The sequence below is a fragment of the Paenibacillus sp. URB8-2 genome (assembly GCF_013393385.1).
Lineage (GTDB): Bacteria > Bacillota > Bacilli > Paenibacillales > Paenibacillaceae > Paenibacillus_AQ.
In genome coordinates, this window is the sequence record NZ_AP023239.1 from 1 (window position 1) to 115,343 (window position 115,343).

Consider the following 115,343-nt stretch of genomic DNA (forward strand, 5'->3'; position numbering starts at 1 on the left):
GTGGAAAGCCATACTTCCGAACTATGGCAGCAGATTTTATCGATTATTCAGACCAAACTAAGCAAGCCAAGCTATGATACCTGGTTTAAAGCAACCAAAGCGATCTCATTCAGTTCCAAGTCGCTCGTCATTTCGGCGCCGACAACATTCGCCGTGGAATGGCTTGAAAGCAGGTATACGAAGCTGGTCGGAGCTACGGTTTTCGAAGTGACGGGAAAGCAGGTAGACGTCAAGTTTGTTATAGAAGAGAACAAGCCTGCGGAGCCTGTCGTACAGATTTCCCCCGGACCGCCCGCTGTATCCCGTGAAGAAGCCCAGACGCATATGCTGAATCCCAAGTATACGTTCGATACATTTGTCATCGGCTCCGGGAACCGGTTTGCCCATGCGGCGTCGCTTGCCGTGGCGGAAGCTCCGGCCAAAGCATACAATCCCTTGTTCTTATACGGAGGGGTGGGGCTCGGCAAAACTCATCTGATGCATGCGATCGGCCATTATATTCTTGAACATAATCCGAGCAACAAGGTGATTTATATTTCATCCGAGAAATTCACCAACGAGTTCATCAACTCCATCCGCGACAACCGCGGCGAAAGCTTTCGCAACAAGTACCGCAATGTTGACATTCTGCTGATTGACGATATCCAATTCCTCGCCGGCAAAGAATCGACGCAGGAGGAATTCTTCCATACGTTCAATGCGCTGCATGAGGAACGCAAGCAGATTATCATCTCCAGCGACCGGCCGCCGAAGGAAATTCCGACACTTGAGGAACGGCTGCGTTCCCGGTTCGAGTGGGGACTGATAACGGACATCCAGCCGCCGGATCTGGAGACACGGATCGCGATTTTGCGCAAAAAGGCCAAAGCCGAGAACCTTGACATTCCAAACGAAGCGATGATGTATATAGCTAATCAGATCGATACGAACATCCGTGAGCTGGAAGGCGCTCTCATTCGGGTGGTCGCCTACTCATCGCTGACCAATCAGGATGTAACGACCCACTTGGCAGCCGAAGCGCTGAAGGATATTATTCCGTCCAGCCGGCCGAAGATGATCACCATTCAGGATATTCAACAAAAGGTCGGCGAATATTACAATTTGAGACTGGAGGATTTCAAGGCGCGTAAACGGACGAAAGCCGTCGCTTTTCCAAGGCAGATCGCTATGTATCTTTCCCGGGAACTGACCGATTATTCACTGCCCAAGATCGGCGAAGCCTTTGGAGGAAGGGACCATACGACCGTAATTCACGCCCACGAAAAAATAAGCCAGTCGCTTAAGGTTGATCAAGAACTGTACAAAGTGGTAAACAATATTTCCGAGAAAATAAAAAATCCTTCGTAGCAGAAGGAATAAACAAGCCTATACACAATCTATTCACATGTGCGTAGGCTTAATTTTATGCAGTTTGGGCAGCTTATCCACATATCCGGCGCCCCTACTACTAATACTATTTAAAATCTATATATTATCTTCATCCAAGATGAAGCGGCTGCGCCTCTTTTGAAGGACCAGCACAAAGCTTCCTAACTCTTCTTAACAGTCCGCCCAATATTCAGCTAGGAGTGAAATTATGAAAATCAGCATTCTTAAAAATGAACTCAACGAATCCATTCAGCACGTATCCAAGGCGATATCCAGCAGAACAACGATTCCTATTCTTACCGGCATCAAGCTGGAAGTCAGTTATCAGGGCGTTACGCTTACCGCTAGCGATACCGATATTTCCATTCAATCGTTTATCCCTGCGGAAAATGACAGCGAGCAAATTGTGAAGGTGGAGCAGCCGGGAAGCGTAGTGCTGCCGGCAAAATTTTTCGTTGAAATCATCAAGAAGCTGCCATCCAAAGAAATTCATATGGAGGTCAAGGATGGCTTTCAGACTTACATTTCTTCCGGAGCAACGGAAATTCAAATGGTCGGTCTTGATCCGGAGGAATTTCCTGTCCTGCCGAATATTGAAGGCAATGAAACGATTTCTTTACCCGGAGATTTACTGAAAAATATGATCAAACAAACGGCTTTTTCCATCTCCACCCAGGAGACAACGCCGATTTTAACAGGTATACTATGGAATCTGTCCGACGGGGAGTTCAAGTTTACCGCAACCGACCGCCATCGTCTGGCCACAAGAGCAGCCAAGCTGGAAGGAACGGAGGATGTCCGGTTTGCCAATGTCGTTATTGCCGGCAAAACGCTCAATGAGCTGAGCAAAATCATTCCCGACCAGAACATGCTCGTTGATATCGTCGTGGCCGATAATCAGGTGCTTTTCAAATTGGACCGGGTTCTGTTCTACACCCGCATCCTCGACGGCGTATACCCGGATACTTCTAGAATTATTCCGAGTGTTTACAAAACAGAACTAACCTTGGAAACAAAAAAATTAAGCGAATCGATCGACCGGGCTTATTTGCTGTCCCGCGAAGAGAAGACGAACATCGTCCGCCTGCAGACGCTGGAACAGGGGGGGATCGAAATATCCTCCAGTTCTTCGGAGCTTGGCAAAGTACGGGAAGAGCTTGAAGTGATCGATTTTAAAGGCGAACCGCTGAAAATATCGTTTAACTCCAAATATATGCTGGATGTGCTGAAAATAGTCGACAGCGAACAGCTGACGATCGCTTTTACCGGGATGATGAGCCCGATTATTTTAAAGCCGCTGGATGCAAGCAAGGCTCTGTATGTTATTTTGCCTTATCGTACGACCAATTAACGCCGGAATTCCCCTTTGTGGATAAGTGGCGGAGAGGAAAGAAATCATGAAAAAAATAGTTATCCACAGTGGATATATTAAGCTGGATCAATTTTTAAAGCTCTCGGACTGCGTATCCACAGGCGGGATGGCGAAGGCTCTTTTGCAGGAGGGCCATGTGCTCGTGAACGGAGAAAAAGAGGATCGCCGGGGAAGAAAATTGTATCCGGGTGACAAAGTCGAAGTGAAGGACGAAGGCATCTTCGAGGTAACCGGCGGAGAAGTATAAACATAGTTTGTGCGTAAAATTAACGCTCCACTTTGTGGAGCTATCTTGAAATATAAGCATAAATGAGCTAGTTGCTTGTTTATGGGCTTATGTTTCGGCGAGAAGCGGGCGCCTTCCCCACGGAGGAAAGCGCAGCCGTTTCTTCTTGGGAGGAACGCTTTCGTGTTTGTACACAATATCACCCTGCGGCATTACCGAAACTACGGATCGCTGCAGCTTGAAGGCCTGGGAGATGTGAATCTGATCCTTGGACAAAATGCCCAGGGCAAGACGAATCTCGTCGAGGCCCTTTATTGCCTGGCGATGACCAAGAGCCACCGAACGTCAAAGGACCGCGAGCTGATCTCTTTCGACGCTCCGGACGGCGCGGCTTATATCGAGGCGGAGGTACGGCGGAGATACGGGAATTTGAAACTTGAGCTGACGCTGTCCCCGCAGGGGAAGAAAGCGAAAATCAACGGTCTTGAGCAGCGGCGTCTGAGCGAATTTGTCGGTTCGCTGAATGTCGTCATGTTCGCTCCCGAGGATCTGGAGATCGTCAAAGGGACACCGGGAGTTCGGCGCCGTTTTCTGGATATGGAAATCGGCCAGGTTCAGCCAAGCTATCTGTTTCACCTCCAGCAGTACCAGAAGGTGCTCCTCCAGAGAGGCAATCTGTTAAAGCAGCTGTGGGGCAAAAAGGAAGCCGGCGGCGATATGCTGGAAATATGGGATGCACAGCTTGCAGAGCATGGTGTTAAAATCGTCAAAAAAAGGAAAGAATTCATAAAGAAGCTGCAAGTTTGGGCTGAAGAGATTCATAAAGGAATTACAAACGGCGGTGAAGAGCTGAAATTGCACTATATTCCTTCTTTCGGAGAGCGGGAAGAGGAAGATGAAGCTGTCTTATTGGACAAATTTATGTTAAAGTTATCACAAACACGTGAACAGGAAATCCGGCGAGGAATGACGCTGACAGGTCCCCATCGGGACGATCTGTCTTTTTTTATCAATGGCAGAGAGGCTTCCGTTTATGGCTCCCAAGGGCAGCAGCGCACGACCGCTCTATCGCTTAAGCTGGCCGAAATTGAACTTATCCATGGGGAAATCGGGGAATATCCCGTCCTGCTGCTTGACGATGTTCTGTCGGAACTTGATCCATACCGTCAAACGCAGCTGATTGAAACTTTTCAGAGCAAAGTGCAAACATTCATAACGGCTACCGGAATCGAAAGCCTGAACGCCGATAAATTAAAAGGCGCAATCCAGTATCGAGTCCACAGCGGAATCATAGAGTCTTAAATGAGCGGAGGAAGACCATGTATATTCATTTGGGCGGGGAAAAGATTATCCGGTCTTCGGAACTGATTGCCATATTCGATATTTCCATCGAGAAATCCTCCAAATTGTCCAAACAGTTCGTTACCGCGGCTTTGAATGACAAGAAATTGGAGCGAATCGGCGAAGAAGAAGCCAAATCCATAGTCGTTACGCAGAACATTGTGTATTATTCCCCCATTTCTTCTTCCACACTCAAAAAAAGATCCAGAATGCTGCTTGACAGTTGAAGCCCGTCCAGGGCCAAAGTAATAATCTGAAAGAAGTAGGTGAAGGCATGTCAATGAATCAACCGACATATGATGAGAGCCAGATTCAGGTGCTTGAAGGGCTGGAAGCGGTCCGCAAGCGTCCGGGCATGTACATCGGTTCGACCAGCGTAAAGGGCTTGCACCATCTCGTATGGGAAGTTGTCGATAACAGTATTGACGAAGCGTTGGCCGGTTATTGCGACAAAATCCAAGTTATTGTGCATGAGGACAACAGTATAACCGTAATCGACAACGGACGGGGAATTCCTGTCGGAGAGAACACGAAGCTGAAGAAATCGACGCTTGAAGTCGTCATGACCGTCCTGCATGCAGGGGGCAAATTCGGCGGCGGCGGATATAAAGTATCGGGCGGCCTGCATGGGGTGGGTATTTCGGTAGTGAATGCCCTCTCGGAAAAAGTGGTTGTCACGGTTAAGCGTGAGGGACATGTGTACCAGCAGGAATATCGCCGGGGGGCCCCTCAGTACGACATTCGGATGATTGGCGATACCGAAGAGACGGGGACTAAGACGACTTTCCACCCGGACCCGGAGATTTTTACCGAAACGACCGTGTATGAATATAATACTCTCCTTACCCGGATTCGCGAGCTGGCATTCTTGAATAAGGGAATTGAAATCTCTCTCACGGATGAGCGAACCGGTACGGTGAACACGTTCAAGTACGATGGCGGCATAATCGAATACGTGAAGTTCCTCAACGAGAAAAAAGAAGTGCTGCATGAGGAACCCATCTATGTGGGCGGTTCGCGTGATATGATTCAAGTCGAAGTGGCGCTTCAATACAACGATTCGTACACCGAAAATATTTACTCTTTCGCCAATAACATTCATACCCATGAGGGCGGAACGCATGAATCCGGATTCAAGAGTGCCTTGACGCGGATTATCAACGATTATGCCCGGAAAAGCGGGATCATCAAGGATAACAGCTCCAATCTGACCGGAGACGATGTCCGTGAAGGACTGACGGCGATCATTTCCGTGAAGATTCCCGAGCCGCAGTTTGAGGGTCAAACGAAGACAAAGCTCGGCAACAGCGAGGTTCGCGGGATTGTGGAATCGCTGTTTGGCGAGAAGCTGCAGGAGTTCCTTGAGGAGAACCCGGCCATTTCCCGGCGCGTCCTGGATAAATCGCTGCAGGCTTCCCGGGCGCGTGAAGCGGCGCGCAAAGCCCGCGAACTGACGCGGCGCAAGAGCGCTCTTGAAGTCAGTGCGCTGCCGGGCAAGCTGGCCGACTGCTCGTCCAAGGATGCTTCCATCAGCGAGTTGTTCATCGTCGAAGGCGACTCTGCCGGCGGATCGGCTAAGCAGGGACGTGACCGGCATTTTCAGGCGATTTTGCCGCTGCGCGGTAAAATTCTGAACGTGGAGAAGGCGCGTCTGGACCGCATCTTGTCCAATGCAGAGATTCGGGCCATTATTACCGCCTTGGGAACGGGAATCGGCGATGACTTCGACCTGTCGAAGGCGCGTTACCACAAGGTTGTCATCATGACGGATGCGGATGTCGACGGCGCCCATATCCGTACTCTGCTGCTGACCTTCTTTTACCGGTATATGCGCAAAATCGTTGACGCGGGCTTTATCTACATCGCCCAGCCGCCGCTGTTCAAAGTGGAACGCAACAAGGTGGTGCGCTACGCCGGCTCGGAGAAGGAGCGCGACGAGATTATCGCCACCTTCGGAGACAACGCCAAATTTAATGTTCAGCGCTATAAAGGCCTTGGAGAGATGAATGCCACGCAGCTCTGGGAAACGACAATGGATCCCGAAAGCCGCAGTATGCTGCAGGTAACGATCGAAGACGCCATTCTGGCGGATAGCATTTTCGATACGCTGATGGGCGATAATGTGGAGCCACGGCGCGATTTTATCCAGGAGCATGCCAAAACGGTCAAGAATCTCGATGTTTAATGAGCTATCAGCTCCAGCCTAATGAATTCGATTCGGCATGATCCATCTTCAGCAGCCTCTGGTTGCCGCCAAGTAAAGCGGTCCGGGGGCTGCTTTTGCGTAGATCAAGATGAAAGGAATCCGGCCGCTAACGGCCGCGCGTAAGCTGCTTGCGGCGCGAGGATAAACTCGCGTTGCCGAAGCCGGCACGTCCGTAGGCGGCTGCATACCGATGGATTTTACGGTAAATGGATTTGTCGTCAAACAGCTTGAATGCTACGAGCGAAGGCAATGTATTGACTTCAAGAATCCATAAATCATGATGATCGTCCATGGCGACATCCAGGCCGATTTCCTTCATATCCGGGAAAGCCTTCTCCAGTTGGCGCCCGATTCGGACACCAAGATGTTTCAGACGAAGTATCATGGATGTGCGATCGGCAGGAACCATATGCTCGGCAAGCAGCGCCTCAACCGATTGAATGCGTCCTCCGTTATGATAATTGGTCACAATTTTTTGCGGCGCCGCCACTCTGCCCAAAAGTCCCGTTGTTTCCCATCGGCCCTCCAGGTTTTTTTGGACAAGCACACGCAAATCGAATGACAGATTCTTATAACGCAGAAGGTTGATTCCTTTTTGAATCAAATAGGGACGCTCCTTTATTCTTCCGGTGATGGCCTGATGCAGCTCTTCCATCGATTGAAAGGCATTCGCTTTGGTACCGTAACGGAGGATATACATTACACTTGGCTCGGCGTTTTCCACTTCGTGTGCTTCCGGATTTTTCGCGCCGCTGGGTGTCAGGATCAGATTCCGCCGCTCCGCTCGCATGACCCCGCATCCGTAGGTTCCGCGATCCGGCTTGATATAGACGGTTTCATACAGGACGAGCATCTCATTAAGCATCGAATAATCATATTTACGGGTATCGGGAATATAAGGCGCCAAGGAGCGGTTCTGCAGGATGACTTCGGTCTTGGCCCATTTGCTGGAAACCCGTTGAATTCTCATGTTACTCCTCCCTTTACACTCTGAAATATAAGGACAAGTGTTCTAAACAATGGTATAATCGAAGGATATGGGATGATATCTTTATGCGATGTCATGGGGCGGTTTGGCACGGTCTGCTCCATACAGTCTATGAGCCGTGAGTATATACGGACAGGGCAAACACCCGGGATCCGGGCAAGAAAATCTTTTATATGACGGTTATAGGCTAGTACGTTTAATTGTGCTGTTTTTGTGAAAGGAATATAATTAAGGGTAGCGGTTTTTAACTTAAGGAGGTCCAGCAACTCATGGCTGAACAAAATAACCCGCAAATCAGGGATCGGGACATCGGTGTGGAAATGCGCGATTCCTTTATGGATTACGCAATGAGCATCATTGTGAGCCGGGCTTTGCCGGACGTACGGGATGGACTCAAGCCGGTGCACCGGCGCATTTTGTTTGCGATGTCGGAGCTTGGAATGTCACCGGATAAGCCTTACAAGAAATCGGCGAGAATCGTCGGTGAGGTGATCGGTAAGTACCATCCTCACGGCGACTCTGCCGTTTATGAGACGATGGTCCGGATGGCCCAAGATTTCTCCATGCGCTATATGCTAGTCGACGGGCATGGCAATTTCGGCTCGATTGACGGCGATATGGCTGCGGCAATGCGGTATACCGAAGCCAGACTTTCCAAGATCGCTATGGAAATGCTGCGCGATTTGAACAAAGAGACGGTTGATTTTATACCTAACTATGACGGCGAGGAACATGAACCGGCTGTTCTTCCTTCCCGTTTTCCCAACCTGTTGGTTAACGGGGTATCCGGTATCGCCGTAGGGATGGCTACCAATATTCCGCCGCATAATTTGGGTGAGGTCATTGACGGCGTACAGGCCATGATCCGTAATCCCGAAATTACGCCGATGGAACTTATGGAATATATCACAGGGCCGGATTTTCCTACGGCCGGCTATATTTTGGGCCGCGAAGGCATACGCCAGGCGTATCGTACGGGCCGCGGCTCGGTCACGATGCGCGCGAAGGCATTGATTGAAGAGGAGAGTAACGGCAAGGCACGGATCGTTGTTAACGAGCTGCCTTACCAGGTTAACAAAGCCCGGTTGGTGGAGAAAATTGCCGAGTTGGTTCGTGAGAAACGGATTGAAGGCATCACCGATCTGCGGGATGAGTCGGACCGCAACGGAATGCGCGTCGTTATCGAAGTCAGACGGGATGTTAACGCGAATGTTGTGCTCAATAACTTGTATAAGCACACTTCAATGCAGTCTACCTTTGGCATTAACATGCTGGCCATTGTCGGCAATGAGCCGAAGGTGCTGAATCTGCGCGACGTGCTGTACCATTATTTGCAGCATCAGATCGAGGTTATTCGCCGCCGGACGGAATTTGAACTGAAGAAGGCGGAAGCCCGGGCGCATATTCTGGAAGGATTGCGCATCGCGCTGGACAACCTGGATGAAGTCATCGCTCTGATCCGCGCTTCGCGCACGGTTGATATTGCGCGTGAAGGCTTGATTGAGACCTTTAGTCTCAGTATCGAGCAGGCACAGGCGATTCTAGACATGCGGATGCAGCGTCTGACCGGTCTGGAACGCGATAAGATCGAGAACGAGTATAATGAGCTGCTGGCCAAAATAGCCGAGTACAAGGCCATTCTGGCTGATGAATCGCTGGTGCTTGAAATTATCAGCAATGAGCTGCAGGAACTGCGCGACCGGTATGCCGACGAGCGTCGGACGGAGATCACCATCGGAGAAGAGAGTATTCTCGATGAAGATCTTATCCCGCGCGAAGAGGTCGTCATAACGGTTTCGCATACCGGTTACATTAAGCGGCTTCCGGTAACCACTTACCGCAGTCAAAAACGCGGCGGTCGCGGCGTTGTGGGCATGGACACGAAGGATGAGGATTTTGTGGAGCATCTTTTCGTCAGCAATTCCCATAACTACCTGATGTTCTTTACCGATAAAGGAAAAGTATACCGGATCAAGGCCTACGAAATTCCGGAGCTTGGACGGACGGCGCGCGGGACACCGATTATTAATCTGCTCCAGATCGAGCAGGGAGAAAAGATCAGCGCAGTCATCCAGATTGAGGAAACTGATAGCGATAAATACCTGTTCTTTGCTACCCGCGAAGGAATTGTGAAAAAGACGCCGCTCGAGGATTACAACAATATCCGTAAGGGCGGACTCATCGCAATCAATCTGCGTGAAGAAGATGAGCTGATCGATGTGAAGCTTACCGATGGCAAGCAGAAGCTTATTTTGGGCACGGCGGACGGAATGTCCATTACCTTCTCCGAGGAGGATGTCCGTTCAATGGGCCGGAGCGCTACAGGAGTCAAAGGCATCACCCTGGACGAAGAGGATCATGTTATCGGAATGGATTGCATCGACCAGAGCTTGGATGTGCTCATCGTTACTACCAAGGGCTACGGCAAACGTACGCCTGCCGGGGATTATCGTCTGCAGACACGCGGAGGCAAGGGGATCAAGACCATCAATCTTACGGAAAAGAACGGTCCTGTCGTCAGCCTCAAGGTTGTTAAGCAGGAGGAGGATCTGATGATCATCACGACGGGCGGAACCTTGATCCGCATGAGTATGGACGGAATTTCGACCATGGGACGTTATGCTCAGGGCGTGAAACTGATCAATATCCGCGAAGAGGATGCCGTATCGACCGTCTGCCGCACTGATAAGAGTGAGGAAGAGGAAGATGAGACCGCGCAGTCCGATGAGACAGCGGGCGGCAATCTGGAGCTGAACGAAGCTCCGGAAGTCAATGGATCTGATGCTGCCGATTCCGATCCGGAAGATAGCGGAGAAACTCTGGAATAGCTTTAATGAATTAATTGAGAGAGAGTACCTGTAGCCAGTGATGGCGGGTGCTCTCTTTTTTAACTTTTAAAAAAATTATAATACTAAAACTTTCATACTAGTCGCTTCCCTATTTCCATAATATAATTAGGTAAATAGTACCTATTTTTAGCACGGTCAGAATAAAGGGGTTGAGCGTATGCCGAGCATATCGGTGGCGGAAGTAAAAGCGGGTTCAAAAGTGAGTAAAGACGTCATTACACCATTGGGGGGAACTCTGTTTACCAAGGGGAAAATACTGCTGCCGCGCGATATGGAGATATTGGAAGCATTCTTGATTCGGCAGGTGGATATTGAAGGCGCAGAGGAGGACGCCCAAGCTTTGGAAGCGTCCGTAACTCCTTCGAAGGGGGATGCTAAAACGGGAACGGCCAGTGCAGTCTCTTCGCTGAACCGGAGCAATTCAAATCTGCACGAAGAATACGATAAAATGCTGACGCTGATCAGGAACTGTTATAACTCCGCCAGCGCTGCGATTCTGCCTATTTATGATCTGCGTAGCGCGCTGGAAGGGTTGATTGCGCATATCAAGGACTACCATGTTCTGAATTTTGCTCCACGGGTGCTTAATGAACAGGACTATATTTATCATAACGCTGTGCTCTCCGCGCTGACCTCCTATAAGATTGCCCAATGGTGCGGGTATCCGCAAAAAGAGTGGCTTCAGGTGGCCTTTGCCGGTTTGCTGCATGATATAGGAAATGCCAAAATCGATTTTTCCATTCTTCAGAAGCCTGAACCGCTTACGATTACCGAAAGAAATGAAGTGCGCAGACATACGACTTATGGATATCAGATATTGCGAAATGTAACGGCCATTAACGAAGGAGTTCGGCTTGCGGCTTTGCAGCATCATGAGAAAATTGATGGATCCGGTTATCCGCTTCGGCTCCAAGGCAGCCAAATTCATCTATACGCGAAAATTGTCGCCGTGGCGGATATTTTTCATGCGATGACACTGGAGCGGATATACAAGAAGGCGCAATCTCCTTATCTGGTTCTGGAAGAAATTCAGAAAGAGGGCTTTGGCAAGCTGGACCCTTCTATTGTACAAACCTTTGTTTATAAGACGACAGAATTGCATAACGGAACCAAGATACGCCTAATCGACGGCCGGCAGGGGGAAATCATCTTCTCGGATCGGAGCAATCCTACACGTCCTTTGGTAAGCGTAGAAGGTAGGATCATTAATCTGGCACATTCGCGCAACCTGTATATTAAGGAGATTATATCTTAAGGCAGAGATCCGCTTGTTATTTTTTTAAACAAAAGGGTTGCATAAAAAAATCAAACATGGTATATTCTAATTCCGGCCAAGAAATACGAGTTCTGCTTCAAAAAGAAATTAAAAAAAAGAGCTTGCATTAAACGGCCCGATATGATATATTATAAAAGTTGCTGCTGAGACATTAAGTTGAACGGCGACAAACAAGTTTGATCTTTGAAAACTGAACAACGAGTGAGTGGGAATTCGCTTTAGCGAGTTCCAAAATGAAGAGAATGCAAATTCTCGTCAGATGTTTCAAAATGAGCGAATCGCTCTATCGATAAACTTTTCGGATGGTTATTTTCTCGGAGTGATTCGGGTGATAATCGCACGAAAAAACCTTATTGGAGAGTTTGATCCTGGCTCAGGACGAACGCTGGCGGCGTGCCTAATACATGCAAGTCGAGCGGAGTCCTTTTGAGAGCTTGCTCTCAAAAGGACTTAGCGGCGGACGGGTGAGTAACACGTAGGCAACCTGCCCCTTGGACTGGGATAACTACCGGAAACGGTAGCTAATACCGGATAAGACCTTCTGGTGCATACCGGAAGGCGGAAAGGCGGAGCAATCTGCTACCAGGGGATGGGCCTGCGGCGCATTAGCTAGTTGGTGGGGTAACGGCTCACCAAGGCGACGATGCGTAGCCGACCTGAGAGGGTGAACGGCCACACTGGGACTGAGACACGGCCCAGACTCCTACGGGAGGCAGCAGTAGGGAATCTTCCGCAATGGGCGAAAGCCTGACGGAGCAACGCCGCGTGAGTGATGAAGGTTTTCGGATCGTAAAGCTCTGTTGCCAGGGAAGAACGTCTTGTAGAGTAACTGCTACAAGAGTGACGGTACCTGAGAAGAAAGCCCCGGCTAACTACGTGCCAGCAGCCGCGGTAATACGTAGGGGGCAAGCGTTGTCCGGAATTATTGGGCGTAAAGCGCGCGCAGGCGGCTGTTTAAGTCTGGTGTTTAAACCATGGGCTCAACCTGTGGTCGCACTGGAAACTGGGCAGCTTGAGTGCAGAAGAGGAAAGTGGAATTCCACGTGTAGCGGTGAAATGCGTAGAGATGTGGAGGAACACCAGTGGCGAAGGCGACTTTCTGGGCTGTAACTGACGCTGAGGCGCGAAAGCGTGGGGAGCAAACAGGATTAGATACCCTGGTAGTCCACGCCGTAAACGATGAGTGCTAGGTGTTAGGGGTTTCGATACCCTTGGTGCCGAAGTTAACACAGTAAGCACTCCGCCTGGGGAGTACGGTCGCAAGACTGAAACTCAAAGGAATTGACGGGGACCCGCACAAGCAGTGGAGTATGTGGTTTAATTCGAAGCAACGCGAAGAACCTTACCAGGTCTTGACATCCCTCTGAATCGTCTAGAGATAGGCGCGGCCTTCGGGACAGAGGAGACAGGTGGTGCATGGTTGTCGTCAGCTCGTGTCGTGAGATGTTGGGTTAAGTCCCGCAACGAGCGCAACCCTTGACTTTAGTTGCCAGCAGGTGAAGCTGGGCACTCTAGAGTGACTGCCGGTGACAAACCGGAGGAAGGTGGGGATGACGTCAAATCATCATGCCCCTTATGACCTGGGCTACACACGTACTACAATGGCCGGTACAACGGGAAGCGAAACCGCGAGGTGGAGCCAATCTTATAAAGCCGGTCTCAGTTCGGATTGCAGGCTGCAACTCGCCTGCATGAAGTCGGAATTGCTAGTAATCGCGGATCAGCATGCCGCGGTGAATACGTTCCCGGGTCTTGTACACACCGCCCGTCACACCACGAGAGTTTACAACACCCGAAGTCGGTGGGGTAACCCGCAAGGGAGCCAGCCGCCGAAGGTGGGGTAGATGATTGGGGTGAAGTCGTAACAAGGTAGCCGTATCGGAAGGTGCGGCTGGATCACCTCCTTTCTATGGAGAATCGTTTCCCGAGCGGAAACATTCAAATCGGAAGCTAAGCTTCCAAAACTCAGGTTTAGGCCTGTTGCTCACTCGTTGCTCAGTTTTGAGAGCTCAAACTCTCAATCTTGATCCTTGAAAACTGGATACCGAAACGAAAATTGCGTTTTAGAACATCTTTTAGCTGAACTTGTGTCAAGCGATTGATCAAGTGAAGTGAATAGTGGTTCATGATTTTCCCTAACGGGAAAACATGTGGTTAAGCTACTAAGAGCACACGGAGGATGCCTAGGCGCCAGGAGCCGATGAAGGACGTGGCGAACAACGAAAATGCCTCGGGGAGCTGTAAGCAAGCGTTGATCCGGGGGTGTCCGAATGGGGAAACCCGGCTGTGGTAATGCACAGTCACTCCTACCTGAATTCATAGGGTAGGTGGAGGCAGACCAGGGGAACTGAAACATCTAAGTACCCTGAGGAAGAGAAAACAAGAGTGATTCCGTCAGTAGCGGCGAGCGAACGCGGAACAGCCTAAACCAGGGAGCTTGCTCCCTGGGGTTGTGGGACGTCTCACATGGAGTTACAAAGGAACAAGATAGGTGAAGAGGTCTGGAAAGGCCCGCGATAGAGGTAAAAGCCCTGTAGCCCAAATTTGGTTCCCTCCGAGACGGATCCCGAGTAGTGCGGGGCACGTGAAACCCCGTATGAATCCGGCAGGACCATCTGCCAAGGCTAAATACTCCCTGGCGACCGATAGTGAAACAGTACCGTGAGGGAAAGGTGAAAAGCACCCCGGAAGGGGAGTGAAATAGTACCTGAAACCGTGTGCTTACAAGAAGTCAGAGCCCGTTATAGGGGTGATGGCGTGCCTTTTGTAGAATGAACCGGCGAGTTACGTTTAACGTGCAAGGTTAAGGCGAGAAGCCGGAGCCGCAGCGAAAGCGAGTCTGAATAGGGCGACTTAAGTACGTGGGCGTAGACCCGAAACCGTGTGATCTACCCCTGTCCAGGGTGAAGGTGCGGTAACACGCACTGGAGGCCCGAACCCACGCACGTTGAAAAGTGCGGGGATGAGGTGGGGGTAGCGGAGAAATTCCAATCGAACTCGGAGATAGCTGGTTCTCCCCGAAATAGCTTTAGGGCTAGCCTCGGTGATTAACAGTACTGGAGGTAGAGCACTGATTGGGTGCGGGGCCCGCAAGGGTTACCAAGCTCAGTCAAACTCCGAATGCCAGCTACTGATGCACCGGGAGTCAGACAGTGAGTGCTAAGATCCATTGTCAAAAGGGAAACAGCCCAGACCATCAGCTAAGGTCCCCAAGTGTGTGTTAAGTGGGAAAGGATGTGGAGTTGCACAGACAACCAGGATGTTGGCTTAGAAGCAGCCACCATTGAAAGAGTGCGTAATAGCTCACTGGTCGAGTGACTCTGCGCCGAAAATGTAACGGGGCTAAACACACCACCGAAGCTATGGCTTGATGCGTATGCATCAGGGGTAGGGGAGCGTTGTATGTGGGTTGAAGGTTGACTGTAAGGACAGCTGGACAGCATACAAGTGAGAATGCCGGTATGAGTAACGAAAAGATCAGTGAGAATCTGATCCGCCGAAAGCCCAAGGTTTCCTGAGGAAGGCTCGTCCGCTCAGGGTAAGTCGGGACCTAAGGCGAGGCCGACAGGCGTAGTCGAAGGACAACAGGTTGATATTCCTGTACCACCGTAATCCGCTATGAGCGATGGGGGGACGCAGGAGGGTAGTGACGCGGACTGATGGATGTCCGTCCAAGCAGCGAGGCTGGTGTATAGGCAAATCCGTACACCATTAAGGCTGGGCTGTGATGGGGAGCGAAAATTACAGTAGCGAAGGTCATGATCTCACACTGCCAAGAAAAGCCTCTAGCCAGGAGAAGGTGCCCGTACCGCAAACCGACACAGGTAGGCGAGAAGAGAATTCTAAGGCGCGCGGAAGAACTCTCGTTAAGGAACTCGGCAAAATGACCCCGTAACTTCGGGAGAAGGGGTGCCTCGGTAGGGTGAATAGCCCGAGGGGGCCGCAGTGAAAAGGCCCAAGCGACTGTTTAGCAAAAACACAGGTCTGTGCGAAGCCGCAAGGCGAAGTATACGGGCTGACGCCTGCCCGGTGCTGGAAGGTTAAGGGGAGCGGTTAGGGGTTAAACCCGAAGCTGTGAACCGAAGCCCCAGTAAACGGCGGCCGTAACTATAACGGTCCTAAGGTAGCGAAATTCCTTGTCAGGTAAATTCTGACCCGCACGAATGGCGTAACGACTTGGGCGCTGTCTCAACGAGAGATCCGGTGAAATTTTAATACCTGTGAAGATGCAGGTTACCCGCGACAAGACGGAAAGACCCCATGGAGCTTTACTGCAGCTTGATATTGAACTTGGGTACGATCTGTACAGGATAGGTGGGAGCCTTAGAAGCCGGAGCGCCAGCTTCGGTGGAGGCGCCGTTGGGATACCACCCTGATCGTATCTAGGTTCTAACCTGGCACCCTAAACGGGTGCGGGGACCGTGTCAGGCGGGCAGTTTGACTGGGGCGGTCGCCTCCTAAAGCGTAACGGAGGCGTCCCAAGGTTCCCTCAGAATGGTTGGAAATCATTCGAAGAGTGCAAAGGCAGAAGGGAGCTTGACTGCGAGACCAACAAGTCGAGCAGGGACGAAAGTCGGGCTTAGTGATCCGGTGGTACCGCATGGAAGGGCCATCGCTCAACGGATAAAAGCTACCCTGGGGATAACAGGCTTATCTCCCCCAAGAGTCCACATCGACGGGGAGGTTTGGCACCTCGATGTCGGCTCATCGCATCCTGGGGCTGAAGTAGGTCCCAAGGGTTGGGCTGTTCGCCCATTAAAGCGGTACGCGAGCTGGGTTCAGAACGTCGTGAGACAGTTCGGTCCCTATCTGTCGTGGGCGTAGGAAATTTGAGAGGAGCTGTCCTTAGTACGAGAGGACCGGGATGGACGTACCGCTGGTGCACCAGTTGTTCCGCCAGGAGCATGGCTGGGTAGCTACGTACGGACGGGATAAGCGCTGAAAGCATCTAAGCGTGAAGCCCCCCTCAAGATGAGATTTCCCAATTAGTAAGACCCCTTGAAGACGACGAGGTAGATAGGTTGGAGGTGGAAGTGCAGCAATGCATGGAGCTGACCAATACTAATCGGTCGAGGGCTTATCCAAAAATAAACGCAAGATTCGTTTCGGTTCCAGTTTTCAGGGAGCAAGGATTCTGTTGAATGCAGCTCTAGTAGTTGCGGTAAACAGAAGTTGCTATCAGCATTTGGCGATGCTGAAAACCTGATGTATGCATTTGTTCAAGCAAATGCCCGTTTGGTGGCGATGGCGGAGGGGTTCCACGCGTACCCATCCCGAACACGACCGTTAAGCCCTCCAGCGCCGATGGTACTTGGACCGAAGGGTCCTGGGAGAGTAGGACGCCGCCAAGCACATGAACCACTGCTGAATTTCAGCAGTGGTTTTTTGTATGTTTTATTCGATTCTACAAAAGTGAACACGAAGAGAGGAAGCGGATTATGAACAAGCGAATAGCCATTAGCATAGACCGTCTGGATCATCTTGTGTTAACAGTGCGCGATATCCAAAAGACGATAACATTCTATGAGAATGTACTCGGAATGAAGGTGGTTTCATTTGGCAGTGGACGTCATGCCCTGCATTTTGGACGCCAAAAAATCAATCTGCATGAACTTGGAAAGGAATTTGAGCCGAAGGCACAGAACCCAACCCCCGGTTCGGCTGATTTACGCTTTATTACTCTTACACCGCTCGCGGTGGTAATCTCCCATTTTGAGACTTGTCGGGTGCCCTTGGAGGAAGGGCCTGTTAAGCGGACAGGAGCGCAGGGACCGATCGAATCGGTGTATATACGCGATCCCGATCGTAATCTGATTGAGATCTCCAATGAAATAGAAGTAGTGAAAGAGACCGATCTTGCATAGAAGTGTTGGTAAAGGGGAGAGGAAACAGGTATAGACCGGATGACATTTTTGTTACCGACAGGGCGTTTGTTACAAGTATAATGGAAAAGTGCAAATTAGAGCATAACCTTAATACGAATGAACTACTCATAGAATTCATTTGTTGAATTTGTTCCTGTGTCTTTAGTTGCAGGGTAAGAGGGTAAGGAGGATTTAAGGTATGAAGCGAGCACGAATGCTGTGGGCGCTCCTTATTTTATGTATTGCAGCTGTGATGCTGGCGGGATGCGGATCGACGAAACCGTCCTGGGAATCGTTTGAGGGAGCTCTTAACGAAAAAAGCTTTCCTGTACCGAAGGAAGCGAATTCTCCGGATCGGACGACAACAAACGCGGCTATGGACTACGTCCGCTATTCGCTGCCAGGGTTAAAGGAGAAAGACAGTATCCCGGAACCTTATTTTAAAGCTATACAGAATTGGGGCTGGCATGAACTGACGGAAGACAAGGCGTCGAGTTCGCATGTGTTCAAGAAAGATCAACTCGTTGTTCACTTGACTATCCATGACGGTTATTTTATTGTGATGATTCCAAAAGATAAGAAAACGGCTGTCCAGAGCATAGGCAGCCAATAGACAACAGAATCGCCATCCATAGGATGGCGATTTCTGTTTACTCGCGGACACGAACGTATGTAATATGGAGTATGATTCGTTAAGGGAGGAAGAAAATTGCTACTGCGAATAGCATGAAACATCGGCAGGACTAAATTTCAGCATGTCATCCTGTCTCTTCCAACCCGTCCACAGCAGAGCGTAGAACCTCGGAAACAATAGCCATAGATGCATAAAAGCCAAAGAGAGGGTAAAAGCAGGCGGCGACCAAATGAGAAATAGTGCTGTAAAGGAAAGACCAATCCAGAAATTATGAAGCTGGACCCTGCGGAAGAGGCGGCAGCTGATATATTGATCCGGCATAAAACCGGGCCAGGGCAGTCTAAAAGAATTACGCCATCTTTTTGCAATCGGGTAACCCGCAATTAATAGTATGGACCGGGAAACGACATATTGAATCCAAAGAATAACCGGAACAGCGATTAGAAAGTAGAATAAACCGGCCGGGGAAACGAAAACGGATTCCAGGATGATAAAAAGGATGGGAAACGCGGCGTAGATCCGCAGAGCATAAAGGGGAATGCTCATTTTTTTGAGAAGTTTATATTGGTAAAAGGTAGCTCCTTTAATCGTCGGTTCCATACCCATCCTCCAAGTCAGCATATCTCTTATCCCTACTATCGGCAATTTCAATGGATTTATTAAATCTATAGGTTTAAACCGGCCAAGACCGGTCAGGCTTGAAAAATAAGGGATTCAAGGATATGAAAAAACTATGAAAGGGTTTAAAATGATAGGAAGTGAAGCATACTGTTCTTAAAAGGACCAAGGTGGGATTTCTATGGAACAAGAACATGCTAAAATTGAAACCTGCATCATATGCGGGCAGGAGAAGGAAGAAGGGATTCGCATCGTGTCGCAATTTATTTGCGAGGATTGCGAGGCCGAGATGGTAAGGACTGAGGCGGAGGATGCCAAATACCGCTTTTTTATCGGACGGATGAAAAAAATCGGACTGCAAAAGAATGCCTAAAAGCCGCCCCATTCGTCGTACAGCTCTTTTGTCGTGATGATGCTGCAAGGTACGAGGCGGTTGTCGTTTATACACAGCTTTGGTATACGGCTTTCCCCGGTGAGGATTATAGGGTGAGGCCGTTTTTGTTGTGCGCACAAGCGGCAGATACAGGGCATAGGCGGGGGAACGGATATAGGTTAAAATAAAGATAGGCCGGTGTGGAAGGAATTTTGATCGATGAAAGAAGAAGAGCGCAAAAGCGCGCCATTATATGAAATGCTCGAATGCTACAAAGCGGAAGGAAAGATATCTTTTCATGTGCCGGGTCATAAGAATGGGCAGGCATATCGGATGGACCAAAGCGCCGGCTTTCTGGATGAGGTCATGACGGCGGATATTACCGAAATTTCGGGGAGCGACGATCTGCATGATCCTGGCGGCGTCATTCTGGAAGCGCAGAGACTCGCTGCGGATTGTTTTGGGGCAGAGGAAAGTTTTTTTCTCGTAGGAGGGAGTACGGCGGGAAACCTCGCCCTGATCTTGACGGTATGCGCCGAGCCAGGCGCCGTGCTGCTGGTACAGCGCAATGTGCATAAGTCGGTGATTCACGGGCTTATGCTGGCGGGAGCGCGTGCGGTATTTCTCGACCCGCTGCTGGATGAAAGCAGCGGCCTTGCGGTCGCACCGGCGGAAGAGACGGTGCGCAAAGCGCTGGCGGCCTGGCCGGAGGCCGCCGGCCTGCTGGTGACCATGCCGAACTACTACGGCATGGGAACCGACTTGGCGCCCCTCGCGCGGGCCTGTCACGACAGCGGCGTGCCGCTGCTGGTCGACGAGGCGCATGGGGCGCACTACGGGCAGCACCCGGAGCTGCCTGCGGGTGCTTTAAGCTGCGGCGCGGACGGCGTCGTGCAGTCCACGCACAAGATGCTTGCGGCGATGACCATGGGCGCCATGCTGCATGTGCAGGGGCCGCGGCTCGACCGCGCCCCTGCGGCGGCGGGCTCGCCATGGTGCAGAGCTCCAGCCCATCATACCCCGTGATGGCTTCGCTCGATCTGGCGCGCCGGCTGCTCCACACGCGGCGCGCCGATGCCTTCACGGCGGGGCTGGCCGCCGTGAAGACCCTGCGGCGCGGCCTGGCGGAGCTGCCGCGCTTTGCAGCGCTGCGGCCGAAGGCGCCGCAGCGGCATACCGGCGGGGGCGGAGCGGAGACTTCCGCCCCCCGGGTCTCGGGGCGGCGAAGCACCGACGCCGCCTACAGCACGCAGGACCCCTTCAAGGTCGTCATTTATGACGCTGCCGGGGTCCTGAGCGGATTCGAGCTGCAGGCACAGCTCGAAAGGAAGGGCTGCGTGCCGGAAATGAGCGACGAGCGGCACGTGGTGCTTCTCTTCAGCCTCGGTTCGCGGGCTGAAGATGCCGTCTCGCTCCTAGCTGCGCTGCGGGAAATTGACAGGGAATACCCCCCGGGTCCTTTCCCCTCCGCTTCCGCCCATGTTTCCACGTGGAACAATTTTGAACGTAGTCCCTTATCGGCGCCGGTTCAGTTTTCCCTAAGACCCGTACGGGAGGAAGAGACAGAACGCATCAAGCTTGAAGAGAGCGAGGGCAGAGTCGCGGCGGAGATGGTCATCCCTTACCCGCCGGGAATACCGCTGCTGTATCCAGGCGAGGTTATTACCGGGGAAATAAGTTACAGGCTGCGCAGCCTGGTGGAAGCCGGTGCAAAGTTTCAGTCCGTGTCCGACCCGATTTTGCAGACGATAAAGGTATATATAACTCAGGTAGAGGTATAAAACAACCGCACAAAGTGATTGGGCTGCGGAGTCTATTCAAATACTTTGCGCGGCCACTAAAGAAATGCGGACATCAAAGAATTATTGAATTTCGGATTAAAGAAAGGCGGAGTGACGTAATTGGGCCGGGAAGGATTTTTTATTACACTTGAGGGCGGGGAAGGATCGGGAAAAACAACGATTATAGGCAGGCTAGCAGCTTATTTGCAGAACCGCTCTCTTCCTTATTTAATTACCCGGGAACCGGGTGGCATTGAGATTGCCGAGAAGATCCGTTCCATTATTCTGGACCCTGCCCATACAGCAATGGATGCGCGAACCGAAGCGCTGCTGTATGCCGCATCAAGGAGTCAGCATTTGGCCGAGAGAGTGGAGCCGGCGCTGAAGGAAGGACTAATCGTGCTGTGCGACCGTTTTGTGGACAGCAGCCTTGTATATCAAGGCTATGCCAGAGGTTTGGGTATGGAGGAAGTACGGGCGATCAACCAGTTTGCCACCGGGGGCAGGATGCCCGATCTGACCTTTTATCTGGATATCGAACCGGAAGAAGGGCTGGCGAGAATTTCGGCTAACGGAGAGCGGGAAATTAACCGGCTTGATCTGGAGAGTCTTGCCTTTCATCAAAAGGTGAGAGAAGGCTATCGCATGATCGCAGAGGCAAATCCGCAGCGGATCGTGACTCTGGATGCCAGTCGGCCGCTGCATGTGGTGGAGCGAGAGCTTATAAATACTCTTGAGGACAGGCTGTTAAAGGATTTTTAAACTTCATTGTCTAATATATTATATAAAGCGTTCATTTCTTCTTAAAAAGATATATCAGTTCTCAGGTTCCCCGCATAGTATCTGGTATGCTTAGAAGTCCATTCTTTACTTTGTGGGACTATCACAAAATAACGCAAAAGAGGAGATGCAAAGATGAAACTGATTGTTGCGATTATCCAAGACAAGGACAGCAACCGTCTGTCCAGTGAGCTGGTCAAAGCCAATTTCCGGGCAACCAAGCTGGCAAGTACGGGCGGGTTTTTGCGGGCGGGAAATACCACCTTCATGATTGGGGTTGAAGACAGTCAGGTTGAATCCGTACTCGGCGTTATCCGCAATAACTGCAAGGTTCGTGAACAGTTGGTTACTCCGGTAACGCCTATGAGTGGAACGACGGATTCTTATTTGCCGCTTCCAGTCGAGGTTCAAGTGGGCGGAGCGACTGTGTTTGTACTTCCTGTCGACCGGTTCGAGCATTATTAAGTATGGGCGGGAAGAAACGGCTGATCGTATCAGTAAGCGGCAGCCGCTTCCCGCTTGATTTCAATCATGATATCAATTGGCAAAGAAGGGCGATGGGCGACCCATGAAGATTAATCCGGGCTTCAGGCCTTTGAAAAATGAACTGCCCCTAAATGAAAATGCGAACAAGCTGGTTCAGCAAAAAACGTTCTCCGATGTGTTTCAGCAGCATGGCGAACAGGCGACTCGGGATGAGTTGACCCGTCAAATCCAGGAGATTCAGGTTCAAGGTGAACGTCTATCCAAATCGATGACAATACGCGAACTGGCGATTTATCGGGTAATGGTCAAAAAATTTCTGGAAGAAACGGCACGCCGCGGTGTAAGGCTAAAAGAAACCAAGGGCTGGGACCGAAGAGGACGCGGGAAAAGGTATAAGCTTCTGGAGGAAATCGACGCCGCTTTGCTGACGCTTGCGGATGAGCTGCTTGAGAGCGAGCAGGGACGAATTGATCTGCTGGGCAAGGTGGGCGAAATTCGCGGAATGCTGATTAACCTTGCTTTTTAACGCTATAGGAGGATATTATGCCTTTTGACGATATATTGGGACAGACAACCGCCAAACGGATTTTGCAAAATTCGCTGCGTACGGATACGCTGGGCCACGCTTATTTGTTCAGTGGTCCGGCGGGCAGCGGTCAAATGAAGACGGCGCTTATGTTGGCCCAAGCGATTTTTTGTACGGCCCTCAAGGATGACGCCTGCGGCGAATGCTTGGAGTGTCGAAAGGTCCAACATGGCAACCATCCGGATTTAAAGATTCTTTCGCCGGAAGGAAACAGCATCAAAATCGACCAGATCCGCGAATTGCAGCGGGTCTTTTCATATCGAGCCGAGGGCGGCAATCCGAAAGTATATATTATAGACCAAGCGGAAAGAATGACCGTTCAGGCAGGCAACAGTCTGCTTAAATTTTTGGAAGAGCCTCCCGTGCCTGCAGTTGCCGTACTGATTGCGGACAACAGCCAATCGCTGCTGCCGACCATTCAGTCGAGAACCCAGCGCGTGCCGTTTGCACCGCTGCCGCCGGAGATGATGCTGCAGGTTTTGTCGAATGAAGGAGTCTCCGCTCCCCTTGCGCGCTGCGCGGTATCTTTGACATCGGGACTGGAAGGATGCAAAGAGCTTTTGGAGCAGAATTGGTTTGCAGAAATGAGAAACCTAGTGTTACAATTAGCGAAGGAGTCTTTGGGCAAGAATGGCTCGGCGGTGGCGACCGCGGGTCAGAAGCTGTTCAAGACCGGGCTTGGTGAGCATTTGGATACCTTGTTCAGTATGTTCCACCTGTGGTTTAAAGACATGCTGTACTTCCTGTACCGAAAACACGAAAGCATCGTTTTCATAGATCAGTTGGACTTTATTTCAAATTACGCCAGAACGCGTACTTCTTCCCAGTGGGTAGCTTATATGGAGTTTGCCGCCGAGAGCAAGAAGAAGCTGCGTTTCAATGTCAATGCCCAGCTATGTCTGGAGCAGTTTTTGATACGTCTGGAAAGCTAAAGGACACAGTTTGTTTACGCTTCCTGTTAGGGCAGCCTTCAAGAAGCAACTTTTGGCCTGATATTTCTGTTAGCGCCTGAAAGCGATACGCCGTATCGCTGCTTATAAAGCCTATGCTTTTATAAAATGGGTACAGCCGTTTCTTCTTGTGTTACGGTTAAGGAAAGAACAAGCATGAAACATCATGGAGCGGACTTGCTGGGGTTCCTTCACCGGCAGACAAGGAGGGTAATTTTGTTGTACAGCGTAGTCGGTGTCCGCTTCAAAAAGGCGGGTAAAATATATTATTTCGATCCTTTGGATTTGCCGATTGAACAGGATCAATGCGTGATTGTTGAGACGGCGCGGGGGATTGAATATGGCAAGGTCGTAGTAGGCAAAAAAGAGGTTCCTGAAGCCGATGTCGTACTTCCGCTTAAGAAAGTCATGCGTATCGCCGGTGAAAGTGACGCGTGCGTGGTGGAGGAGAACAAGCAGGCGGCCAAGGACGCTTTTGCAACCTGTTTAAATAAAATCCGCGATCATGGCCTCAAAATGAAGCTGGTGGATGTGGAGTTTACGTTTGACCGCAACAAGATCATTTTTTATTTCACGGCAGAAGGCCGGGTTGATTTCCGGGAATTGGTCAAGGACTTGGCCAGCATTTTCCGCACCCGCATTGAGCTTCGACAAATTGGCGTTCGAGATGAAGCCAAAATGCTCGGTGGTCTCGGTCCATGCGGCCGGGTGCTGTGCTGTTCTTCGTGGCTGGGTGATTTCGAGCCGGTATCGATCAAGATGGCCAAAGACCAAAGTCTTTCGCTCAATCCGACCAAAATATCCGGGCTTTGCGGAAGATTAATGTGTTGCCTGAAATTTGAGCATGATAACTACGAAAGTGTAAAGGAAGAGATGCCTGCAGTGGGCAAACTGGTCGTCACTTCGCTTGGTGAAGGCAAGGTGGTTGGCATCCATGCCGGAAACCGCACGGTTCATGTGCAGTTGTTTGAAGTGGGTAAAGTAAAGGAACTTCCAATGGATGATGTTGTCGTCAAGTAGACCATTAAGGTTACTTTCGGGGTGGAAACTTGGAAAAGAAAAATATATTTGCACACATCCAGGAGATAGAAGCGCAAATGGAAACGATGCGTCTAAATCTTGGAGATTGGAAGCAAACCGTAAAAGAATTAATGGAAGTGAATCAGCGCCTGACGCTGGAAAATGAGCAGCTGCGCAAAATTTTGAAGAGAGAGGCCCCGCCGGGTCCATCTTCGAAGACAGAGGCTGTCGGAAAGCCTTCCGCACAGAGCGAGAGCACTTCAGATGAAGTTGTTGGCGAGGGCTACGATAATCTGGCACGGTTGTATCATGAGGGCTTTCATATCTGCAATGTGAATTTTGGACATCTGCGTACGGAAGGCGACTGTCTGTTCTGCCTGTCATTCCTTAATAAATAAGAATATACAGCCGTAGGAGGACGCCGCCTACGGTTTTTTTTGAATATAATAAATGATTAACAGTTCGCTTGTACTTGGAATGTTGGAATAGGAGAATGGTGATGAGCAACCGTTTGAATGAAGTCCCACTGCTTGCTGCGGAGCGTGTGGATGATCTGCTTACGCATAATTTGCATATTATTCAGAGTGATGAGGTATTCAGCTTCTCCATGGATGCCGTTCTGCTGGCCAGATTTGCTTCTGTACCTCCGCGGGGCCGGGTGCTGGATTTATGTACAGGCAACGGAGTAATCCCGCTGCTTCTGACCACCCGCACGGCAGCGGCTATCGAAGGAATTGAAATTCAGCCCCGTTTGGCCGATATGGCCCGCCGCAGTGTGGCGATGAATGCTCTTCAGGAGAAGATAACCATTCATGAAGGGGATTTGCGGACGCTGCATCTTACGACGGGATATGGAGTATATGATGCCATTACGGTAAATCCGCCCTATATGCCGCTTAACGGCAGCGATCTGAAGCTGAACACTCATCAGGCGATGGCCCGGCATGAAATCGGATGCACACTGGAGGAGGTCATTCAGGCCTGTGTCCGGCTTGTCCGCACCGGCGGAAAGGTCAGTATGGTGCACAAGCCGCAGCGGCTGGTCGATATCGTAAGCTTGATGCGGAAGTATAGACTGGAGCCGAAGACGATCCGTTTTGTGCATCCACGTGCGAATCTGGAGGCCAATATGGTATTGATCGAGGCTGCGCGGGATGGAAAGCCGGAGGTACGGGTACAGCCGCCGCTGATTGTATATACTGAAGACAATGAATATTGTCCGGAAATTCTGGATATCTACTACGGTTCAAAAGAGGTAAAATCATGACTATTCAATGCCAAAGCAGCTTTCAGCAAAAAGAGGCGGATGTTCAGCAGAAGACAGGCACCTTATTTCTCGTAGCGACACCGATTGGCAACTTGGAGGATATGACGTTCCGGGCTGTCCGGACGCTGAAGGAATGCGATATTATCGCCGCCGAGGATACCCGGCAGACGCGCAAGCTGCTCAGCCATTTCGACATTTCTCCCGGCCAGCTGTTCAGCTATCATGAGCATAACAAGGCCGCCAGCGGTCCTGAACTAATACGCTATATAATAGAAGGTAAAAATCTGGCATTGGTCAGCGACGCTGGTCTGCCGGCTATTTCCGACCCGGGCGCCGACCTGGTCGCGCTCGCTGTCAGTGAAGGAATTCCGGTCGTTCCTGTACCCGGAGCAAATGCAGCGCTGTCCGCGTTGATCGCTTCCGGTCTCCCGACGAACACTTTTACTTTCGTCGGGTTTCTGCCCCGGGAGCGTAAAAGCATCCAAGCGGTGCTTGCCCCGCTGCGCGCCGCCCAGGGCACTCTCCTTTTCTACGAGTCGCCGCACCGGGTAGCGAAGACGCTGGTTCACTTGCGGGAGACTCTCGGCAACCGGCGAATCGTTCTGGCACGCGAGCTGACGAAACGATACGAAGAATTCCTGCGAGGGACCATTGAAGAATGCGCCGAGTGGCTTGAAGAACACCCGCCGCTTGGGGAATATGTCATCGTCGTTGAGGGAGAAAGCTTAGAGGAAGCTTATGAGGCTGATTCCGCCTGGTGGCGCGCGCTCAGTATCGAGGAGCATGTCGCCTATTACGAGGCCGCCGGTTCCACCCGCAAGGACGCCATGAAAAAAGCCGCGTCCGACCGCGGCGTCGCCAAGCGCGATATTTATAACGCGCTGCTGGAGGAGTAGCTGCACCAAGCGCTGAAGGAAGCGATTCCCGAAGGGAGAGTGCGAGAGAACGGCGGAGTAGCAGCATGAACCAGTCGAAGGAAGCACAAAAGTAAAGCGATTCCCGAAGGGAGAGCGGGAAAGCGAGTCGAAAGCAGCAGTCCACGGAGTCGCACCGAGCGCAGAAGTGAGCGAATCCCGAAGGGAGAGCGGGTGTTCTCCGCCTTCGTAACTCGGAGCACCGTCAGCACGCATGAAAGGCCCTGAGGCCGATTCCGTCAGGAATCGCCCGAGAAGGACCGCTCCTACCATCCAAAGCAGCTTCCTCCCGCCAACTCTCCGCACCTATCCAACAATTGCGGGTGTCCAGAGGGCGTAGCCCTTGGGGCCCTCCTGAAAGTTTTCCAAAGGAAAACTCACTTCGGAAGCATAGGCTTGGGGAGGGTTTGGGAGGGGTCCCCCACAAAAAAAATACCCCCCGCATTCGCGGGAGGCTAAGGAGATATAAAAAAGGTTAGAATTAACAATTTGATTATTTCCATTATAACCGATTTAATTTAATTTGTCACAGGGGCAGGGATAGCAGAAATGCATTCATGGCAAACAATTTTTCCTTTAAAGTAAGTCACGTTCTCGGCATTACCGCAAAAAATACAGGCAGGCTCGTATTTTTTCAGCATGATCCGCTCACCGTCCACATAGATCTCAAGAGCATCTTTTTCTCCAATACCCAACGTACGGCGCAGCTCGATCGGAATGACAACCCGTCCCAGTTCGTCTACTTTTCTTACAATGCCTGTTGATTTCATCATAACAATCGTTGCTCCTCTCAAATAATCAAAAAGTGTCACTATTCGACAATCTTCTCTGTTTTATGGTACATATAATACCAACCATTCCCAAAACAGTCAACCTCTTTTTAGAGGATGAATTATTTTCTGATATGACAAGGTTTCTGGAATGGCTGCACTTCAATATATATAATAACTATCTAAGAGGTACAAGTAAAATGTCGAAATGGAAACTAAATGTTCAACTTTTTTCGACAAAATGTGACGAAATCTTCTTTTTTATTAGAATAAATCGGAATAAGTCGATGTTAAAGATAAAGGAGCTGACTTCATGCAGCAGCCGCTTACGGAAGAAAAAGTATTTAAAGATCCGGTTCACAATTACATCCATGTACAGGATACGGTGATTTGGCGACTCATTAATACAAAAGAATTTCAGCGTCTGCGCCGTATCCGCCAGCTCGGAACCACCTACTTGACCTTTCACGGCGCCGAACACAGCCGGTTCTCCCATTCGCTTGGGGTATATGAAATTACGCGGCGCATTATTTCCCAATTTGAGCGCAGCGGTTATAAAGACTGGATTCCCGAGGAAAGGCTGCTTACGCTGTGCGCGGCGCTTTTGCATGATTTGGGTCACGGACCGTTCTCCCATTCTATAGAAGAAGCTTTTCAAATGAATCATGAAGACTGGACATGCCGGATCATATTGGAGAACACTGGTATTACTGAAATTTTGCAGGAAGTGGAGGAAGATTTTCCGCAGAAGGTAGCTTCGGTTATCTGTAAAAAATATGAGCATGACATTGTGGTCAATTTGGTGTCGAGTCCGCTGGATGCCGACCGGATGGATTATCTGCTGCGCGACGCATATTACACCGGGGTTAACTACGGCACGATCGATATCGATCGTATTTTGCGGGTGCTTCGTCCATATCACGGGCGGGTAGTGGTCAAGGAATCGGGGATGCATGCAATTGAGGACTATTTAATGTCCCGTTACCAAATGTATTGGCAGGTCTATTTTCATCCGGTTACGCGCAGCTCGGAAATTATTTTGCGCCAGGTATTCCGCCGGGCCAAGCAGTTGTTTCAAGAAGGCTATTCCTTCCGTTTTATGGTGGAGCCGCTGACCGATTTATTTCGCGGTAAGGTAAATGTGCAGCAGTATTTGCAGCTGGATGAGGCGCTTGTGCAGGCGACATTTATGCAGTGGACCACGGAACAGGACGAACTGCTGAGCGACTTGTGCAGCCGCTTTATTCATCGTAAACTGTATAAATATGTAGAGATGGAAAGCCTGGACATGGAAACAATTGACGAAATTCGCCGCAGCTTTGCCTCGGCCGGATTGCACCCGGAATACGACTTGGAAATTGATTTTCCGACAGATTTACCCTATGATGTATTCCGTCCGGGAGAGGGCTTTCACGGTAAGCAGATTCTTCTGCTGGATCGTCAGGAACGGCTTCGCGAAATCTCCGAGGTGTCGGATATCGTCCGCTCTATCAGCGGGATTCACCGGGGGCGATATCATTTATATTATCCGCAGGACAAGCTCGAAAAAGCGCTTCCGATGCTGCCGAATTCGATTAAGGATTTGTTTGATATACGGTGAAAAATAGCAAAGAAAGGGGAAGTGGTTATGCAGCTTTTCGACACCCACACCCATCTGGATGCTCCGCAATTCGACGGCGACCGCGAGGAAACGATTGCACGGGCGGTAGAGGCGGGAGTAAGCAAAATGATCAATGTCGGCTTCAACCGGGAAACGATTCCAACCACGATGAAGCTGGCCGAATCGTACGAGTTTATTTATGCGGCAGTGGGTTGGCACCCGCAGGATGCCATTGATATGAAGGACGGGGACCTTGATTGGATCGCCTCGCTGTGCAGTCATGAAAAAGTCGTGGCTATTGGGGAAATTGGGCTCGATTACTACTGGGATACTTCACCAAAAGAAGTTCAGCATACCGTATTCCGGCGGCAGATCGGGCTGGCACGGGAGCTGAATATGCCGATCGTCATTCATAACCGGGATGCCCACGAAGATGTGGTCCGTATTCTCCGCGAAGAGAAGGCTTCGGAAATCGGGGGGATCATGCATTCCTTCTCGGGTAGTTGGGAGACAGCCAAAATGTGCCTCGATCTCGGCTTTTACCTCTCCTTCGGAGGACCGATTACGTTCAAGAACGCCCGGGTGCCCAAGGAGGTGCTGGCGCAGGTTCCGCTGGACCGTCTGCTGATCGAAACGGACTCCCCGTATCTGACGCCCCACCCCTACCGGGGCAAGCGTAACGAGAGCGCTCATGTTAAATTGGTAGCAGAGGCGGCAGCGGAAATAAAAGGAATTGAATTGAATAAAATGGCTGAAATTACGTACAAAAATGCACTGGGATTATTTGGTATTTAGTGAAAACGGGAGAAAACCGGCTAAAAAAATGAGAATGAACGAAAGATTAAAGATTTTTAACAAAAAAACGGGTGTTTATTACATTAATTTAACCATTTTCTTGAGCTTATCTGGTTGAAGTGTGCTTTACAACATGCATCGAAACAGGATATTATCTTGTCAGTGCAGTGAGCTGTTGTTACTGAGACAGCTGCTGATTCATAAATCGTCTCGCTGAGTCTCCATATGGAGAACGGGGGAACCAATATCGCTTTGCCGTATGCCTAAAGCCTTACATAAGAGTCATCAGGTTGGCGTTGCAGGCTGTATTTGATTTCTTCACGTGGTCTTTGGGGTGAATTTAAAGGCAATCGCCATGAGCGGTTGACCTGAGATAGGGCGTCTCTCTTTCGTCCGAACCCGACAGCTAACCCCGTAAGCGCAAGTAAGAGAGGAAACCTCGTGCGTTTGGCCGTTTATTCGGACATCCCAAGAAGCCACGAAAGAGTCCTCTAATCAAGACTCTTTATTTAGGCTTCTTTTTGTTTGAATTAAACGTATTCGCCTGTGAACTGTTATATAACAGGCGGAAGATGCCATGCCGGGCAGGCGATTTATGAGCAGGATGCGAGAAGCCGCGAATAGTATCGTGTCCTGTGACAATCTCTTGTAGTTTCGCTGGAACCAGCAGTACGGTTTACGGTTCGGGCGGGCTATGTAAGGAGGATGTAGAAGATGGGCGTATTCCAACCCGAAGTATCCCATGATTCGCAATCATCCAGCAGGTCTTATGCATTACGGTTACGTCTTGAGCAGGTGAATTTACGCACCTGGGCACTTGCGGGCGTAATCGGGGTAGCTATCGCGCTGCTTATTCTGCTGTACGTACACTCTCAAAGCAGCAAACAAATTGTTTTAGTGATAGACGGGCAGGTTCGTGCTCTGGAAACGCGCGAAGCGCTTCTGGGCGAGGCTCTGGCCAAAGAAACAATCTCGTTGAAACCGTACGACAAATTATCTGCGGGTCTTGGCGACGAGATCGAAGACGGCGACCGGATCGTCATTGACCGGGCGCAGGAGATCACTCTGACTGAAAATGGACAGACAAAAACGTTCTATACGACTGAGGATACGATCGGTCGGGCCATGAACAGTCTGGGCATTACGCTGAATGCCCACGACAAGGTTTTTCCTTCGCTAGACACCGCAATCTCCGCCAAAACGGAAGTCAAGGTCATCCGCATCAACAAGCAGGTTGTACAGCGGACCCAAAGCTTGCCTTTCCGGGTTATCAAGACGGCGGACCCCTCCCTAACCGTAGGGACAGTACGAGTAGCACAGGCCGGCAAGCCCGGCGCCATTATCCAGCATATCGAGAAGACTTATCAGGACGGAAAGCTTGTCTCGATGCGCATGGTTGGTAAAGAAGTGCAGAAGGTGACCAAGGATAAAGTGATCGCCATTGGTACGAAAGCCTTGCCTAAAGCCGCAGTCGTGAAAGTTTCTTCCGTTAGCAGCACCACTTCCAAAAAGACCAACGTCAGAAGCAGCAATGTCGCCAGCAAAGCCGGCGTGGACTTCGAGTACAAAAGATTGATTAAGAATGTTTCGATGACGGCATATTCTTCGGAAGAACCGGGAATCGGCACACGTACCGCTTCCGGAACGCGCGTAACGGAAGGGCGGACCATTGCAGTGGATCCTAATGTGATTCCGATCGGCTGGTGGGTGTATGTCGAGGGACTCGGATTCCGACGCGCTGAGGATACCGGCGGAGCCATTAAAGGCAATAAAATCGACGTTTATTACGATTCGCTGAGCCATGCCCGCAGTTTCGGCCGCAAATCGCGTGCCGTTTACGTGATCGGTCCGGTTAAACCGGAGCTGGATTAATGATTTTGCAAATTTAGCAGCAATACGCTATAGTGATGTAAGCTCGTCACTTATATAATTCTTAGTCAAAAAGAAGAGGAGCGAATCCTCTTCTTTTTGCTTTTATTTTTTGTGGTAAAGGCGGGGGATAGGGCCGCTGCGGGAGGAAAAGATAAACAATGATTAAAGAATTAATTGTCGTCGAAGGCAAAAGCGATACCGTCGCCGTCAAAAGAGCGGTCGATGCCGACACGATCGAAACGGGCGGTTCGGCGGTGGACAGCCGGGTAATCGCCAAGATCAAGCTTGCGATGGAGCGCCGCGGCGTTATTATTTTGACCGACCCGGATCATGCGGGAGAACGGATACGCAAGATTGTTTCGTCGAAGGTGCCTGGCTGCAAGCATGCTTTTATTCCGGAGCAGGATGCGACCTTGAAAGGCGATATCGGCGTCGAGAACGCATCGCCCGAGGCGATTCGCCATGCGCTGGAGCATGTGCATACCTCCTTCGAGGGAGCGCCGGTGCTGATCGGAATGGACGATCTTCTGGCTGCGGGGATGATTGTACACCCTAATGCCGCGCAGCGGAGAATGGAGCTGGGCAACCTGCTGGGCATCGGTTACTGCAACGGCAAGCAATTGTACAAGCGGCTGTCGATGTTCGGCATTACGCCCGAAGAGTTCGCAAACGCGGTGATGCAAATCGAGCAGGGAGGTCTATCCTTATGAGCGGCAGGGAAGAAATTTCATCCCCAAAAAGGACAAAAGAAATTATCGCGGCTCACGGATTTTCGTTCAAGAAGAGCCTGGGTCAGAACTTTCTGATTGACCAAAATATTTTAAATAAAATTGTAGAGGCGGCCGCTCTGGACGAAAGCACGGGCGCTCTTGAGATCGGCCCCGGCATCGGCGCGCTGACCGAGCGTCTGGCGCAGATGGCGGGTGCTGTTACGGCTGTAGAGATCGACCAGCGTCTGATTCCGATACTGCAGGAGGTGCTGTCTCCGTATCCCCATGTCAAGATACGGCATGCCGATGTGCTTAAAGTGGATCTGCACGAACTGTTCAGTGAAGATTTCGCGGAAGTGAGCAAGGTCAGTGTGGTCGCCAATCTGCCTTACTATGTGACGACCCCGATTCTGATGAAGCTGCTGGAAGAGAAGCTGCCGCTTGCCAACATTGTCGTGATGATTCAAAAAGAGGTCGCCGTGCGGATGGCGGCATCGCCGGGAGGCAAGGACTACGGCAGCCTGAGCATCGCCGTGCAGTATTACAGCGAGCCGGAGCTGATCTGTACGGTGCCGCATACGGTGTTTATTCCCCAGCCGAATGTGGAGTCAGCGGTCATCCGGCTGAAGGTCAGGGAGCGTCCGCCGGTCGAGGTAAAGGACGAGAAGCATTTTTTTGAAGTGGTGCGAGCATCCTTTACGCAGCGTCGCAAAACCATATCGAACAATTTAAAGGCCCGCTTCTTTCCAAAAGAGGGGAGAGAGCAGCTGGAAGCGCTGCTGGCCGAAGCAGGGATTGAACCTTCACGCCGCGGCGAGACGCTGAGTCTGGCGGAGTATGCGCGTCTGAGCGACGTTCTGCTTGAGGCCGGCCACGTATAGGGCTTGCTGATAGAAGTTAATGCAGGCAAAGCGGCTAAATGATGAACCATCCGTTATCTTTGCCCATACGATGGGGGTAGAGGTGATGTTCTGATGAATTTGGGAGACTTGGTCGTTCGGAGATCGTATGGCGGTGATGTGACTTTTCGAGTAGAATATATAACTCGAAATCAGGCCATCATCAAAGGAACCGAATTTCGGCTGCTGGCGGACTCTCCGCTGAACGATCTGGTTCAGGTGCCCGCCACGGCCATGACGGAGCTGGGGGAGCGAGCGCGGATCAAGGCCGCCGAGTCGCTGACGGAGCTTAGAAAGGACCGGCAGGAGCACAGCAGATTTGGGGTCGGGAATACAATGGGGATTTGGGAGCAGACGCCGAAGGAGGTCTCTTACTTTGAGCTTCCCGGAAAGGTCCTGCATCTTGACGGCGATCCGGGTTACTTGAATAAAAGCCTTAGCCTGTATGAGCAGCTGCGTATTCCTGCCGAAGGACACCATGTACGGGAATCGGAGATGGCGTCCGCCCTATACCGCCTGCTGCCCAGAGTCCGTCCCAATATCGTGGTGGTTACCGGTCATGACGGCGTTCTGAAGTCGCTGCAATCTTATGATCTGAACAATTTAAACAGCTATAAAAATTCGCAAAATTTCGTTGCCGCGATTCGTGTGGCCAGGGACTACGAACGCCACTACGACGCGCTGACGATTGTCGCCGGGGCATGCCAGTCGCATTTTGAAGCGCTGCTTGGGGCCGGGGCGAACTTTGCAAGCTCGCCGGGGCGCATCCTGATCCATGCCCTGGACCCCGTGTATATCGCCGCTAAGGCCGCTCTAACCTCTATCAGGGAAACGATCAACTTAGGCGACGTGCTGCATAATACGATCAGCGGCAGCCAAGGTCTAGGCGGCATTGAAACGCGCGGAAGCTTTCGGATCGGCATGCCGCGACTCCAGGATTTATCCACGCTGAAAGTGACGCCTTCCGCCATCTAAAGGGCCAGACCTTAAGATCTCTTTGCTTGTCCATCCGTTCTAAAAAATATCGTTGACAAACATAATTGGCATCTACTATAATTATTTGTTTGATTTGACATATTGTAATACACGAGTTATAATGGACAAGGAAAGAGGTGGTCGTCAGGCAATGGCTAATAACGCGCTATTGGAAATTAAACGCAGTCTCGAAGCTCATGTCGGTTCTAAGATTACGTTGCGAGCAAACGGTGGCCGCCGCAAAACGGTTGAGCGTACCGGTGTCCTGGAAGAAACGTACCCTTCTGTATTTATTGTCAAACTGGATCAGGAGCAGCAATCGTTTAAGCGCGTCTCCTACAGCTATGCCGATATTCTTACCGAGTCCGTGGAGATTACGGTATGTGAAGACGATGTGCAATTGCCGCTCATGCATGCCAAAGTGTAACTCTTTATTTAAGCAGCCTTTCCTCATAGAGGAAGGGCTGTTTTGCGCTTTGGAGGACGGTTTTGCTTGCAGTTGCCTGTAAAAGAGCGGGGCGTATGTTAAGGGGTGCTGGAATCCATACTAAGAGGGCAATAACTCATCATTGTTAACCCAGAAGGAGGATGCCGCATGAGCCGCAGAAGACGCAGCATGATGTCCGATGAGCTGAAGACGGAGCTGGCCAAAGAGCTCGGCTTCTATGAAACCGTGGAACGCGAAGGCTGGGGAGGAATCCGGGCGAAGGATGCCGGGAATATGGTGAAGCGAGCGATTCAGCTTGCCGAGCAGGCTGCGCGCAAATCTTAGGCAGCAAGACAACCGGAAAGCGGCAAAAAAGACGGGAGCGTCCTTAACAGCGGGCGTTCTCGTTTTGATTTTACGTATAGCGCTTTCTTCATGGGCAGGAACTGGGAATGGACTTCATTCCAAGATTCTCATATAATATGTTAAGTTGTTTTTAGGGGAAAAATGAGGGTAGGGTGAACGCCTTGAAAGTGTATGAGAAAGCACCGGCCAAAATCAATCTGATGCTGGATGTGCTGCACAAGCGGCCGGATGGATTTCACGAGGTGGAAATGATTATGACCATGGTCGATCTTGCGGACCGGCTGGAGTTGTCCGAGCTGCGGCGGGACACCATTATTATATCAAGCCAGGCGGGTTATATTCCGCTGGATGAGAAGAATCTGGCCTTTCAGGCGGCGAAACTGCTGAAAGAGCGCTGCGGCGTGGAGCGGGGCGTACATATTCATCTGGACAAAAAAATACCGGTCGCCGCCGGATTGGCCGGCGGAAGCAGCGACGCGGCGGCTGCGCTGCGCGGCCTGAACCGGCTCTGGCGGCTTGGCCTGTCAAGCGAAGAGCTGCAGGAGCTTGGCGCCGAGCTCGGTTCGGACGTGCCCTTCTGCGTCACCGGCGGGACCGCACTGGCAACGGGCAGAGGCGAGAAGCTTACGCCGATCGCCAGCATGCCACAGTGCTGGGTGGTTCTCGCGAAGCCGCCGATTAATGTGTCGACGGCCGAGGTGTACGGCAAACTGCGGGCAAGCGGGATAACCGCTCATCCTTCCTCGCGGCTTATGCGCGAGGCGGTTGAAGCCGGCGATTTCCATGCGGTATGCGCCCGGCTGGGCAACGTGCTGGAAGAGGTAACATTGAAGCTGCATCCCGAGGTTCAGCAGTTGAAAGAAGCGATGATTCGGCTCGGCGCCGACGGCGTGCTGATGTCCGGCAGCGGCCCGACTGTATTCGGCCTCGTTTCCAAGCAGTCCAAGATGCCCCGAATTTATAACGGACTGCGCGGATTCTGCAAGGAAGTCTATGCCGTGCGTTCGCTGACTTGACAGCGATAGAATAGACACAACCAACGCTTCTCTTGTATAAACCCGTACAAAAGTGATATATTTTCTCTATAATATTCGGTTTTGACGAGGAGCCTTCCGTGAAGAAACTTAAAAGAAGTCAGCGTTTAGTAGATATGACCCAATTTTTGCTTGAAAAGCCGCATGATCTTCTGCCGCTGTCCACCTTTGCCGAGCGGTACGGAGCGGCCAAGTCCTCGATCAGCGAGGACCTGGCAATTATCAAAGAAGTATTCGAGGGCGAAGGCATGGGCGAGCTTCAGACTCATGCGGGAGCGGCGGGAGGAGTAAAGTTCATTCCCCGGATGCCGAGGGAGATGGCGCTTTCTTTTATTCGCGGATTGTGCAGCCAACTGGAGCATAGCGACCGGATTTTGCCCGGAGGATATTTATATATGTCGGACCTGCTTGGCCAGCCGTCTCTTATGGAGCAGGCGGGGAAGATTATCGCTACCGCATTTTACGGCGTCCCGATCGATACCGTGATGACCGTGGAAACGAAAGGAATCCCGCTCGCTTACGCAACGGCCGCGCAGCTCGGACTGCCGGTGGTGCTGGTGCGCCGGGACCACAAAGTGACGGAGGGCTCGGCGGTGAGCATTAACTATGTGTCGGGTTCCCATAAGAGCATTCATACGATGTCGCTGTCCAGACGCGCGCTTAAGGAGAAGTCGCGGGTGCTGATTGTCGACGATTTTATGAAGGCCGGCGGAACGGTTGGGGGAATGGTTGATCTGCTCGGCGAATTCAACGCGGAAGTGGCGGGCGTTGGAGTCCTGGTGGAATCGGATGCGGTGGAATCGGAAGAGCGTTTGCTGCATGATTATGTCTCTTTGGTCAGACTGGGCGAGGTGGATTCGAAAGAGCGGCGTATATCGGCGTATCCAGGCAACTTCTTCTCCGTTTAGGGAACCCAAGAATATGTCGATTTCGTGAGGAAATCAGGGGAAAACGGTGGAAAAGTGTCGAAAACACCGTTTTGTCAAAATTATTCTAGTATGTAAGGGATTTTATGGGGCGGAAAAGAAGGAATTTGCTTTACTGTGTGGAATTATACACCCAAGTCTCTGATGGAAAAAGGTGGTGAACACACACATGCAAATTACGGATGTCAGACTCCGCCGCGTCAATTCTGAGGGGAGAATGAAAGCAATCGCATCCATTACCATCGATAACGAGTTTGTTGTTCATGACATTCGCGTCATTGATGGCAACAATGGAATGTTCGTTGCAATGCCCAGCAAACGTACGCCGGATGGGGAATTCCGTGACATCGCGCATCCGATTTCTTCCGGAACGCGTGAGAAGATCCAAACCGCGGTTCTGGCTGAATATGATCGCGCGGCAACGGAAGAAGAAGTGATCGAAGAAGGAGCATAAAGAACGCGCTCTTTGGTTTGACGGCTCTCGCTTTTTGGCAGAGGTTTCGGGTAAGCAATTCGAATTGGGGTTCGAAGAAAAGGGAACCATCCTTTGTATGGTTCTCTTTTCTTTTTGCCCGGAATGAGATATATTCAGTAATGAGTTTAGGAGTAGGAGGTTGGCATTCTTGAAGAGAATGGCTGTTGTTCTAGCTGCAGGCCAGGGCAAGCGCATGAAATCCAAGTTATACAAGGTGCTGCATCCCGTTTGCGGAAAGCCGATGGTTGGGCACGTGCTTAATACAGTAAAAGCGACCGGCTGCCAGCGCAGCATTGTCGTTGTCGGACATGGCGCGGAAGCGGTTAAAACTTATTTGGGCGATTCGTCGGAATATGTGCTTCAGGAAACCCAGCTTGGTACGGGCCACGCCGTAAAGCAGGTCAAGGATTTGCTTGGCGGGGAAGAAGGCACTTTGATTGTCGCATACGGCGACACGCCATTGATTACACCGGAAACACTGATCAAACTAATGACGCTGCACGAAGAGCGCAAAGCGGCGGCTACCGTTCTGACGGCTGTTATGGACAACCCTGCGGGACTTGGTCGGATTATCCGTACCGAAGAAGGGGAACTGCTGAAGATTGTGGAGCAGAAGGACTGTTCGCCCGCCGAGGATGCCATTCGCGAAATCAATACCGGAATTTATTGCTTTGATAATGCCAAGATGTTCGCCGCCTTGGACAAGGTGACGAACCATAATGCCCAGCAAGAATATTATTTGACCGATGTTATCGAGATTCTGCGTCAGCAGGGAGAGCTAGTGCTCGCCTTCCAGACGGAAGATGCCGCGGAATCGATCGGCGTGAACGACCGCCTTGCGCTGTCCGAAGCCGAGAACGTTATGCGTCAGCGCATCGCCCGGCGTCATATGCTGGACGGTGTAACGATTATAGATCCCGCATCAACCTATATAGGAGCCGAAGTCACCATCGGAGCGGATACGGTAATTTATCCCGGAACGCTCTTGAAGGGCAATACCGTAATCGGGGAAAATTGCGTAATCGGCCCCTCTAGTGAAATTGAAGACAGCCGAATTATGGACGGAGCGAAGGTGAAGCATTCCGTGCTTAACGGCGCTGAGGTTGGCGCACGGACTTCCGTTGGGCCTTTTGCCTATTTGCGCCCCGGCAGTGTGCTTGGCGAAGACGTCAAGGTCGGCGATTTTGTGGAAATCAAAAAGGCCACCATCGGCGACGGCTCGAAAGTATCGCATTTAAGCTATATCGGAGACGCTTCTGTTGGCAAAAATGTAAATGTGGGCTGCGGAGCGATTACGGTCAACTATGACGGATTTAACAAATCCATAACAGAAATCGGCGATGACGCCTTTATCGGCAGCAACGTCAACCTGATCGCTCCCGTTCAGGTCGGCAAAGGCGCTTATGTTGTGGCCGGCTCTACCATTACCCGGTCCGTCTCCGAGGGGGATCTGGCCATAGCCAGACAACGCCAGGAGAACAAGCCGGGCTATGCGGAAAAAATCCGGTCCCGCGCAAAGGCGAAAAAAAGCCAGTCCCATCCATCGTAAGTGCGTAAATTCACGCCCGGCCGGATGCTATTTCGCCCGGGCGTTCGGGCAGCTAAATTCAATTGAACCATCACGGAGGGTTTAACTTTTATGGCTTATCTTGATTCCAAGTTAAAAATTTTCACCTGTAACTCCAATCCCAAGCTTGCTCACCAAATTGCCGATTACATCGGTATTCCGATGGGCGAATCGCATACGACAAGCTTCAGCGATGGAGAAATTCAGGTTAAGCTGTCAGAGAGCGTGCGCGGCTGCCACGTCTATATCGTTCAGTCCACCTGCGGACCGGTTAACGATAATCTGATGGAAATGCTGGTTATGATCGACGCGCTGAAGCGCGCCTCGGCCAAGAGTATTAATGTGGTTATTCCGTATTACGGGTATGCCCGCCAGGACCGCAAGGCCCGCTCACGCGATCCGATCACGGCAAAGCTGGTGGCCGACCTGATCGAACGCGCAGGTGCCCAACGCGTTATTACCATGGACCTGCACGCGATGCAGATTCAGGGCTTCTTCAACATTCCGGTCGATCATATGCTCGGCGTACCGATTCTGGCCCACTATTTCCGTTCCAAGCAGATCCAGAACCCGGTCGTCGTATCTCCAGACCACGGCGGTGTGGTTCGCGCGAGAAAGCTTGCCGATTTCCTGAACGCCCCGCTGGCCATTATCGACAAGCGCCGTCCGGAGCCAAACGTCAGCGAGGTTATGAATATTATCGGGAACATCGAAGGGAAGACGGCGATCGTGATCGACGATATCATCGATACGGCCGGCACGATCGTCCTGGGCGCCAACGCTCTGATGGAAGGCGGCGCCAAAGAGGTATACGCCTGCTGTACGCATCCGGTACTCTCGGGTCCGGCGCATGATCGGTTGGAGAATTCTCCGATTAAAGAGGTTGTCGTCACCGATTCGATTCCTATCCGCAGCGAGAGTCCTACTTCCAAGCTGAAGGTGCTCTCCGTGGCTCCACTGCTTGGCGAAGCGATCATCCGGGTGCATGAGGAACTGTCCATCAGTAAATTATTCGAGATCGAATAGTCCCTAAACGAAAGGGTTACACCTCCCGCTATTGGGAGATGTAACCCTTGTCGGCTTGGACAGCCGGAGGCTCTAGGCTTTCAAAAGCCCGGCCTTGAGATGAAGGTGAACAGACTGCGGTTGTAGAGCGTACCTTGCAGTTCCGCAAAGTTTGCGTCCACGGCGGTAAGCAAGCCGATATCAACATGCACATCGCCGCGGTAAACCTCGACAGGTATGGCATATTGCAGATGATACTGGAAATGGCGGTGGAGCGTTAGAGGCTCGCCCTGCTGCAGCATAATAACATCACCTGTCTTTGAAATGGGATAGACGTTTCGGGAACGCTTATGCTTCTATTGTACCAAGAAAGGGAAGGTTTACAAATGAAATGGATTGTCGGTTTGGGCAACCCCGGGCCGCAGTACGCCAAGACAAGGCATAATGTCGGTTTTATGGCTTTGGACGAACTGGCGCGCAGACATGGAATCGTCTTTAATCAGAACAAGTGCAAATCCGTGATCGGTGAAGGCGTCATCGGCGGAATCAAGACCGTGCTGATTAAACCGATGACGTACATGAACTTGTCAGGTGAAGCGGTTCGCGCCTATATGGACTACTATAAAGTATCCCTGGACGATATGATTGTCGTATATGACGATCTGGATACCGAGGTCGGCAAAATCCGGCTGCGTTATCAGGGAAGCGCCGGTGGCCATAACGGCATCAAGTCGATTATACAGCATACGGGAACCCAAACGTTCAACAGGGTAAGGATGGGAATTTCGCGTCCCGAGCCCGGTTACGCGATTGTCGATTATGTGCTGGGCCCGTTTCCGAAGAAAGAAGGCGACAGGCTGGCATCGATGGTCGGCAGCGCCTGCGACGCGCTTGAGTTCAGTCTGGACCATACGTTTGAGCAGACGATGGCTAAATTCAACGGATAAAAAGGCGCATAGATCATATAGATTCTGCCGCCTCCGCCGCTGAAGATTTGCCCGGGCAAGATCAATGATCGTTCCGGGGCTAATGCAAGCGCAAGCGGGGCATACTGAAGGTATATTCTATCTTCAGGAGGCATATCAATGGCAATACACTATGTTTGCAGACACTGCCGGACTTACCTCGGAACGATTCGCAAAAGCGACGCTACCGAGACGCAGCTCGGACTTCATTCCTTGACCCCTGCGGAGCGCAGAGATATAATAGCGTATGATTCAGACGGCGAGATTACCGTTAAGGTTACCTGCGATTATTGCAAGCAGGCCTTGGACAACAATCCGGAGCTCAGCCTTCTGGCCAGTCCGCTTCAATAGGCGAAGCGGCGCTGCTTCTATCGTCTTCCGCAAGCCTTGGCCTCAAAAGCTGAGGCTTATTTTAAAATATAAGGCTTTATAAGCTGCGCGCTTACTGTCAGTCTTATATTTCTAAGAGAAACGGTACCGTCCTTAGTAGGACGGGGCAGCCGTTTCATCTTGCAACAGGTTACTATAAATGCGCTTCTAAAGCGGAGAAGGAAATTCCGTTTGAAGCGATTCAGTAAGTGAGGTGCGCCTTTTGTTAGAAGGTCTTATTGAGGCTTTTTCCAAAGATTCCGATTTCCAGTCGGTAACCCGAGGCGTCGCCGCCGGAATGAAAGAGCAACTGATATCGGGGTTATCCGGTTCAGCCAGACAGATTATGCTGGCCGCGCTTCATCAGGAGACGTCCAGGCCGTTATTAATTGTCACGCATAACATGTTTTCGGCGCAAAAAATTGCCGATGATTTACAGGAAGCGCTTTCCCCTGACCGGGTGCTGCTGTACCCGGCCAATGAGCTGGTCGCCGCCGAAACGGCGGTATCCAGTCCGGAGACGGTCGCTCAGCGTATCGAGGTGCTGAACAAATGCTCGCGGGGCTTCCGCGGCATTGTGGTCGCGCCTTATTCGGGCGTTCGCCGGCTGCTGCCTGACCCGCAGGCGATGGCGGCCGCGCAAATCACGATCTCCCAGGACGGGAGCGTCCAGCTTGAGAGCTTCCTCGGCACGATGATCAAAATGGGCTACGAGCGGGTAGAACGGGTGGAGAACCGCGGGGAGCTGAGTGTTCGCGGCGGTATCCTTGATTTTTATCCGATGAATACCGAGCTGGCTTACCGTGTGGAATTGTTCGACGAAGAGGTCGATTCCATTCGGACGTTTGATCCGGCCGATCAGCGCTCCATCGACAAAGTCCGGAGTGTGACGATCACGCCCGCCAAAGAAATTATCGCAAGCAGAGCGCAGCTGGAGGCGGCGGCGGACAAGGCGTCCGTTATGTTGGAGCGCCAGCTGGAGAAAACGGCTGATCGCCAAGCCAAAATACGCCTGCGTGAGGAAATCGGCCGCGAGCTTGAGCATTTGCGCGAAGGGACTTATTTTTCGGAAATTTATAAATATATTTCGCTGCTGTATCCGGAACAATCGCATTTGTACGACTACATGGAGCGGGATACCCTGCTGGTTCTCGACGAGCCGGCCCGTCTCTTGGAAACGTCCAAGCAGCTGGAACGAGACGAATCGGAATGGAACCTGCATCTGCTGCAGAACGGAAAAACGCTGCCTGACCTGCATTTATCCGTCGACAGCGATACGGTGATATACCGCCGTCCATTTCAAAGCCTGTTCATGTCGATCTTTCTGCGTCAGGTTCCGCATGTCCAGCCGCAGAATATTCTCGGCTTCATCAGTCGCGGGATGCAGGATTTCCATGGGCAGATGAACGTGCTGAAATCGGAAATGGAACGGTGGCACAAGTCGGGCGTTCAGGTGGTTATGCTCGCCGGCGGCGAGGAACGCATGGAACGAATTCGCCGGGTGCTGCTCGATTACGGGATTGAAGAGCCGACCATTATCCAAGGGAACCTGGGATCGGGCTTTGAGCTTCCCTCGATCCATCTGGCCGTCATCACCGAAGGAGAGCTGTTTTCCCAGAAGCAGCGCAAAGCGCGCAAAGTATCCAAGAATATAGATAACGCGGAGCGCATCAAGAGCTATACCGAACTGAAGATCGGCGATTACGTCGTTCATCAGAATCACGGGATCGGCAAATATATGGGCATCGGCACGCTGGAGGTCAGCGGCATCCACCGGGATTACATGCACATCATGTATGCCGGCGGAGACAAGCTCTCGGTGCCGATCGAGCAGATCGACCTCATTCAGAAGTATGTGGGTTCCGAGGACAAGGAACCGAAGATATACAAGCTTGGCGGCAATGAATGGACCCGTGTCACGAATAAGGTCCGTTCCTCGGTGCAGGATATTGCGGACGACCTTATCAAGCTGTATGCGGAGCGCCAGAGCGCTCCGGGCTACGGCTTCGAGAAGGACACGACGGAGCAGCAGGAATTCGAAGAGATGTTCCCTTACGATGAAACGCGGGATCAGATGCGGGCTATCGGGGAAATCAAGAAGGACATGGAGCAGAACCGCCCCATGGACCGGCTGCTGTGCGGCGATGTCGGTTACGGGAAGACCGAAGTAGCGATCCGTGCTGCCTTCAAGGCGGCGATCGAGGGCAAGCAGGTGGCGGTGCTGGTGCCGACAACCATACTCGCCCAGCAGCATTACGAGACGTTCAGGGAACGGTTTTCCTCGTATCCGATCAACATCCAGGTGCTCAGCCGTTTCCGCAGCCGCAAAGAGCAGAACGAGACGATCAAGGGTGTTCGGCAGGGGACGGTAGACATTGTGATCGGTACACACCGGCTGCTGTCCCAGGACCTGGTGTTCAAGGATTTGGGTCTGCTAATTGTCGATGAGGAGCAGCGTTTCGGCGTCACCCATAAGGAGAAGCTGAAGAAGCTGAAGACGAATGTCGATGTGCTTACCTTGACGGCAACGCCGATTCCCCGTACCTTGCATATGTCGATGCTGGGCGTCCGCGATCTGTCGGTTATCGAGACGCCGCCGGAGAACCGTTTTCCCGTGCAGACGTATGTGGTGGAATACAGCCAGACGCTTGTCCGCGAAGCGGTGGAGCGCGAGCTCGGACGCGGCGGACAGGTCTATTACCTGTACAACCGTGTGCAGGGCATTCAGGAAATGGCGTCGCAGATTCAGATGCTCGTTCCCGAAGCCCGGGTCGGCATTGGACACGGCCAGATGTCGGAATCGGAGCTGGAGAAGACGATTCTCGATTTCCTTGATGGCGAATACGACGTGCTGGTAAGCACGAGCATTATCGAGACCGGCGTGGATATTCCGAACGTCAATACGCTCATTGTGCATGACGCGGACAAAATGGGCCTGTCCCAGCTGTATCAGCTGCGCGGCCGGGTCGGACGGTCCAACCGGATCGCATATGCCTATTTTACCTACCAGCGCGACAAAGTGCTGACCGAGGTAGCCGAGAAGCGGCTGCAGTCGATCAAGGAATTCACGGAGCTTGGTTCGGGCTTCAAAATCGCCATGCGCGACTTGTCGATCCGCGGCGCGGGCAATCTGCTGGGCGCAGAACAGCATGGCTTCATCGCTTCCGTGGGCTTTGACCTGTACTCGCAAATGCTGGCGGAGGAGATCCGCAAACGCAAGGTGAGTGTACTCGGCGAGGAAGACCATTCCCTCAAGGAAGGGAACACCGTCATCGACTTGGCAATTGATGCCTATCTGCCATCTGAGTATATCTACGACAGTGTGCAAAAGATTGAAATTTATAAAAAAGTGGCTGCTGTTTCGACCTTCGAGGACGCGGCGGAGCTGGAAGACGAGCTGCTCGACCGGTTCGGCGAACTTCCAGAGGCGGTCGTCAATCTTTTATCCGTGGCGCGGCTTAAAATTTACGGTAAATGGTATGGCATCGACTCCATGAACCGGCGCGGCGATGAAGTGCTGCTGAATTTTTACGAGGATCGTGTCGCATTAATCGATACAGGCAAGCTCGCCAAGATTGGCAATGGCTTTGAAAGACGTGTACAATTCGAAAAGGATGCCAAAGCGGCCATTCGCATAAAGACCAAAGGCCTTGACGACAAGGGACTCCTTGACCTGCTTGAGCGGTTTCTGGAGGAAGTCAAGCCGTCTTTTAAATTGAAGGGAGAACTACACAATGCGATCAAGTAAATCATGGAAGGTGCTGCTCGTCTCGCTGGCAGCCGCCCTTTCGTTCTCCATGCTCTCGGCATGCAGCAGCGATAATAAAAAAGATAAAGAAGACAACAGCACGGCTATTGTGACGTACAAAGGCGGCGCGATAACGCAGAAGGAATTTGATACCGATGTGAAGGTGATGAAATTCCTGTCGCCGGAGCAGGCGCAGTACCTGGAGCTGGATGCTTTCAAAGAAACGATTGTGAAGCAGGAAGCCGCTTTTGAGTATTTGGCTGGACAAGCTGCGGACAAAGCGAAGAAAGAAGCGGAGAAGCAGGCGGACACGCAGCTGGCCTCTTATAAGCAGGGGCTTGGCGATACGTATGCCAGCTCGCTGAAGGAGCAAGGCTTGACGGAGGATGAAATCCGCAGCTATATGGTGCGTGTGCTGACCGTGTATCAGGACATGCTGCTTAAAGTGACGGATGACGAAGTGAAGAAGCAGTTCGAAGCGACGAAGGGCGACTTCACTGTGGCTTCGCTGCGCCATGTGCTGATCGGCTTCACCGATGCAAGCAAGAAGGAACGCAGCAAAGAAGACGCGCTGAAGCTTGCCAAGGAAGTAAAGGCGAAGCTGGACGGCGGAGCGGACTTTGCGGCGGTAGCCAAGGAGTACTCTGACGATACCGGTTCGAAGGACAAGGGTGGACTGTATGCGGACACTGCGATCGGAACGTATGTGGAGGAGTTCAAGAAGGCCGCTCAGACGCTGCCGCTGAACACCATCAGCGATCCGGTCGAAACGACCTACGGCTACCACATCATGAAGGTGGAGTCGCGGACGGAGAAGACCTTCGACCAATTGACCGACGAGCAGAAAGAGACGCTTAAGAGCACGATCGCTTCGGACAAGCTGCAGCAGTTTATGGAGAAGGATCTGGACGGCATTATTGAAAAAATCAATCTGCCGAAGAGCAGCGCCTCTCCGGCCGCGAGCGCGGGGACTTCGCCAAGCGCATCCGCTCCGGCGGCTTCGCAAAGCGCCAAGTAAAACCAATAGGCCCGGCGTCCCGGCAATGACGGGATACCGGATTTAAGATACTGTCCTGTCAGGGCAGTATCTTTTTTTTGCCGGCAAGAAACAGAAAGTGAGCAAATCAAGCGGATGCCAGAGCGCATCATGTATAAGGAACTGGGAACGGATGAATACTATGGTCAGACAATCACGATAAATCGCTGGGGTTATTCAATCCCTTCAAAAGCAGTAGTTGGCAAAATACTTCATAAGAAAGCGGGGCAACATGTGAAATGAAAGCTACTGGCATTGTAAGACGTATTGATGACCTGGGACGGGTCGTCATTCCTAAAGAAATCAGACGGACGCTGCGCATTCGCGAGGGAGATCCGCTGGAAATTTTCGTGGACCGGGACGGCGAGGTTATTCTGAAGAAGTATTCACCGATCGGCGAACTGGGCGACTTTGCAAAAGAGTATGCGGAATCGCTGTATGAAAGCACGGGCCATATTACCCTCATTTCCGACCGCGATACCTTCATCACTTTGGCCGGAGGCTCCAAGAAGGATTATTTGGACAAGCAGGTCGGCGCTCTGCTGGAAAAATGCATGGATGGCCGCAAGACGATACTCGAAACAAACAGCGGCAACTACGAAATATCGAAGGATCATCAGGATGCGCTTTCATCCTATGTAGCTTCGCCCATTATCTCCGGGGGAGATCCCATTGGAGCCGTTGTGCTGATGAACAAGGACGAATCGGTTAAAATGTCGCAGATGGAAATCAAAATGGCCGAAACGGCCGCAGGTTTTTTGGGCAAACAGATGGAGCAGTAATATTCTCTCCCCCTCCATTCCCGCTTTCCATTTCGCCGCAGGGCGGAGCCGAGAGCGGGATTTTGTTGTGCAGAGCCATGTTGAGGTATAATATAGAAATTCATTCTATCCATACTTTATGAAGCAGGTATCTCATGAAATCACATATGACGGGTTCGAAGCTACTGCAGGGCGCGTTTATTTTAAGCGCAGCCGCCCTGCTGTCGAAGCTGATTGGAACGCTGCAAAAAATCCCGCTGCAAAACCTGGGCGGGGATGCCGTATTCGGTATTTATAATACGGTCTATCCGATCTACACGCTGCTCGTTACCGTAGCGATGCTGGGGCTGCCGTCCGCGGTATCCAAGTTTGTGGCGGAGACGGAGGCCGGGGGAAGCCCGGGCGAGGGCCGGACGGTGCTGCTGCGGGCGGCGCTTGTCAGCGGAGCGGCGGGGCTGCTTCTGGCCGCCGGGACGTATGCGGGCGCGCCGCTGATCGCCCGCTTCATCGGCAGCGGCCATGTCGTCTCAGCGCTGCGGACGGCGGCCTGGGGACTTGCCGTCGTGCCGCTAATGGCCGCGTTCCGCGGGTATTTTCAGGGGCTGCACAACATGATGCCGACCGCGGTGTCGCAAATATTCGAACAGTCGGCCCGGGTCGCCGTGATGATAGCGCTGCTGCTCTTTCTGAGCAGCCGGGGGGCAAATGCGGAGATGATCGCGGCGGGCGCGCTGCTGGGGTCGGCCGGCGGAGGTATAGCAGGTCTCGCTGTCATGCTGCTGTACTGGCGGCGCCACAGGAAGGCTAAGGCGGACGCTGCGGCGGAAATCTCGGCGGCGGCGGAAGCCGCGCCGCTGAACCCCGAAGTGCTCAGTCATGCGGCTTCCTCTGCTATAAGCAAGGCAGATGGCCGCGAGATACGTAAGCTGCTAGCTTACGGCGTGCCGGTGATGCTGGGAATGCTGGCGGCGCCGCTGATCAGTCTCGTGGACGTATTCACCATGCCCCGCCTGCTGGCTTCCGCCGGCGGGGAGGCGCAGGCTATGGTGCAGTTCGGCATTTACAACCGCGGCGTTCCGCTTGTCCAGCTCGTGACGATGCTGGCGACCTCGCTCTCCGTTCTGTTCATTCCCGCCTTGGCCGAGTCCAAGTTTCGCGGGAACTTAAGCGAGGTAGAGAGCCGCTGCCGCCTGTCGCTGCGCTGGTTCTGGCTGCTCGGCCTCGCCGCCGCGGCAGGGCTTGCCGTGCTCGCTGTGCCGGTCAACATCGCCTTGTACGGCGACGCGTCCGGCAGCGGCACGATCCGCTGGCTCGCCTTCACCGCCGCCGGCGGCACGGTCAGCATCATCTCCGCCGCGCTGCTCCAGGGCCTGGGCTACGTCCGTGCCCCGGCGCTGCACTTCCTGGCCGCCGCTGCGCTGAAGGCGGCCCTCAACCTGCTGCTCGTCCCGCAGCAGGGCATTGCCGGCGCGGCCATCGCCGCCGTCGTCGCGCAAGGGCTCGCAGCCGCGCTGAACGTGCGGCTACTCTGCAAGGCCGCCGGTCTGCGGCTTCGCCCCGCAGACTGGCTCGCGCGGCCCGCGGCGCTGCTCGCGGGCCTGGCCGCAGCCGCCGCAGCCGTAAGCTGGGGCTGCGGCGCCCTGCTGGACGCGGCCGGAATGGACGGCCGCATTGCGGCGCTGGCGCAGAGCCTGCTCGGCGTGGCCGCAGGCTGCCTCGTCTTTGCCGTGCTCGCCGTGCGGCTGCGGCTGCTGGACGAGGGCGAGCTGCGCCAGCTGCCCGGGCTTGGCCCGAAGCTCGCCCGGGCGATCCGGAAGCTGGGCCTGTTCCCGTAAGGCTTTCGGGCTTGAAACACTGACCTGAACCTGGTTCTGCAGGTTTGAAAGATTATACAGCCGTCGCTTGAGCTGCTGCGAAAGCGCAAGCAGAGGGCGGCGGCGTAAGGAGAGGAATGGCATGAGCGCAAGATTAACGGTGGTCGGGCTTGGCTCCGGCAATCCGGACCGGCTGACGCTGGGCATAGTGAACAAGCTGCGTGGGGCTTCCAAAGTCTACGTCCGCACCAAGGAGCATCCCGCGATGAAGGCACTTACGGAACTGGGTGTGGAATCTCAATCCTTCGATGAGCTGTACGAATCCTTTTCGTCTTTTCCCGAAGTCTATGAAGCGATTACCTTGAAGCTGATCGAGGAAGCGTGCTCGGGCGATAATGCCGAGGAAATCGTCTACGCCGTTCCCGGACATCCGATGGTTGCGGAATCCGCCGTTTCAAAGCTTCGCCTTCGCTGCGCGGAAGAGGGGATCGACTTAAGCATTCTTGGAGGCGAGAGCTTCCTTGACGAGGCGTTTGTGCGTCTTGGCTTCGACCCGATCGAGGGCTTTCAGCTGCTGGATGCTTCCGGAATTTCGCGCTCCCAGCTTCGGCCTGAACTGCATACGCTGATCGGACAGGTGTATGACACTTTTACCGCCTCAGAGGCGAAGCTGTGCTTGATGGAGCTGTACCCGCCGGAATACGAGGTGGTGGTCGGCCATGCGCTCGGCGTGGATGGAGAAGAGCGGATCGTTAAAGTCCCGCTGTACGAATTGGACCGCCAGGAGGGGTACGGCAATCTGTCGCTGATCTATATTCCGGCGGACCGCTCCGAAAGCTTGCGGAACCGCACCTTTGCCCGGCTGCATGAAATTGTCGGCATTTTGCGCAGTCCGGAGGGCTGTCCTTGGGACCGCGAACAGACCCATGAGTCGCTCCGCAAAAATCTGATCGAGGAAACCTACGAGGTGCTCGAAACGATTGATGAGGACGATCCCGAGCATATGAAGGAAGAGCTGGGCGATCTGCTGCTGCAGATTATGCTGCATTCCCAGATGGAGGAAGAACTTGGCACATTCGATGTGTTCGATGTCATTGAAGGGCTGACCGGCAAGCTTATTTTCCGCCATCCCCATGTCTTTGGCGACAAGGATGCTCAGGATGCCGAGGCCGCGCTGCAGAACTGGGAAGGCATGAAGGCCGAGGAGAAGCGGCGCAAAGGGATCAAGCCGGAGTCGGAGTCCGCGCTAAGCGGCGTTCCCCGTGATCTGCCGGCGCTCATGAAGGCGTACAAGCTGCAGAAAAAAGCGTCCAAGGTCGGCTTCGACTGGGACAACATCCGGGATGTGCTCGCCAAGATTGGCGAAGAGCTGGACGAGCTGACGGAAGCGATCGATGGCGGCGCCCCGGCGGAGGAGCAGATGGCGGAGCTCGGCGACCTTCTGTTCGCGGCGACCAACGCCGCCCGGTTTATCGGAGCCGATCCGGAAGAAGCACTGACCCGCACCAACCGCAAATTTGTCGAACGGTTCCATTACATCGAACGCCGTTTGAAGGACAAAGGAACTGCTCCAAAGGACAGCAGTCTGGAGGAAATGGAAGCCTTATGGCAGGAGGCCAAGACCGAAGAACGAGCGAAGCGGTAAAACGATGGAAACGACAGACGTTTTTATATAAAAAGCGACAGCACGGCAGGGATTTGACAACGCATCCAGAATAGCATTAAGATGAAACGGCGGTTTTTGCGGAATATGCCGTCCGCTGGAACGCTTTTCATTATTTTTCTTATTCCCGGGAGGAACACTAAACCATGAACAAAACAGATCTGATCAACAACATCTCCGAGAAAAACGGATTGGCCAAAAAGGACGTGGAGCTTGTGCTGAGCGGACTCCTTGGCGAAATTACCGAGGCTCTGGCGAGTGGTGACAAAGTACAGCTGATCGGCTTCGGCACTTTTGAAACGCGCAAGCGCTCCGGACGTACCGGCCGCAATCCGCAAACGGGCACAACGATTGATATTCCTGAATCGACAGTTCCGGCGTTCAAGGCCGGCAACAAGCTTAAAGAAGCCGTCAATTAATGCGTCTAGACAAATTTTTGAAAGTGTCCCGCCTGATCAAGCGCCGTACGGTGGCCAAGGATGTGTCCGAACAAGGCCGGGTGCTGATTAACGGGAAAGAGTCGAAGCCGAGCAGCAGTGTGAAAATCGGCGACGAGATTACGGTTCAATTCGGTCAAAAGCTGGTAACAGTCCGCGTGGAGAAGCTGGTCGAAACGACCCGCAAAGACGAGGCGGCCGGTATGTATACGCTGTTGCGCGAAGAGCCGATTGCCAAGAGCAACGGTCTGGACTGGTAAGCGGCGCATTATCCTCTTTAAGTCAAAGCGGTTCCCTGCGGTTGTGCAGGGGACCGCTTTTTTATTTCCGGCAAACTGCTTATCTGCCTCCCGTTGATTTCCCTGCTGGTCTTAACTGTGAATCCGCCTTTGCTCCGGGTTGTTCTAAAGCCGCTCTCCCCGCCATAAATTAGGACTAGAAGGAGAGGGGGTACATGCCATGATCGAACCTGGAAGAACCGTCAAGCAGCATGATATAAATATGCGCAGCCGCAAGGCAGTGGATTTAACGGGCGTGCAAAATGTGGAGAGCTTTGACAGCGGGGAGTTTCTGCTTCAGACGGAGCTTGGGACGCTGAGCATTCGCGGCAGCCATTTACATATCAAGAACCTCAGTCTGGAGAATGGGCTGCTGTCGCTGGAAGGGAACGTCCATTCTTTGATTTACCTTGATCCGGGAGCAAAGGGTAAGAATAAAGGGCTGCTCGGCAAGCTGTTCAAATGAATCCGGCCGTCCAGTGGATAACGCTGCTGTATATGATCGTCGCCGGGTTGTCGATGGGCCTGGCCTTCGACGGCTACCGGGTGGTGTCGCTCAAGCTGCGGTTTCCCGGATGGCTGAACGCGGCGCTCGATCTTCTCTATTGGCTGGCATCGGCTCTCATTGTGTTCCGTTTGCTGTACGCGGGTAATCAGGGGCAGCTGCGCTTCTATGCTTTTGTCGGATTATTTCTGGGTGTGTGGGCTTATTTTTTATTCTTCAGTGTCACGGTGCAGAAATTTGTGGTAATGTTAATTCAAACGGTGGGATGGATATGGAAGCTGCTGGTAAAGCTGCTGGGAATCCTGATCGGAATGCCTCTGCTGTGGCTATGGAAGCTGGCGCTGGGAATTGTGCGGCTGCTTGGCCGAATCTTGGTCTTTATGCTCAAGCTGCTGCTTTGGCTGACCAAGCCGCTCTGGATTTTTCCCGTCAGATGGTTGTCCCCGGTATATCGCAGGCTTCTAAGCAGTGCTCCGATCACCAAATTAACGGAATTTATTGCCGCAAAAAGAAAACGCTGACCTTGAAACGGGAGGAACGCTTGCATGAACAGATCTTCTCCGGAAATGAAACAGGCTGGCGGAAGCGCAGCCGCCACGGGAGCCAAGAGACGCAGGTTGATCTGGGTCGTTCTGATGGCGATATTTTTCGGCTGGGCGGGATATATTTTCTTCGCTCAGAGCGCCCTGATTTCGGACAAGAGGCAGGAACTTGCACAGAAGCAGGAGAGCAGCAATCAGGTTAACGAATCGCTGGGCCAGTTGAAATACGAGGTATCCCGTCTGAACGACAACGAGTATATCGGCCAACTTGCGCGCAAGTGGTTTAATATGTATCCCAAAGGCGAAGTTCCTATCCGGACAGAGCAATCGGAGCAATAAGCCGGCAAAAAAGGGGCCTTTCACTCTGTTGCCTTGCTTTGCTCTTTACTGTATAATCAAATCACCGCAGACTGGATCTTGATATCTTTGTCTGTATATTTTTAAGGGAGGATCATTTTATTCTATGGCAATTGAAGTGGGCACCAAGTTAGAGGGCAAGGTGACAGGCATCACGCATTTCGGAGCGTTTGTGGATCTGTCAGGAGGTGTCACAGGTCTCGTTCACATCTCGGAAATCGCCGATAATTACGTCAAGGATGTCAACGATCATCTGAAGATCAATGATGTGGTAACGGTTAAGGTGATCAATGTCGACAAGGACGGCAAGATCGGACTTTCCATCAAGCAGGCTGTTGACAAGCCGGCATCGGAAGTTCATCCGCCAAGAGCGCCAAGAGCACCAAGACCTGATCGTCCAAGCGGTGGAGACCGTTTCGGCGGCGGAGGCGGGGGCGGAGGCTACAATCGTGAACGGGGAGGGCGTCCATTCAAGCCTGCTGCCGGTAAACCTTCATTTGAGGATAAAATGTCACGCTTCCTTAAAGACAGTGAAGAACGTATGTCTTCCCTCAAGAAGAACACGGAAGGCAAGCGCGGCGGCCGTGGAGCCAAACGCGTATAACGTCATACTACAATTCAAACAACCGCAGGGCCCAGGCCTTTTGCGGTTTTTTTCTGTGTCTGCCCGGTCAGAAGCCGGCCCTTTCCCCGCCTCTGCTTCTTCCCAATTGAGGTTTTTCCCGTTTTTTTTGAAAGCGTTATCTATTTATCCCGATATGCCTATTATTTTGTCGGTCGTCTAGAAATTTGCGACAGCATCCTTGAGATTTCCGCTAAAGCTTGGAGCATTTGCTGACGAATCGAAGTTTCCTAATTATGTAAAAATTTGGGGGCGTGACGGGCGTACGGACTGTCCCGCAAGGGAAAAAGCGGTTTTCCGGCCGCTCGGGACACCGCCTGATTTTGTCGGAAATTTCTTGTGGACGACCGTCTTGTTCTGACAAACTTTCCTAGTTGGCCGCGCTTATAATGAGTACCACAAGAAGAGACGGCTTAGCTTTCTTCCGAAGCAGCGGCACTTATGTATCGGGTGAAAGCATGCGGTTCTCGTAAAAGGATAAGACTGACGATAAGAATGCGCAGCTTACCGGGTCTTATACTTTAAATTCAAACGGGTGGTGTTTAAACAATATGGGCAAAAGCAATGTGGTGAATTTCCAGGAGTGGACAAGAGTGGAAGGCGGCACTGAGGAAGAGAAGGCGGCATGGGGAGAACGGTTCAGAGCATGGGGCAAGCGTCAGCGCATTCTTCGTATGCTGGATACGAGAAAATGGATGCTGCTGCTCAGCTTCATGGGATTTCTGCTTGGAAGAGCCATGATCCTGGACGAGCTGTCGCCGTTTGCCGCCGCTTTTTTCGCCATCATTGTTTTTATGCGCAAAGATTGCACTCTTCCGGCCGGAGCCGCGATTCTTGCAGGCAGCTTGTTTACTCCGTTTCCAGGCATATTGATCATTTCAGCCGAGCTTATCGTCTTCTTTCTCCTCTATAAGGGGATGGAGGCCTACCAGCGAATCGACCTGGCCTATGCGCCGGTGATGGTGTTTGTCTCTTCCTTTATGGTCGGGCTATTCCAGACGATTATCGGCCCATCGCTCTCCTGGTATCCGCTGATGATGACGACGCTGAACGCTCTGCTCGCTTTTGTACTGACCCTTGTCTTTCTGCAAGCGCTACCCGTACTTACTTATAGACAAAAAAGCCGCGTGCTGCGAAATGAGGAAATATTATGCCTGATTATTATGCTGGCCTCCATTATGACCGGCCTGGTGGGCTGGAAAATCAGCGGATTATCGCTGGAGCATATTCTGTCGCGCTATCTGATTCTGCTGTTCGCCATGGCGGGAGGGGCTCCGCTCGGAGCGGCGGTCGGCGTCGTGACGGGCCTGATCCTCAGCCTGGCCGATATCGGGGCGATCTATCAGATGAGCCTGCTCGCGTTCTCCGGCATGCTGGCGGGCATGCTGCAGGGCGGCCGTAAGGGCGCGGTCGCCTTGGGGATGCTGCTTGGCTCCAGCATTTTGTCCGTCTATTTCAGCGGACCGGGCGATATGATGAACTCCACCTGGGAGACCTGTGCGGCGATACTGCTGTTCCTTGCGACCCCCCGAGGCATCATTGCGGCTATTGCCAAATATGTGCCCGGCACGAGCGATCACAGCCGCTCTCAACATGAATATGCGCGGCGGGTGCGCGATATTACCGCGGATCGGGTTACTCAGTTCTCCCAGGTGTTCCGGCAGCTCTCCACCAGCTTCGGGCAGATTCCATCCGCCGGCGAAGCGGGCAAATCGAGCCGGGAGATGGAGCACTTTATGAATGCGGTCACGGAGGAAACCTGCTCGAACTGCATCCGCCGCTCCCACTGCTGGGATTCGAAGTTCTATCAGACTTATAAATATATGACGGATATGATGACCGCCGTCGAAGAGAATCCGGACATTTCGGCGGCTAGGCTGCCCGCGGAATGGGCGCGGATCTGCGGCAAGACGGACGAAGTTCTGGAGGTGATGCGAAGCCAATATTATCTTTATGAGCATGATATGCGCTGGAAGAGACAAATATACGACAGCCGTAAATTTGTGGCCGAGCAGCTCTCCGGCGTGTCGCAGGTCATGGAGGATCTTGCAAGGGAAATCAAACGCGAGGGGCAGGCACTCTACCGGCAGGAAGCGCAAATCCGCGAAGCGCTGGAGAAGCTTGGCTTGTCCATCCACGGCATTGATATTGTGAGCCTTGATCCCGGGCGCGTGGAAATCGAAGTCGTTCACGCATACAACCGGGGCTTCGACGAATGCCGCAAAATGATTGCTCCGCTGCTGTCCGATATATTGGAGGAAAATATCTCGGTGAAGAGTGAAACGGCGATGCACAGCCGCGATGGGCTGTCGACCGTTACCTTCGGCTCGGCGAAAGCGTTCGAAGTCAGTACGGGCGTAGCCGGTGCGGCCAAGGGCGGGGACATGCTGTCGGGAGACAGCTTCAGCACCGTAGAGCTGGGCAACGGGACGTTCGCGGTTTCGATCAGCGACGGGATGGGCAACGGGGAGCGGGCGCGGATGGAGAGCAGCGCGGCGCTCGGCATGCTGGAGAAGCTGCTGCAGTCCGGCATGGACGAGAAGCTGGCGGTGAAGTCCGTGAATTCGGTTTTGCTGCTGCGCTCGCCGGAGGAATTTTACGCCACCGTGGACATGGCGCTGATTGACCAGTATTCGGCGCAGACCACCTTTATGAAGATTGCCTCGGCGCCGAGCTTTATTAAACGGGGGAGCGAAGTTATACCGATTACGGCAAGCAATCTTCCGATCGGCATCATTCAGGATATTGAGGTCGATTTCGTGACGATGCAGCTGCGTGCGGGCGATATTCTGATTATGATGACGGACGGCATTTACGATGCCCCAGGCTACGCCGTCAATAAGGAGGTGTGGATGAAGCGGATGATCCAGGAGCTGGAGAGCAGCGACCCTCAGGAAATTGCCGACAGTCTGCTTGAGAAGGTGATCCGCTACCAAGGCAATGAAATTCATGACGATATGACGATTGTAGTCAGCCGCGTTGATCATTTCCAGCCGGAATGGTCTACCCTGCATATGCCGGGACTCTCCCGGATGGAGCGGCCGCGCACAGTGAGCTGAACGGGAATCTGCTTTAGCCGCTTATTCCTCCCGCATTTCCCTGCGTTTGGAATCTCTCAACCCCGGGCATACTAGAGAAGAGAGATTTCATTTATAAGGCGGGAGGAATAATAACATGAAGCAAATTTTGCTCATAACCGACGGATGCTCCAATGTAGGGGAAAGTCCGGTGATGGCGGCGGCGCATGCTCTTCAGGACGGAATAACGGTGAATGTGATTGGAGTCGTCGACTATGGGACGATCGGCGAGCTCGGCAGCCGGGAGATTGAAGATATCGCCAAGGCGGGCGGCGGACTCAGCCGGATTGTCGGCACACCCCAACTGGCGCAGACGATGCAGATGATGACCCGGAAGACGGTGGTTCAAACGATTCAACAGGCGGTTAATAAGGAGGTGAAAAAAATTCTGGGCGATGGCTCCCTGGAGGATCTGCCTCCGGCCAAACGCTCCCAGGTTGTAACGGTAGTCGATGAACTCAGCGAGACGGCGCCGCTGCGGCTTGCGCTCCTGATCGATGCCAGCGCCAGCATGAAGCCGAAGCTCGCGGCGGTGGAAGATGCGATTCGCGATCTGGCGCTCAGCCTTGAAGCCCGGGAGGGTGTCAGCGAAATCTCCGTATTCCATTTTCCGGGCACTACGGGCGAACCAGCCGTGCTTGATATGGATTGGAGTACGAATGTATCGGATATCCGGGCGCTGTTCGGCAGAATCCGTATGAAAGGGGCGACGCCGACAGGTCCGGCGATTTTCAAGGTGCTTGAACATTTCCGGTATGGTACACTAAATGAACATCAAGGCCGCTTTGCGGCACACTCTGATGAAGGAGAAGGGATGCCTGGTGGGTATGTCGTCTAATCCGCCCCGTTCTCCCGGGGATGTCATTGTCGGCAAGTGGCGGGGCAACCGCTATGTCGTGGAACGGCTGCTCGGAAAAGGCGCGAACGGAACGGTATACCTGGTGAACCGGGAGGGGAGACGGGAGAAGTACGCGCTCAAAATCGGATATGACGCCCTCGATCTTCAGTCGGAGATCAACGTGATGACCTCGCTTCAATCCTACCGCGCGCGGCAGGATTGGCAGGACAGGGGGGCTTCGCCGCTGGATGCATATTTTCTGGAAGCGGACGACGCTTCGAAGGGGGGATTTCCCTTTTACGTCATGCGTTATGTTCATGGCATGCCGCTGCATTATTTTCTGTCCAAGAAAGGTTCCTCCTGGCTTGGCCTGATCGGTCTAAAGCTGCTGGACAGATTATGCGGATTGCATGAATGCGGGTTCATCTTCGGCGATTTGAAGCCGGAAAATGTCGTGGTATCGGAGTATGGCGAAGCCGAGTTGATCGATTTCGGAGGAGCGGGTCCCATCGGCCGCAGCGTGAAGCAGTTCACGGAGTGGCATGACCGCGGCTTCTGGAATGCCGGCAGCCGGATCGGGGACGAAAGCTACGATCTGTTCGCCTTCGCCGTGCTCTGTCTGCGCCATCTGGACGAAAGCGGACTTAAACAGGCGGGGCGGCAGCTTCCGCAGACTAGAAGCGCAGAAGATCTGGTTAAGCTCGCGAATCAGCTTCCCGACAAAAAGCTTGCCTCGTGGTTAAGGATGGCGCTGAAAGGCGGGTTTTCCACGTCGGCGGAAGCCAAGGAGATGTGGCGAAGCCATGTTTACAAATCGCGGATAGGCAAGCCTGAGCCGATTGCGACCCCGCGCTGGCTGACGGGGGCCTTTGCGTTGTCGCTGTGCCTGCTGGCGTTTACCGTTTACTGGATTTATCGTTTTTAATATTCTATATTATACATACGGAAGGCATGCCGATTCATGCCGTCATCAAGCCGCAGGTTACTTGCGGCCGGGCAGGGAAGGAAACCGGCTATGGCCATATGGAATGAACTGTTGGAGTCGGTGATGGACGCTGCAGCCGAACACGGGCTGTGGGAGCCCGGAGACGCCATTGTAGTCGCAGTGTCCGGAGGGCCGGATTCTGTGGCTCTTTTGCATGTTTTGCATGAAATATCCGTGAGCCGGATACCGCTCACGCTGATTTGCGCCCATGTGAACCACGGGTTCCGCGCGGAGTCGGCTCAGGAGGCTGAGCTTGTGCGCAGCATGGCTGAAGAGCTCGGAATCCCTTTTGAACTCGCCGAGTTCGATATTCCTTCTTTTATGAAGGAAAGCGGCCTCGGTCCGCAGGAAGCGGCAAGGGAGAAGCGTTACCAATTCCTGATTAATACGGCGCAAAGCCGGGGCGCCCGTTCCGTTGCTCTGGCTCATCATGCCGACGACCAGGCCGAGACGGTTCTGATGCGGCTGCTGCGCGGCAGCGGGCTGTCGGGGCTTGCCGGGATGCGCTTTAAAAGAACCGAAAAAAACGTGGAACTTATCCGCCCCTTCCTTCGTATTAACAAGGCGGCGATCGTGGAGGCATGCCGGCAGAGAGGCTACCGCTATGCCGAAGATCCCAGCAATGGACTGACGAAGTACAAGCGTAACGCGGTCAGGCTGGAGGTGCTTCCTTTTCTGGCTCGCTACAGTCCGAGACTGGGCCGTTCGCTTACGCAGCTGGCGGAAATCGCCAGCGCCGAGGATGATTTTATGGAAGAGGCGGCCGCCAGATGCTTTGCCGGGAACGTCCGGCAGGAACAGGGCAAATGCACCCTGGACAGAGCGGATTTTGCCGCCATACCCTCCGCTTTACAACGGCGTTTGATTAAACTAATATTAAATTATCTGTCGGCGGATACGCCGGAAATCGATTTTCCGAAGGTTGAATCCGTGAGGCGGGGAATATTGCAAGATATGCCCACCGCCTGGAGTCTAGATTTGGGCCGCGGCCTAACCTGTATACGGCAGTATAACACCATTTATTTTTTATCCGCTCCTTTGGATCATCAGGCAAGCTACGTTTATCGCTTATCTTCGCCGCAGCCCCGGATCGAACTGGGCGAGATCGGCAAGGCGATCACGATGACGCTCGCAGAGAGAGAGAATGAGGCGGTCCAGAGGGGAGAGGGCGGCAAGCTGTTGGCCCGGTTCGACTATAAAGAGCTGGTCTTCCCGCTGACGATTCGTACCAGATTGCCTGGAGATACCATAAAGGTCATGGGATTAAACGGAAGCAAAAAGGTAAAAGATATTTACATTGATGACAAAATACCTTCTACCGAACGTTCACGCATTCCCATTGTGTGCGACGGTTTGGGCAATATTGTCTGGATTCCGGGCGTTCGACGCTCGGTCCATGCCCCCGTCGGGAATCATACGGATTCGGTTCTGCTGCTGTCGATTGAAGACCTGTAGAGGATAACCGTAATGGCCGCAGACAGTTTTTCATAGTATAACTTAGGAGGTTCGCAGGTTGCAGAACGACATTCAGGAAATTTTGATCAGCGAAGAAGAAATTCAGGAAAGAGTCAAAGAGCTTGGCGCCAAGCTGAGCGATGTATACGAGGGACGCAACCCTTTGGTCATTTGCGTGCTGAAAGGCGCGTTTATTTTTATGGCCGATTTGGTTAAAGTCATAACAGTACCGGTCGAAATGGATTTTATGGCCGTATCCAGCTACGGAGCGACAACCAAGTCTTCGGGTGTTGTCAAAATCATCAAGGATTTGGACGTTCCGGTCGATGGCCGCCATGTGCTGATTGTCGAGGATATTATCGACAGCGGACTTACGCTGAGCTATCTGATTGAGCTGCTCCGCAATCGCAACGCTGCTTCAATTTCCGTCGTGACCTTGTTCGATAAACCGGCGGGCCGTACCGTAAGCCTTGAGGCGGATTACACCGGTTTTGTCATCCCCGACGAGTTTATTGTGGGATACGGACTGGACTATGCCGAGAAGTATCGGAATCTCCCTTATATCGGGGTATTGAAGCCGGAGATTTACTCTAAATAACCCATTGATCGCCTTGGTCTTCCGGATCATTTACCTAAAGTCACCTTTATTTGAGGTGCTCCGATAGGCTATGGTACAATAACTTAAGTGTTGCGAGAGGAGGTAGGGGATGAATCGGTTCATCCGAAATTCTGGTTTTTATTTGATTTTATTTCTAGTCGTGGTGGGCATTGTCCAATTCGTCAGCAATGGAAATGAAGCCGCCGATTTCCCTAGATATGACCAGCTACGGCAGGAGCTTAAGAGTAACAATGTGAAGGATTTGACGGTTCAGTTCGAAGGCAATGCCTTTAATGTAACCGGCGCTTATAAACAGAAGCCGGGATGGGCTAAATCGGAAAGCTTCTCCACATACATTCCTCCTACGGACGCGGCCATTAATGAATTGGCTGATGCCAGTCAGGCTAACAACATTCCGTTCACCCAGAAGAAAATGGAGGGCGACAGCATCTGGCTGACCTTCCTTTCCTCGATCATACCGCTTGTCATTATGTTTATCCTGTTCTTCTTCCTGTTCAATCAGGCGCAGGGCGGCGGCGGCAAGGTGATGAATTTCGGCAAGAGCAAAGCACGTCTTTACAATGAAGAGAAGAAGCGGGTCACCTTTGAAGATGTAGCCGGAGCCGACGAAGAGAAGCAAGAGCTTGTCGAAGTCGTCGAGTTCCTGAAAGATCCCCGTAAATTCGCCGCCGTTGGCGCGCGCATTCCTAAAGGGGTGTTGCTAGTAGGTCCTCCCGGTACCGGTAAAACATTGCTTGCCCGCGCTGTAGCGGGGGAAGCGGGCGTTCCGTTCTTCAGCATCTCCGGTTCCGACTTTGTGGAAATGTTCGTCGGTGTCGGCGCTTCGCGGGTACGCGACCTGTTCGAGAACGCGAAGAAGAACGCGCCTTGTATCATTTTTATCGATGAAATCGACGCCGTCGGCCGCCAGCGCGGCGCCGGGCTTGGCGGCGGGCATGACGAGCGCGAACAGACGCTCAACCAGTTGCTCGTCGAGATGGACGGATTCGGCGGCAATGAAGGCATTATCATCGTCGCGGCTACCAACCGCGCCGACATCCTCGATCCCGCCCTGCTTCGTCCGGGACGCTTTGACCGTCAGATTACGGTTGACCGCCCTGACGTGAAAGGCCGCGAGGCCGTACTTAAGGTCCATTCCCGCAACAAGCCGCTGACCAAGGACGTGAAGCTTGACGTCATCGCCAAGCGCACAACCGGTTTCACCGGCGCGGATCTGGAGAATTTGCTGAACGAAGCGGCGCTGCTCGCCGCCCGCCGCAACCGCAAGGATATCTCCATGCGGGAAGTGGATGAGGCCATCGACCGCGTCATCGTCGGCACCGAGAAGCGCAGCCGTGTAATCAGCGACCGCGAGAAACGGATCGTCGCTTACCACGAAGCCGGCCATACGATTGCCGGATACTTCCTGGAACACGCCGATATGGTTCACAAGGTGACGATCATCCCGCGCGGACGCGCCGGTGGATATGTCATTATGCTTCCGAAGGAAGACCGCATGCTGGTTACGAAGCAGGAGCTGCTTGATAAGGTAACCGGATTGCTCGGCGGCCGGGTAGCCGAGGAAATGTTCATCGGCGAGATCGGCACAGGCGCGTACAGTGACTTCCAGCAGGCAACGCGTATCGTGCGCAGCATGATTATGGAATACGGCATGAGCGAGAAGCTCGGACCGATGCAGTTCGGCACATCCCAAGGCCAAGTATTCTTGGGCCGGGATATCGGACACGAGCAGAATTACAGCGACTCGATCGCTTACGAAATCGACCAGGAAATGCAGCGGTTTATCACGGATTGCTATGACCGATGCAAAGCGCTGTTGAAAGAGCACGCGAAGGAAATGCACCTGATCGCCGGTACACTGCTGGAGAAAGAGACGCTGGAGCTTGAACAGATCAAAGAGCTGATTGAGCAGGGCTATCTGACTGAAGACGGCAAGCCGGCGGATAGCGTGGCGAATGAAACCGCAGATCCGGTTATCGATTCAATCGGCGACGTAAAAGTGCGCATTCAGGGCAAATCCGAAGAGCCTCATGCTACTTTGGGCGATTCGCCCAAAGACATTCCGAACAATCCGCAGCAAGGCGGGGAGGACGGAAATGACGACGGCAAGGGCGGCGGAGCAAGCCTGAGCTAATCGAAATTTTGTTGCAGGCCAAACAACAATCTGATCCGGAGAACGAAGTCGTTCTCCGGATTTTTTTTGGAATATGGGAAAGGTTAAGCTGTGTTGCGATAATCGGCTTTAAGGCCCGGCAATGAAGCAAGCTCCCGTAATTCGCCGCTTTTGTAGAGTGTATCCATTGGATTGACAGGGCGTAGAACGTTGTGTACATTAGTGATAAATATTACGAACTATATATCGTTTACAAAACGCCGATTTACTTTTAACATTCTGGTTATGTGCAGATTTAATATGCCGGCGAGAGGGCCGTCAACATAAGGGGGAAATTGTACCGTGGAAGCTCTGGCGCTGGAGCGCAAGCAAGAACAGAACCGTGAACTGCGTGAACGTCTTGAACATCTGAAGAAGGAACGGAATGCTATCATCTTGGCTCATTATTACCAGCGCGATGAAATTCAGGAAGTTGCCGATTTCCGGGGGGACTCTTTTTTATTGGCTCAAAAGGCCGCGGCGACAGATGCGGAAGTCATTGTGTTCTGCGGCGTTCACTTTATGGGTGAAAGCGCCAAAATTTTGGCGCCTGACAAGACGGTCCTTATTCCCGACGAGCGCGCCGGCTGTCCTATGGCCGATATGGTCAACGTGGACGGTCTTCGCAAGCTGAAAGCGAAGCATCCGAACGCCAAAGTGGTCACCTACATCAACTCCTCTGCCGAAATCAAAGCGGAGACGGATATATGTTGTACTTCCGCCAATGCCGTTCGGGTTATCGAGTCGCTGGATGCGGAAGAAATCATCTGGGTTCCGGATAAGAACCTGGGCCACTACGTTCAGGAGAAAACCGGCAAGAAGCTGATCATTTGGGAAGGTTACTGCAATACCCATGATATGCTTACGGTCAAGGATGTTGTGGAAATGAAGGCCAAGTATCCGAATGCCCAGTTTGTCGTTCACCCCGAGTGCCGACCGGAAGTCGTGGCTATGGGCGACTTTGTCGGCAGCACTACCGCCATTATCGATTACTGCAAGAAATCGGACGTTCAGGAATTTATCGTGGGGACCGAGGACGGCACAGGCTATCAGCTGCGCAAGGACAGTCCCGATAAAGACTTCCATTTTGCCTCCAAGTTCCTGGTATGCCCTAATATGAAAGTCAACAATCTCAAAAAATTGGTAAAATGCCTGGAGACGATGAAGCCGCAGATTTATGTGCCGCCCGCTGTCGCAGACAAAGCCAGAAAATCCCTAGAGCGCATGCTACAAGTCCGGTAGCATGCGCTACTCTTTCATTGAAACAGGTGAATAAGCGGTCATGATTCCACAATATTTGGTTGATTTCGACCTGCGGGAGCTCCCAACCGTAGAAACAGATTGCATCGTCATCGGCTCCGGCATTGCCGGACTGTTCACAGCTATCAAGGCCAGTGAGGATCGGCGGGTCATTATGATTACGAAGAAGTCGCTGATGGAGAGCAACACGCGTTATGCTCAAGGAGGGATCGCCGCCGTAATCGCGGAGGACGATTCGCCGCTATACCATCGGCAGGACACTTTAATGGCCGGCGCCGGGCTGTGCTCCTCGGCATCCGTAGATGCGCTCGTGAATGAAGGCCCGGAAGGCGTACGCGAACTGATACGGCTTGGAACGCTGTTTGACAAGGAGGACGGCGTTCTGGCGCTGACGCAGGAAGGGGCGCACAGCCACCGGCGGATTCTGCATGCGAATGGAGACGCAACCGGGTATGAAATTGTGCGCGCGTTGGTGCAGCAGGTATTGGAACACCACAATATTGAGGTATGGGACGACCATTTTGTGATCGATCTGATAACCGATGACGGTGAGTGCGTTGGAGCGCTTGTACAAAAACCGAACGGAGAGCGCCTTTTTTTGAAGGGGGATGCGACGGTCCTCTGCTCCGGCGGAGCGGGTCAATTGTACCGCTATACAACCAATCCCGAGATTGCGACGGGCGACGGAGTAGCAATCGCATACCGGGCGGGCGCACATATCCGGGATATGGAATTTATTCAATTCCACCCGACGGCGCTCAGTTACCCCGGCGCTCCCCGGTTTTTGATATCGGAAGCGGTGCGGGGCGAAGGGGCTGTGCTGCGCAATATCAAGGGTGAGCGCTTTATGGAGAAATACCATGAGCTGCTTGAGCTGGCGCCCCGCGACGTTGTGGCCCGGGCGATTGTCAGCGAGATGGAAGAAACGAAATCGACCTTTGTCTATTTGGATATCACCCATGAATCCGCGGATATGGTGAAGCATCGGTTCCCGACGATATATAAGACTTGCATCGGCTACGGTTTGGACATTACAAGCGACTGGATTCCGGTCGCTCCGGCTGCCCATTATATGATGGGGGGCATCAAGACCGATCTGAATGGGGAGAGCAGCATTCCGAGGCTTTTTGCCTGTGGCGAGGTATCGTCCACGGGCGTGCACGGCGCAAACCGGCTGGCCAGCAACTCTCTTTCGGAGGCGATCGTCTTCGGGCGGCGCATTATCGAGCGGGTCCGCAGCCTGCCGAAGCTGAACAAGACGCATATATCCGCGGGCTGTGATCAGGGGCGTCAGGAGCATCCGACACAGGCTATGGTGGAGCGCCGCCTGAAGCTGCAGAAGATCATGGTACGCTATGTCGGACTGCGGCGGAATGAAGAGATGCTGCTCAAAGGACTTGAAGAGTTGAACCGTCAGCTGCCGATTTTTGGAGGAGCGCTGACCAAACGTGAAGATTATGAATTCGCCAACATGCTGATCTGCAGCCTGCTTGTTACGGAATCGGCGCTGGCGCGCGAGGAGAGCAGGGGGGCTCATTACCGGGAAGATTTTCCGCAGCGGGATGATGAGTATTGGCGTAAGCATTTGCTCCAGATTCGCGAGCTGGGCATAGTGGAGGAGACAAGCGATGATGTTTAACGGTTACAATGAACAACTGGTGCAATCGATCAAGAATTGGCTAAAAGAAGATGTCGGCTCCGGAGATGTGACGACGCTGACGACGATTGCGCCCGGACATCAGTCCAAGGGTATTATTCATGCAAAAGAAGAAGGCGTGGTATGCGGCATTCCCGTCGCGGAGCTGGTGTTCGAGGTTGTCGACCCAAACCTGTCCTTCACTGCACTGGTGAAGGAAGGAGAACGGGTGGCAAAAGGAACCGTGCTCGCGGAGGTCGAGGGCAGCACTCATGCGATTTTGACCGGAGAGCGACTTGCTCTGAATTTGATGCAGCGGCTCTCGGGTGTGGCTACGCGGACGGCTTCGTTCGTGCAGGCGCTCGAAGGGCTGCCAGCGAGGCTGGTCGACACGCGTAAGACAACGCCGGGACACCGGATACTGGAGAAATACGCCGTACGCATCGGCGGCGGCGCCAATCACCGGTTCGGCTTATACGATGCCGTAATGATTAAAGATAACCATATCAAGGGGGCCGGCGGCATTCAGAAGGCCGTCAGCAGAGCCCGTGCCAATATTCCGCATACGATGACAATTGAAGTTGAGGCCGAAAGCCTGGAACAGGTAGAGGAAGCGCTGGCAGCAGGCGCGGATATTATTATGCTGGATAATATGTCGCTTGCATTAATGAAAGAGGCCGTGCGCAGAATTAAGACGAAGGCGCCGCATGTGAAGACAGAAGCCTCGGGCAATGTGTCGCTGGAAACGGTTCGCGGCATCGCCGAAACAGGCGTTGATGTGATTTCCGTCGGACGGCTCACCTATTCTTTTTCCAGTTTGGATATCAGTCTGGATCTGAATGCGAAGAAGGAGGGCGCTTTGTCATGATGCTGGCCGTGGATATCGGCAATACGAATATTGTGCTTGGGGTTTACCGGCAGCGGGAACTCCTGCACCATTTCCGGCTTAGCACGGGGCGTCAATCGACCGCGGATGAATACGGGATTATGATTTACAACTTGTTTAATATGTCGGGTCTTTCCGTGAAAAATGTGGAAGGAGTGATCATTTCTTCCGTCGTTCCTCCGCTGGTGCACGTGATCGTGGAGATGTGCGTGAAATATATCGGCAAAGAGCCGCTGGTAGTGGGGCCCGGAATCAAGACCGGGCTCAATCTGCGTTATGAGAACCCCCGGGAAGTCGGCGCGGACCGGATTGTGAACGCCGTGGCCGCCATTGAGCGCTATCAATGTCCGCTCGTCGTTGTCGACTTCGGAACCGCCACGACGTTCGACTGTATCGACGGCAGCGCCAATTATCTTGGAGGCGCCATCGTGCCGGGCATCGGAATATCTACAGAGGCGTTATATCAGAGAGCATCCAAGCTCCCCAGAATCGAGCTGGAGAAGCCCAAGAAAGTCATCGGCCGGAATACCGTGCATGCGATGCAGGCCGGTATTATTTTCGGCTATGCCGGACAGGTTGAAGGGATTGTAAGGCGAATCAAGGCCGAGATGAACGCTCCCGAACTGAAGGTTATCGCGACAGGCGGACTGGCGCCGCTGATTGCGGGCGAGACGGAGTGCATTGACGAGGTCAATTCGATGCTTACGCTGGAAGGACTGCGCATCATTTACGCTCGCAATCAATAAACTCGAAATTGAATCGAGAACAGGAGGGCTAGGCACCCATGCAGAATAAAAAGGACCGGTTGGTTCGGGGAACGGCACTCGACGGCAGGGTACGGGCTTTTGCGGTTCGTACAACAGAACTTACAGCAGAGCTGCAGCGCAGACATGATATGTATCCGACGGCAACGGCAGCACTCGGACGCACGGTTACCGCAGCCGCCATGATGGGAGCCATGCTCAAGGGCAGGGAAATGATCAATATACAGGTCAAAGGAAACGGTCCGATCGGGCAAATTGTCGCAGAGGCAAATGCAGAAGGGGAAGTCCGCGGCTATGTCCAGAATCCTCATGTTCATCTGCCAAGCAACAGTTTAGGCAAGCTGGACGTGGCGGGAGCAGTTGGAACCGAGGGCTTTATCCATGTGATTAAGGATCTCGGCCTGAAAGAGCCTTACCGCGGCAGTGTGCCGATTGTTTCCGGCGAGCTTGGCGACGATTTCACGTATTACTTTGCCGTGTCGGAGCAGACGAATTCCGCGGTCGGGCTCGGCGTGCTGGTCGAAGCGGACAACAGCGTCAAGGTGGCGGGCGGTTTTATTATTCAGCTGCTGCCGGGTCTGAGCGATGAGGAGATTACGGAAATCGAAAAAAACTTAAGTTCGACCCCTTCGGTCACGGCACTGCTGGATCAGGGAATGGAACCGGAGGAAATGCTGCGCCAAATTTTGCCGGATACGGAAGTGCTGGACGAAATGGCGATCACGTTTAAATGTCATTGCTCCCGCGAACGGGTGGAGCAGACCCTGGTAAGCCTGGGCAGATATGAACTGGAGCAGATCATCGAGGATGACGGCAAGGCAGAAGTGGTATGCCACTTCTGTAATGAAGCCTACTCTTTCAACAAGACCGAACTGCAGGAAATTCTCAATCAAGCGAAATAGGATCGTGTGGGGATGACGAGACAGGAATGCGCTCTGCGCAAGGCCGTTCTCGTTCTGGCCGGGTTCATCCTTCTTCTTGCCATCCTTCTCATATGGGAATGGCGAAAGGAACAAGGAACGGACGGGAACGATGAAGGCGGAAAAAGAATAGCGAATGTGGCGGGCCAATCTATTACGCAGCGTCAGTGGCAAGATGAGCTTCAAAAGAGACATGGCGACGAAGTGCTGCTCGTGATGCTTAACCGGATTGCGGTGGGGGCCGAGGCCAAGAAACTCGGGATTTCCATCTCCGATCAGGAAGTCGACCGGGAACTGAAGACGGCGGCTTCCGGATACGGTTCGGAGGAGCAGTATTATGCGCAGATGGAATCGGAGCTTGGCATGTCCAAGGAGGAAGTCCGCGAAGAAACCGCATACAGACTTAGGCTGCAGGCGGTGGCAACGGCCGGAATTGTAATTAACGACGGGGAAATCGATGAGTATTTGCAGCAGAATCCGGACCGGTTCCGGCCCGTCAAGGAGATTGGGCTGTCGATCATCAAGGTTAGTTCCTATATGGAAGCGGAGCGGGCCTTGGACCGGCTGGAAGCCGGGGAAGATTTTGCTGATTTGGCAAAAGAGATTTCTATTGACGAGGACAGCAGACTTCACGGAGGCCGGGTCGGCATGGTGGAGGAAGACGACCCTTTTTGGCCGCAGGAACTGCTCAAGACAGCGGCGGGGCTAAATCCCGGAGATGTTGCCGGTCCGTTTCAGATTGAGGGCGGTTATGCCGTAATCCAAACGGATAAAGTAACCGTTCCGCAGATGCCGGACGACCGGGAAATCAGGGATCAGGTCCGCAAGGAGCTTGCCTTGGAGCAGGCTCCGCCGCTGCAGCAGGTCGAGGATGGTCTGCGCGCCAAATATGGAGTAGCAATAGATGTTGACAAGGGACTACAAGATTGATAATATGAGAGTAACGTAAAACCTACTGATTTAGTCGGATTAGGACGACGGCCCTACATCAACCGTCGTACAGCGCGGGGCTTGGCGCGCGGCGTTTTCTATACTTTCGGGGGCAGACCCGGCATGACCAATGTTGAACTGAGGGCGGCCGCTGATGACCCAAGGGGCAAATGCTGAAGACTTAGGTCACAAGTAACACATTCTTTTTATCTCATTTATCATTCTTAGGAGGTTTTTGCTCATGTCTAAAGTGGTCAATAATGTAACCGAGCTTATTGGAGGAACTCCGCTTGTACGCTTGAACCGGATTGTGCCGGAAGGCGCAGCGGAAGTTTATGTGAAGCTCGAATACCAGAATCCGGGTTCCAGCGTTAAGGACCGTATTGCAGTCAGCATTGTGGAAGAAGCCGAGAAGGAAGGCCGCCTGAAACCGGGAGATACGATTTTGGAAGCGACCAGCGGCAATACGGGTATCGGTCTGGCAATGGTAGCTGCGGCTAAAGGATACAAAGCTATTATCGTTATGCCTGAGACGATGAGCTTGGAGCGTCGCAACCTGCTTCGCGCTTATGGCGCGGAATTGGTTCTGACTCCGGGATCGGAAGGCATGAACGGCGCGGTCAAGAAAGCCGAAGCCATTCTGGCCGAGAATCCTAGCTACTTTGTTGCCGAGCAGTTCAAGAATCCGGCCAACGTGAAGATTCACCGTGAAACGACGGGACCGGAAATCGTGGAAGCGATCGATTCGATCGGTGGATCGCTGGACGCTTTTATTGCGGGTATCGGTACAGGCGGAACGATCACCGGCGCCGGCGAAGTGCTGAAGGAGAAATATCCGGACATTAAGATCTATGCGGTAGAGCCTGCGGCTTCGCCAATTCTTGCGGGCGGCAAACCGGGCCCTCACAAAATTCAGGGCATCGGAGCCAACTTCATTCCTGACATTCTGAACCAAAATGTTTACGATGAAATCATTCATATAGAAAATGATGAAGCTTTTGAAACGGCGCGCCGTGTAGCGAAGGAAGAGGGCATTCTGTCCGGTATATCTTCGGGAGCCGCTATTTTCGCAGCAATCAAAATCGCCAAAGAACTGGGCGCTGGCAAACGTGTCGTTGCGATCGTTCCAAGTAACGGCGAACGTTACCTCAGCACGCCGCTGTACAACTACGAAGCTTAATTGATTTTTTCATCGATAATTTAATGTAATGTACGGCAAAGAGCCTTTGACTTCCGCCTGTGAGCGGTTGTTTAAGGCTCTTCTTTATTTTGGAAAAGCATAAGCTTTGCGCTTTAGCTCCGGCCTTGCCGTTTGGTATTGGGCCTATCGGTTCTAGCTTATTCCGTATTTTGAACTTTACAGCCATTCTTACCCGGCAAAAATAAGCGGCCCTTGCGGTTAGGCTTTTCAAAATTGGCGAAAATACAGTATACTGACAGGCAAATAGCTATTGAGGCGTTTAGGAGGATGAACTTGGAGATCGTTGTGGGATGGAAGGAATGGGAGCAGTGGGCCGGCGATGGCTGGAACACCCTGCCTCTGATCATACGATCGCAGCATGGCCCGGGCGGACTGCCCCGCTCATGGAAAAAGGCATGGGAAATCGCATCGCCTTATTCCGTAGTATTGGAAAGCGGAAAGGGAGGACGCTATACGTATCTCGGATTGCGCCCTTCGTCTGTGCTGACAGGCAAAGGGGAGCGCGCCGAGGTGCTGTGGACCATAGGCGGCTGTGATTCGGGAGCGGGCAGCTCGGCCGAAGTAGAAACCGGGGTGCTTGGGGGTGCGCCGCTTGAGGTGCTGCGCCGATGGATGGCGCCTTTTACCGCTCCCCGTCCGGATAATTCCATCCTTCCGCCGTTTACGGGGGGCTGCGTAGGCTTTCTGTCTTATGATGTGGTCCGCTCGCTGGAACGTCTGCCTGCCGCTTCGGAGGATAACCCTGGATTTTCCGATTATCTCTGGATGCGGCTGGATGAGATATGGATTTACGACCATGAGGAGGATCAGCTGTACTGCGCGGTACACACCTTAATCCCTTCAGAGGATCGCATTGGACAAGAAGCTCCAGGGAATGGGGCATATACGGGGGAGACTCCTTCCGCGAATCCTCCCTCGGGAGCTGTGTCCGTTGAAGGACTCAGGGCGCTTTACGAAGAGTCGCTGGACAAAGCGGAGGGAATGCTAAAGCAGTGGCGGGAAATATGCGACGCGGCGGAGGCCGTAGAGGAGGCCGGTGCGGACAATCCGCATGTTCCGCATATCCCCGCAGCGGCCGAATCCGGCGAATGGCCGGGGATGTCCTCGGCCTTCACCAGGGAGAAGTTCCAGCAGGCTGTGCTGGATATCCAGGAATACATCCGCCAGGGCGATGTATTTCAGGTGAACCTTTCGCTTCGGCAGGAAGCGAAGCTGAACTCCTCGCCGGAGGAGGTGTACGAGTGGCTGCGCAGGCTCAACCCGTCCCCGTACATGGGGCTGCTGCGCTCGCCCGGCTTCGCGCTGTCCAGCGCTTCGCCGGAGCTGCTCGTCAAGCTGCACGGGGACAAGGTGAGCGCGCGGCCAATCGCCGGCACCCGGCGCAGAGGCCTGACTCCCGCGGAGGACGCCGCCATGGAGGCGGAGCTGCGCGGGAGCGTCAAAGAGACGGCCGAGCATATTATGCTCGTCGATCTGGAGCGCAACGACATCGGCCGCGTCTCTGCGTACGGCTCGGTTCACGTACCTGAGCTGATGACCGTGGAGCGATACTCACATGTCATGCATTTGGTCTCCCAGGTCAATGGGCGGATCGCAGAAGGCAAGGATGCTTACGATACGATCGCGGCGATGTTTCCGGGCGGAACGATTACGGGAGCGCCGAAGGTAAGGACGATGGAGATTATCGAGGAACTGGAGCCGGTCCGGCGGGGTCCGTATACGGGTTCGATAGGTTGGATTGACTACGGCGGCAATATGGAATTAAATATTATTATACGAACGCTTGTCGTAAAGGACGGAACAGGTTATATTCAGACGGGCGCGGGCATTGTGATCGATTCCGATCCTTACCGCGAATACCGGGAATGCCACAATAAAGCCAAAGCCATCGTCAAGGCGGTCCTGTGCAGCGAGGCGGCATGGGAGAAGCGGATGGGCGGCGGCGCGGAGGGAGCGAAAGAAACATGATACTGGTTATCGACAACTATGACTCTTTTACGTATAATCTCGTGCAGTATTTGGGGGAGTTGGGCGAGAAGGTCGAGGTGCGCCGCAACGATGAAATCACCGTCGAAGAGATTGAAAAGATGGCGCCGGACCATATTCTGATCTCTCCGGGACCGTGTACACCGAATGAGGCGGGTATCAGTCTCGAACTGATTGACCATTTTAAAGGAGTAATCCCGATCTTCGGCGTTTGCCTCGGTCATCAGGCGATCGGACAGGCATTCGGCGGCAATGTTATTCGAGCGGAGCGTCTGATGCATGGCAAAACCTCGCCGATCCATCATAAAGGAGGCTCTGTCTTCGAGGGATTGGAATCGCCGTTTACCGCAACCCGGTATCATTCTCTGCTGGTGGAGCGCGAGAGCCTGCCGGGTTGCTTGGAAATTACGGCCGAAACGGCGGAAGGCGAGATTATGGGACTTCGCCATAAGGATTATCCGATTGAGGGCGTACAGTTCCATCCGGAGTCGATTATTACCGATCACGGCCATACGATGCTGCGCAATTTCCTGAAACGAAAAGCCGGAAAGACGGTATGAACTATATAGGAGTTAATGGCGGCGTCGTTGACGCCGCGGATGCCGTGGTTTCCGTCAGGGATCACGGCTTTTTGTACGGCATCGGTCTGTTCGAGACGTTTCGGACATACGGCGGGAGACCTTTTTTGCTGGAGCGGCACCTGGAACGTATGGCGGAAGGCTGCCGCCAGCTCGGCATTCCTTATGAGCCCGACACTGCTAGCCTGACGGACTGGGCCAGGAAGCTCATAAAACGGAATGGGCTGCAAGAAGCTTATGTCCGTTTTACTATAACTGCCGGCGAGGATGCTTTGGGTCTTCCTACGGGAGACTATACGCATCCGAATCAGGTGCTGTTCGCCAAAGCGCTGCCGCAGCGCCCCGCCGAACTCGATACGTATGGCAAAGAGCTGCAACTGCTCAAACTGCGCCGGAATACGCCGGAAGGCAAGGTGCGCTTCAAGTCGCTGCATTATATGAATAATATTTTAGCCAAAAGAGAGCTGACGCTCTACCCGTCCGCGGCCCGCGGCGCCGAAGGTCTAATGTTAACCGAGCGCGGAGTAGTGGCGGAGGGCATCGTCAGCAATGTGTTTTTCGTGAAAGAGGGCCGTTTGTTCACACCGGATGAGTCTACGGGCATACTCCCGGGAATTACCCGGGAAATGGTGATGGAGCTTGCACGGAGCGAAGACCTAGAGGTTGAAACCGGAGCGTATTCATGGGAAATGCTGAGTACGGCGGACGAAGTTTTTTTGACCAATTCGATTCAAGAGATCGTACCGGTAACCGTTCTATGGAAAGAGAGTGAACGTAGGGCGGTCGGAAGCGGGACTGCAGGTCCCATCACTTCCTTGCTTCTTAAGAAATATCGACAGAAAGCGGGCGGAGAGTAATGAAGCCTACACTTTATTCGCGAAAATATAATTGCGGCCCGACTGAACTTGCTTTGGGAACGCGGACTTTGGTCATGGGAATCCTGAATGTCACCCCGGATTCATTCTCAGACGGCGGACTTTGGGACAAGCCCGAAACGGCGGTCCTCCATGCGCTTCAGATGGCGGAGGAAGGTGCTGACATTATCGACATCGGCGGCGAATCGACGCGTCCCGGACATGAACCAGTGAGCGCTGATGAGGAATTGACGCGTATCCTTCCCGTTATCGAGGCGATTCACCGGGCTGCGCCGCAAATCCCTTTATCGGTCGATACGTATAAAGCGGAGGTGGCGAAGCAGGCGATTGCCGCCGGAGCACATATTATTAACGACATCTGGGGCTGCAAAGCCGACCCCCTTATGGCAGCGGTCACCGCCGAAGCCGGCTGTCCGATCATATTGATGCATAACCGGCATGAGCGGAATTACACCGATTTACGGGCCGATATGATTGCAGACCTGCGCGAAAGCATCGATTTGGCTTTACAGGCGGGAGTCCAGGCGGAGAAAATCATCCTCGATCCCGGCATCGGCTTTGCCAAGGATTATCATGAAAATTTACGGGCGATGATGTCGCTTGACTCTTTGACCGAGCTCGGCTATCCCGTGCTGCTTGCCACGTCGCGCAAACGGTTTATCCGTACGGCGCTTGACCTGCCGGTAGACGATTTGGTCGAAGGTACTGCGGCAACTGTGGCTTTGGGCATCGCGCAGGGCTGTCAAATTGTACGCGTTCACGATGTGCGACTGATCAAACGGACCGTAACGATGTGTGACGCCATGCTTTACTCTGGTCAATAAATAACGAAAGGCGGCACCGCCAAAATGGACAAAATGAAGCTTCACCGCATGGAATATTACGGTTACCACGGCGTTTTTGAAGAGGAACGCAAGTTGGGCCAGCGGTATTATATTGATTTGGAGTTTGAAATGGACTTAAGCGGAGCGGGACTGAGCGATGATCTCCAGCAGACGGTAAACTACGCAGAGGCGCATGCGTTGGTTAAAAATATTGTCGAAATGGAGTCCTATAAGTTAATTGAAGCTTTGGGAGAACGTATTGCATCTGCCTTACTTGACACTTATACTATTATCAACGCGGTAACGGTCAAGGTGACCAAGCCGCATCCGCCGTTCGACGTTCATTTCCAGGGAGTGACTGTGGAACTGTTCCGAACGAGAAAGTGAGAACCGATTCATGAGTAATCATTCCCCCTCTGAGCAGTCAGAGGCTTATATTGCTTTAGGGGCCAATTTGGGAGACCGCGAAAAAAGTCTAAAAGAGGCGCTTGCCCTCCTTAATGCCCATACAGATATTCAGGTTATGCGCTGTTCCGGCGTATACGAGACCGAGCCTGTCGGTTATTTGGATCAGCCGAATTTTTTAAATATGGCGGCAGCCGTGCGCACATCGCTGATGCCTGAAACGCTGCTGAATGTGATGCTGGAGATTGAGAATCAGCTGGGCCGGGTGAGGGAGATACAGAACGGTCCGCGGACGGTGGATTTGGATTTGCTGTGGATGGATGGACAGACTATGAATACTCCGCATTTGACTCTGCCGCACCCCCGTATGCTGGAACGCGCATTCGTGCTTTTTCCGCTCCGCGATATCGTGCCGCAGGATGAACCGTCCGGGCTCTTGGAAAAAGTAACGGACGCGCTGGGCAAGTTAGACGGAAGGGAAGGAATCAAGTTGTGGACAACAAGCGGGTGGGAAGGCGGATTCGGGCATTCCGCAAGCTAAAGGGCTATACTCAACAGGAGTTGGCGGACCGCGCCGGCATTTCGCTCACTGTGCTTGGAGCGGTAGAGCGGGGAAATCGACGTTTGGAAGATCAAATTTTAGATAAAATTGCGATAGTTTTGGAGGTCGGGGTCAAGGAATTGACCGACTTATCCTCAATATAAAGGAAGTGAACAGCATGCTTAAAATCGGCAACATCGAAATGAAAAACCAGGTTGTGCTCGCGCCCATGGCCGGCGTCTGCAATCCGGCTTTCCGGCTGATCGCCAAAGAGTTCGGAACCGGCCTGGTCTGCGCGGAAATGGTCAGCGACAAGGCGATTGTGCATGGCAACAAGCGGACACGCGAAATGCTGTTTGTCGACGAACGCGAGAAACCGCTGAGCTTGCAGATTTTTGGCGGGGACCGCGAGTCGCTTGTCGAAGCGGCAAAGGTAGTTGATAAAGAAACGAACGCCGATATTATCGATATCAATATGGGCTGCCCCGTGCCGAAGGTAACAAAATGCGACGCCGGCGCCCGTTGGCTTCTTGAGCCGAACAAGATTTATGAAATGGTCTCCGCAGTTGTCGATGCTGTCGATAAGCCGGTGACCGTCAAAATGCGGATCGGCTGGGACAGCGAGCATATTTACGTCGTGGACAACGCGCGCGCGGTGGAACGGGCGGGAGGCCAGGCGATCAGCGTGCATGGACGGACGCGCGAGCAGCTGTACACCGGACACGCGGATTGGAGCTATATCCGTCAGGCCAAGGAAGCTGTGTCTATTCCGGTAATCGGCAACGGCGATGTGCAGACGCCGCAGGATGCCAAAGCCATGCTGGATCAGACCGGCTGCGACGGCGTGATGATCGGGCGAGGTGCGCTCGGCAATCCGTGGATGCTGTACCGCACCGTCAAGTATCTAAGCACCGGAGAGCTGCTGTCCGATCCATCCCCGAAAGAGAAGATCGAGGTCGCCATTTTGCATATGGACCGGCTGGTCGCGCTGAAAGGCGAAGCGGTGGCTGTGCGCGAAATGCGCAAGCATCTGGCCTGGTATTTGAAAGGTCTGAAAGGCGCGGCCCGCGTAAAGGATGTTATTATGGAAGAAACGAAACGGGACGAAATGGTGCGGATTTTAAGCGATTTTGTCGACAAGGTTTCGGAAGAAGAATCGGGCGATGTAGAAGGCGCTGAAGCGTCCGTTTCTGCGGTATAACGCCTGCTGTCGTGCTTTATTTGGATGCGCCGGACGATACGAAGGCTGTCATTGACATTTTGTAACGGTTCCCATATAATTTCACAGTATAAATTCGCCGTTTCAAATAATGCAAGGCAGCGGAGGGTTCTTATCCCTTCGGATTCGCATATAGTTATGGTGTTTTCAATAAATGTATACGACAGGAGAATCGGTTAAGATGAGCGATAAAGAAGTCATCCTTACCCCGGACGGACTCAAGCGTCTGGAAGAGGAATTGGAGAACCTCAAATCCGTTAAGCGCCGCGAAGTAGCCGAGCGGATTAAAGTAGCTATCGGATATGGAGATATAAGCGAAAACTCTGAGTATGAAGATGCCAAGAACGAACAGGCTTTTATCGAAGGCCGCGTCATTACCTTGGAGAAAATGCTTCGCAACGCCCGCATCATCAACAGCGATGAAATCAACACCGAGGTCGTCAGCGTCGGAGTAACGGTTTCCGTAGAGGACATGGAATTCGGGGATGTCATGGAGTACACGATCGTCGGCAGTGCCGAATCCGATCCGCTTAACAACAAGATTTCCAACGAAAGTCCGGTTGGCAAAGCCATTATCGGGAAGAAAAAGGGCGCTGTCGTCGATGTCAACGTGCCCGCAGGCGTTATTCAATATAAAATCATTGATATTAAGATGAAATAAATTGCGGATCTAAACGTCCGATCGCACTCGACTGCGCAGCCGGCGATGGTTGATTATACCGGACTGACGCAGACGGGAAACCGTTTGGATAAGCTTCCTTAGGGAAGCTTTTTTCAGGATATAAGAAAGATTAGGGTTCTAAAGGAACGGTCTACACAAGGTTCAAATCTGTTTTTGAAGGGATGACACGCAATGAGTGAAGAAATCAGCAATCAGGCGGGTACGGAGAGCGAGCTAAGCGAACTGCTGCAGATTCGCCGTGGCAAATTGGACGAGCTTCGGGGACTTGGGATCGATCCGTTCGGCAAAAAGTACCAGCGTACGCATAATGCCGGAAATATTATAGCCAAATATGACGGATTGACCCATGAAGAGCTGGACGAGCAGGCCGTTCATGTAAGCGTCGCAGGTCGGATTATGGCCAAACGGACAATGGGTAAAGCCAGCTTTGCCCACATTCAGGATCTTAGCGGTAAAATTCAAATTTACGTCCGTCAGGACAGCGTGCCGGAAGTCCAATATGCGGCATTCAACGTGCTTGATCTTGGAGATATTATCGGCGTGACCGGCACCGTCTTCAAGACAAAGACCGGAGAGACCACAATCAAGGTGAGCGAGCTTGAAGTGCTGACTAAATCACTGCTTCCGCTTCCGGATAAATATAACGGCCTCAAAGACGTCGAGCTGCGCTACCGCCAGCGTTATGTCGATTTGATCATCAACCCTGAGGTCCAGCAGACCTTTATCGCCCGTTCGCGGATTATTCAGTCCATGCGCCGTTACCTGGATTCGCTCGGTTATCTGGAGGTTGAGACGCCTACCCTTCATGCCATTGCAGGCGGCGCGGCCGCCCGTCCGTTCATTACTTTCCACAATACGCTGGAAATGGAGCTGTACATGCGGATCGCTATCGAGCTGCATTTGAAGCGGCTCATCGTCGGCGGTCTGGAAAAGGTATATGAAATCGGCCGCGTCTATCGCAACGAGGGCATTTCCACCCGCCACAATCCAGAGTTCACCATGATCGAGCTCTATGAGGCTTATGCAGATTACACGGATATTATGCGCCTGACCGAGAGTTTGATCGCGCATATCGCCCAGGAAGTGCTGGGCACGCAAAAAATCAACTACCAAGGCCAAGAGGTCGACTTGACCCCTGAATGGCGCCGCGTATCGATGGTGGATGCGGTTAAGGAAGTAACCGGTGTGGATTTTGGTGTGCATATGACCGACGAAGAAGCCCATCGGCTTGCCAAGGAGCATCGCGTACCGGTAGAAAAGCATATGACCTTCGGCCATATTCTTAATGCTTTCTTTGAGCAATTTGTCGAAGAGACGCTGATTCAGCCTACGTTTGTAACGGGTCATCCTGTCGAAATTTCGCCGCTCGCCAAAAAGAATGACCATGATCCGCGGTTTACCGACCGTTTCGAGCTGTTCATCGTAGCGCGCGAGCATGCCAATGCATTTAGCGAACTGAATGACCCGATTGACCAGCGCCAACGGTTTGAAGCTCAGCTTCAGGAGAAGGAGCAGGGTAACGATGAAGCGCATGAGATGGATGACGACTTTATTCGTGCGCTTGAATATGGCATGCCTCCGACAGGCGGGCTCGGGATTGGCGTCGACCGTCTCGTTATGCTGCTGACCGACTCGGCATCGATTCGTGATGTGCTGCTGTTCCCGCATATGCGCAACCGTGCAGGAGAATAAAGAACAGATTCTATCTATATAGAAGATAAAACCCAGGGGAGCGGCGAAGTGTCGGGCTTTCCTGGGTTTTTGATTTTTTCCTATAATACTATTGCAATCTATTAATAGATATGGTATATTCTAATTCCGGCCAAGAAATACGAGTTCTGCTTCAAAAAGAAATTAAAAAAAGAGCTTGCATTAAACGGTCCGATATGATATATTATAAAAGTTGCTGCTGAGACATTAAGTTGAACGGCGACAAACAAGTTTGATCTTTGAAAACTGAACAACGAGTGAGTGGGAATTCGCTTTAGCGAGTTCCAAAATGAAGAGAATGCAAATTCTCGTCAGATGTTTCAAAATGAGCTTATCGCTCTATCGATAAACTTTTCGGATGGTTATTTTCTCGGAGTGATCCGGGTGGTAACCTCACGAAAAAACCTTATTGGAGAGTTTGATCCTGGCTCAGGACGAACGCTGGCGGCGTGCCTAATACATGCAAGTCGAGCGGAGTCCTCTTGAGAGCTTGCTTTCAAGAGGACTTAGCGGCGGACGGGTGAGTAACACGTAGGCAACCTGCCCCTTGGACTGGGATAACTACCGGAAACGGTAGCTAATACCGGATAAGACCTTCTGGTGCATACCGGAAGGCGGAAAGGCGGAGCAATCTGCTACCAGGGGATGGGCCTGCGGCGCATTAGCTAGTTGGTGGGGTAACGGCTCACCAAGGCGACGATGCGTAGCCGACCTGAGAGGGTGAACGGCCACACTGGGACTGAGACACGGCCCAGACTCCTACGGGAGGCAGCAGTAGGGAATCTTCCGCAATGGGCGAAAGCCTGACGGAGCAACGCCGCGTGAGTGATGAAGGTTTTCGGATCGTAAAGCTCTGTTGCCAGGGAAGAACGTCTTGTAGAGTAACTGCTACAAGAGTGACGGTACCTGAGAAGAAAGCCCCGGCTAACTACGTGCCAGCAGCCGCGGTAATACGTAGGGGGCAAGCGTTGTCCGGAATTATTGGGCGTAAAGCGCGCGCAGGCGGCTGTTTAAGTCTGGTGTTTAAACCATGGGCTCAACCTGTGGTCGCACTGGAAACTGGGCAGCTTGAGTGCAGAAGAGGAAAGTGGAATTCCACGTGTAGCGGTGAAATGCGTAGAGATGTGGAGGAACACCAGTGGCGAAGGCGACTTTCTGGGCTGTAACTGACGCTGAGGCGCGAAAGCGTGGGGAGCAAACAGGATTAGATACCCTGGTAGTCCACGCCGTAAACGATGAGTGCTAGGTGTTAGGGGTTTCGATACCCTTGGTGCCGAAGTTAACACAGTAAGCACTCCGCCTGGGGAGTACGGTCGCAAGACTGAAACTCAAAGGAATTGACGGGGACCCGCACAAGCAGTGGAGTATGTGGTTTAATTCGAAGCAACGCGAAGAACCTTACCAGGTCTTGACATCCCTCTGAATCGTCTAGAGATAGGCGCGGCCTTCGGGACAGAGGAGACAGGTGGTGCATGGTTGTCGTCAGCTCGTGTCGTGAGATGTTGGGTTAAGTCCCGCAACGAGCGCAACCCTTGACTTTAGTTGCCAGCAGGTGAAGCTGGGCACTCTAGAGTGACTGCCGGTGACAAACCGGAGGAAGGTGGGGATGACGTCAAATCATCATGCCCCTTATGACCTGGGCTACACACGTACTACAATGGCCGGTACAACGGGAAGCGAAACCGCGAGGTGGAGCCAATCTTATAAAGCCGGTCTCAGTTCGGATTGCAGGCTGCAACTCGCCTGCATGAAGTCGGAATTGCTAGTAATCGCGGATCAGCATGCCGCGGTGAATACGTTCCCGGGTCTTGTACACACCGCCCGTCACACCACGAGAGTTTACAACACCCGAAGTCGGTGGGGTAACCCGCAAGGGAGCCAGCCGCCGAAGGTGGGGTAGATGATTGGGGTGAAGTCGTAACAAGGTAGCCGTATCGGAAGGTGCGGCTGGATCACCTCCTTTCTATGGAGAATCGTTTCCCGAGCGGAAACATTCAAATCGGAAGCTAAGCTTCCAAAACTCAGGTTTAGGCCTGTTGCTCACTCGTTGCTCAGTTTTGAGAGCTCAAACTCTCAATCTTGATCCTTGAAAACTGGATACCGAAACGAAAATTGCGTTTTAGAACATCTTTTAGCTGAACTTGTGTCAAGCGATTGATCAAGTGAAGTGAATAGTGGTTCATGATTTTCCCTAACGGGAAAACATGTGGTTAAGCTACTAAGAGCACACGGAGGATGCCTAGGCGCCAGGAGCCGATGAAGGACGTGGCGAACAACGAAAATGCCTCGGGGAGCTGTAAGCAAGCGTTGATCCGGGGGTGTCCGAATGGGGAAACCCGGCTGTGGTAATGCACAGTCACTCCTACCTGAATTCATAGGGTAGGTGGAGGCAGACCAGGGGAACTGAAACATCTAAGTACCCTGAGGAAGAGAAAACAAGAGTGATTCCGTCAGTAGCGGCGAGCGAACGCGGAACAGCCTAAACCAGGGAGCTTGCTCCCTGGGGTTGTGGGACGTCTCACATGGAGTTACAAAGGAACAAGATAGGTGAAGAGGTCTGGAAAGGCCCGCGATAGAGGTAAAAGCCCTGTAGCCCAAATTTGGTTCCCTCCGAGACGGATCCCGAGTAGTGCGGGGCACGTGAAACCCCGTATGAATCCGGCAGGACCATCTGCCAAGGCTAAATACTCCCTGGCGACCGATAGTGAAACAGTACCGTGAGGGAAAGGTGAAAAGCACCCCGGAAGGGGAGTGAAATAGTACCTGAAACCGTGTGCTTACAAGAAGTCAGAGCCCGTTATAGGGGTGATGGCGTGCCTTTTGTAGAATGAACCGGCGAGTTACGTTTAACGTGCAAGGTTAAGGCGAGAAGCCGGAGCCGCAGCGAAAGCGAGTCTGAATAGGGCGACTTAAGTACGTGGGCGTAGACCCGAAACCGTGTGATCTACCCCTGTCCAGGGTGAAGGTGCGGTAACACGCACTGGAGGCCCGAACCCACGCACGTTGAAAAGTGCGGGGATGAGGTGGGGGTAGCGGAGAAATTCCAATCGAACTCGGAGATAGCTGGTTCTCCCCGAAATAGCTTTAGGGCTAGCCTCGGTGATTAACAGTACTGGAGGTAGAGCACTGATTGGGTGCGGGGCCCGCAAGGGTTACCAAGCTCAGTCAAACTCCGAATGCCAGCTACTGATGCACCGGGAGTCAGACAGTGAGTGCTAAGATCCATTGTCAAAAGGGAAACAGCCCAGACCATCAGCTAAGGTCCCCAAGTGTGTGTTAAGTGGGAAAGGATGTGGAGTTGCACAGACAACCAGGATGTTGGCTTAGAAGCAGCCACCATTGAAAGAGTGCGTAATAGCTCACTGGTCGAGTGACTCTGCGCCGAAAATGTAACGGGGCTAAACACACCACCGAAGCTATGGCTTGATGCGTATGCATCAGGGGTAGGGGAGCGTTGTATGTGGGTTGAAGGTTGACTGTAAGGACAGCTGGACAGCATACAAGTGAGAATGCCGGTATGAGTAACGAAAAGATCAGTGAGAATCTGATCCGCCGAAAGCCCAAGGTTTCCTGAGGAAGGCTCGTCCGCTCAGGGTAAGTCGGGACCTAAGGCGAGGCCGACAGGCGTAGTCGAAGGACAACAGGTTGATATTCCTGTACCACCGTAATCCGCTATGAGCGATGGGGGGACGCAGGAGGGTAGTGACGCGGACTGATGGATGTCCGTCCAAGCAGCGAGGCTGGTGTATAGGCAAATCCGTACACCATTAAGGCTGGGCTGTGATGGGGAGCGAAAATTACAGTAGCGAAGGTCATGATCTCACACTGCCAAGAAAAGCCTCTAGCCAGGAGAAGGTGCCCGTACCGCAAACCGACACAGGTAGGCGAGAAGAGAATTCTAAGGCGCGCGGAAGAACTCTCGTTAAGGAACTCGGCAAAATGACCCCGTAACTTCGGGAGAAGGGGTGCCTCGGTAGGGTGAATAGCCCGAGGGGGCCGCAGTGAAAAGGCCCAAGCGACTGTTTAGCAAAAACACAGGTCTGTGCGAAGCCGCAAGGCGAAGTATACGGGCTGACGCCTGCCCGGTGCTGGAAGGTTAAGGGGAGCGGTTAGGGGTTAAACCCGAAGCTGTGAACCGAAGCCCCAGTAAACGGCGGCCGTAACTATAACGGTCCTAAGGTAGCGAAATTCCTTGTCAGGTAAATTCTGACCCGCACGAATGGCGTAACGACTTGGGCGCTGTCTCAACGAGAGATCCGGTGAAATTTTAATACCTGTGAAGATGCAGGTTACCCGCGACAAGACGGAAAGACCCCATGGAGCTTTACTGCAGCTTGATATTGAACTTGGGTACGATCTGTACAGGATAGGTGGGAGCCTTAGAAGCCGGAGCGCCAGCTTCGGTGGAGGCGCCGTTGGGATACCACCCTGATCGTATCTAGGTTCTAACCTGGCACCCTAAACGGGTGCGGGGACCGTGTCAGGCGGGCAGTTTGACTGGGGCGGTCGCCTCCTAAAGCGTAACGGAGGCGTCCCAAGGTTCCCTCAGAATGGTTGGAAATCATTCGAAGAGTGCAAAGGCAGAAGGGAGCTTGACTGCGAGACCAACAAGTCGAGCAGGGACGAAAGTCGGGCTTAGTGATCCGGTGGTACCGCATGGAAGGGCCATCGCTCAACGGATAAAAGCTACCCTGGGGATAACAGGCTTATCTCCCCCAAGAGTCCACATCGACGGGGAGGTTTGGCACCTCGATGTCGGCTCATCGCATCCTGGGGCTGAAGTAGGTCCCAAGGGTTGGGCTGTTCGCCCATTAAAGCGGTACGCGAGCTGGGTTCAGAACGTCGTGAGACAGTTCGGTCCCTATCTGTCGTGGGCGTAGGAAATTTGAGAGGAGCTGTCCTTAGTACGAGAGGACCGGGATGGACGTACCGCTGGTGCACCAGTTGTTCCGCCAGGAGCATGGCTGGGTAGCTACGTACGGACGGGATAAGCGCTGAAAGCATCTAAGCGTGAAGCCCCCCTCAAGATGAGATTTCCCAATTTAGTAAGACCCCTTGAAGACGACGAGGTAGATAGGTTGGAGGTGGAAGTGCAGCAATGCATGGAGCTGACCAATACTAATCGGTCGAGGGCTTATCCAAATTTCTAAAATGCAAAGTTTCGTTTCGAATCCAGTTTTCAGGGAGTAAGATTCCTGTAGCGCGTTTTCTGTAGTCGATGATTTTCCTGAAGAGATTCGGGAAGCGAAGCGACCGGAAAACATCCGTTTGGTGGCGATGGCGGAGGGGTCCCACGCGTACCCATCCCGAACACGACCGTTAAGCCCTCCAGCGCCGATGGTACTTGGACCGAAGGGTCCTGGGAGAGTAGGACGCCGCCAAGCACATGAACCACTGCTGAAATTCAGCAGTGGTTTTTTGTATACTTTATTTGATTCTGGTAAATCCTATCTTTTTATCGCTGAAATGGACGCAACTGTACGCTGATGATGGACAAATAGCCGGGGATTTGTTCACGGCAGCGCCGATTTTTTCAAAGAAATCCCTGCTCATGTAATGTTCTTGACAGTACAAAAGGCCTTTGCTAAGATGGCAATAATATATTTTTGGACATACCGCTCCAACTTACTTTGACGATTAGAACCAGTGTACTTCCAGATCGGCATATCTGTCCTCCGTGGATGGACTTGAGACGAAGTATGTTCTTTTTTATAAAGTTCGCGGGCCGTGAGAACAAAGAATACAAGGAGGAATGAACCAGGTGTGGGAAGATAAATTTGGTAAAGAGGGATTGACTTTTGATGACGTGTTGCTGGTGCCGCGCAAATCGGAAGTGCTGCCCAAGGAAGTGGATCTGTCCACTGTGCTAAGCAAGAATGTAAAGCTGAATATTCCGCTCATTAGCGCCGGTATGGATACGGTCACTGAGGCGGCTATGGCGATTGCTATGGCACGTGAAGGCGGCGTCGGCATTATCCATAAAAATATGTCGATTGAGCAGCAAGCGGAAGAAGTGGACCGTGTCAAACGCTCCGAGAGTGGTGTTATTACCAATCCTTTTTCGCTTACCGCAACACATATGGTTTCCGACGCTGAGCGTCTGATGGGCAAGTACCGTATTTCCGGTGTTCCGGTTGTAGATGAGAACAATAAACTGGTAGGAATTATTACGAACCGCGATTTGCGGTTTATCCACGATTTCAATATTCCAATCAGCGCAGTAATGACAAAGGAAAATCTGGTCACTGCTCCTGTCGGTACGACACTTGCAGAAGCCGAGGTTGTACTGCAGCGCCATAAGATCGAGAAGCTTCCGCTTGTTGATGATAACTACATTTTGAAAGGCCTCATTACTATTAAAGATATTGAAAAAGCGATTCAGTTTCCTAACGGAGCTAAGGACGCTCAAGGTCGTCTCCTGGTGGGAGCAGCTATCGGTATTTCGAAAGATACCTTTGAGCGGGCGGAAGCGCTGGTTAACGCCGGAGTCGATCTGGTTGTCGTCGATTCGGCCCATGGGCATCACATCAACATTATCGATGCGGTTCGCAAGCTGCGCGGGCTGTATCCCGATTTGACGATTGTGGCGGGAAATGTAGCGACCGGCGATGCTACACGCGATCTGATCGAAGCGGGAGCTTCGGTAGTCAAGGTCGGCATCGGTCCTGGTTCGATCTGTACCACGCGGGTCATTGCAGGTATCGGCGTTCCGCAGATTACGGCCATTTACGACTGTGCATCTGTAGCGCGTGAATACGGGGTGCCGATTATCGCAGATGGAGGCATTAAGTACTCCGGAGAAATTACAAAAGCTATCGCAGCCGGCGCGCATGCCGTTATGCTGGGAAGCCTGTTTGCAGGCACGGAGGAGAGCCCTGGGGAATCCGAAATTTATCAGGGCCGTAAGTTCAAGGTATACCGCGGCATGGGCAGCATGAGCGCCATGAAGCAGGGCAGCAAGGATCGCTACTTCCAGGACGACGATAAAAAGCTCGTGCCGGAAGGGATTGAAGGCCGCGTCGCCTTCAAGGGTCCGCTGTCCGATACGGTGCATCAGCTGATCGGAGGATTGCGTTCCGGTATGGGCTATTGCGGTACAGAGACGTTGTCTGGACTGCGCGATGACACCTCCTTTATCCGGATTACCGGAGCCGGGCTTCGTGAAAGCCATCCTCATGATGTGCAGATTACGAAGGAAGCGCCCAACTATTCCCTATAGGTGATACAAAATTTAAAATAAGGACGGTCAGGACGAATTTCGGCCTGTCCGTCTTTTTTTGATTGTACCCCTGTGTTAGAATAGAACAAGCAATTGAGATGATTATCATAAGGAGAGTTTAAAACCATTGAAGTTTAAGACTAAATCCAGTGTGAAGCAAATGGCAGTGAAGACAGCAACAGCGGGTCTGCTTTTAAATATGCTTGTGTTATCCCCTATTCCGGCGCTAGCCGAAAGCGTTCAGACGCCGGTTCCGGCAACGGCTGATACAACCGCCACACCGGCTGCGGCTGGAATCCCTGTAACCATTCCTTCGGTTCAATCGCTTGGTTTGAATCTGAAATCGGCCGTACTATTTGAGCCGACGACAGGACAAGTCCTTCTGTCGCTGAATGCGGATGTGCCGCTTCCTCCGGCCAGTATGACGAAAATGATGACGGAATATCTCATCGCCGATGCCGTCAAGAACGGCAAATTGTCATGGGATCAGAAAGTAACCGTTGCTGAGAATGCTGCCAAGCAGACTGGCTCGCGTATTTATTTGGCCGAGGGAGATCAACATACCATTGAAGAACTGTACATAGCCATGGCGGTTGGCTCAGCCAATGATGCTACCGTCGCGCTGGCCGAAACGCTTTCCGGTTCGGAACAGGAATTCGTCAAGCTGATGAACGAGACCGCCCAGAAGATGGGGATGAAGACAGCGTATTTTATCAACTCGACCGGGCTTAGCCGTGAAGATATGCCTGCCAATTTCCGTCCGGATACGGATAAGGAAACGGTAATGTCGGCAATGGATGCGGCGATTCTTGCCCAGCATATTGTTACCGATCATCCTGATTTCTCGAAATATACGACCATTCAATCGTACAAATTCCGCGAACGGGATTCGGCACCTATGGTAAACTATAACTGGATGCTGGAAGCGAACCAAAATATCCCTAACTTTAAAGCGTACGCCTATCCCGGCCTGGACGGCCTGAAGACGGGACATACCTCCAGCGCGGGCAACTGCTTTACGGGAACTGCTGTGCGCGACGGCATGCGCCTGATTAGCGTGGTTATGGGAGCCAACTCCGAAGCCCACCGCTTCACAGAGACGAAGAAGGTGCTTGATTTTGGATTTAACAATTTTGAAGTCAAGCAGGTGGTCTCAGCCAAAGCAACCGTTGCCGGTCATGAGACGGTTCCGGTTGAGAAAGGCAAGGAGAGTACGGTGCCGGTGGTAACCGACGCAGGCGCGACCTTTGTCGTTCCGAAGGGAACGGCTTCTCCGCAAGTTACGTCGGCGGTACAGGTCAACGATGCATCGACGCTGGTTGCGCCGATCGCCCAAGGCACGAAAGTGGGGAAGGTTACCTATACGTATAAAGTGAACGGAATAGGGACCCAGCAAAAAACGGTCAATCTCATTACATCCGAGAAAGCGGAGAAAGCCGGTTGGTTCAAGCTGCTCTTCAGAGCGATTGGAAGTTTCTTTAGCGACATTTTTTCGGGAATTAAGAATTTGTTCTAAATTTTAAAGATAAGCACTTAATTCCGAGTAAATGGCTTGTATATTTAGCCGCCATGCGGTAAAATAAAAAGTTAGATTAAGATAGATTATCGGGAGGCTTGAAGATATGGAAACAGGAACATCGAGAGTTAAAAGGGGTATGGCAGAAATGCAGAAAGGCGGCGTCATCATGGACGTCATGAATGCGGAACAGGCTAAAATTGCCGAAGCTGCAGGCGCTGTTGCCGTTATGGCTCTGGAGCGTGTGCCATCCGACATTCGTGCAGCTGGCGGCGTCGCCCGTATGGCCGACCCAACCATCGTGGAAGAGGTTATCAAGGTTGTAAGCATCCCCGTTATGGCCAAAGCCAGAATCGGTCATTATGTAGAAGCCAAGGTGCTGGAATCCCTGGGAGTCGACTACCTGGACGAAAGCGAAGTGCTGACTCCTGCGGATGAAGTATTCCATATTGATAAACGTGAATTTACCGTGCCTTTCGTCTGCGGAGCGAAGGATCTGGGAGAAGCGCTGCGCCGTATCAGCGAAGGTGCGTCCATGATCCGTACCAAAGGCGAGCCGGGAACCGGCAACATCGTAGAGGCTGTACGTCATATGCGCTATATCAACAGCCAAATCCGCAAGGTTCAAAATTTATCGAAGGACGAGCTGTATGCCGAAGCCAAAAATCTTGGCGTGTCTTACGACCTGCTGCTTGAAGTTCATGAGCTTGGCAAGCTTCCTGTCGTTAACTTCGCTGCAGGCGGCGTGGCCACTCCAGCCGATGCCGCACTGATGATGCATCTGGGAGCGGATGGCGTATTTGTAGGCTCCGGTATTTTCAAATCGGACAACCCGGAGAAATTCGCCCGTGCTATTGTTGAGGCGACTACCCATTACACCGATTATAAGCTGATCGCCGAAGTGTCCAAGAACCTTGGCGCAGCGATGAAAGGCATTGATATTGCAACTCTGACCGCAGCCGAACGGATGTCCGAGCGCGGCTGGTAATAGAGAGAAGGGTTTGAAATGAAGATAGGAGTGCTGGCGCTTCAGGGCGCTGTAACGGAACATATTGTGAGCATCGGCAAGACGGGAGCCGAAGGGACGCCAATCAAGCGGATAGAGCAGCTTGACGAGGTGGATGGACTGATCATTCCCGGAGGCGAGAGCACAACCATCGGCAAGCTGATGCGCAAGTACGGCTTCATTGAAGCAATTCGCGAGTTTGCAGGCCAAGGCAAGCCGGTCTTCGGGACATGTGCCGGACTTATTGTGCTGGCAAAGGAAATTGCGGGCGGAGAGTCGGCACATCTGGAACTGATGGATATTACCGTGGCACGGAATGCCTTTGGAAGACAGCGGGAAAGCTTTGAATGCGACCTGGATGTAAAAGGAATTGAGGAACCGGTCCGGGCAGTGTTCATACGGGCTCCGCTTATTGAGAAAGTTGGTCCGAATGTGGATGTGCTGTCCGTCTATAAAGACGAGATTGTAACCGCGCGTGAGGGTAACTTGCTTGTGTCTTCTTTTCACCCGGAATTGACGGATGATTACCGGCTGCATCAGTACTTTACGGATATGGTACAGGCTGCCGGTACGGCCGAACAGTAAAACTGCATATATAAACATCCTGACTCTTTCAAAGCCTTCACCGGCTAATTGAAAGAGTTAGGGCTGTTTCAGGAGGGAAATGTCGTGTTAGATGTTAAAATATTGCGCACCGATTATGCCAAGGTTGAGGAGGCGCTCGACAAACGCGGCAAATCGCAGGATTTGATCTCCGGATTTCCGGCACTGGATCTTCGCCGCCGCGAACTGCTTCAGGAGACGGAAAGCTTGAAGAACCGCCGCAACACCGTCTCGGGCGAGGTCGCCAAGAGAAAGAAGAGCGGAGAGCCGGCCGATGAGCTGATTGCCGAAATGCGGAACGTATCGGACCGGATTAAAGAACTGGACGATGAAGTGCGGGATCTGGAAAATCAAATTTCCGAGCTGATGCTGAGCATTCCGAACATTCCCCACGAGTCGGTGCCGGTAGGCAAATCCGAGGAAGAGAATGTGGAAGTGCGCCGATGGTCGCAGCCGCGTGAATTCGGCTTTACACCCAAGTCTCACTGGGAGCTGGCGCAGAATCTGGATATCCTAGACTTTGAGGCCGCTGCCAAGGTGACGGGATCGCGTTTTGTGTTTTATAAAGGTCTGGGAGCCCGCCTAGAGCGCGCGGTGATCAACTTTATGATGGACCTGCATAGCGGGGAGCATCATTACGAGGAAATGCTGCCGCCGTATATTGTCAATAAAGACAGTCTGTACGGCACGGGACAGCTTCCTAAATTCGAAGAGGACCTGTTCAAGCTACGCGACACGGAGTATTACCTGATTCCGACGGCCGAAGTGCCGGTAACGAACTATTACCGGGAGGAAATCCTGAACGCTTCCGATTTGCCGAAGTATTTTGTCGCTTACAGCTCCTGCTTCCGCTCGGAAGCCGGTTCGGCCGGACGGGATACCCGAGGGCTGATCCGCCAGCATCAATTCAACAAGGTAGAGCTGGTCAAGCTGACATCGCCGGAATCCTCTTATGAAGAGCTTGAGAAAATGACGGCGAACGCCGAAAGCGTACTGCAACTGCTCGAGCTGCCCTACCGCGTGCTGGCGCTCTGTACGGGCGATATGGGCTTTACCGCGGCCAAGACCTATGATCTCGAAGTTTGGCTGCCGGAAAGCGGCATGTACCGTGAAATTTCGTCCTGCTCGAATACCGAGGACTTTCAGGCCCGGCGGGCCAACATCCGATTCCGCAAGGAACCGAAAGCCAAGCCGGAATTCGTGCATACGCTCAATGGCTCGGCTTTGGCGGTAGGACGCACAGTAGCTGCCATTCTGGAGAATTATCAGCAGGAGGACGGCAGTGTGCTTATTCCGGAACGTCTTCAGCCTTATATGGGCAACGTGAAGGCGATACGGCCAAAGACGAACCAGTAAATGGAGTTGCTTCCGTATAGGCTAATATGGTACAATCTCTAATGCATGTGATATTTGCAGCATATGGAGAGGTACCGAAGCGGTCATAACGGGGCGGTCTTGAAAACCGTTAGGGTGCAAGCCCACATGGGTTCGAATCCCATCCTCTCCGCCATATCCTTTATTTTTGAATATGTAAGAGTACAGGCCGTTTCCTTCGGGAGACGGCTTTTTTAATATTTGGCGAGACCCTTGCTAAAGCGTACATGGAGTACAGGAACCAGAGAATAAAAAGCCCGCTTTCTCCGCAATGTATTAGAGAAGGAGGCTGATTACATTTATGGATCAACAATTACAGCTGGACCAGCAGCAGCTCGTATCCGCTTGGCAGGAGCGTCTTCCCTCTTTTATGGATGACGGAGACAGCTATTCCGTACAGGCTGACGAAGCCGACCGGAAGAGCATGCTTATTCATTTCAACGCGGCGGGACGCCAGAGCTACTCTCTGGACTTTCGCTGCACGTATGTAGACAGCCGGGAGGTTGCGGTTGACCTTGTTGATGTCGAGCGGGCCGGACTGCATACCGATGAGCGGACCGACGCCGTACAGCAGCTGGCGCAGCGGTACACGCGGCAGATTCACGAGTGCGCACAAGCGCTGAAAGATGTTACCAATCCCTAACCTAAAGGAGGACGAGAACATGAGCAAGCCGAAGACAATTCAGGTTCCCGGAACACAGCCCGCGGTAGACGAAATGAAGACGCGTCATAACAGTGACGGTCCGGAGCCGCTTTCCGGCTCCAAGAAGGTGAAGCAGGCAAATCACGTCAGCCATAACAACCCGCAAGGATAACATTTTACTGGAAATGGTTTATCCGGGGAAGTAAATCGTTTATCATTAGATAGGGGGAGATAGTTCTTTAATTGGGAGAGGAGAGAAAAAATGTTTAAAAAGTGGGGAATTTCCGCAGCGGCGATGCTGCTTGCAGCAGTCGTAATCCTTCCAGGGTGCGGAAGCAAACAGGCTCCGAAGGAAGCGCTGCAGGGAGCGGCAAGCAAAGCGGCTGCAATGACTTCTTATGAAATGAAGAGCAAGTTCGTTATCAATAACCTGACGATTGATGCGCCAAGCGAGCAATCTACGGGGATGACGGCACAGGTGCTGAGCATGCTCAAGAACGCGGACATTTCGGTCGATGGCGTGTATCAGGCCGATCCGATGCAGACGGAAATGACGCTGGTATTGAATTTAAAAGGCGATATGACGATGAGCTTTACCATTCCGATGGTGATGACGACGGAGAAGCTGTATGTTAAGATTCCGAGCATTCCGTTCCTCCCTATTCCGGAAAATGTCGTAGGTAAGTTCGTGATGCTTGACCTGAAGAAGCTTGCGGAACAGGAAGGCACCGAATTTAATCCGGGCATGCTGGATACGCAAAAGACCCAGAAGCTTTCCAACGAGGTGCTGAGCACACTGCTGGCCGAATATGACGAGAGCAAGTATTTTAATAACATCGATCCCAAAGATGCGAATCTGCCGGAGGGCGTAGACGCCAAGCAGGTGGTGCAGTTCCAGATTACCAATGAGAATGTGAAAGAAGCCGTTACTATCTTTGTCAACAATGCACTGCCGAAAATTTTGGACATTCTGTCCAAGGAAGAGTACAAGAATCTGCTCCAGATCGACCAGAAGCAGTTGGACGAAGCCAAGGCAGACCTGCAGAATAGCGAGAAGAAGGCGGAGTTTGACAAAAACCTGGCTAAGCTGGACCAGTATCTGGCCGTGAATCAGTTCCGCTTCAACACGGCGATCAACAAAGACGAATTCCCTGTTTATCAGGATCTGGCGCTGGACGTCAAGATCACCAATCCGGATGACGGGACAAAAGTAGGATTGTCGCTGACCGGCAGCAATCAATACAGCAAGATTAATGAAAAGCCGGCATTCAAAATCGGCATCCCCCAAGGCAGCGACGTCATTACCGAGGAAGAGCTGCAGCAGCAGCTTGGCTCGCTGGGTTCCTATTAACCAAGAAGAGCCCAAAGCAGCATATTCAGAAGAGTTTGTCAGTTTGCTAAAAACCCCGTATAAAGCGCAGATACGCTTTATACGGGGTTTTTAGTAAGAGTTTTTAAGTTCTTCTGGGGTCCTCACAATACCTGGGCAGCCTCGAAGCTAAGTCTCCGCTTTGTGGGGCCCATTGTATCGATCCGCGACCTAAGCCCTGAGCGGCAGACGGTTACATCGGCGGATTTCCCGCAGAGGAAGCCTCATCGGCCAAAAGGGCGTAAGTCCGGTGATCCTGCCACTGTCCATTGATCTTAAGGAAGCGGCGCGCAATGCCTTCCGGCTGAAACCCATTCTTCTCCAAGACCCTTCTGGAAGCGTCGTTATGCAGGAGAATGGCGGCTTGCAGCCGGTGCAGACCGAGTACCTGAAAAGCATATTCCGCCGCCAGGCCGACAGCTCCCGTCATAAACCCCCGCCCTTGATGCTTATGGTCGATAAAATAGCCGAGATCGGCAAACTGGCCCACCCCGCGTACAATGTTGTTGATGGCAATCTGTCCGATTAAACGTTCCTCTTCGGCAGAATAGATTCCGAACATATACGCTCTGTCCAGTTCCTCATCCTCCATTCGCTGAAGAATGAGCTGCTTTTGGCCTTTCAATGTAAAGAAGTCGTCTTCCCTCTCGGGCTCATAGCGGCTGTGGACGCTGCGGTTGCGCAGACGCAGTTCCAGCAGGCTCTCCGCGTTCTGAGAGCGGATCGGGGCAAGATAAATCCCGGCCGATTGATTAGTTAAAATGAATGACATTGCCGCTTATTCCTCCCTGGCATTTTTCTGCAGGCGCTCCTGCCGAAGCCGGCGGAAGAAGGAGGTCAGGAGTCCGGCGCATTCCGCCTGCCTAATGCCGGATATGACTTCGGTCCGGTGGTTGAACCGCGGTTCCTCCAGCAAATTCATCAATGTCCCGGCGCAGCCTGCTTTCGGATCGGGCGTGCCGTACACCGTAAGCGGAACCCTGGACTGCACGATGGCTCCCGCGCACATCGGGCACGGCTCGAGTGTAACGTATAAAGTGCATTCCAGCAGTCGCCAGGAGTTCAGCGCGGCGCTCGCTTCGCGAATCGCCACCATTTCCGCATGGGCTGTGGAATCCATCGTCGTTTCGCGTAAGTTATATCCTCTTCCGATAATCTGGCCATTCCTGACAATGACCGCACCGATCGGGACTTCGCCCAGCGCCTCCGCTTTTTGGGCTTCCGCGATTGCTTCGCTCATCCACCGTTCATGTTCTTCCTGCTGCCCAGAGGATGTCCCATTATCCCAGTTGTTCAAAAGATTCTTCCTTTCCGCTCCGGGCCGGATTGTTCTGCGAACGAGTATTCGTTCTTAACAAATTGTGCATAACTCTGTGGAAAACCCGGTTGTTATCCACAATTTTATACACATGGGGGATGTTGATTTTGTTTATATGTGCATAACCTGTGGACTCTTTCTATCCTATTGTAGAGAAGTAGCGATGGATTTTCAATGTTGAGAAAACGGAATGCTTCATATAAATGCTTTTAAATGCTTTTCAAATGGAAGGGCAGAAGGTATGATAATTATTGAATAAACGCTAGGAATGACCAGCCGGCTAAGAGGTGAAAAATTAGCTTGTCCATAAAAACGAAGCTTTCTGCCATAATATTCGGCTCCGTACTACTGATTCTGGCACTGAATTTGACTCTTAATTCCTATGCGACCCGCAATAATCTGCGAGGCGAGGCCGAGAGAAACATGAAGACGGCGGCCATGCAGATTGCCGTTTCCGTAGAACAGAGCAACTACAGCTCCAATTATGCGGAACAGCTGATAGCGCAAAATTTGCGAATGGCCGCTATTTTGATATCCAATGATTTGGACCCCGACATAGCGAACGTAACGAATGCCGAATTGAAGAAACTGGCCTCGAAAGTAGGGGTTTCCAATATATCGCTGCTGGTCAGGACCAAGGACGACATTGTGGTGAAGAAGTCCTCCGACCCCAAAGAACTAGACTTACCTACAAAAGGCTTTGGATTTTGGTATACGGCATTTGTTGATCTGTTCGAAGGAAGGGAAGTATCGGTTGCCAAAGGGCAGCGATTGGAGCATTTTTGGTCCGGTCCTTTTGAGTATTCATCCTCCAATCCCGAGTTTATCGAGAAGTGGGGTTATTACTATGACGGACGAAGCAATTACATTATCGATCCGTATATCCGCAGCACGTCTATTAGCGATTATGTCAGAATTATGAGTCCGGAAGAAATTGTGAAGCAGACGATGGAGGTCAACCCTGATATTCTGGAAATTACGGGCATCAATCCCTCCACATTCGGTTCTTCCACTATGGATCCGGACGGCACCGACAGTGTCAATGTCAAACTGCGCAACCGGCCGATTATGTACGGTACCTACCGGTTTGGAGACGTAGAGCGGGACAAATGGGCGGTGAAAGAAGCACTGGCCAAAAAAGAGCCCGTAATGGTGGATGCGACGGCGCGCGGTGTAAGGGTGATGAAGAGCTTTATTCCGGTTACCCTGCCCGATTCGGGCGCCTATGTTATCAGCGTGGTGATCGATTACTCGGTCATTACGTCGGTTATTAGAGAACAATTATGGAACAACATCCGGAGTTCCCTCCTGCTGCTTGCATTGTTCCTCGCGGGAAGCTACATTCTGGCGGGTTTTATTATTCGGCCCATTCAGGCGATACTCACCAAGGTTCAGGACGTCTCCCGGGGTAAGTTCGAGCCGCCGCTGGAGGTCGGAAGCAGGGACGAACTGGGGCAGCTGGCGCTGCGCATTAACGCCATGACGCGAAATCTTGCCCTGCACACAAGCCGTCTAAGGCAGACACTTGAGGAGAACCGGGAGGTAAAAGAGCATCTGGAGTCGGTGATCAACGGTACTTCCGATGCGATCCATACGTCGGATATGACCGGCAGGATCATCAGCGTTAACCGCGCTTTTGAAGAGCTGTACGGCTGGAGAGAACGCGAGGTTGTAGGCAGGATCATCGATCTCGTTCCGGACTCCGCATCTAAGGAAGAGGGGACGCGGCTTCAGTGGCTGATTCGGGGAGCACATCTGCCTCCGACGGAGACGCTGCGTTTGAAACGGGACGGATCTGTCGTCGAAGTCAGCGTCAGCACCTCTGTCATACGGGACGAAGAGGGCAAGCCGCTGTCCTTCGTGCATGTTTCACGGGATATGACGGAGCGGAACCGGATGGAAGAGCTGCTCAGACAGTCCGAGAAGCTTACTACCGTTGGTCAGCTTGCCGCCGGCGTTGCCCATGAAATCCGGAATCCGCTGACGACGCTGAGGGGTTTTTTACAGCTCCAAAGGGAAAAACAGATGCTTGTCCCCCTGCATGTGGATTTGATGCTCTCAGAACTGGAGCGGATCAATCTGATTGTCAGCGAATTTCTTATATTGGCCAAGCCGCAAGCGGTGCGGTTTCAGCAAAAGGACGTCTGTCAAATTCTGCATGATGTAATCTCCTTGCTGGACAGTCAGGCCCATTTGCATAATATCGAGGTCAAGGATGAGTTTGAAATAACTCCGGCAATGGTACACTGTGAAGAGAACCAACTAAAGCAGGTATTTATCAATATTATCAAAAACGGAATTGAGTCCATGTCCGCAGGCGGAACGCTAACATTGGAACAGAAGCGTATCGAAGATTCAATCGTTATTGTCATTACCGATGAGGGAGAGGGCATCCCGGCGGAGATGCTGCCGAAGCTTGGACAGCCGTTCTTTACGAACAAGGAGACGGGGACGGGACTTGGCCTGATGATCAGCCAGCGGATTATTCAAGCCCATAAAGGAATGATGGAGATTGAAAGTCAGGTCGGCCGGGGAACCTCGGTAACGATTGCGCTCCCGGCCGCCATTGAGACCGCGGGACCTGTCAACGCAGAAGCCGGTACAGGAAAAGAAACGGAGTGACTATACCAGCATGAGAATTAACAAGTTTATCAGCGAGACCGGCTACTGCTCGCGGCGTGAGGCGGATAAGCTGGTGGAAAGCGGCCGGGTGACCATTAACGGTGAACGCGCCGTGCTCGGCAGCCAGGCTGAAGCGGGAGATGATGTGCGGATAGACGGGAAAAGGCTGGAGAGCGAATCCCAGACCGTTTATATCGCACTGAACAAGCCGGTCGGCATTACTTCAACAACAGAGGGCCACATTAAAGGAAATATCGTGGATTTTGTCGGACATCTTGAGCGGATATTTCCAATCGGTCGGCTGGACAAGGATTCGGAAGGTCTGATCCTCCTGACCAATGATGGGGATATCGTAAACAAAATACTGCGCGCAGAAGGCCGGCATGAGAAGGAGTATGTCGTCACCGTGGACCGTCCGATTACGCCTTCCTTTGTCGCCGGAATGTCCAGCGGGGTAAAGATTCTTGGAGAGAAGACGCTGCCCTGTCAGGTTACCCGGATGACGGAGCGGGTATTTCGAGTTATCCTGACCGAAGGGAAGAACCGGCAGATCCGCAGGATGTGCAGCGCCTTCGGCTATGAAGTGCGGCGGCTGCAGCGCATTCGAATCATGAATATCCGCTTGGGGAACCTTCAGGTAGGCAAGTGGCGCGATCTTACGCCGGCGGAGAAGAAAGAGCTTGGCGACATGCTGAGTTATAAGCTTCAATAAAAGACTCCAGCGATCAAGACTCCAGAGCCGGTGCTCTAAGCGATGGACACAAATAAAGAGCTGCTTTCGGCCCCGATGCGGGTGATGAAAGCAGCTCTTTGAATTTTATAAAAACATAGAAGGGGCAACACTACTCTGCCGCCGGCTAAGCGCCGTCATTTGGCGGATAGCGCAGTACTCTTATTCTCCTGGTACTTGCGGAGAATGGACACTTCCACCCGGCGGTTCTTCGCCCGTCCGGCGGCGGTCGAGTTATCGGCAATCGGATGGTATTCGCCGTAGCCAATGACGCTGAACTTCTCCGGTTTCAGATAGGGATTCATTAGCAGAATCTTCATGAACTGCAGAGCCCGGTTGGCGCTAAGATCCCAGTTGGAGGAGTATTCGCTGTTGGAAATCGGAATGTTGTCGGTATAACCCTGCACGACCACCTCGTAATCCGGGAACTGCTGAAGCATTTGCGAGATCGATCTTGCGAGCTGCCGGGATTCCGGCTTGACGTTGGCCTGGCCGGAGGCGAACAGCGCGTTGTCGCTGATCGTAATCAAAAGCTGCGATTGGTTCAGTTTCGTACTGAGCAGATCGGTAAGGCCGTTGTTCTTGATATACTGGTCAAACTGCTTCTTCAGCTTTTCCAGTTCCTCCTGTTCCTTCTTGCGGAGCTTGTCGAGATCGGCCTCGGTGCTGTTCTTTTCAGCGATAGTGTTCAGCTTTTGAGCTTTGCCTTGATCCAAATCGCTGTTGGTAGGGGCCATGGATGAATGATCCAGCACTCCCGTTCCTCCATTGAGGGCGGAGCTGAACGCTTGGGCCATTTCCTCGAATTTCTTCGCATCCGTTGCGCTCATGGCGTACAGCACCAGAAACAGGGCGACGAGCAGCGTCATCAGGTCGGAATAGGGGAGGAGCCAGGATTCGTCGGCGTGCTCCTCATGATCCTCGTGTCTAGTCTTTTTGCTCACGGGAGGCACCTTCCTTCTCGTTCAGCTTGGCGCGTTCCGCAGGGGTCAGAAACACGGAAAGCTTCTGGTTGATCGCAATGGTGGATACGCCTGACTGGATCGATAGGAGACCCTCCAGCATCATCATTCGGATCTGGATTTCCTGTTTGGAGAGACGCTTCAGCTTGTTGGACATCGGGTGCCAAAGCACGTAACCGGTAAAAATACCGAGCAGCGTAGCGATAAAGGCCGCGCCGATGGCGTGTGCGAGCTTCTCCATCGCGCTCATGTCCGCAAGGGCGGCGATCAGACCGATAACGGCTCCAAGCACCCCGAGGGTAGGCGCGTACATGCCGGCCTGGGAGAAGATTAGCGCGCCTGTTTTATGGCGCTCTTCGGTTGCGTGGATATCTTCAAGCAGCACATCCCGGACAAACTCCTGGTCGTTGCCATCGATAATCATCCGCATGCCGCTTCGCAGGAAATCATCCTGAATCTCTTCGACCTTTGACTCAAGCGCCAGCAGGCCTTCGCGCCGCGTAATGGAGGCCCACTCCATGAACATGGTGATGACCTCTCCTTTATCGATCAGCTTCTTCCCGCCGAGAAACAGAATTTTGAACAATTTCGGCACTTTTTTGATTTCCGACATCGGGAAGGCCATGAACAGCGATGCTGCGGTACCTACAAGAATGATGGTAAAGGCGGCGGGGTTGTTTAACGATGCCAGCGGGGCTTGTTTGAGGTACATACCATAAACCACCGCTATTATACCGAGCACTAGACCAATAATTGAAGAAATCTGCATTTGTACACCTCGTCCATGAGTATTAAAAGTGATCTCGCGAATGCCGCGTCTATCATCCTTGAGTGGGCGGCGGGCTTACTGACGGAGAACAACTATGTCTATTCTTATTTATCGACAGCCGGCCCTTTTTTGTGAAGGCATTTAGGCTATAATGGATGAGGAAAGGGTATTCATAAGTTATGAAGCGGAGTGATAGCGGTGGGTGTAAAGCATGGAAGAGATTATGGAGATATTTTACGAGATCTGACCAAAGCGGTTGAGCTTATACCGGACAGTTACCTTTTTTTCGAGATGGAACCGGGTGAATGGGAGGAGCTGCCCCGTGAGTCCAAGCTGGAAGTATGGGAAGCGCTGGCGGAAGATTTATTCTTTGCCCTCGGGAATGAGCCGGTCATTCATGTCGGCAGCGGCGTCGTGATCTACGACAAGGATGCGCACCGCATCAACATTTTGGTCGGTGAAGAAGATTTGGAATCGGTAACGTTGATCTAAGCAGGCAGAAGCAGAAAAAGCGGCCGCATTTGCCGCAGTCTGTCCTCCATGTTAAAATTGATAGTGTCTGAGGTATATTTGCCGGGATTCAAGAATACATTAAACCGAAAATAAGCGTTTTTCCTGGCGCATCCCTTGGACGAAAGAACCTGAGGGATGTTTTGTTTAACGGGAAGGCTAAAGGAACTTAAACGGCTGCTTTTCAAGGGAGGAAACATAAAGTGTTATTAACCGAGGGAGAACTGCATGAGCAGGTGGGCAAGCTGGAAGGCTGGAAGCTGGACAGCGGGGCCATGGTGCGCAAATACCAGTTCAACGATTTTATGAAGGGTATTGCGTTCGTGGATGAGGTGGCCGCCATCTCGGAGGCGTTCGACCATCATCCGCATATCACGATCGATTATAAAACGGTAATTCTGCGGCTTACAACAAGCGAGGAAGGCGGCATTACCGCGCTCGACGTGCGTGAAGCCCATGAGTTTAATGAGGCGTTTGAGAAGACCCGTTAAATGAAGGCCCGTTAATTACGAGGAAACCCGATAGACGACAGGAGAAGAGTTTTATTAAAAATACGCCCCTGTGCCAGGAAGCATTATGCTCCTGCGCAGAGGCGTATTGTTGTCTTGGCACTCATTTTTTCTCGGACAGCCACATGGCGATGTTGGCAATCTCCTCCGGAGCCAGCTTATCATTGAAGGAAGGCATTTGTCCCCGTCCTTTGGTAACGATGCTGTAAATCTGCTCGGCCGTATGCTCGCTGCCTTCCTTTTGCAGATTGGGTCCGACTCCGCCCTGAAGCTGATCGCCGTGGCAGGTGATGCAATTGGCTTTAACTGTCGCTTCCGCTTTGGCGGGATCAGCCTTAACGGTCGGCATGGTCGGATTGTTCTGCTCGGCGACCTGCTCTTTTCCGGGCAGTGTGAACATCAGTATAACCGCAAAGGCGCAGGCAGCGAAAAATAATCCGCTCATGATCCACTTTTGCATCCCCAATCGTCCTCCCCTATGTAAGCTGCTTCTCTAATTATAACGGATGGTGAAGCGTTATCATAGGGTTTGTGACAAAAAAATGAACGGTGGTCCGTCCGATTCAGCTTTTATGGAGGGATTTATCATAGACCATGCAGTAAAAGGGCTTATCTCCATTTGGCGTCCGGCGTTCGTAGGTATCGGTGATCGTAAAGCCGCATTTGCGGTAGGCCCGGATGGCTCTTTGATTCCAGGTAAGAACTTCAAGATCGACCTCTCGACTGGGATATCGTTTCAGCGCCTCTTTTACAACCGCTCCCACAAACAAATGGCCGAGGCCATGCCCGCACAATTCGGGACGCATACCGATCCCCAGACGCACCGTGCCTTCCATCGGAAAAAGCTGGGCGAAGCCGCAAAGTTTGTCCTCTTCGTTCAATACCGAAACATACTGCTCCCTCCGAATCCGCGGATCTCCGAATTCAATGCCGAGCGCCTCCATTTGATCCCAAGACAGCCAGCCGTAAATATTATAGGGCGCCTTGTATTCCCAACCGCAGATATCCCTGGCATGCGCAGATGTCATGGGCCCGACATGAAAGATGATATTAGAGCTAATCATACGTTCAGCGACCTCCTCTCCCCGCAGGGGAAAACCTTTTATATTAAATTATATACAAAAAAAGGTGATTTCGACGCAAAAACTTTGCAGTTAGGAGAGAACCTGGCGAGCGAATAAATTTTAGGAGTTTGGCCGAAAGCGCTCAGCCATGTTTGACGAATGCCGGAGGGGGTAAAATAAGAATAACACAAGAAAGAAACGGTTCCGCCATCCTTTTGGAGACGATGCCCGTTCTAGTTGAAATATTAGACTAAACGATAAGCGCGTAGCTTATAAGTTCTTATATTAAAATAAAAACCCCTCGCCGGGGTTAAATCCGGGAAGGGGTCCTATAGGGCAGTATTACTGCACATCATCATTGTCTTCAGAATCAACGGCTACGGATTGATAAGCGCTGGAGCCCATCACCCGTTTGGCGCCGACAAACCGGCTGACATAATAACTGTCGCTCAGGGAAGTGACGGTAACGCCTTTCGAAGAGGAAGCATGGGCGAACTTTCCGGAGCCGATATAGATGCCGACATGGGAAATGCCTTTTCCGGAAGTGTTAAAGAATACAAGATCGCCGGCTCTCAGATCGCTGCGGGACACGGCATCTCCCATTTTGAACTGGGAACCCGACTGATGCGGCAGATCGATGCCCATCTTATCGAACACGTACATGGTGAATCCGGAACAATCGAATCCGCTTGTGCTCGTGCCGCCGGATACGTATTTGGTTCCGATAGCGCCGTCAATCACTTTATCCATTTTCGAATCGGCAAATGCGCTGCCTGCTCCGAGTGTGAGAACGATGGAAAAGCTGAGGAATGCTGCCGCCAACTTCTTCTTCAAAAGATTTGACTCCTTCCAAATGCCTGCGAGGTTAGCTTAAGGATTCGGTAGAAGGTCCCCTATGACCCCTCTCTTGAACAGGAGGTCAATTCACCCAAAGATGGTTCCCCCGCTTCCCTGATGGTCAGGGAACTCGGCACATACTGTATAGTGTCCGGATTATAGTGGGTAGATCATGACAAAATTATCGTCAAAATGTTAATAATCATTACAAAAATGTTACTATAAACTCATTGCGCTTATTGTAACAAACCTTTTGTTGGTTGGCAATCACTTTTAACATAGTAAAATTCGATTTTGTAGCGCTTACATTTGTGAATTCACTTAGAAACACTGGATAAAAATCGTGTTTTTATGCTAAAAATTTTTTTTGGCGTTGTTTTTTGCAAAAGCTGGTTCAAGCCGCCGAAATAGGTGTATAGCTAAACTATATACAGAAAAAAGGAAAAACCCGGAAATGATTAGCGAGATCATGTTCCGGGCAAGAGATTAATCAATCGTAAGCCACGGCTTGGTATGCGTTTGTGCTCATGACACGTTTGGCGCCGACATAACGGTTGGCCCAATAGGACTGGCTAAGCGAGCTGATGGTCACGCCGCGTGAAGAAGAGGATTGCGCGAATTTGCCGTTGCCGACATAAATGCCGACATGGGAAACGCCGTTTCCGAGCGTATTGAAGAATACTAGATCTCCTGAGCGCAGTTTGCTGCGCGATATGGAAGTTCCTACTTTGAATTGCGCTTTGGATGTACGAGGAAGGGTAAGTCCTACTTTTTTGAAAACGTATTTGGTAAATCCGGAACAATCGAACCCGGCTGTGCTCATTCCACCGGTTTTATATGAGGTTCCCAAAGTTTTTGCAATAACAGTGTCCATTTTCGAATCTGCGAAAGCGCTTCCTGACCCCAGAGTGAAAACCATCACAAGGCCTATCGCAGCGGCTGCGAGTTTTTTCTTGATATGTTGACCTTTCAAAGCTTGTGTTCCCCTTCCAATGCCTGCGTGGTTAGCTTAAGGATTCGGTTTGAAGGTTCCCTATGACCTCTTTGTTACAAGATCAATTCACCCAAAAAATGGTTCCCCCGCTCCCCGGTGCCCGGGAATTTGGCTAGTTATGCACCAGAACAATCGACTTGATTCATCATCATACGACAAGATAACAAAATAGTTTTAAAAGATTACAAACTTGTCACCTCAACACAAGCCTCATTGTATCAGACGATTTGGGGTTTGGCAAATTTAATTTAGCGGACGAAATATTTGCCAATATAAAAATAAAAAAGAGTTCAGATTCCTGTCACGGAATTTGAACTCTTTTCGCCTGTTATGCATAAATGATAGGGTGTTTCTAATTATGAATCCTTCGTTTTGCTGCGCCATAGATGATATTGCGCCGACAATCCCCACATATCGAATAAAGTGGAAGGGAGAGGCGCAAGCTGCCTAATGAAGAGCGCGGGCAGTCCGGGACTGAGAAACCCCGTCACCGCAGATACAAGAAAGATCAAGAGCCCCCCTAACCCGAACAGAATCCGCAGCGCCGCGGAGGGCAAGAAGCAGCGCATTGCGGTCAGTAGCGAAGCAAGTATTCCGGTGCCGCCTGTGTAACCGAACTGCATATATAGCAGGATCAAGCGAATGATAAACACGTAAAGCAGCCATGCGAGAATATACGGAAGAATCTGCAGCAGCAGCCCCGGCTCCCAGTAGGATGACAGAATGAGTCTGTATCCCTTCGGCAGAAGCCAGTATAGGGGAAGAAGGGTCAGAACCCATTCGGCGGCGCTGAAGAGCAGAACGGGCAGCCCGTACTTTTTCATGCCGGGAAAAAAGAACAGCCCGCGTTCACCCCGGCTCTCCTGATGCAACTCATGCAGCAGCCCGGCTCGGATGAACGGCGTAGCCAGCAGGCGCACGCCCGCCAGAATAAGCAGTGTCCACAACCAACGCCGCACATCGGGTTCGGAAGACAGGCTGAGCTGGGCATCGATATAATACAGCAGCCTGCCTGCTGCACTGCCGCCGGCATTCTCGGAAGGGTAACGCAGCAGCGCGGGAACAACAGCCGACCTTACAAAGCGGTACAGAAAGTAGCCCCAGAGCAGCCGGTAGATAAAGAGCAGAATCAGTATATAGAGCTGTTCCTTGATGCTGCCCCAGCCGCGGATTATCCATTTTCTCATTCGATTCACCTCACCAGACGAAAATGCCGAGCACAGTTTCGATCGCGTTTGTCAGGCTTAGCGTCCAGCGGGAAACGAGGGCCGAGGGGAGAGCCGCTTTTCTGAAGTTGTTGATATGCTTGTTCTCCAGCAGGACTTCGTGACCCGGGTCCACCTCGGCCGAAACAAGAGGAGCCGCAGAGGAGAGCCGGAACGAAGTTTTCCCTCCCTGGCCATCCCAGACTTTATGCAGCGTGTGGCCGTCGGCGAAGGTGAACTTGACGCTCACGCCGGAATACAGGCTGCCCTTATTGGCGACGGTTGTCAGCGACTCGTAGACGCCGCTTTTACTTTTGCTTACAGTAATATCCTCAACGGAGAAATCGGGAGCGCCTCCGCCGTATACGTAACGGTCGAAGTAATCCTGCCACGATTTTTTGGTCACCTTTTCCACAATTTTTTGAAAATCGGCGGTGCCCGGGTGACGGAAACGATATTTGCGGGCATAAGAGGACATAATGGAATCCATTGTCTTGGCGCCGACCTGCCGTTCGATATCCTTGAGCACCAGCTTGCCCCGAATGTAGACGTTCTGGGTGTAGACATTCGCGCTGCCGTATTTCCAGGTATCCAGAGTCAGCGGCTTGGGTTTCGTAACGAGACTGGCCTGTAGAGGAAGATTGGAGGCGAGCCCGTATTCCTGCTGCATCAGCCTGTCCTCGGCATAGGAGGTAAAGCTCTCGTCCAGCCAGGCTTCCTCGAACTCGTTGCTGGCCACCATTCCATAGAAGTACTGATGCCCGATTTCGTGAATCACCGTCCGTTCCAGCGAAGTATCGGCAGAGCCGCTCTCCGCGCCGAAGGCGGTGATTAAGGTGGGATACTCCATGCCTCCCGCTCCATTGCCCGCTTTGGGCGGAACGACGATGGACAGCGTGGTATACGGATAGGGGCCGTACCATTTACTGAAAGCGTTCAGCGCAGCCTCGGCGGCCTGGAAATAGCGCTCCTCCAGATTTTTATGCAGGGGGTCCAGATACAGCTTGATCCGAACGCCGGGCACTTCCGCCGAGGAGTAGGCTTTTTCCGCATACACAAAGTCCGGAGAAGCGGCCCAGGCGAAATCATGCACGTCATCGGCATAAAATTGATATATTTTTCGTCCCTCTGCAACTTTGGCGTTCCTAACGGGAAAACCGGTTGCAGCCACGGTATAATTCGCGGGAACGGAAATGGCCACGCTGTATATCCCGAAATCGCTGTAAAATTCGGAGGTGCCGTGGTACTGGTGCAAATTCCAGCCTTCTTCCCCCCTGCCCCGCGCCCCTGCGGGCTCGTAGACGCTCAGCTTCGGAAACCACTGCCCTGCCATGACAAAATCGCCGGATTCCCCCATGCGGGCAAATATTTTCGGCAGACGCACTTCAAACCGCAGCTTGACCGTAACGCTTTCTCCGCCGTTCACCGGCTGCGGCAGATGGATCTTGATCAGGGTCTTGTCTTCCGGGTTGCCGTCGTCGGGCTGGACGTACTGCATCCGGTGCATCAGGGAGACGCCGTCGGTCGTTCGCACATCGGTCAGCGTTATCGATCCGAATCCGTCCTGGGGCATGCTGTCGCTGCGCAGCTTGCCGCCGGATTCTTTCATGAAGGTCGTGCTGTCTGATGCAAAGGCATTCGGGTACAGGTGGAAGTACAGATCGCTCACCGGGTTCTTGCCGGGATGGGTCCACGTTACCGTCTCGGCGGCGGTCAGGGTGCTTGTGCCCGGATCGAGCTGCACGCTGATGTGGTACTCCGCCACTCTCCGGCTGAGAGCCGGGGCGGAGTTGGCGGCCGGAGGAACGGGCATAGCGGGTTTGCCTGCCTGTTCCTGGCGGGGACTGGCCGGGGACTTGGCCGTTTCCGGAGCGGCGGTATAGTGGGAGACCGGGGAAGATCCGGATAGCGCCCATATTCCTCCGCCCAGCAGACAGAGGGCGGTCAGGGCGGCGAAGAGATAAGTCGTACGGAATCGTCGCTTCATACTGTAATTCCTCCCGTTGACAAGCTTCTACGGGATGTATATGTTGGCATTCGCCGTATTATTAGCTAAAATTAAATTATTCAAGAAGAAACGACTTCGCCGTCCTTTTAGAGACGGTACCGTTTCTCGTAGAAATATAAGACAAAATAATAAGCGCACAGCTTATACATTCTTATATTTCAAGAAGAAACGGCTTCGCCGTCCTTTTAGGGACGGTACCGTTTCTCGTAGAAATATAAGTCAAAATGATAAGCGCACAGCTTATACATTCTTATATTTCAAGAAGAAACGACTTCGCCGTCCTTTTAGGGACGGTACCGTTTCTCGTAGAAATATAAGACAAAATAATAAGCGCACAGCTTATACATTCTTATATTTCAAGAAGAAACGTCTGACAGCGTTCTTGAAGGACGCCTATAAACCATTAATTTATATACCAGGGAAGGGAGTGCGGCATGGACAACAAGCAGCCGGATGGCAAGAAGCAGATTGCTTTGAATATTGTGAACGCCAAAAGCAAGCATAAAGGATTCGGAGCGGGTTCGATCGAACTGAACAACGTGTCGCCTGTAATTATCGACGGAGGCGAAGCGGTCATCGACATTGGCGCCATGCACGCCAAGAGCAAGGTGGAGAAGGGGATCAAGTTCTCCATGAACCGCGAGGATGTGCAAGACGGCAGACAGGTCTGGGTGGTCTGGGTAGCCGTTGAACGCACGCAGGAAGGCCAGCATTACGCAGGGTTGACCGCATGCGAGATGTGGATTGACAGCGCGGCGAAGCGCGGCTGGAAGATCCTTGCGGATCATGTGAACAAGCTGGACTCAGCGCTTAAGCGGCGAATTGTTGTCGAGGGGCTCGGCGCGCAGGAGAAAGCGGCGCTGAAGTCGCTGCTCATCTCGCATAACGCGGACTGGTGGAACGCGTCGCCCGAGGAACTGAAGCAGGCCCTCGAAGGCTGAATACGGCGGTAAGATCTTAACCTTGTGCGGATATGAAGAACCGTTACACGCGAAAAAAGTACACGCGAAAAAAGGCTTCGCCTTTCCTTGCTTACAAGGAAGAGCGAAGCCTTTTATATATAGACATCGGGACAGCCGTTTCTACCGGCCGTTTGCGAACTTTCGCTTAAGCTGGCTGACTCTGGCCTGGCTGATGCCGAGCATCACGGCAAGTTCCTTCTGATTGGCGGAGGGATACTCCTGCATCGTTTGTTCCAGCCGATCGCGAAGTTCATCCGATTTGGTTCTCTTTTTGCCTGCGTAAAGATCCGAAGAGGGAACATGAATCTCCTCATCCGGCTCCTGTTGCGTTGCCTGGTCATCCAGACCGGGGTTCACCAGCTCCTGAAGGCAGCGGCCGCAGATGAATTGATCCTTGAAATAGATGACATTGTCCAGACTCCTGCAAAAGGTACATTCCGTTGAAGTGTATTTCCGCAATACAATAATGTGATCGTCCAGAATGAAAAACTCGATAGGATCCCCAATGTCGATATTGCGCGTCATACGGATTTCTACGGGAACCACAATGCGTCCAAGATTGTCTAAACTTCGGATCATGCCGGTATCCTTCATCCCATGTCCCTCATTTATATCTTCAGATTTGGTGGTATTTAATTATTATAACAGTAAATGTATTTTAAGATAAAGGGGAAAGCATGTACGTAAAATGAATCTTCTGCCCTTCAGTGAAGGATGTCCACTCGAAAGAAAGCAGATCTCCCGAGCGTCCTGTATAGGCCAGTTTGTCGCCGGGATAATCGATTTCGGTGTCGGGATACGCCTCGAGCCAGGCTTGATCGGCCGCGCTAAGCAGCTGCTTGTAGAGCTCGACGGTCTGGCCGCTGCGGCGATCGATCAGAATGAGCGTACCTTTCTGAAAGGGCCGGACCAGCATAAAGTCGGTATCCACGGCTTCTACCGCGAAGGCATCATTGATGCCGGTAAGCTCCAGCAAGTTATACGTTTTATAAATATGGCCGTCCGGATTGACAAGCATGACTGTCTGCCCGTCGACCATGACCACATTGCCCTGAAAAGCAAAGATGTCCCGTTTCATTCCGAGCATGCGGGGGTTCCAGTAATGGGTCTTTGCCTGACGTACCAGGGAACCGCCTGAAACAAGCGCGCGCCAGCGGGTGTTATTAATATGCGGCTCACCGCTGGCATTCTCGATTTCGACGGCATAACTGGCAGGGTTGATCCGGCGCGCGGACAGGCTCGCCCAGTCGAGATCGGCAACCCGGATTACACCTGCCCGGATCGGCACAGAGCCGCTCGGTCCGCTGTACAGGACGCCATGCTCCCGGTTCAGCCAGAACAGCTCTCGTCCCGCTGACGTCATCATATATTTTGGTGTATAAGCCACGGAGAACCGATTGCCGCCGTTCCAGGCGACGGGAAGGCCGAAAGCCTTGGAAAACAGCTTATCCGGCACATACGTCACTCCGTTCCGGACCAGCGTCTCAGCGCCCAGCATAATCGTCTTCCCTGCCGCAGTATAGACCTTCGGCTGGCCGACCTTCAGGCTGACGGCCTGATACAGCCCCGTCACCTCAAGGCTGGATTTGCCCGGATTCCACAGCAGCTGAAGATCCAGAGAAGAAGAGAGATCTTTCAAAGGGACGTACGTGGCGCCGTTCTCCTGAAAGCCGGCATGCTCCAGGGCCAGCCCGTTCAGAACGGGTGCTTTTTGGGCCGTCGACGGTGCAGCTGCCGATGCAGGGGACGGAGCGGCGGCGGATGCCCCCTCGGCCGGCGCAGCGGCAAGAAGCAATGCGGCAAGAGAGGAAGCGGCGAACAGGGCGGCGGTTCTTCTGGAGACTTTGCTTTGGACAATCATGACTTACCCTCTTTCTTTCTAATAAATGGAAAATCTTCACTCTATATAGTGACGAATGAGGAATAAAAAAGTTGCAGAATGAAAAGCCTCTCCTTGGGTTCACATAAAAGGAGAGGCTTCTATTGGGGTCTATTCACTTTTACCCAAATAACTGAAGAAGAAACGTTACAAGCGGTCCTCTGTCCAGATGAAGGGCTCGGCCCGGCTGTCATGCACCGATACGTACGGGTTATCCCTGATGTAGAAGCGCCAGGGAAGGGCCGCATACTCTTCCGCGTAAGGAATGTTGATACGCGGAGCCTGGACAATGGGAAGACCGCGCGGATCATCGCCGCTCTCCAATCGGAGCGGTCCGCCGGGCTGGTCGAGAAGCAGCCCGCTCAGGCTTCTGTCGATGCGCAGCGCCCGGCACAGCTTGCCCGGGCCGCCGGAAAGGTCAGACGGCTTGCGGATGGCAGTTCCGCGATTGGCGGCCATAAGCTGCGCATCCCGGGGAGAGAGAGGCTCCACCGCGCGGATCAGCACCGCGTGGGGATCGTTCTCCCCTGCTGTGACTATATTGAAACAATGATGCATCCCGTAGATGAGATACACATAAGCGGTTCCTCCGGCGCGGAACATGACGTCGGTGCGGTCCGTCCGCCGTCCGCCATAGGCGTGGCTGCCTTTGTCTTCCGCTCCGCCATAGCTCTCCGTCTCCACGATCCGGCAGCGGATCTCTCCGTCCTCCGTGAGGCGGACGAGATGCTGGCCGAGCAGCAGCGGCGCCGCATGGAGCGCGGACAGGGCATAAAGGGAGGATGGAGGCAGACCTTCAGGCTTGCGGCAGTCATTTTGGTTAATAGGTACCACGTATAGAGGCCACCTCTCTTACAAAAGCGGATAGAAGCCGTTCTTCTTGAAATATCAGAAAGTATAAGCTTCGCGCTTATCCTTAACCTGATATTTTTACGAGAAACGGATGCCTTCCTCTTCCAGAGGACGGCGAAGCCGTTTCTTCTTGGCTTGATGTGTCTTATCGTACCGGACCTTTACCCGCCGTGCAAGGGCAGGAACTAATTGAGCCACCAGCGCTTGATATCGCTCCACCAGGAATGGTCTTCTCCGGAAACGCCGCCCTGCTTGGCGTCATTTCCCGCCGCCTGCCCCCCTTCTTTGCCGCCTCCGTGCAAATCGCAGTAGGCGGTTGGCTCGGTGCCGCTGATAAAGGTCTCCAGCACCTTATCCGGGCAGGCCGCGGTGGCCAGTTTGCCGGATTCGGGGTTGATGTAGACGCTGACGACGCCGTCGGGAATCGGAAAAATCTTCGGAGGCACATTCTCCAGCGCCTTTTCCGTATACTGCGCAAAAATCGGCGCCGCCCGTCTTCCTTCGGTAGTCGTAATATCGCGTCCTTTGTCATAGCCTACCCAGACGGCGGTGGCCAGCTCCGGTGTAAAGCCGACCATCCAGGCATCTGTATCCGTCGTTCCGGTCTTGCCGGCGACGGGACGCTTGATCAGCGAGGCTACCCGGTTGCCGGTTCCCCCCGTCTCGAACACGCCTTCCATCAGCCGGGTCAGCACATAGGCGGCTGCCGGTGAGACGATGCTTTCCCCTCCCGTCTTGGGCGCTTCGTACAGTATGTTCCCCTTGGCGTCCGTAATCTTCAGGATGGCCGTCGCCGGCATCTTGATGCCCCCGTCCGCGATCACAGAGAAAGCTCCGGCCATTTCCAGCGGGCTGACCGGCGAGGCGCCGAGCGCAAGCGAGGGCACGTCCGAAAGCGGGCTGGCGATGCCCATCTTGCGCGCCATTTCGATGACCTTTTCCGGCCCCACCTTCATGATGGTATTGACGGCGTAAATATTGTCCGAGGCCGCGATCGCCTGGCGCATGTTGATCTCGCCGAGGTATTTATCCCCAAAATTCCGGGGCTGGTACGTCTTGCGGTTGTTGTCGTAATGGAACAGAGTCGGCTGGCTGTTGAAGATGGTAAGGCCCGTCATTTCCTTCGCGGACAGCGCGGTCAAGTACATAATCGGCTTGAAGGAGGAACCGGGCTGGCGGGTCGTCGCGAGCGCATGATTGAATTGGTTGGCCCGGTAATTGACGCCTCCGACCATGGCCTTGATATAACCGGTCCTGGGATCAATGGAGACGAGCGCCGTCTCCAGGCCGCCCGCTCCTGCCATCCCCTGTGCCACCGCTGCTTCCGCCGCCTGCTGCATATCCGGATCGAGCGTGGTATATACGCTTAGCCCTTCCAGCTCCAGCTCGCCTTGGCCGATGCCGAGCAGCTTTGCCGCCGCGGCGCCGACATAGTCGCGGAAGTAGGGTGCGGATACCGATGCCGTCTGCTCTTCGCGGGGTTTTATATCCAGATTCTCCGCCGCCGCCCGTGTGGCCTCCGCCTGTGTGATTTCGCCCATCTCTACCATGGAGGACAGGATGATCTTCTGGCGATTTTTGGCGTTGTCCAGGTGATTGTACGGCGAATAATACGTCGGCCCTTTCGGAATGCCGGCCAGGAGCGCGCTTTCCGCAAGGTCGAGTGAAGCGGCGGGTTTGCCGAAATACATCCGGGAGGCCGCCTCGACGCCGTATGCGCCGTGGCCGTAATAGATTTCATTGAGGTACATGCGCAAAATGTCGTCCTTGCTGTACTTCATCTCCAGCTGCAGCGTATAAAATGCTTCTTTCGCCTTGCGGGTCCACGTTTTTTCATGGGAAAGATACAGGTTGCGGGCAAGCTGCTGGGTCAGCGTGCTGGCGCCCTGGGAGCGGCTTCCTTTTTCCAGATTAACCAGCACCGCCCGCCCCATGCTCTTGAAATTAAATCCGGTATGCTCATAAAACTTGCGGTCCTCCACCGCCAGCGTCGCCTGAATCAGCAAAGGGGATATATCTTTAAGCCCCACCGGATCGTGGCTGCGCCCGTCGGCAGAGAAGACGGCCAGCACATTTCCACGGGAGTCCAGCAGTCTGGAGCGGGCATCGTCCGGAATCGGCGGGAGGTCCTTCTGGTATAAATAGCCTAGCAGCGCGCCGGCGGTGAGAAGCAGCAGGACCGCGGTACCGACCAGCAGCCGGAGGGCTCTGCGCCAGCGGCTTTTTTTCCGTACAGGCTTATCGGAAGATTGAGACGGCATGATACCATGCTCCTTTGCAAAAGATGGATTCTTCTATTCATTATGGGGAAGGAAGAGTTCGGATATTCATGAAGGCTGAGGAAACGGCGCGTGACCTATTGCGGCACCGGCCTCCGGTGAATAAATTGTCTCCGTTTTGTGATTATTATTAGGTGGATGCCTGTACGACTTTGGCGGTATACCTTTTAGAGTAGTGCGAGAGCCGGGTAATAGATGAAGGAGGTGCTAACATGATATGGACTAAAAGATTACGAAACAAAGCGCTGCTGCTTCTTTCGGCGGCCCTGTTGGCTTTGACCGGCTGGAGCGCGGAGGCGCCTCGGGCGGTATCGGCGCAGGCGCCCGTCTGCGGCACCGGCGATCACGGACTGCTCCAGGAGCTTCAGAAAAAGCATTTAAAAGCCGATGAATCGCCGCTGGTCTTCTCCGATATTCAGTTTTTGGGCGCAAATACGGGCCGCGCGGTGGGAAACGGCTTCATGATCGGAACATCGAATGGCGGCTGTACGTTTCAGACGATTTATGAAGGCCAGTGGTCTTTCCGGAAAATTGATTTTCCCGACAATGTCTATGGCTGGGCGCTGGCGTCCGTTCAGGACGGACAATCCGGCTATTTGATCCGGACGACGGACGGAGGTTCACACTGGAAGCGGCTGTCAAACGGTCCGGTCAGTTTTACAAAAATCGATTTTATCGACCGGCAGCACGGATTTGCGTATGATTGGGCCTTTGCCTACTACACCAGCGACGGAGGGGAGAGCTGGAACAAGATTCGGATCCCCGCCAACACCCGCGGCGCGGTCTTCACAAGCCGCAGCAGCGGCTGGGCGGTAACGGTCGCTCCGGGCGCGGGCTACCGGGTCATGAAGACGGCAGACGGAGGTAAGAGCTGGTCGCTTAAGCTGAAATCAGCGTTCTCCTATCCGGTATTCGGCGATATTTACGCTAAGGGCAGTCAGGTATGGACGGTGTTGTACGGGGACACCGGTATGTCCCAGACGTCCTATTCTCTGTACGCCAGCGCTGACGGCGGCGGGAGCTGGCGGCGTGTTATCGCCCAGTCGACGGCGGGCGGCGGACCGGCGCCGGGAAGCGGCGGGAATCCGCTGGCGAAAGGTCCGGTCTCCGGCAAGCCCGGCAATATGCAGCTGGCGGGCGGCGGCGCCTTCCTGCTCGGCTATTCGCCGGCCGGGGAAGAGGTCGGCGTAGGCCGCTCTTACACGGGTGGCAACCAGTGGAGCAACCTGCCCGGCATTCCGGGATTTGACGGGGTGATTTCTTTCACCGGAGCCAAGGAGGGCTGGCTTGCCGTTAGAGGGCAGCGGCAGTCTTCACTATATGCCACGCAGGACGGCGGCTACACATGGCAGCTGAAGCTCTCTTTTAATACGAAGTAAGGTAGCATTCGGAATGCGGAGCATCCCGGGAATAGGCGGCGCAAGCACGGCGGGTGCTGAATGGGAACACCTTAAGGAATAAAACATGGGGGGGACCGAAGCCAGAAATGGCTGCGGAGCCCCCTTTTTATCTGCTTCAATCTAGCGGAACCGGTCGGGGCGAGTGTGATTTTGAAGTGCGGTATGTTAAAATTCTACATAATCCAAGTGCAGCCTTCTGCCGGAAAGTTCAATGCCTTTCTACATTAGAGAAGTTGGTGAATGGCTGCGGGGGATTCAGGCGATCGCTCTGCAACGCTTTGACTGAATTTGAATTTCATTAATATAGCGATTGAATTGGCCCGATGAACTGATTATAGTAATACAATGGGAAAGATGACGGCCCGCGCGGAAGCGGAGCCGCGAAGAATGGAGGGGCGAGGGTGCCAGATAACCAGCCGCATAAATATGGCGTTTCCGTTACGCTCGCCAGCCTGCACGAAGGAGAGACAAGCGTTCTCAGCGTCGGCGGCGAGGCCGTACAGAAGGGGCCGCAGCTGTATATCCGTTTCGAGGAGCCCGGCCAGGGACCGGAAGGCCCTGCAGACTCCGTACGGACAACGATCAAGATTCTGGATGAAGAGCTCCGGATTATCCGTCATGGCGGAGTCGAGTCCGAGCAGTCTTTTCGGAGCGGGCATCGTCTGCCTGGATTTTACCGGTCTCCATATACCCAATTCAATCTTTCCACCGAGACAAGAACGCTCGGCATCTCGAGGCAAGGACGTTCCCTGACGGTAAAATGGGAATACGAATTATATATGTACGACGAGCCGTCTGGACAGTTTGCCATCAGTTTGCATATACAGGAGGAACCCAAAAGATGAAACAAAGTCAAAATCCGCTTGCCCTGATCAATGAAAGGGTGAAAGAAGCCATCGCCGATGCGGTTGTCGCAGCCGGTTTGGTTCAGCGGGAAGAGCTTCCGAGCATTGTGCTGGAAGTGCCGAAGGACAAAGCTCATGGCGATCTGGCGACAAACGCCGCCATGCAGCTGACCAAGATCGCGAAGCGCAATCCGCGCCAGATCGCCGAGGCGATTGTGGAGCATCTGGATTTGAGCAAGGCCTCGATTGAAAAAGCGGAAATCGCCGGCCCGGGATTCATTAACTTTACGCTGTCCAAGTCTTACCTGTATCCGGTCATCGCTCTTTCCCTGGAGCAGGGGGATGATTACGGCCGCACCGACGCCGGTCAGGGACAGAAGGTTGAAGTCGAGTTCGTCAGCGCCAACCCGACGGGCAGCCTGCACCTTGGCCATGCCCGTGGAGCAGCCGTAGGTGATGCGCTATGTAACGTACTGGATTTCGCCGGATACGAGGTTACGCGCGAGTATTATATCAACGACGCAGGCAACCAGGTCGCCAACCTGAGCAAGTCGATCGAGGCCCGGTATTTGCAGGAGCTGGGCCAGTCGGCGGAAATGCCGGAGGATGGCTATTTCGGCGAAGACATCAAGGGCTTTGCCAAAGAGCTTGTTGCCGAAAAAGGCGATTCGCTGCTGGAGATGACGCCCGGAGACCGGGCCGCCTTTTTCCGCACTTACGGGCTGGAGAAGGAATTGGACAAAATCAAGCGCGACCTCGGACGATTCCGCGTGCCTTTTGACATTTGGTTCAGCGAAACCTCACTGTACGAGACCGGGGAAGTGCTGCGCGCGCTGGACGAGCTGCGGGACCGCGGCGAAGTATACGAGCTGGACGGCGCCACCTGGCTGCAGACCACCAAGTACGGC

General features: G+C 52.7%; 101 protein-coding genes, 1 tRNA gene, 6 rRNA genes, 1 pseudogene and 3 riboswitches (1 of these 112 running past the window's edge). Of the genes and pseudogenes, 92 read left to right on the plus strand and 17 right to left on the minus strand.

The features are described 5' to 3' along the window. The 6 genes from dnaA (at position 1) to gyrB (ending at position 6,492) form a co-directional block, all read left to right on the plus strand. Positions 1-1,347: a chromosomal replication initiator protein DnaA gene (gene dnaA, locus PUR_RS00005; protein ID WP_179033493.1), complete on the plus strand. Its 1,347-nt coding sequence runs from the start codon at positions 1-3 to the stop codon at positions 1,345-1,347. Between the two features lie 229 nt (positions 1,348-1,576). After that, positions 1,577-2,719: a DNA polymerase III subunit beta gene (dnaN, locus tag PUR_RS00010; protein ID WP_179033494.1), complete on the plus strand. Its 1,143-nt coding sequence runs from the start codon at positions 1,577-1,579 to the stop codon at positions 2,717-2,719. A gap of 46 nt (positions 2,720-2,765) precedes the next feature. Then, positions 2,766-2,987, plus strand: a complete 222-nt coding sequence (gene yaaA / locus PUR_RS00015; protein ID WP_179033495.1) for a S4 domain-containing protein YaaA — start codon at positions 2,766-2,768, stop codon at positions 2,985-2,987. 162 nt (positions 2,988-3,149) lie between these two features. Further along, positions 3,150-4,268: a DNA replication/repair protein RecF gene (gene recF / locus PUR_RS00020; RefSeq protein ID WP_179033496.1), complete on the plus strand. Its 1,119-nt coding sequence runs from the start codon at positions 3,150-3,152 to the stop codon at positions 4,266-4,268. Positions 4,269-4,285: 17 nt separating this feature from the next. Beyond that, positions 4,286-4,534, plus strand: a complete 249-nt coding sequence (gene remB, locus PUR_RS00025; RefSeq protein WP_025332558.1) for an extracellular matrix regulator RemB — start codon at positions 4,286-4,288, stop codon at positions 4,532-4,534. A gap of 47 nt (positions 4,535-4,581) precedes the next feature. Next, the gene (gyrB, locus tag PUR_RS00030; RefSeq protein WP_179033497.1) at positions 4,582-6,492 is read left to right on the plus strand and encodes a DNA topoisomerase (ATP-hydrolyzing) subunit B; all 1,911 of its coding nucleotides are present in this window, start codon (positions 4,582-4,584) and stop codon (positions 6,490-6,492) included. 127 nt (positions 6,493-6,619) lie between these two features. On the opposite strand, the gene PUR_RS00035 is transcribed toward gyrB, so the two are convergent. Beyond that, entirely contained in the window at positions 6,620-7,483 is an 864-nt protein-coding gene (locus PUR_RS00035) for a YheC/YheD family protein (protein WP_179033498.1), read from the minus strand. Positions 7,484-7,770: 287 nt separating this feature from the next. On the opposite strand from PUR_RS00035, the gene gyrA reads away from it, so the two are divergent. From gyrA to rsmI, 17 genes and pseudogenes are all read left to right on the plus strand, one after another. Continuing rightward, positions 7,771-10,329: a DNA gyrase subunit A gene (gene gyrA, locus PUR_RS00040; RefSeq protein WP_179033499.1), complete on the plus strand. Its 2,559-nt coding sequence runs from the start codon at positions 7,771-7,773 to the stop codon at positions 10,327-10,329. A 178-nt stretch (positions 10,330-10,507) separates the two neighbouring features. Beyond that, positions 10,508-11,605: an HD-GYP domain-containing protein gene (locus PUR_RS00045; protein ID WP_179033500.1), complete on the plus strand. Its 1,098-nt coding sequence runs from the start codon at positions 10,508-10,510 to the stop codon at positions 11,603-11,605. 371 nt (positions 11,606-11,976) lie between these two features. After that, positions 11,977-13,533, plus strand: a 16S ribosomal RNA gene (locus tag PUR_RS00050). A 245-nt stretch (positions 13,534-13,778) separates the two neighbouring features. Beyond that, positions 13,779-16,711 (plus strand): 23S ribosomal RNA (locus tag PUR_RS00055). 149 nt (positions 16,712-16,860) lie between these two features. After that, positions 16,861-16,977: ribosomal RNA gene (rrf, locus tag PUR_RS00060) — 5S ribosomal RNA — on the plus strand. The 16S, 23S and 5S rRNA genes sit together here, the layout of an rRNA operon. Before the next feature lie 87 nt (positions 16,978-17,064). After that, positions 17,065-17,490 (plus strand): VOC family protein, encoded by a 426-nt coding sequence (locus PUR_RS00065; RefSeq protein ID WP_197970115.1) that lies wholly within the window; start codon positions 17,065-17,067, stop codon positions 17,488-17,490. Positions 17,491-17,689: 199 nt separating this feature from the next. Next, positions 17,690-18,103 (plus strand): hypothetical protein, encoded by a 414-nt coding sequence (locus PUR_RS00070; RefSeq protein WP_179033501.1) that lies wholly within the window; start codon positions 17,690-17,692, stop codon positions 18,101-18,103. 820 nt (positions 18,104-18,923) lie between these two features. Continuing rightward, positions 18,924-19,115, plus strand: a complete 192-nt coding sequence (locus PUR_RS00075) for a sigma factor G inhibitor Gin (RefSeq protein ID WP_124697720.1) — start codon at positions 18,924-18,926, stop codon at positions 19,113-19,115. 219 nt (positions 19,116-19,334) lie between these two features. Continuing rightward, positions 19,335-20,896: pseudogene (locus PUR_RS00080) on the plus strand (aminotransferase class I/II-fold pyridoxal phosphate-dependent enzyme). 120 nt (positions 20,897-21,016) lie between these two features. Further along, positions 21,017-21,658, plus strand: coding sequence for a dTMP kinase (gene tmk / locus PUR_RS00085; RefSeq protein ID WP_179033502.1), 642 nt, complete (start codon positions 21,017-21,019; stop codon positions 21,656-21,658). A gap of 153 nt (positions 21,659-21,811) precedes the next feature. After that, positions 21,812-22,141, plus strand: a complete 330-nt coding sequence (locus tag PUR_RS00090) for a cyclic-di-AMP receptor (RefSeq protein ID WP_124697717.1) — start codon at positions 21,812-21,814, stop codon at positions 22,139-22,141. 103 nt (positions 22,142-22,244) lie between these two features. Continuing rightward, on the plus strand, positions 22,245-22,688 hold the full coding sequence (locus PUR_RS00095) for a YaaR family protein (protein WP_179033503.1): 444 nt from the start codon (positions 22,245-22,247) through the stop codon (positions 22,686-22,688). Positions 22,689-22,705: 17 nt separating this feature from the next. Further along, the gene (gene holB, locus PUR_RS00100; RefSeq protein WP_179033504.1) at positions 22,706-23,680 is read left to right on the plus strand and encodes a DNA polymerase III subunit delta'; all 975 of its coding nucleotides are present in this window, start codon (positions 22,706-22,708) and stop codon (positions 23,678-23,680) included. Between the two features lie 237 nt (positions 23,681-23,917). Further along, positions 23,918-24,718 carry a PSP1 domain-containing protein gene (locus PUR_RS00105; protein ID WP_179033505.1) on the plus strand — a complete coding sequence of 267 codons (801 nt, stop codon included), beginning with the start codon at positions 23,918-23,920 and terminating at the stop codon, positions 24,716-24,718. 29 nt (positions 24,719-24,747) lie between these two features. After that, positions 24,748-25,116: a DNA replication initiation control protein YabA gene (gene yabA, locus PUR_RS00110; protein WP_179033506.1), complete on the plus strand. Its 369-nt coding sequence runs from the start codon at positions 24,748-24,750 to the stop codon at positions 25,114-25,116. Positions 25,117-25,217: 101 nt separating this feature from the next. Further along, a complete protein-coding gene (locus PUR_RS00115; protein WP_179033507.1) occupies positions 25,218-25,985 on the plus strand; it encodes a tRNA1(Val) (adenine(37)-N6)-methyltransferase in 768 nt (255 codons plus the stop codon). Next, entirely contained in the window at positions 25,982-26,881 is a 900-nt protein-coding gene (gene rsmI, locus PUR_RS00120; protein ID WP_179033508.1) for a 16S rRNA (cytidine(1402)-2'-O)-methyltransferase, read from the plus strand. Before PUR_RS00115 ends, rsmI begins: the two co-directional genes overlap by 4 nt. A 536-nt stretch (positions 26,882-27,417) precedes the next feature. On the opposite strand, the gene PUR_RS00125 is transcribed toward rsmI, so the two are convergent. Beyond that, positions 27,418-27,672, minus strand: coding sequence for an AbrB/MazE/SpoVT family DNA-binding domain-containing protein (locus tag PUR_RS00125; RefSeq protein ID WP_025332575.1), 255 nt, complete (start codon positions 27,670-27,672; stop codon positions 27,418-27,420). A gap of 310 nt (positions 27,673-27,982) precedes the next feature. Here PUR_RS00125 and PUR_RS00130 point away from each other — a divergent pair, with 310 nt between their 5' ends. The 13 genes from PUR_RS00130 (at position 27,983) to PUR_RS00190 (ending at position 40,341) form a co-directional block, all read left to right on the plus strand. Next, on the plus strand, positions 27,983-29,269 hold the full coding sequence (locus PUR_RS00130) for an HD domain-containing protein (RefSeq protein WP_179033509.1): 1,287 nt from the start codon (positions 27,983-27,985) through the stop codon (positions 29,267-29,269). Between the two features lie 27 nt (positions 29,270-29,296). Then, entirely contained in the window at positions 29,297-30,064 is a 768-nt protein-coding gene (locus tag PUR_RS00135; protein ID WP_179033510.1) for a TatD family hydrolase, read from the plus strand. Between the two features lie 201 nt (positions 30,065-30,265). Further along, positions 30,266-30,500: riboswitch (cyclic di-AMP (ydaO/yuaA leader) on the plus strand. Positions 30,501-30,778: 278 nt separating this feature from the next. After that, positions 30,779-31,936: a resuscitation-promoting factor gene (locus tag PUR_RS00140; protein ID WP_179033511.1), complete on the plus strand. Its 1,158-nt coding sequence runs from the start codon at positions 30,779-30,781 to the stop codon at positions 31,934-31,936. 158 nt (positions 31,937-32,094) lie between these two features. Next, positions 32,095-32,646 (plus strand): ribonuclease M5, encoded by a 552-nt coding sequence (rnmV, locus tag PUR_RS00145; protein WP_124697707.1) that lies wholly within the window; start codon positions 32,095-32,097, stop codon positions 32,644-32,646. Beyond that, positions 32,643-33,527: a 16S rRNA (adenine(1518)-N(6)/adenine(1519)-N(6))-dimethyltransferase RsmA gene (gene rsmA / locus PUR_RS00150; RefSeq protein ID WP_179033512.1), complete on the plus strand. Its 885-nt coding sequence runs from the start codon at positions 32,643-32,645 to the stop codon at positions 33,525-33,527. The genes rnmV and rsmA overlap by 4 nt, the downstream gene beginning before the upstream one ends. 93 nt (positions 33,528-33,620) lie before the next feature. After that, complete coding sequence (yabG, locus tag PUR_RS00155) at positions 33,621-34,520, plus strand: sporulation peptidase YabG (protein WP_179033513.1); 900 nt, start codon at positions 33,621-33,623, stop codon at positions 34,518-34,520. A 151-nt stretch (positions 34,521-34,671) separates the two neighbouring features. Then, on the plus strand, positions 34,672-34,947 hold the full coding sequence (gene veg / locus PUR_RS00160) for a biofilm formation stimulator Veg (protein WP_124697704.1): 276 nt from the start codon (positions 34,672-34,674) through the stop codon (positions 34,945-34,947). Between the two features lie 168 nt (positions 34,948-35,115). Further along, the gene (locus PUR_RS00165; RefSeq protein WP_124697703.1) at positions 35,116-35,292 is read left to right on the plus strand and encodes a small, acid-soluble spore protein, alpha/beta type; all 177 of its coding nucleotides are present in this window, start codon (positions 35,116-35,118) and stop codon (positions 35,290-35,292) included. A gap of 182 nt (positions 35,293-35,474) precedes the next feature. Further along, positions 35,475-36,329: a 4-(cytidine 5'-diphospho)-2-C-methyl-D-erythritol kinase gene (gene ispE, locus PUR_RS00170; protein ID WP_124697702.1), complete on the plus strand. Its 855-nt coding sequence runs from the start codon at positions 35,475-35,477 to the stop codon at positions 36,327-36,329. A gap of 98 nt (positions 36,330-36,427) precedes the next feature. Continuing rightward, entirely contained in the window at positions 36,428-37,255 is an 828-nt protein-coding gene (purR, locus tag PUR_RS00175) for a pur operon repressor (protein ID WP_179033514.1), read from the plus strand. A 187-nt stretch (positions 37,256-37,442) separates the two neighbouring features. Next, positions 37,443-37,727 (plus strand): septation regulator SpoVG, encoded by a 285-nt coding sequence (gene spoVG, locus PUR_RS00180; protein WP_025332586.1) that lies wholly within the window; start codon positions 37,443-37,445, stop codon positions 37,725-37,727. 169 nt (positions 37,728-37,896) lie between these two features. After that, positions 37,897-39,297, plus strand: coding sequence for a bifunctional UDP-N-acetylglucosamine diphosphorylase/glucosamine-1-phosphate N-acetyltransferase GlmU (gene glmU / locus PUR_RS00185; protein ID WP_269474690.1), 1,401 nt, complete (start codon positions 37,897-37,899; stop codon positions 39,295-39,297). 90 nt (positions 39,298-39,387) lie between these two features. Next, complete coding sequence (locus PUR_RS00190; RefSeq protein ID WP_179033515.1) at positions 39,388-40,341, plus strand: ribose-phosphate diphosphokinase; 954 nt, start codon at positions 39,388-39,390, stop codon at positions 40,339-40,341. Positions 40,342-40,421: 80 nt separating this feature from the next. On the opposite strand, the gene PUR_RS00195 is transcribed toward PUR_RS00190, so the two are convergent. Then, positions 40,422-40,622, minus strand: coding sequence for a hypothetical protein (locus PUR_RS00195; RefSeq protein WP_179033516.1), 201 nt, complete (start codon positions 40,620-40,622; stop codon positions 40,422-40,424). Between the two features lie 84 nt (positions 40,623-40,706). On the opposite strand from PUR_RS00195, the gene pth reads away from it, so the two are divergent. From pth to PUR_RS00435, 48 genes are all read left to right on the plus strand, one after another. Continuing rightward, complete coding sequence (pth, locus tag PUR_RS00200; RefSeq protein WP_179033517.1) at positions 40,707-41,267, plus strand: aminoacyl-tRNA hydrolase; 561 nt, start codon at positions 40,707-40,709, stop codon at positions 41,265-41,267. A gap of 138 nt (positions 41,268-41,405) precedes the next feature. Further along, on the plus strand, positions 41,406-41,636 hold the full coding sequence (locus PUR_RS00205) for an anti-sigma-F factor Fin (protein ID WP_179033518.1): 231 nt from the start codon (positions 41,406-41,408) through the stop codon (positions 41,634-41,636). 241 nt (positions 41,637-41,877) lie between these two features. After that, positions 41,878-45,402, plus strand: a complete 3,525-nt coding sequence (gene mfd, locus PUR_RS00210) for a transcription-repair coupling factor (RefSeq protein WP_179033519.1) — start codon at positions 41,878-41,880, stop codon at positions 45,400-45,402. Continuing rightward, on the plus strand, positions 45,389-46,420 hold the full coding sequence (locus PUR_RS00215) for a peptidylprolyl isomerase (RefSeq protein WP_179033520.1): 1,032 nt from the start codon (positions 45,389-45,391) through the stop codon (positions 46,418-46,420). Before mfd ends, PUR_RS00215 begins: the two co-directional genes overlap by 14 nt. 257 nt (positions 46,421-46,677) lie before the next feature. Continuing rightward, on the plus strand, positions 46,678-47,220 hold the full coding sequence (spoVT, locus tag PUR_RS00220) for a stage V sporulation protein T (protein WP_179033521.1): 543 nt from the start codon (positions 46,678-46,680) through the stop codon (positions 47,218-47,220). A 134-nt stretch (positions 47,221-47,354) separates the two neighbouring features. Next, positions 47,355-49,034, plus strand: a complete 1,680-nt coding sequence (locus PUR_RS00225; protein ID WP_179033522.1) for a putative polysaccharide biosynthesis protein — start codon at positions 47,355-47,357, stop codon at positions 49,032-49,034. A 121-nt stretch (positions 49,035-49,155) separates the two neighbouring features. After that, complete coding sequence (mazG, locus tag PUR_RS00230) at positions 49,156-50,658, plus strand: bifunctional methyltransferase/pyrophosphohydrolase YabN (protein ID WP_179033523.1); 1,503 nt, start codon at positions 49,156-49,158, stop codon at positions 50,656-50,658. Between the two features lie 164 nt (positions 50,659-50,822). Beyond that, positions 50,823-51,095: an HU family DNA-binding protein gene (locus tag PUR_RS00235; RefSeq protein ID WP_124697690.1), complete on the plus strand. Its 273-nt coding sequence runs from the start codon at positions 50,823-50,825 to the stop codon at positions 51,093-51,095. Then, on the plus strand, positions 51,095-51,373 hold the full coding sequence (locus PUR_RS00240) for an RNA-binding S4 domain-containing protein (RefSeq protein WP_025693281.1): 279 nt from the start codon (positions 51,095-51,097) through the stop codon (positions 51,371-51,373). Before PUR_RS00235 ends, PUR_RS00240 begins: the two co-directional genes overlap by 1 nt. Before the next feature lie 199 nt (positions 51,374-51,572). Then, a complete protein-coding gene (gene yabP / locus PUR_RS00245) occupies positions 51,573-51,857 on the plus strand; it encodes a sporulation protein YabP (RefSeq protein ID WP_179033524.1) in 285 nt (94 codons plus the stop codon). Beyond that, positions 51,854-52,417 (plus strand): spore cortex biosynthesis protein YabQ, encoded by a 564-nt coding sequence (yabQ, locus tag PUR_RS00250; RefSeq protein ID WP_179033525.1) that lies wholly within the window; start codon positions 51,854-51,856, stop codon positions 52,415-52,417. Before yabP ends, yabQ begins: the two co-directional genes overlap by 4 nt. Before the next feature lie 24 nt (positions 52,418-52,441). Continuing rightward, on the plus strand, positions 52,442-52,777 hold the full coding sequence (locus PUR_RS00255) for an FtsB family cell division protein (protein ID WP_179033526.1): 336 nt from the start codon (positions 52,442-52,444) through the stop codon (positions 52,775-52,777). Positions 52,778-52,901: 124 nt separating this feature from the next. Continuing rightward, positions 52,902-53,399 (plus strand): S1 domain-containing RNA-binding protein, encoded by a 498-nt coding sequence (locus PUR_RS00260; protein WP_179033527.1) that lies wholly within the window; start codon positions 52,902-52,904, stop codon positions 53,397-53,399. A gap of 569 nt (positions 53,400-53,968) precedes the next feature. Beyond that, positions 53,969-56,476: a stage II sporulation protein E gene (gene spoIIE / locus PUR_RS00265; RefSeq protein ID WP_179033528.1), complete on the plus strand. Its 2,508-nt coding sequence runs from the start codon at positions 53,969-53,971 to the stop codon at positions 56,474-56,476. Positions 56,477-56,591: 115 nt separating this feature from the next. Next, a complete protein-coding gene (locus PUR_RS00270; RefSeq protein WP_179033529.1) occupies positions 56,592-57,332 on the plus strand; it encodes a vWA domain-containing protein in 741 nt (246 codons plus the stop codon). Then, on the plus strand, positions 57,322-58,257 hold the full coding sequence (locus tag PUR_RS00275; RefSeq protein WP_179033530.1) for a protein kinase domain-containing protein: 936 nt from the start codon (positions 57,322-57,324) through the stop codon (positions 58,255-58,257). The genes PUR_RS00270 and PUR_RS00275 overlap by 11 nt, the downstream gene beginning before the upstream one ends. Before the next feature lie 90 nt (positions 58,258-58,347). Further along, positions 58,348-59,772, plus strand: coding sequence for a tRNA lysidine(34) synthetase TilS (gene tilS, locus PUR_RS00280; protein ID WP_179033531.1), 1,425 nt, complete (start codon positions 58,348-58,350; stop codon positions 59,770-59,772). A gap of 58 nt (positions 59,773-59,830) precedes the next feature. Then, positions 59,831-60,370 (plus strand): hypoxanthine phosphoribosyltransferase, encoded by a 540-nt coding sequence (hpt, locus tag PUR_RS00285; RefSeq protein ID WP_124697681.1) that lies wholly within the window; start codon positions 59,831-59,833, stop codon positions 60,368-60,370. A gap of 109 nt (positions 60,371-60,479) precedes the next feature. Next, positions 60,480-62,525 (plus strand): ATP-dependent zinc metalloprotease FtsH, encoded by a 2,046-nt coding sequence (gene ftsH, locus PUR_RS00290; protein WP_179033532.1) that lies wholly within the window; start codon positions 60,480-60,482, stop codon positions 62,523-62,525. Between the two features lie 321 nt (positions 62,526-62,846). Next, the gene (gene nadA / locus PUR_RS00295) at positions 62,847-63,785 is read left to right on the plus strand and encodes a quinolinate synthase NadA (RefSeq protein WP_179033533.1); all 939 of its coding nucleotides are present in this window, start codon (positions 62,847-62,849) and stop codon (positions 63,783-63,785) included. 40 nt (positions 63,786-63,825) lie between these two features. Continuing rightward, a complete protein-coding gene (gene nadB, locus PUR_RS00300) occupies positions 63,826-65,442 on the plus strand; it encodes an L-aspartate oxidase (RefSeq protein ID WP_179033534.1) in 1,617 nt (538 codons plus the stop codon). Further along, positions 65,432-66,307 (plus strand): carboxylating nicotinate-nucleotide diphosphorylase, encoded by an 876-nt coding sequence (gene nadC / locus PUR_RS00305; RefSeq protein WP_179033535.1) that lies wholly within the window; start codon positions 65,432-65,434, stop codon positions 66,305-66,307. The genes nadB and nadC overlap by 11 nt, the downstream gene beginning before the upstream one ends. Beyond that, the gene (locus tag PUR_RS00310) at positions 66,304-67,071 is read left to right on the plus strand and encodes a type III pantothenate kinase (RefSeq protein WP_179033536.1); all 768 of its coding nucleotides are present in this window, start codon (positions 66,304-66,306) and stop codon (positions 67,069-67,071) included. Before nadC ends, PUR_RS00310 begins: the two co-directional genes overlap by 4 nt. A gap of 38 nt (positions 67,072-67,109) precedes the next feature. Further along, the gene (gene hslO / locus PUR_RS00315; protein ID WP_179033537.1) at positions 67,110-67,991 is read left to right on the plus strand and encodes an Hsp33 family molecular chaperone HslO; all 882 of its coding nucleotides are present in this window, start codon (positions 67,110-67,112) and stop codon (positions 67,989-67,991) included. A gap of 12 nt (positions 67,992-68,003) precedes the next feature. Further along, positions 68,004-68,939: a peptidylprolyl isomerase gene (locus PUR_RS00320; protein ID WP_232101655.1), complete on the plus strand. Its 936-nt coding sequence runs from the start codon at positions 68,004-68,006 to the stop codon at positions 68,937-68,939. 241 nt (positions 68,940-69,180) lie between these two features. Beyond that, positions 69,181-70,119: a cysteine synthase A gene (cysK, locus tag PUR_RS00325; RefSeq protein WP_179033539.1), complete on the plus strand. Its 939-nt coding sequence runs from the start codon at positions 69,181-69,183 to the stop codon at positions 70,117-70,119. A 294-nt stretch (positions 70,120-70,413) separates the two neighbouring features. Next, the gene (locus tag PUR_RS00330) at positions 70,414-72,108 is read left to right on the plus strand and encodes an anthranilate synthase component I family protein (protein ID WP_232101656.1); all 1,695 of its coding nucleotides are present in this window, start codon (positions 70,414-70,416) and stop codon (positions 72,106-72,108) included. Then, the gene (gene pabA, locus PUR_RS00335; RefSeq protein ID WP_179033541.1) at positions 72,105-72,686 is read left to right on the plus strand and encodes an aminodeoxychorismate/anthranilate synthase component II; all 582 of its coding nucleotides are present in this window, start codon (positions 72,105-72,107) and stop codon (positions 72,684-72,686) included. Before PUR_RS00330 ends, pabA begins: the two co-directional genes overlap by 4 nt. Further along, positions 72,683-73,561, plus strand: a complete 879-nt coding sequence (locus tag PUR_RS00340; protein WP_179033542.1) for an aminotransferase class IV — start codon at positions 72,683-72,685, stop codon at positions 73,559-73,561. Before pabA ends, PUR_RS00340 begins: the two co-directional genes overlap by 4 nt. Then, the gene (gene folP, locus PUR_RS00345) at positions 73,561-74,403 is read left to right on the plus strand and encodes a dihydropteroate synthase (RefSeq protein ID WP_179033543.1); all 843 of its coding nucleotides are present in this window, start codon (positions 73,561-73,563) and stop codon (positions 74,401-74,403) included. The genes PUR_RS00340 and folP overlap by 1 nt, the downstream gene beginning before the upstream one ends. 24 nt (positions 74,404-74,427) lie before the next feature. Next, complete coding sequence (gene folB / locus PUR_RS00350; protein WP_179033544.1) at positions 74,428-74,790, plus strand: dihydroneopterin aldolase; 363 nt, start codon at positions 74,428-74,430, stop codon at positions 74,788-74,790. Between the two features lie 10 nt (positions 74,791-74,800). After that, complete coding sequence (gene folK, locus PUR_RS00355) at positions 74,801-75,349, plus strand: 2-amino-4-hydroxy-6-hydroxymethyldihydropteridine diphosphokinase (protein ID WP_179033545.1); 549 nt, start codon at positions 74,801-74,803, stop codon at positions 75,347-75,349. Further along, entirely contained in the window at positions 75,316-75,513 is a 198-nt protein-coding gene (locus tag PUR_RS00360; protein ID WP_332107946.1) for a helix-turn-helix domain-containing protein, read from the plus strand. The genes folK and PUR_RS00360 overlap by 34 nt, the downstream gene beginning before the upstream one ends. A 14-nt stretch (positions 75,514-75,527) precedes the next feature. Next, on the plus strand, positions 75,528-76,550 hold the full coding sequence (gene dusB, locus PUR_RS00365; RefSeq protein ID WP_179033547.1) for a tRNA dihydrouridine synthase DusB: 1,023 nt from the start codon (positions 75,528-75,530) through the stop codon (positions 76,548-76,550). A gap of 199 nt (positions 76,551-76,749) precedes the next feature. Beyond that, positions 76,750-77,229: a transcription elongation factor GreA gene (greA, locus tag PUR_RS00370; protein WP_179033548.1), complete on the plus strand. Its 480-nt coding sequence runs from the start codon at positions 76,750-76,752 to the stop codon at positions 77,227-77,229. A gap of 192 nt (positions 77,230-77,421) precedes the next feature. Continuing rightward, positions 77,422-78,942, plus strand: coding sequence for a lysine--tRNA ligase (lysS, locus tag PUR_RS00375; RefSeq protein ID WP_179033549.1), 1,521 nt, complete (start codon positions 77,422-77,424; stop codon positions 78,940-78,942). 424 nt (positions 78,943-79,366) lie between these two features. Next, a 16S ribosomal RNA gene (locus tag PUR_RS00380) occupies positions 79,367-80,923 on the plus strand. 245 nt (positions 80,924-81,168) lie between these two features. Next, positions 81,169-84,102: ribosomal RNA gene (locus PUR_RS00385) — 23S ribosomal RNA — on the plus strand. A 125-nt stretch (positions 84,103-84,227) separates the two neighbouring features. Continuing rightward, positions 84,228-84,344 (plus strand): 5S ribosomal RNA (gene rrf, locus PUR_RS00390). Between the two features lie 377 nt (positions 84,345-84,721). After that, the gene (gene guaB / locus PUR_RS00395) at positions 84,722-86,179 is read left to right on the plus strand and encodes an IMP dehydrogenase (RefSeq protein WP_179037684.1); all 1,458 of its coding nucleotides are present in this window, start codon (positions 84,722-84,724) and stop codon (positions 86,177-86,179) included. 160 nt (positions 86,180-86,339) lie between these two features. Then, positions 86,340-87,695, plus strand: a complete 1,356-nt coding sequence (locus tag PUR_RS00400; protein WP_179037685.1) for a D-alanyl-D-alanine carboxypeptidase family protein — start codon at positions 86,340-86,342, stop codon at positions 87,693-87,695. 106 nt (positions 87,696-87,801) lie between these two features. Further along, entirely contained in the window at positions 87,802-88,683 is an 882-nt protein-coding gene (gene pdxS / locus PUR_RS00405) for a pyridoxal 5'-phosphate synthase lyase subunit PdxS (RefSeq protein ID WP_179033550.1), read from the plus strand. An 18-nt stretch (positions 88,684-88,701) separates the two neighbouring features. Beyond that, positions 88,702-89,286 carry a pyridoxal 5'-phosphate synthase glutaminase subunit PdxT gene (gene pdxT, locus PUR_RS00410; protein ID WP_179033551.1) on the plus strand — a complete coding sequence of 195 codons (585 nt, stop codon included), beginning with the start codon at positions 88,702-88,704 and terminating at the stop codon, positions 89,284-89,286. A gap of 84 nt (positions 89,287-89,370) precedes the next feature. Beyond that, positions 89,371-90,660 carry a serine--tRNA ligase gene (gene serS, locus PUR_RS00415; protein ID WP_179033552.1) on the plus strand — a complete coding sequence of 430 codons (1,290 nt, stop codon included), beginning with the start codon at positions 89,371-89,373 and terminating at the stop codon, positions 90,658-90,660. A 65-nt stretch (positions 90,661-90,725) separates the two neighbouring features. Continuing rightward, a tRNA-Ser gene (locus PUR_RS00420) sits at positions 90,726-90,814 on the plus strand. 165 nt (positions 90,815-90,979) lie between these two features. Further along, a complete protein-coding gene (locus PUR_RS00425) occupies positions 90,980-91,321 on the plus strand; it encodes a hypothetical protein (protein ID WP_179033553.1) in 342 nt (113 codons plus the stop codon). A gap of 19 nt (positions 91,322-91,340) precedes the next feature. Further along, on the plus strand, positions 91,341-91,493 hold the full coding sequence (locus PUR_RS00430; RefSeq protein WP_124697859.1) for a small acid-soluble spore protein P: 153 nt from the start codon (positions 91,341-91,343) through the stop codon (positions 91,491-91,493). 90 nt (positions 91,494-91,583) lie between these two features. Continuing rightward, complete coding sequence (locus tag PUR_RS00435; RefSeq protein ID WP_179033554.1) at positions 91,584-92,672, plus strand: hypothetical protein; 1,089 nt, start codon at positions 91,584-91,586, stop codon at positions 92,670-92,672. A gap of 211 nt (positions 92,673-92,883) precedes the next feature. On the opposite strand, the gene PUR_RS00440 is transcribed toward PUR_RS00435, so the two are convergent. Next, positions 92,884-93,462, minus strand: coding sequence for a GNAT family N-acetyltransferase (locus tag PUR_RS00440; RefSeq protein ID WP_179033555.1), 579 nt, complete (start codon positions 93,460-93,462; stop codon positions 92,884-92,886). A 6-nt stretch (positions 93,463-93,468) separates the two neighbouring features. After that, on the minus strand, positions 93,469-93,987 hold the full coding sequence (tadA, locus tag PUR_RS00445; protein WP_269474691.1) for a tRNA adenosine(34) deaminase TadA: 519 nt from the start codon (positions 93,985-93,987) through the stop codon (positions 93,469-93,471). Between the two features lie 321 nt (positions 93,988-94,308). On the opposite strand from tadA, the gene PUR_RS00450 reads away from it, so the two are divergent. After that, positions 94,309-96,630 carry a sensor histidine kinase gene (locus PUR_RS00450; RefSeq protein WP_179033557.1) on the plus strand — a complete coding sequence of 774 codons (2,322 nt, stop codon included), beginning with the start codon at positions 94,309-94,311 and terminating at the stop codon, positions 96,628-96,630. Between the two features lie 10 nt (positions 96,631-96,640). After that, positions 96,641-97,342 carry a 23S rRNA pseudouridine(2604) synthase RluF gene (gene rluF, locus PUR_RS00455; protein WP_179033558.1) on the plus strand — a complete coding sequence of 234 codons (702 nt, stop codon included), beginning with the start codon at positions 96,641-96,643 and terminating at the stop codon, positions 97,340-97,342. Between the two features lie 155 nt (positions 97,343-97,497). On the opposite strand, the gene motB is transcribed toward rluF, so the two are convergent. Together motB and motA are read right to left on the minus strand one after the other, a co-directional pair. Next, on the minus strand, positions 97,498-98,304 hold the full coding sequence (gene motB, locus PUR_RS00460) for a flagellar motor protein MotB (RefSeq protein WP_179033559.1): 807 nt from the start codon (positions 98,302-98,304) through the stop codon (positions 97,498-97,500). Continuing rightward, the gene (gene motA / locus PUR_RS00465) at positions 98,288-99,091 is read right to left on the minus strand and encodes a flagellar motor stator protein MotA (protein WP_179033560.1); all 804 of its coding nucleotides are present in this window, start codon (positions 99,089-99,091) and stop codon (positions 98,288-98,290) included. Before motA ends, motB begins: the two co-directional genes overlap by 17 nt. Positions 99,092-99,289: 198 nt before the next feature. On the opposite strand from motA, the gene PUR_RS00470 reads away from it, so the two are divergent. Next, positions 99,290-99,583: a hypothetical protein gene (locus PUR_RS00470; RefSeq protein ID WP_179033561.1), complete on the plus strand. Its 294-nt coding sequence runs from the start codon at positions 99,290-99,292 to the stop codon at positions 99,581-99,583. A gap of 221 nt (positions 99,584-99,804) precedes the next feature. Beyond that, positions 99,805-100,092, plus strand: a complete 288-nt coding sequence (locus PUR_RS00475) for a 4a-hydroxytetrahydrobiopterin dehydratase (RefSeq protein WP_179033562.1) — start codon at positions 99,805-99,807, stop codon at positions 100,090-100,092. A gap of 121 nt (positions 100,093-100,213) precedes the next feature. Here PUR_RS00475 and PUR_RS00480 read toward each other — a convergent pair whose 3' ends face one another. From PUR_RS00480 to PUR_RS00505, 6 genes are all read right to left on the minus strand, one after another. Continuing rightward, complete coding sequence (locus tag PUR_RS00480; RefSeq protein ID WP_179033563.1) at positions 100,214-100,570, minus strand: c-type cytochrome; 357 nt, start codon at positions 100,568-100,570, stop codon at positions 100,214-100,216. 103 nt (positions 100,571-100,673) lie between these two features. Then, positions 100,674-101,174, minus strand: coding sequence for a GNAT family N-acetyltransferase (locus tag PUR_RS00485; RefSeq protein WP_179033564.1), 501 nt, complete (start codon positions 101,172-101,174; stop codon positions 100,674-100,676). A gap of 342 nt (positions 101,175-101,516) precedes the next feature. Further along, on the minus strand, positions 101,517-102,008 hold the full coding sequence (locus PUR_RS00490) for a C40 family peptidase (protein ID WP_442953741.1): 492 nt from the start codon (positions 102,006-102,008) through the stop codon (positions 101,517-101,519). 5 nt (positions 102,009-102,013) lie between these two features. Further along, a riboswitch (cyclic di-AMP (ydaO/yuaA leader) is annotated at positions 102,014-102,157 on the minus strand. A gap of 344 nt (positions 102,158-102,501) precedes the next feature. Further along, a complete protein-coding gene (locus tag PUR_RS00495; protein ID WP_124697867.1) occupies positions 102,502-102,969 on the minus strand; it encodes a C40 family peptidase in 468 nt (155 codons plus the stop codon). Between the two features lie 20 nt (positions 102,970-102,989). After that, positions 102,990-103,129: riboswitch (cyclic di-AMP (ydaO/yuaA leader) on the minus strand. 232 nt (positions 103,130-103,361) lie between these two features. Beyond that, positions 103,362-104,192: a hypothetical protein gene (locus tag PUR_RS00500; protein WP_179033565.1), complete on the minus strand. Its 831-nt coding sequence runs from the start codon at positions 104,190-104,192 to the stop codon at positions 103,362-103,364. Between the two features lie 10 nt (positions 104,193-104,202). After that, on the minus strand, positions 104,203-106,197 hold the full coding sequence (locus PUR_RS00505) for a M1 family metallopeptidase (RefSeq protein WP_179033566.1): 1,995 nt from the start codon (positions 106,195-106,197) through the stop codon (positions 104,203-104,205). Between the two features lie 455 nt (positions 106,198-106,652). Between PUR_RS00505 and PUR_RS00515 the strand changes: the two genes are divergently transcribed. Continuing rightward, entirely contained in the window at positions 106,653-107,159 is a 507-nt protein-coding gene (locus PUR_RS00515) for a YwhD family protein (protein ID WP_179033568.1), read from the plus strand. A 141-nt stretch (positions 107,160-107,300) separates the two neighbouring features. Here PUR_RS00515 and PUR_RS00520 read toward each other — a convergent pair whose 3' ends face one another. From PUR_RS00520 to PUR_RS00535, 4 genes are all read right to left on the minus strand, one after another. Further along, positions 107,301-107,774: an AbrB/MazE/SpoVT family DNA-binding domain-containing protein gene (locus PUR_RS00520; protein ID WP_179033569.1), complete on the minus strand. Its 474-nt coding sequence runs from the start codon at positions 107,772-107,774 to the stop codon at positions 107,301-107,303. Positions 107,775-107,838: 64 nt separating this feature from the next. Next, complete coding sequence (locus PUR_RS00525) at positions 107,839-109,041, minus strand: copper amine oxidase N-terminal domain-containing protein (RefSeq protein WP_179033570.1); 1,203 nt, start codon at positions 109,039-109,041, stop codon at positions 107,839-107,841. A 165-nt stretch (positions 109,042-109,206) separates the two neighbouring features. Continuing rightward, positions 109,207-109,893, minus strand: coding sequence for a DNA-3-methyladenine glycosylase (locus PUR_RS00530; RefSeq protein WP_332107927.1), 687 nt, complete (start codon positions 109,891-109,893; stop codon positions 109,207-109,209). Between the two features lie 203 nt (positions 109,894-110,096). Continuing rightward, a complete protein-coding gene (locus PUR_RS00535) occupies positions 110,097-112,172 on the minus strand; it encodes a transglycosylase domain-containing protein (RefSeq protein WP_179033571.1) in 2,076 nt (691 codons plus the stop codon). A 230-nt stretch (positions 112,173-112,402) separates the two neighbouring features. Between PUR_RS00535 and PUR_RS00540 the strand changes: the two genes are divergently transcribed. The 3 genes from PUR_RS00540 to argS form a co-directional block, all read left to right on the plus strand. Next, positions 112,403-113,569, plus strand: a complete 1,167-nt coding sequence (locus tag PUR_RS00540) for a hypothetical protein (protein WP_179033572.1) — start codon at positions 112,403-112,405, stop codon at positions 113,567-113,569. A 422-nt stretch (positions 113,570-113,991) separates the two neighbouring features. Continuing rightward, positions 113,992-114,435: a YwiB family protein gene (locus tag PUR_RS00545; RefSeq protein WP_179033573.1), complete on the plus strand. Its 444-nt coding sequence runs from the start codon at positions 113,992-113,994 to the stop codon at positions 114,433-114,435. After that, positions 114,432-115,343 carry the 5' portion of an arginine--tRNA ligase gene (gene argS, locus PUR_RS00550; protein WP_179033574.1) on the plus strand. It continues 774 nt past the right edge of the window, so only the first 912 of its 1,686 coding nucleotides appear in the window; its start codon is at positions 114,432-114,434; its stop codon lies beyond the right edge, outside the window. The genes PUR_RS00545 and argS overlap by 4 nt, the downstream gene beginning before the upstream one ends.

What these genes read in the sequence shown, in the direction of transcription:
- dnaN (WP_179033494.1), top strand. Translation starts at nt 1,577, where the DNA reads ATGAAAATCAGCATTCTTAAAAATGAACTCAACGAATCCATTCAGCAC.
- yaaA (WP_179033495.1), top strand. Translation starts at nt 2,766, where the DNA reads ATGAAAAAAATAGTTATCCACAGTGGATATATTAAGCTGGATCAATTT.
- remB (WP_025332558.1), top strand. Translation starts at nt 4,286, where the DNA reads ATGTATATTCATTTGGGCGGGGAAAAGATTATCCGGTCTTCGGAACTG.
- gyrB (WP_179033497.1), top strand. Translation starts at nt 4,582, where the DNA reads ATGTCAATGAATCAACCGACATATGATGAGAGCCAGATTCAGGTGCTT.
- PUR_RS00035 (WP_179033498.1), bottom strand. Translation starts at nt 7,483, where the DNA reads ATGAGAATTCAACGGGTTTCCAGCAAATGGGCCAAGACCGAAGTCATC.
- gyrA (WP_179033499.1), top strand. Translation starts at nt 7,771, where the DNA reads ATGGCTGAACAAAATAACCCGCAAATCAGGGATCGGGACATCGGTGTG.
- PUR_RS00045 (WP_179033500.1), top strand. Translation starts at nt 10,508, where the DNA reads ATGCCGAGCATATCGGTGGCGGAAGTAAAAGCGGGTTCAAAAGTGAGT.
- PUR_RS00065 (WP_197970115.1), top strand. Translation starts at nt 17,065, where the DNA reads ATGAACAAGCGAATAGCCATTAGCATAGACCGTCTGGATCATCTTGTG.
- PUR_RS00070 (WP_179033501.1), top strand. Translation starts at nt 17,690, where the DNA reads ATGAAGCGAGCACGAATGCTGTGGGCGCTCCTTATTTTATGTATTGCA.
- PUR_RS00075 (WP_124697720.1), top strand. Translation starts at nt 18,924, where the DNA reads ATGGAACAAGAACATGCTAAAATTGAAACCTGCATCATATGCGGGCAG.
- PUR_RS00090 (WP_124697717.1), top strand. Translation starts at nt 21,812, where the DNA reads ATGAAACTGATTGTTGCGATTATCCAAGACAAGGACAGCAACCGTCTG.
- PUR_RS00095 (WP_179033503.1), top strand. Translation starts at nt 22,245, where the DNA reads ATGAAGATTAATCCGGGCTTCAGGCCTTTGAAAAATGAACTGCCCCTA.
- holB (WP_179033504.1), top strand. Translation starts at nt 22,706, where the DNA reads ATGCCTTTTGACGATATATTGGGACAGACAACCGCCAAACGGATTTTG.
- PUR_RS00115 (WP_179033507.1), top strand. Translation starts at nt 25,218, where the DNA reads ATGAGCAACCGTTTGAATGAAGTCCCACTGCTTGCTGCGGAGCGTGTG.
- rsmI (WP_179033508.1), top strand. Translation starts at nt 25,982, where the DNA reads ATGACTATTCAATGCCAAAGCAGCTTTCAGCAAAAAGAGGCGGATGTT.
- PUR_RS00125 (WP_025332575.1), bottom strand. Translation starts at nt 27,672, where the DNA reads ATGATGAAATCAACAGGCATTGTAAGAAAAGTAGACGAACTGGGACGG.
- PUR_RS00130 (WP_179033509.1), top strand. Translation starts at nt 27,983, where the DNA reads ATGCAGCAGCCGCTTACGGAAGAAAAAGTATTTAAAGATCCGGTTCAC.
- PUR_RS00135 (WP_179033510.1), top strand. Translation starts at nt 29,297, where the DNA reads ATGCAGCTTTTCGACACCCACACCCATCTGGATGCTCCGCAATTCGAC.
- PUR_RS00140 (WP_179033511.1), top strand. Translation starts at nt 30,779, where the DNA reads ATGGGCGTATTCCAACCCGAAGTATCCCATGATTCGCAATCATCCAGC.
- rnmV (WP_124697707.1), top strand. Translation starts at nt 32,095, where the DNA reads ATGATTAAAGAATTAATTGTCGTCGAAGGCAAAAGCGATACCGTCGCC.
- rsmA (WP_179033512.1), top strand. Translation starts at nt 32,643, where the DNA reads ATGAGCGGCAGGGAAGAAATTTCATCCCCAAAAAGGACAAAAGAAATT.
- yabG (WP_179033513.1), top strand. Translation starts at nt 33,621, where the DNA reads ATGAATTTGGGAGACTTGGTCGTTCGGAGATCGTATGGCGGTGATGTG.
- veg (WP_124697704.1), top strand. Translation starts at nt 34,672, where the DNA reads ATGGCTAATAACGCGCTATTGGAAATTAAACGCAGTCTCGAAGCTCAT.
- PUR_RS00165 (WP_124697703.1), top strand. Translation starts at nt 35,116, where the DNA reads ATGAGCCGCAGAAGACGCAGCATGATGTCCGATGAGCTGAAGACGGAG.
- spoVG (WP_025332586.1), top strand. Translation starts at nt 37,443, where the DNA reads ATGCAAATTACGGATGTCAGACTCCGCCGCGTCAATTCTGAGGGGAGA.
- PUR_RS00190 (WP_179033515.1), top strand. Translation starts at nt 39,388, where the DNA reads ATGGCTTATCTTGATTCCAAGTTAAAAATTTTCACCTGTAACTCCAAT.
- PUR_RS00195 (WP_179033516.1), bottom strand. Translation starts at nt 40,622, where the DNA reads ATGCTGCAGCAGGGCGAGCCTCTAACGCTCCACCGCCATTTCCAGTAT.
- pth (WP_179033517.1), top strand. Translation starts at nt 40,707, where the DNA reads ATGAAATGGATTGTCGGTTTGGGCAACCCCGGGCCGCAGTACGCCAAG.
- PUR_RS00205 (WP_179033518.1), top strand. Translation starts at nt 41,406, where the DNA reads ATGGCAATACACTATGTTTGCAGACACTGCCGGACTTACCTCGGAACG.
- PUR_RS00215 (WP_179033520.1), top strand. Translation starts at nt 45,389, where the DNA reads ATGCGATCAAGTAAATCATGGAAGGTGCTGCTCGTCTCGCTGGCAGCC.
- spoVT (WP_179033521.1), top strand. Translation starts at nt 46,678, where the DNA reads ATGAAAGCTACTGGCATTGTAAGACGTATTGATGACCTGGGACGGGTC.
- PUR_RS00225 (WP_179033522.1), top strand. Translation starts at nt 47,355, where the DNA reads ATGAAATCACATATGACGGGTTCGAAGCTACTGCAGGGCGCGTTTATT.
- mazG (WP_179033523.1), top strand. Translation starts at nt 49,156, where the DNA reads ATGAGCGCAAGATTAACGGTGGTCGGGCTTGGCTCCGGCAATCCGGAC.
- PUR_RS00235 (WP_124697690.1), top strand. Translation starts at nt 50,823, where the DNA reads ATGAACAAAACAGATCTGATCAACAACATCTCCGAGAAAAACGGATTG.
- PUR_RS00240 (WP_025693281.1), top strand. Translation starts at nt 51,095, where the DNA reads ATGCGTCTAGACAAATTTTTGAAAGTGTCCCGCCTGATCAAGCGCCGT.
- yabP (WP_179033524.1), top strand. Translation starts at nt 51,573, where the DNA reads ATGATCGAACCTGGAAGAACCGTCAAGCAGCATGATATAAATATGCGC.
- yabQ (WP_179033525.1), top strand. Translation starts at nt 51,854, where the DNA reads ATGAATCCGGCCGTCCAGTGGATAACGCTGCTGTATATGATCGTCGCC.
- PUR_RS00255 (WP_179033526.1), top strand. Translation starts at nt 52,442, where the DNA reads ATGAACAGATCTTCTCCGGAAATGAAACAGGCTGGCGGAAGCGCAGCC.
- PUR_RS00260 (WP_179033527.1), top strand. Translation starts at nt 52,902, where the DNA reads ATGGCAATTGAAGTGGGCACCAAGTTAGAGGGCAAGGTGACAGGCATC.
- spoIIE (WP_179033528.1), top strand. Translation starts at nt 53,969, where the DNA reads ATGGGCAAAAGCAATGTGGTGAATTTCCAGGAGTGGACAAGAGTGGAA.
- PUR_RS00270 (WP_179033529.1), top strand. Translation starts at nt 56,592, where the DNA reads ATGAAGCAAATTTTGCTCATAACCGACGGATGCTCCAATGTAGGGGAA.
- PUR_RS00275 (WP_179033530.1), top strand. Translation starts at nt 57,322, where the DNA reads ATGTCGTCTAATCCGCCCCGTTCTCCCGGGGATGTCATTGTCGGCAAG.
- tilS (WP_179033531.1), top strand. Translation starts at nt 58,348, where the DNA reads ATGGCCATATGGAATGAACTGTTGGAGTCGGTGATGGACGCTGCAGCC.
- ftsH (WP_179033532.1), top strand. Translation starts at nt 60,480, where the DNA reads ATGAATCGGTTCATCCGAAATTCTGGTTTTTATTTGATTTTATTTCTA.
- nadB (WP_179033534.1), top strand. Translation starts at nt 63,826, where the DNA reads ATGATTCCACAATATTTGGTTGATTTCGACCTGCGGGAGCTCCCAACC.
- nadC (WP_179033535.1), top strand. Translation starts at nt 65,432, where the DNA reads ATGATGTTTAACGGTTACAATGAACAACTGGTGCAATCGATCAAGAAT.
- PUR_RS00310 (WP_179033536.1), top strand. Translation starts at nt 66,304, where the DNA reads ATGATGCTGGCCGTGGATATCGGCAATACGAATATTGTGCTTGGGGTT.
- hslO (WP_179033537.1), top strand. Translation starts at nt 67,110, where the DNA reads ATGCAGAATAAAAAGGACCGGTTGGTTCGGGGAACGGCACTCGACGGC.
- PUR_RS00320 (WP_232101655.1), top strand. Translation starts at nt 68,004, where the DNA reads ATGACGAGACAGGAATGCGCTCTGCGCAAGGCCGTTCTCGTTCTGGCC.
- cysK (WP_179033539.1), top strand. Translation starts at nt 69,181, where the DNA reads ATGTCTAAAGTGGTCAATAATGTAACCGAGCTTATTGGAGGAACTCCG.
- pabA (WP_179033541.1), top strand. Translation starts at nt 72,105, where the DNA reads ATGATACTGGTTATCGACAACTATGACTCTTTTACGTATAATCTCGTG.
- PUR_RS00340 (WP_179033542.1), top strand. Translation starts at nt 72,683, where the DNA reads ATGAACTATATAGGAGTTAATGGCGGCGTCGTTGACGCCGCGGATGCC.
- folP (WP_179033543.1), top strand. Translation starts at nt 73,561, where the DNA reads ATGAAGCCTACACTTTATTCGCGAAAATATAATTGCGGCCCGACTGAA.
- folB (WP_179033544.1), top strand. Translation starts at nt 74,428, where the DNA reads ATGGACAAAATGAAGCTTCACCGCATGGAATATTACGGTTACCACGGC.
- folK (WP_179033545.1), top strand. Translation starts at nt 74,801, where the DNA reads ATGAGTAATCATTCCCCCTCTGAGCAGTCAGAGGCTTATATTGCTTTA.
- dusB (WP_179033547.1), top strand. Translation starts at nt 75,528, where the DNA reads ATGCTTAAAATCGGCAACATCGAAATGAAAAACCAGGTTGTGCTCGCG.
- greA (WP_179033548.1), top strand. Translation starts at nt 76,750, where the DNA reads ATGAGCGATAAAGAAGTCATCCTTACCCCGGACGGACTCAAGCGTCTG.
- lysS (WP_179033549.1), top strand. Translation starts at nt 77,422, where the DNA reads ATGAGTGAAGAAATCAGCAATCAGGCGGGTACGGAGAGCGAGCTAAGC.
- PUR_RS00400 (WP_179037685.1), top strand. Translation starts at nt 86,340, where the DNA reads ATGGCAGTGAAGACAGCAACAGCGGGTCTGCTTTTAAATATGCTTGTG.
- pdxS (WP_179033550.1), top strand. Translation starts at nt 87,802, where the DNA reads ATGGAAACAGGAACATCGAGAGTTAAAAGGGGTATGGCAGAAATGCAG.
- pdxT (WP_179033551.1), top strand. Translation starts at nt 88,702, where the DNA reads ATGAAGATAGGAGTGCTGGCGCTTCAGGGCGCTGTAACGGAACATATT.
- PUR_RS00425 (WP_179033553.1), top strand. Translation starts at nt 90,980, where the DNA reads ATGGATCAACAATTACAGCTGGACCAGCAGCAGCTCGTATCCGCTTGG.
- PUR_RS00430 (WP_124697859.1), top strand. Translation starts at nt 91,341, where the DNA reads ATGAGCAAGCCGAAGACAATTCAGGTTCCCGGAACACAGCCCGCGGTA.
- PUR_RS00435 (WP_179033554.1), top strand. Translation starts at nt 91,584, where the DNA reads ATGTTTAAAAAGTGGGGAATTTCCGCAGCGGCGATGCTGCTTGCAGCA.
- PUR_RS00440 (WP_179033555.1), bottom strand. Translation starts at nt 93,462, where the DNA reads ATGTCATTCATTTTAACTAATCAATCGGCCGGGATTTATCTTGCCCCG.
- rluF (WP_179033558.1), top strand. Translation starts at nt 96,641, where the DNA reads ATGAGAATTAACAAGTTTATCAGCGAGACCGGCTACTGCTCGCGGCGT.
- motA (WP_179033560.1), bottom strand. Translation starts at nt 99,091, where the DNA reads ATGCAGATTTCTTCAATTATTGGTCTAGTGCTCGGTATAATAGCGGTG.
- PUR_RS00480 (WP_179033563.1), bottom strand. Translation starts at nt 100,570, where the DNA reads ATGCAAAAGTGGATCATGAGCGGATTATTTTTCGCTGCCTGCGCCTTT.
- PUR_RS00485 (WP_179033564.1), bottom strand. Translation starts at nt 101,174, where the DNA reads ATGATTAGCTCTAATATCATCTTTCATGTCGGGCCCATGACATCTGCG.
- PUR_RS00500 (WP_179033565.1), bottom strand. Translation starts at nt 104,192, where the DNA reads ATGAGAAAATGGATAATCCGCGGCTGGGGCAGCATCAAGGAACAGCTC.
- PUR_RS00505 (WP_179033566.1), bottom strand. Translation starts at nt 106,197, where the DNA reads ATGAAGCGACGATTCCGTACGACTTATCTCTTCGCCGCCCTGACCGCC.
- PUR_RS00515 (WP_179033568.1), top strand. Translation starts at nt 106,653, where the DNA reads ATGGACAACAAGCAGCCGGATGGCAAGAAGCAGATTGCTTTGAATATT.
- PUR_RS00520 (WP_179033569.1), bottom strand. Translation starts at nt 107,774, where the DNA reads ATGAAGGATACCGGCATGATCCGAAGTTTAGACAATCTTGGACGCATT.
- PUR_RS00525 (WP_179033570.1), bottom strand. Translation starts at nt 109,041, where the DNA reads ATGATTGTCCAAAGCAAAGTCTCCAGAAGAACCGCCGCCCTGTTCGCC.
- PUR_RS00535 (WP_179033571.1), bottom strand. Translation starts at nt 112,172, where the DNA reads ATGCCGTCTCAATCTTCCGATAAGCCTGTACGGAAAAAAAGCCGCTGG.
- PUR_RS00540 (WP_179033572.1), top strand. Translation starts at nt 112,403, where the DNA reads ATGATATGGACTAAAAGATTACGAAACAAAGCGCTGCTGCTTCTTTCG.